General features: G+C 55.8%; 69 protein-coding genes. 45 read left to right on the forward strand and 24 right to left on the reverse strand.

The features are described from left to right. Nucleotides 1-27: 27 nt before the first annotated feature. Nucleotides 28-909, reverse strand: a complete 882-nt coding sequence (locus A3K90_RS05555) for an IS3 family transposase (RefSeq protein ID WP_303681573.1) — start codon at nucleotides 907-909, stop codon at nucleotides 28-30. A gap of 5 nt (nucleotides 910-914) precedes the next feature. Then, nucleotides 915-1,211: a transposase gene (locus tag A3K90_RS05560; protein ID WP_303681574.1), complete on the reverse strand. Its 297-nt coding sequence runs from the start codon at nucleotides 1,209-1,211 to the stop codon at nucleotides 915-917. A gap of 138 nt (nucleotides 1,212-1,349) precedes the next feature. Here A3K90_RS05560 and A3K90_RS05565 point away from each other — a divergent pair, with 138 nt between their 5' ends. The 4 genes from A3K90_RS05565 (at nucleotide 1,350) to A3K90_RS05580 (ending at nucleotide 7,163) form a co-directional block, all read left to right on the forward strand. Further along, nucleotides 1,350-3,767 carry a polysaccharide deacetylase family protein gene (locus A3K90_RS05565; RefSeq protein WP_303681575.1) on the forward strand — a complete coding sequence of 806 codons (2,418 nt, stop codon included), beginning with the start codon at nucleotides 1,350-1,352 and terminating at the stop codon, nucleotides 3,765-3,767. Between the two features lie 37 nt (nucleotides 3,768-3,804). Beyond that, complete coding sequence (locus A3K90_RS05570) at nucleotides 3,805-4,665, forward strand: glycoside hydrolase family 75 protein (protein ID WP_303681576.1); 861 nt, start codon at nucleotides 3,805-3,807, stop codon at nucleotides 4,663-4,665. Between the two features lie 260 nt (nucleotides 4,666-4,925). Next, entirely contained in the window at nucleotides 4,926-5,714 is a 789-nt protein-coding gene (locus A3K90_RS05575) for a hypothetical protein (RefSeq protein WP_303681577.1), read from the forward strand. A 234-nt stretch (nucleotides 5,715-5,948) separates the two neighbouring features. Beyond that, entirely contained in the window at nucleotides 5,949-7,163 is a 1,215-nt protein-coding gene (locus tag A3K90_RS05580; RefSeq protein ID WP_303681579.1) for a DNA recombination protein RmuC, read from the forward strand. A gap of 293 nt (nucleotides 7,164-7,456) precedes the next feature. Here the strand turns inward: A3K90_RS05580 and A3K90_RS05585 are convergent, their stop codons facing one another. After that, on the reverse strand, nucleotides 7,457-8,713 hold the full coding sequence (locus A3K90_RS05585) for a DEAD/DEAH box helicase (protein WP_303681580.1): 1,257 nt from the start codon (nucleotides 8,711-8,713) through the stop codon (nucleotides 7,457-7,459). 442 nt (nucleotides 8,714-9,155) lie between these two features. Here A3K90_RS05585 and A3K90_RS05590 point away from each other — a divergent pair, with 442 nt between their 5' ends. The 11 genes from A3K90_RS05590 to recD all read left to right on the forward strand — a co-directional run bounded on the left by A3K90_RS05590 (nucleotide 9,156) and on the right by recD (nucleotide 27,083). After that, nucleotides 9,156-9,530: a hypothetical protein gene (locus A3K90_RS05590; RefSeq protein ID WP_303681581.1), complete on the forward strand. Its 375-nt coding sequence runs from the start codon at nucleotides 9,156-9,158 to the stop codon at nucleotides 9,528-9,530. A 119-nt stretch (nucleotides 9,531-9,649) separates the two neighbouring features. Further along, nucleotides 9,650-9,949: a hypothetical protein gene (locus A3K90_RS05595; RefSeq protein ID WP_303681582.1), complete on the forward strand. Its 300-nt coding sequence runs from the start codon at nucleotides 9,650-9,652 to the stop codon at nucleotides 9,947-9,949. Nucleotides 9,950-9,968: 19 nt separating this feature from the next. Beyond that, a complete protein-coding gene (locus tag A3K90_RS05600; RefSeq protein ID WP_303681583.1) occupies nucleotides 9,969-10,124 on the forward strand; it encodes a hypothetical protein in 156 nt (51 codons plus the stop codon). Nucleotides 10,125-10,402: 278 nt separating this feature from the next. Continuing rightward, nucleotides 10,403-11,794, forward strand: coding sequence for a M48 family metallopeptidase (locus A3K90_RS05605; protein ID WP_303681584.1), 1,392 nt, complete (start codon nucleotides 10,403-10,405; stop codon nucleotides 11,792-11,794). A 33-nt stretch (nucleotides 11,795-11,827) separates the two neighbouring features. After that, nucleotides 11,828-13,333 carry a glycosyltransferase gene (locus A3K90_RS05610; protein ID WP_303681585.1) on the forward strand — a complete coding sequence of 502 codons (1,506 nt, stop codon included), beginning with the start codon at nucleotides 11,828-11,830 and terminating at the stop codon, nucleotides 13,331-13,333. After that, nucleotides 13,330-14,478 (forward strand): glycosyl hydrolase family 8, encoded by a 1,149-nt coding sequence (locus tag A3K90_RS05615; RefSeq protein WP_303681586.1) that lies wholly within the window; start codon nucleotides 13,330-13,332, stop codon nucleotides 14,476-14,478. Before A3K90_RS05610 ends, A3K90_RS05615 begins: the two co-directional genes overlap by 4 nt. A 136-nt stretch (nucleotides 14,479-14,614) precedes the next feature. Beyond that, nucleotides 14,615-15,790 carry a DNA repair exonuclease gene (locus A3K90_RS05620; protein WP_303681587.1) on the forward strand — a complete coding sequence of 392 codons (1,176 nt, stop codon included), beginning with the start codon at nucleotides 14,615-14,617 and terminating at the stop codon, nucleotides 15,788-15,790. Continuing rightward, entirely contained in the window at nucleotides 15,787-18,519 is a 2,733-nt protein-coding gene (locus A3K90_RS05625) for an AAA family ATPase (protein WP_303681588.1), read from the forward strand. The genes A3K90_RS05620 and A3K90_RS05625 overlap by 4 nt, the downstream gene beginning before the upstream one ends. Continuing rightward, nucleotides 18,509-21,736: an exodeoxyribonuclease V subunit gamma gene (gene recC / locus A3K90_RS05630; protein ID WP_303681589.1), complete on the forward strand. Its 3,228-nt coding sequence runs from the start codon at nucleotides 18,509-18,511 to the stop codon at nucleotides 21,734-21,736. The genes A3K90_RS05625 and recC overlap by 11 nt, the downstream gene beginning before the upstream one ends. Then, nucleotides 21,733-25,344, forward strand: coding sequence for an exodeoxyribonuclease V subunit beta (gene recB / locus A3K90_RS05635; protein ID WP_303681590.1), 3,612 nt, complete (start codon nucleotides 21,733-21,735; stop codon nucleotides 25,342-25,344). Before recC ends, recB begins: the two co-directional genes overlap by 4 nt. Then, the gene (gene recD / locus A3K90_RS05640) at nucleotides 25,341-27,083 is read left to right on the forward strand and encodes an exodeoxyribonuclease V subunit alpha (protein WP_303681591.1); all 1,743 of its coding nucleotides are present in this window, start codon (nucleotides 25,341-25,343) and stop codon (nucleotides 27,081-27,083) included. Before recB ends, recD begins: the two co-directional genes overlap by 4 nt. On the opposite strand, the gene A3K90_RS05645 is transcribed toward recD, so the two are convergent. The 3 genes from A3K90_RS05645 to A3K90_RS05655 are packed head-to-tail and all read right to left on the reverse strand — an operon-like array spanning nucleotide 27,080 to nucleotide 31,555. Next, a complete protein-coding gene (locus A3K90_RS05645; RefSeq protein WP_303681592.1) occupies nucleotides 27,080-30,769 on the reverse strand; it encodes a hydantoinase B/oxoprolinase family protein in 3,690 nt (1,229 codons plus the stop codon). The two genes, recD and A3K90_RS05645, sit on opposite strands and share 4 nt — an antisense overlap. A 1-nt stretch (nucleotide 30,770) precedes the next feature. Further along, nucleotides 30,771-31,055, reverse strand: a complete 285-nt coding sequence (locus A3K90_RS05650; RefSeq protein WP_303681593.1) for an HTH domain-containing protein — start codon at nucleotides 31,053-31,055, stop codon at nucleotides 30,771-30,773. Between the two features lie 26 nt (nucleotides 31,056-31,081). Continuing rightward, nucleotides 31,082-31,555: a methylglyoxal synthase gene (locus tag A3K90_RS05655; RefSeq protein WP_303681594.1), complete on the reverse strand. Its 474-nt coding sequence runs from the start codon at nucleotides 31,553-31,555 to the stop codon at nucleotides 31,082-31,084. Nucleotides 31,556-31,856: 301 nt separating this feature from the next. Here A3K90_RS05655 and A3K90_RS05660 point away from each other — a divergent pair, with 301 nt between their 5' ends. After that, nucleotides 31,857-32,321: a hypothetical protein gene (locus tag A3K90_RS05660; protein WP_303681595.1), complete on the forward strand. Its 465-nt coding sequence runs from the start codon at nucleotides 31,857-31,859 to the stop codon at nucleotides 32,319-32,321. Nucleotides 32,322-32,467: 146 nt separating this feature from the next. Here the strand turns inward: A3K90_RS05660 and A3K90_RS05665 are convergent, their stop codons facing one another. From A3K90_RS05665 to A3K90_RS05680, 4 genes are all read right to left on the reverse strand, one after another. Then, nucleotides 32,468-33,058: a YdcF family protein gene (locus tag A3K90_RS05665; protein WP_303681596.1), complete on the reverse strand. Its 591-nt coding sequence runs from the start codon at nucleotides 33,056-33,058 to the stop codon at nucleotides 32,468-32,470. A gap of 245 nt (nucleotides 33,059-33,303) precedes the next feature. Beyond that, on the reverse strand, nucleotides 33,304-34,698 hold the full coding sequence (locus A3K90_RS05670) for a transporter substrate-binding domain-containing protein (protein ID WP_303681598.1): 1,395 nt from the start codon (nucleotides 34,696-34,698) through the stop codon (nucleotides 33,304-33,306). 56 nt (nucleotides 34,699-34,754) lie between these two features. Next, complete coding sequence (locus A3K90_RS05675; RefSeq protein WP_303681599.1) at nucleotides 34,755-35,501, reverse strand: ParA family protein; 747 nt, start codon at nucleotides 35,499-35,501, stop codon at nucleotides 34,755-34,757. Further along, entirely contained in the window at nucleotides 35,498-37,075 is a 1,578-nt protein-coding gene (locus A3K90_RS05680) for a CHAD domain-containing protein (RefSeq protein ID WP_303681600.1), read from the reverse strand. Before A3K90_RS05680 ends, A3K90_RS05675 begins: the two co-directional genes overlap by 4 nt. Before the next feature lie 234 nt (nucleotides 37,076-37,309). Between A3K90_RS05680 and A3K90_RS05685 the strand changes: the two genes are divergently transcribed. The 4 genes from A3K90_RS05685 (at nucleotide 37,310) to A3K90_RS05700 (ending at nucleotide 42,121) form a co-directional block, all read left to right on the forward strand. Further along, nucleotides 37,310-38,356, forward strand: coding sequence for a BMP family protein (locus A3K90_RS05685; RefSeq protein WP_303681601.1), 1,047 nt, complete (start codon nucleotides 37,310-37,312; stop codon nucleotides 38,354-38,356). 68 nt (nucleotides 38,357-38,424) lie between these two features. Beyond that, nucleotides 38,425-39,420, forward strand: a complete 996-nt coding sequence (locus A3K90_RS05690; protein WP_303681602.1) for an SDR family oxidoreductase — start codon at nucleotides 38,425-38,427, stop codon at nucleotides 39,418-39,420. A gap of 60 nt (nucleotides 39,421-39,480) precedes the next feature. After that, nucleotides 39,481-41,430, forward strand: a complete 1,950-nt coding sequence (locus tag A3K90_RS05695) for a DUF294 nucleotidyltransferase-like domain-containing protein (RefSeq protein WP_303681603.1) — start codon at nucleotides 39,481-39,483, stop codon at nucleotides 41,428-41,430. Beyond that, entirely contained in the window at nucleotides 41,411-42,121 is a 711-nt protein-coding gene (locus A3K90_RS05700; protein ID WP_303681604.1) for a PolC-type DNA polymerase III, read from the forward strand. Before A3K90_RS05695 ends, A3K90_RS05700 begins: the two co-directional genes overlap by 20 nt. A gap of 27 nt (nucleotides 42,122-42,148) precedes the next feature. On the opposite strand, the gene A3K90_RS05705 is transcribed toward A3K90_RS05700, so the two are convergent. The 4 genes from A3K90_RS05705 to A3K90_RS05720 all read right to left on the reverse strand — a co-directional run bounded on the left by A3K90_RS05705 (nucleotide 42,149) and on the right by A3K90_RS05720 (nucleotide 45,454). Then, nucleotides 42,149-42,937 carry a class I SAM-dependent methyltransferase gene (locus tag A3K90_RS05705; RefSeq protein WP_303681605.1) on the reverse strand — a complete coding sequence of 263 codons (789 nt, stop codon included), beginning with the start codon at nucleotides 42,935-42,937 and terminating at the stop codon, nucleotides 42,149-42,151. 124 nt (nucleotides 42,938-43,061) lie between these two features. Then, on the reverse strand, nucleotides 43,062-43,256 hold the full coding sequence (locus A3K90_RS05710) for a hypothetical protein (protein ID WP_303681606.1): 195 nt from the start codon (nucleotides 43,254-43,256) through the stop codon (nucleotides 43,062-43,064). Nucleotides 43,257-43,358: 102 nt separating this feature from the next. After that, nucleotides 43,359-44,687, reverse strand: a complete 1,329-nt coding sequence (locus A3K90_RS05715; protein WP_303681607.1) for a dihydroorotase — start codon at nucleotides 44,685-44,687, stop codon at nucleotides 43,359-43,361. Nucleotides 44,688-44,704: 17 nt separating this feature from the next. Continuing rightward, nucleotides 44,705-45,454: a fumarylacetoacetate hydrolase family protein gene (locus tag A3K90_RS05720; protein ID WP_303681609.1), complete on the reverse strand. Its 750-nt coding sequence runs from the start codon at nucleotides 45,452-45,454 to the stop codon at nucleotides 44,705-44,707. Between the two features lie 169 nt (nucleotides 45,455-45,623). Between A3K90_RS05720 and A3K90_RS05725 the strand changes: the two genes are divergently transcribed. Genes A3K90_RS05725 through A3K90_RS05745 form a run of 5 tightly spaced genes read left to right on the forward strand, consistent with a single transcriptional unit; the run spans nucleotide 45,624 to nucleotide 49,515 of the window. Then, entirely contained in the window at nucleotides 45,624-45,920 is a 297-nt protein-coding gene (locus tag A3K90_RS05725) for a 5-formyltetrahydrofolate cyclo-ligase (protein ID WP_303681610.1), read from the forward strand. Nucleotides 45,921-45,934: 14 nt separating this feature from the next. Beyond that, the gene (locus A3K90_RS10320) at nucleotides 45,935-46,240 is read left to right on the forward strand and encodes a 5-formyltetrahydrofolate cyclo-ligase (RefSeq protein ID WP_369690412.1); all 306 of its coding nucleotides are present in this window, start codon (nucleotides 45,935-45,937) and stop codon (nucleotides 46,238-46,240) included. 14 nt (nucleotides 46,241-46,254) lie between these two features. Further along, entirely contained in the window at nucleotides 46,255-48,390 is a 2,136-nt protein-coding gene (gene ppk1, locus A3K90_RS05735) for a polyphosphate kinase 1 (RefSeq protein WP_303681612.1), read from the forward strand. Nucleotides 48,391-48,397: 7 nt separating this feature from the next. Continuing rightward, nucleotides 48,398-48,832 (forward strand): ribose 5-phosphate isomerase B, encoded by a 435-nt coding sequence (gene rpiB, locus A3K90_RS05740; protein ID WP_303681613.1) that lies wholly within the window; start codon nucleotides 48,398-48,400, stop codon nucleotides 48,830-48,832. Next, nucleotides 48,823-49,515 carry a CBS domain-containing protein gene (locus tag A3K90_RS05745; protein WP_303681614.1) on the forward strand — a complete coding sequence of 231 codons (693 nt, stop codon included), beginning with the start codon at nucleotides 48,823-48,825 and terminating at the stop codon, nucleotides 49,513-49,515. The genes rpiB and A3K90_RS05745 overlap by 10 nt, the downstream gene beginning before the upstream one ends. 4 nt (nucleotides 49,516-49,519) lie before the next feature. Here the strand turns inward: A3K90_RS05745 and A3K90_RS05750 are convergent, their stop codons facing one another. Further along, the gene (locus A3K90_RS05750; protein ID WP_303681615.1) at nucleotides 49,520-50,248 is read right to left on the reverse strand and encodes a S24 family peptidase; all 729 of its coding nucleotides are present in this window, start codon (nucleotides 50,246-50,248) and stop codon (nucleotides 49,520-49,522) included. 207 nt (nucleotides 50,249-50,455) lie between these two features. Here A3K90_RS05750 and A3K90_RS05755 point away from each other — a divergent pair, with 207 nt between their 5' ends. Next, entirely contained in the window at nucleotides 50,456-51,679 is a 1,224-nt protein-coding gene (locus tag A3K90_RS05755) for a M20 family metallopeptidase (protein WP_303681616.1), read from the forward strand. A 94-nt stretch (nucleotides 51,680-51,773) separates the two neighbouring features. On the opposite strand, the gene A3K90_RS05760 is transcribed toward A3K90_RS05755, so the two are convergent. Continuing rightward, the gene (locus A3K90_RS05760; protein WP_011357757.1) at nucleotides 51,774-52,748 is read right to left on the reverse strand and encodes a class II fructose-bisphosphate aldolase; all 975 of its coding nucleotides are present in this window, start codon (nucleotides 52,746-52,748) and stop codon (nucleotides 51,774-51,776) included. Nucleotides 52,749-52,913: 165 nt separating this feature from the next. On the opposite strand from A3K90_RS05760, the gene A3K90_RS05765 reads away from it, so the two are divergent. The 17 genes from A3K90_RS05765 (at nucleotide 52,914) to A3K90_RS05845 (ending at nucleotide 75,691) form a co-directional block, all read left to right on the forward strand. After that, complete coding sequence (locus A3K90_RS05765; protein ID WP_303681617.1) at nucleotides 52,914-55,025, forward strand: carboxy terminal-processing peptidase; 2,112 nt, start codon at nucleotides 52,914-52,916, stop codon at nucleotides 55,023-55,025. Between the two features lie 158 nt (nucleotides 55,026-55,183). Beyond that, nucleotides 55,184-55,456, forward strand: coding sequence for an RNA-binding protein (locus tag A3K90_RS05770; RefSeq protein WP_011357759.1), 273 nt, complete (start codon nucleotides 55,184-55,186; stop codon nucleotides 55,454-55,456). A 77-nt stretch (nucleotides 55,457-55,533) separates the two neighbouring features. Continuing rightward, entirely contained in the window at nucleotides 55,534-57,573 is a 2,040-nt protein-coding gene (locus tag A3K90_RS05775; RefSeq protein ID WP_303681618.1) for a sensor histidine kinase, read from the forward strand. 123 nt (nucleotides 57,574-57,696) lie between these two features. Then, nucleotides 57,697-58,395 (forward strand): response regulator transcription factor, encoded by a 699-nt coding sequence (locus tag A3K90_RS05780; RefSeq protein WP_303681619.1) that lies wholly within the window; start codon nucleotides 57,697-57,699, stop codon nucleotides 58,393-58,395. 145 nt (nucleotides 58,396-58,540) lie between these two features. Continuing rightward, nucleotides 58,541-59,077 carry a DUF4402 domain-containing protein gene (locus tag A3K90_RS05785; RefSeq protein ID WP_303681620.1) on the forward strand — a complete coding sequence of 179 codons (537 nt, stop codon included), beginning with the start codon at nucleotides 58,541-58,543 and terminating at the stop codon, nucleotides 59,075-59,077. 137 nt (nucleotides 59,078-59,214) lie between these two features. Beyond that, complete coding sequence (locus tag A3K90_RS05790; protein ID WP_303681621.1) at nucleotides 59,215-60,078, forward strand: hypothetical protein; 864 nt, start codon at nucleotides 59,215-59,217, stop codon at nucleotides 60,076-60,078. A 32-nt stretch (nucleotides 60,079-60,110) separates the two neighbouring features. Continuing rightward, nucleotides 60,111-63,671, forward strand: a complete 3,561-nt coding sequence (locus tag A3K90_RS05795) for a carboxypeptidase-like regulatory domain-containing protein (protein WP_303681622.1) — start codon at nucleotides 60,111-60,113, stop codon at nucleotides 63,669-63,671. 141 nt (nucleotides 63,672-63,812) lie between these two features. Next, nucleotides 63,813-64,733, forward strand: a complete 921-nt coding sequence (locus tag A3K90_RS05800) for an alpha/beta fold hydrolase (RefSeq protein ID WP_303681623.1) — start codon at nucleotides 63,813-63,815, stop codon at nucleotides 64,731-64,733. Between the two features lie 539 nt (nucleotides 64,734-65,272). Then, a complete protein-coding gene (locus A3K90_RS05805) occupies nucleotides 65,273-66,325 on the forward strand; it encodes an ABC transporter substrate-binding protein (RefSeq protein ID WP_303681624.1) in 1,053 nt (350 codons plus the stop codon). Then, nucleotides 66,312-68,285 (forward strand): SpoIIE family protein phosphatase, encoded by a 1,974-nt coding sequence (locus A3K90_RS05810; protein ID WP_369690413.1) that lies wholly within the window; start codon nucleotides 66,312-66,314, stop codon nucleotides 68,283-68,285. Before A3K90_RS05805 ends, A3K90_RS05810 begins: the two co-directional genes overlap by 14 nt. A 38-nt stretch (nucleotides 68,286-68,323) precedes the next feature. After that, complete coding sequence (locus A3K90_RS05815; RefSeq protein WP_303681627.1) at nucleotides 68,324-69,106, forward strand: transporter substrate-binding domain-containing protein; 783 nt, start codon at nucleotides 68,324-68,326, stop codon at nucleotides 69,104-69,106. An 8-nt stretch (nucleotides 69,107-69,114) separates the two neighbouring features. Beyond that, nucleotides 69,115-72,075, forward strand: a complete 2,961-nt coding sequence (locus A3K90_RS05820; protein ID WP_303681628.1) for an ABC transporter permease subunit — start codon at nucleotides 69,115-69,117, stop codon at nucleotides 72,073-72,075. Continuing rightward, on the forward strand, nucleotides 72,072-73,598 hold the full coding sequence (locus tag A3K90_RS05825; RefSeq protein WP_303681629.1) for an ABC transporter substrate-binding protein/permease: 1,527 nt from the start codon (nucleotides 72,072-72,074) through the stop codon (nucleotides 73,596-73,598). Before A3K90_RS05820 ends, A3K90_RS05825 begins: the two co-directional genes overlap by 4 nt. Then, nucleotides 73,595-74,686, forward strand: coding sequence for an amino acid ABC transporter ATP-binding protein (locus tag A3K90_RS05830; protein ID WP_151419418.1), 1,092 nt, complete (start codon nucleotides 73,595-73,597; stop codon nucleotides 74,684-74,686). Before A3K90_RS05825 ends, A3K90_RS05830 begins: the two co-directional genes overlap by 4 nt. 16 nt (nucleotides 74,687-74,702) lie before the next feature. After that, complete coding sequence (locus A3K90_RS05835) at nucleotides 74,703-75,041, forward strand: STAS domain-containing protein (protein ID WP_011357773.1); 339 nt, start codon at nucleotides 74,703-74,705, stop codon at nucleotides 75,039-75,041. A 3-nt stretch (nucleotides 75,042-75,044) separates the two neighbouring features. Beyond that, nucleotides 75,045-75,476, forward strand: a complete 432-nt coding sequence (locus A3K90_RS05840; RefSeq protein ID WP_303681630.1) for an ATP-binding protein — start codon at nucleotides 75,045-75,047, stop codon at nucleotides 75,474-75,476. Next, nucleotides 75,473-75,691, forward strand: a complete 219-nt coding sequence (locus A3K90_RS05845; protein WP_303681631.1) for a hypothetical protein — start codon at nucleotides 75,473-75,475, stop codon at nucleotides 75,689-75,691. Before A3K90_RS05840 ends, A3K90_RS05845 begins: the two co-directional genes overlap by 4 nt. Nucleotides 75,692-75,711: 20 nt before the next feature. On the opposite strand, the gene budA is transcribed toward A3K90_RS05845, so the two are convergent. After that, complete coding sequence (gene budA / locus A3K90_RS05850; RefSeq protein ID WP_303681632.1) at nucleotides 75,712-76,413, reverse strand: acetolactate decarboxylase; 702 nt, start codon at nucleotides 76,411-76,413, stop codon at nucleotides 75,712-75,714. Between the two features lie 410 nt (nucleotides 76,414-76,823). Here budA and A3K90_RS10325 point away from each other — a divergent pair, with 410 nt between their 5' ends. Both A3K90_RS10325 and A3K90_RS05855 read left to right on the forward strand, forming a co-directional pair. Next, on the forward strand, nucleotides 76,824-77,168 hold the full coding sequence (locus A3K90_RS10325; protein ID WP_369690414.1) for a type II toxin-antitoxin system RelE/ParE family toxin: 345 nt from the start codon (nucleotides 76,824-76,826) through the stop codon (nucleotides 77,166-77,168). After that, the gene (locus tag A3K90_RS05855; protein WP_011357776.1) at nucleotides 77,066-77,374 is read left to right on the forward strand and encodes a DNA-binding transcriptional regulator; all 309 of its coding nucleotides are present in this window, start codon (nucleotides 77,066-77,068) and stop codon (nucleotides 77,372-77,374) included. Before A3K90_RS10325 ends, A3K90_RS05855 begins: the two co-directional genes overlap by 103 nt. Before the next feature lie 10 nt (nucleotides 77,375-77,384). On the opposite strand, the gene argH is transcribed toward A3K90_RS05855, so the two are convergent. The 7 genes from argH to argC all read right to left on the reverse strand — a co-directional run bounded on the left by argH (nucleotide 77,385) and on the right by argC (nucleotide 84,875). After that, entirely contained in the window at nucleotides 77,385-78,770 is a 1,386-nt protein-coding gene (argH, locus tag A3K90_RS05860) for an argininosuccinate lyase (protein ID WP_303681633.1), read from the reverse strand. 102 nt (nucleotides 78,771-78,872) lie between these two features. After that, the gene (locus A3K90_RS05865) at nucleotides 78,873-80,075 is read right to left on the reverse strand and encodes an argininosuccinate synthase (protein ID WP_303681634.1); all 1,203 of its coding nucleotides are present in this window, start codon (nucleotides 80,073-80,075) and stop codon (nucleotides 78,873-78,875) included. A gap of 17 nt (nucleotides 80,076-80,092) precedes the next feature. Continuing rightward, nucleotides 80,093-80,539 carry an arginine repressor gene (locus A3K90_RS05870; protein WP_303681636.1) on the reverse strand — a complete coding sequence of 149 codons (447 nt, stop codon included), beginning with the start codon at nucleotides 80,537-80,539 and terminating at the stop codon, nucleotides 80,093-80,095. 8 nt (nucleotides 80,540-80,547) lie between these two features. Continuing rightward, nucleotides 80,548-81,540 carry an ornithine carbamoyltransferase gene (argF, locus tag A3K90_RS05875; RefSeq protein ID WP_303681638.1) on the reverse strand — a complete coding sequence of 331 codons (993 nt, stop codon included), beginning with the start codon at nucleotides 81,538-81,540 and terminating at the stop codon, nucleotides 80,548-80,550. Between the two features lie 21 nt (nucleotides 81,541-81,561). Next, nucleotides 81,562-82,470 carry an acetylglutamate kinase gene (gene argB, locus A3K90_RS05880; RefSeq protein ID WP_303681644.1) on the reverse strand — a complete coding sequence of 303 codons (909 nt, stop codon included), beginning with the start codon at nucleotides 82,468-82,470 and terminating at the stop codon, nucleotides 81,562-81,564. A 40-nt stretch (nucleotides 82,471-82,510) separates the two neighbouring features. Then, the gene (gene argJ, locus A3K90_RS05885) at nucleotides 82,511-83,719 is read right to left on the reverse strand and encodes a bifunctional glutamate N-acetyltransferase/amino-acid acetyltransferase ArgJ (RefSeq protein WP_303681640.1); all 1,209 of its coding nucleotides are present in this window, start codon (nucleotides 83,717-83,719) and stop codon (nucleotides 82,511-82,513) included. Between the two features lie 127 nt (nucleotides 83,720-83,846). Further along, nucleotides 83,847-84,875, reverse strand: a complete 1,029-nt coding sequence (gene argC / locus A3K90_RS05890) for an N-acetyl-gamma-glutamyl-phosphate reductase (protein ID WP_303681642.1) — start codon at nucleotides 84,873-84,875, stop codon at nucleotides 83,847-83,849. Between the last annotated feature and the right edge of the window lie 273 nt (nucleotides 84,876-85,148).

Below are 85,148 nucleotides of genomic sequence, written 5' to 3' on the forward strand. Positions count from 1 at the left end.
TGGAGTTGCAAGGGAAAAATGAACACTTTAAGAAGCCAAAGACCTCGATTGGTAATAATTGCGTAAGTATTCTGCTGGAGAGAGATATCCCAAGGTCGAATGCATCCGTTTCCGGTTATAAAAGACATGGATATACTCAAACAGGAGCTTCTGTAGCTCTTCCTTGCTACGGATCCTTCTGCCGTAAATCCATTCGGATTTCAGGGTCTTGAAGAACGACTCTGTTGCCGCATTATCGTAACAGTTTCCCTTGCCGCTCATGCTTTGAATCATCCGGTACTCGGAGAGTTTTTTTCTGAATGATTTGCTGGCATACTGCACGCCACGATCAGAATGGAAGAGGACTCCTTCCGGTGGCTGCCGATGCAGTACAGCCATCTCTAATGCAGGAATGACGGTGGTTTCGGTCGACATGCTCCTGCTGAGTGAATACCCGATGATTTCCCGATTGAAGAGCTCCATGACCACTGTGAGGTACTGCCAGCCGCTATCGGTCCACAAGTAGGTCAGATCGCTCGTCCAGACTTCAAACGGCATATCCGGATAGAAGTCCTGATCCAGGAAATTCGGTGCTATGGGCTCCTTATGGTTCGAGTCCGTCGTCACTTTGAACTTTCGGGCGCACCTTGCCCGGATGCCCATTTCCCGCATCAGTCGGGCTACCCGGGGCCGGCTGCATTTGATGCCTCGCTTCCCCAAATCCAGCGCTATCCTAGGGCTCCCATAGGTCTCGTGGCTCTCTTTATGGATATCCTTGATAGCGGTCATGATTCTCGCGTTCTCTTCGGTTCTGGAGCTTTTAGGTCGCCGTGTCCAGGCATAATATCCGCTGAAAGTGACGTCAAGAACCCGGCACATCGTCCTGACAGCAAAGACATTCTTGTGTTCATTGATAAAGCTATAAATCAATGATTTTACCTTGAGAACACGGCGAGCGCTTTTTTTAATATCTCTCGTTCTTCCGTTACTATCTTCAATTCCCGCTCAAGCTTACGGAGCTTTTCAGTCTCAGAATCCTTCGGGTTACCTGTCCCGGGAAAAGCGCCATCCTTCTCGGTCAGGTACTTGCTCCGCCACCGGTAAAGAACGTATGGATTGATCCCGAGATCATCGGCGACTTCCTTCGCGGTCCTGTCGCCCTTGAGGGTGAGCTCGACGGCATCCATTTTAAACTGCTTGTCGTACTGACGACGGGGTGTTTGCGGTGCCATAATTCATATCTCCTGTTTTTGAGGAATATATGGCTTCTTTGAGTGTCCATAATAATGTAGCACCTCCAAAGCCTCATTCTGACGGCATGCATTCTTGCCTCACTATGCGCATCATTGACAGCTTCTGCATCAAAGCCGGTGCCTGCTCCCGTGCTTCTCACGCTTGATACAGAGCTCGATGGTGATGTTCTGGCACTCAAAACGCTTGGCATTGATGTGCCTGCAACATATTTCATAACAGGGAAATTTGCTGTGGCATATCCGGAACTTGTCGGCAAGCTTGCAGCGGCAGGCAACACCATCGGGTCACATTCCCATGCCCACCCGCATCTTCCGGCTCTTTCACAGGACTCTCTGGAGAATGAAATCCGCATATCAAAGACGATCCTGGAATCGGTTACCAAAAAGCCCGTTGTCTGGTTTCGTTCGCCCTATATGGAATACGACCTCCGCGCAATGAAAGCACTGAAGGCACAGGGATTCCTGTATGACAGCTCGGATTCAGAGCACTGGGAGGAACAGTCTGTGCTGGCTGAGCTGCCGATTTCCGACATACGCCGCGGAGCCATGCTTGCTTCTGATTATGACCTGATCATCGAGCAGCATATGAAGGAAAATGAGTTTGAGGATGCCTTAAAGGAGCTGTACCGGACGAAGAGCATCCTTGGGCAGCCGGCAGTCATTCTGCTGCATCCGAAAAATGCTGCCATCTATCCAAAAGCCCTTCAGAATTTCATCGGTTTCGTGAAAAATGAAGGCGGACGGTTCGTAACTGCCGATCAGTATGTCGCAGAAATGCAGGCTCATAAGCCCAGCCGTTACGCTCTTTGGGTTGATTTCAGCGAGGCCGGAATGCCCTCACCTGAATACATTGCCGCAAATCTTGCAAGGACATCGGTCACCGATGTGTTTCTTATGGCAAAGGATGCCGAGGGGACCTTCTATTACGGACCGAAAAGCGCCGACGACGTATTTGGCCGAACCCTTGCACTCCTGCGCAAGCAGGGACTGAAGATTAAGGTGCATGCATGGCTTCCCGCGCTCTCTGATGGCCGGGCGCTCAAAAAGCACCATAGCTGGGCCATGACCGCCCAGAACGGGCGCCTTTCGGCAAACTGGATGTCCCCGGCCAACCCGGAAGTCGCTGCATACATGAAATCCACCGTTACAGATATCATCAGGAACTACGGGGTGGACGGCATCCATCTTGACCGCCTGTCCTATCCTGACCTTGATTATGACTACAGCAGGGAGAACATCAGGGCGTTTGCCGCGGCAAAGGGACTTGGTTCCGTTCCGGCTCTCAACGAGCTCCTGACCCTCCATTACAACTCCTGGGTCAACTGGCGGAGCATGCGGGTGAGTGAATATGCCGCGAAAGTAGGTGAGGCCGTCAGAAAGGCCGGAAACGAGGATGTTGAATATTCTGCAGAGATGCAGGGTAAGCGCGTCTTCAACTTCAATGATGTTGCGCTCTCAGGCCAGGAAGTGTCGCTGCTGGCACAGTCTTTTGATTTTCTCGTGCCGATGCTCGAGGTTTCCGCTACTCTGGAAGATCGTGAGCTGATAGAGCGGAGCATTGCCTCATTGAGAATCAAGGCAGGAGAAAAGCCCCTCATCATGCGGGTTATGCTCCCCTCCAACGGCCGGGCTGTTTCGCCGGAGTACCTGTCAGGTGTTCTCGGCGCCCTTTCCAGAGGCCTTGAGGGCATGGGTTTCTCATCCTATCAGGCTGTTTTCGGGAGTCAGAGGGGCGGGCGGAGCATTGATGAGGGTAACCTCGACGCCATCAACCGGGTGTTCGGGGGGGCGGGGCTGAAGCCGTTCGTCATGCCCCATCAGCCGGGTACCCTCACGTTCTTCAACATACCTGTTCTGCCCGGTGTCTTTACCCTGATGATGGCTGTGGTTTTCAATATGGTGGCAATGCCCGTATTCGGCAGGAAGACCCTTGAGAATGGTACCGATGGCATGATGTATGCGGAGCCGGAGGGTGATTCAGGCTGGCGGGAGATAGGGGCCAGAACCCATGCCGGGCTTCTGGACGGCCCTTCAGCAGAGCAGGTCTGCAGCATGCTGCGCAGTTACGATGCTCGCGGCGTTCATCAGAACAGGATCATCCTCGTGCTTGATGCCATTTCCCGGCCGGGTACTCCGATGCCCCGTCTGTATGAAGTTGTGTCCGGTTCAAAGGAGTGGAAGTCCCTGGCCCTCAAGTACTTGCATGAGGTATGCCTTCTCGGCTATGCCGAAATCGACGACCGTTCTGTCACCTTGACCTCCGATGGTTGGGCGATGCTTGAGGGTGCACGCAAGGAAGGCTTTGAGCTGGCGTTCTGGTCATTCATGGAAGAGCGGCTTCATGAAACGGTTTTGGTCAAGTGCCCGCATTGCGGGGCTGAGAATGTTACCAGCTTCTACTGGCAGACCTTTGAGTGCAATGAGTGCGGGAAGGTTCAGCGTCTGGGTGAATCATCGGTGGTGGCGGTCCGCACTCCTGCAGGGAGCGTCTACAGCAGCGATACAGTCCAAACGCCTGAAGCCACTTCCCTGTGAACACAGAAACCGCTGACAATCCTTATGCAACGTACACATGAGTAACAGCTCTCTACGCCACTTCACCTTCATGCTTGCCGTGCTTGGATTCGGGATCTCGCTCATCTCCGCAGGAGTCCCCGAGCTCCAGGCCGGCGAATTCAGGGCGAAGGCATGGAAGAAGTATCGGGGAACGAGGATTTACATGCTGCAGGACCGGAGTGCCTACTCTTACGTCACCGGATCCATGACCATCGACGCAGACGGTGCACCGAATGCCTACCATCCTAAAAACTCTGGCCTGGACGACCTTGCCAATGCGGGATATCCCCGCCAGTCATGGTGGAATACTGTACTGGTTTCCGATCCGGCTGACCTTAGCAGGCCCTACATCATGAAATCCGGTCCGTATGCCGGGTATTACCTCTCCATGACCACCCTTAAGGATCTGCGGTATGCTGAGACCGATTCTCGACGCTATGTTGACGCCTCGAGGATTCCCTACATTGTATTCCCTGAGACGTTTGCCGCTATGGACGGGGTAGGGCAGATTGGTGATTACGGCGTTGCCGTGAACCTCGACAACGGCAGTTCGTCAGGCTTTGTCGTCGCCGATATCGGGCCGGTAAGGCATCCTCTGGGGGAGATTTCGATCGCACTTGCCACACGGCTTGGCGGAAAGGATGTATCCGCCCGAACCGGCCCGTCAAGGCCGATGGGGGAGATTCTCTATATTGTTTTCCCCGGTTCCTTAAACCGATATCCATGGCCGCAGGACCTGCATTCCATTGAGTCGATCACGCAGAAAATGCTTGAGGAGGCGGGTGGCGCTGGCGTTCTGTCTGCTCTTGCCGGCTATAGGCTGCCGGTTGCTCCTAAAGGAGCATCGCAGTCGGGCAGGGGAGCCAGGGAGCGCTGAAGCGCCGCCTCGATGCCAGGACGGAAGAGTGGAGGGAGTAACCCAAAGGTAGGGCAACTGCGTCGTGGGGTGTGTCAACCTGATGCATCTGTTGCGCATTGCTCCGTATCCGGCATGTTCGTCACTATTTCCCCGGGGCTTCCATTAATGCCTCATGTTCCTGTTTGTAAAGGATTTATGAGGTTTATTGCTGTTTGGCATGGTTATTGTATCTGATATGTTCTGTCGTTCAGTTACGGTAACCCACCAATACAACAGCAATGCAGTACATATTGACACTCTCTCTCACCCTGCTGTTACTTTTTCTGCTGGCAGAGGCTTTTCCGGCAACTGCAGGTGCAGCCATGGTTCTGGCGGCAGCAGAGTCTTCAAGCCTCAAGACAGTGATTGATCCTGCGTCACTCATGACTGTATTTATGGCCATTACGGGTGTGGTGGCAGGTCCGGTACTCAGGAAAAAACACGACCGAAGGGATTTTTCTGCACCGGTCCGCATTGAGCCCGGTGCCGTTGACTGGCAGAGCATCGACCGGGCAGCCTGCCGTGGAGTGCTCGATGGCGCTGCTGGCGGGATGGTGAACGCAATGATGCGGGGCAATGATGTCGGGAAGATCCACCGCAACAGGATTGCCCTCGTGATGGACGCCCTCGGGCGCTCATCATCCCCCATGCTTGAACTGTATGCGGTCGTCGAAAACAGCTATGAGTGGAAAGCATTGGTGCTGCAGTACTTTCATGAGGTCTGTCTGGAGGGATATGCTGAAATCAACGTGCGGTTCGCAAGCCTTACCCGGAAAGGATCAGCTTTTCTCGAGCAGGCACGGGCGGATGGCTTTGATCCTGCATTGTGGGGGTTCATGGAGCGCCGGCTGCATGAAACCGTTGCGGCCGTCTGCCCCCATTGCGGCAGTGCGACACGTACATACTTTTTCCGCGACACCTATGTCTGTTCAGGATGCAGGGAGCGCCTGGAGCTCAAAGAGTCTGAAGTGCTCACCCTTTCATGCAGCGATCTTCATCTGCAGCCGAGGAGGGCCGTATCGAAATGACGTGAGAGCGGTGCTGTAAGGCGTTCATCTGGATGGGACCGGTAGCGGGAGAATAAGAGATCTCTGCAAATTGCCGGCCCCGGCACATGCACCACTCAATCGACAAAATCCTTCACCCTCATCCCGCCCCGGGACTTCCATTTCGGGCAGGTGGGTGGTTAGGGTTTTGGTGAAGGCGGGGCGTATATTGAGTGAACGCGTTTCCTGAATCCTTGAGCCAACCCCTGAACCGCCATGACCTCCCTTCTTGCCGCATTATCACTGCTCCTGCTCATTTTCCTGTTCCTTGCTGTCCGCCGGATTGTGTCTGATGCTGCCATACTTGCCGGGCAGCAGGTCCGTTACGCAAAACTTGAGTCCGAGCTGGAATTCGAGCGCAGCCGGTTCTCCGATCAGGCCGGTTACCTTGAAGCATCCGAAGCCCGCCTTCAGGAAGCCTTCGAAAACCTTTCCCGCCGCATGCTGGATGAACGAGGCAGAGCTCTTGGCGAGGATTCCCGGGTCCGTATGGATGCACTGCTCCATCCTCTCCGTGAGCAGCTTGAAGCCTTCCGCCGGAGGGTTGATGAAGTGCATGTGAAGGATGTCGAGCTTTCCGGGCAGCTTCGACTGCAGGTTCAGCAGCTTATGCAGCTTAACAGCAGGGTGAGTGACGAGGCCAACAATCTAGCCCGTGCAATCAAGGGTGAATCAAAGGTACAGGGTGATTGGGGTGAATTTGTCATAGAACGGATTTTTGAGTCATCAGGCCTTCTTGAGGGACGTGAATACCTTGTCCAGGAGAGTTTCAGGGATGAGGCTGGACGGCTCCTGCGCCCTGATTTCATGGTCAATATTCCCGGAGGCAAGAGCATCGTCGTCGATGCGAAGGTCTCCCTCACCGCCTATGACCGATACTCGGCGCTGGAAGATGGCGCGGAGCGGAAGGAGGCACTCAAAGAGCATGTCGCTTCGGTGAGACGGCATATTTCAGAACTTGAGCAGAAAGACTATTCAGGGATCGGCGGAAACAGGACACTTGATTTCATCATCATGTGCATTCCTGTAGAGCCGGCATGGCAGGCGGCGATGCAGGGTGATCCTGAGATAGTCTATGAGCTTTCAGGTCGGAATGTCGTGATCTGCGGTCCCGCTACCCTCATGATCACCCTGAAACTCATTGCACAGATATGGCGGCGGGAAAACGAAAACCGGAACGCGGAGAAAATAGCAGAGAAAGCGGGGAAGATCCATGACCAGGTCGTCCTTGTGGCCGAATCCCTTCTGGATGCCCGCAAAAAGCTTGCCGGAGTGAACGATGCATTCGATATTGCGCTCCGCCGGCTCAGCGAAGGAAAGGGCAATCTGCTCGGAAGGGTGGATGAGATCAGAAAACTCGGAGCCAAGGTCGGCCGAAAGATCCCGGATGAACTCCTCTTGAAGGAAGATGGCGAGGATGATGAAGGGTGAGGATGCCTTCGTTTTTAATTGTGAATTCTGCGCAAAGAACTTTAATAAGCAAAGAGAAATCAGAAACGGGAAAAAAGCGGGTTAGGGGAGGGGACACCATGGGGAAACAGAGGATGTATGAGAGCCTTTTCTGAAGCGGGTTCGATGTGCGGTTTCAATGGGGGAGAGCAGCTGGAAGCGGTTGTGCGTCGTGCCTGTTTTCCGGCTGCACAGCCGGCCCTCCCTGGTGCGGAGCTTCGGGAAGGGCCCTGTGGCGGATACTTATGGATCGATGCTCTTCGGGACGGTTGTTCTTACCACCGTTTCCCGGCATTGGCGGAGCGCTGTTTCGGTCTGGCGTTTCCCTGCGGTCTCGGTGCCGGGTGGCCGCTGCGGCCACGTCCCTGCTCTTTGATGATCTTCACCGGGTTGTGGTCCATGAGCGGGAAGGGATGGCTTTCGACGACGGGGATGCTTTTTGCTATGAGCTTTTCAATATCGCGCAGGTACTCTTTCTCCTCGGCATCGCAGAATGAAATCGCCGTCCCTGCCGAGCCGGCCCTGCCGGTACGTCCGATGCGGTGCACGTAGGTCTCAGCAATATTGGACATTTCATAGTTGATTACCCATTCAAGGTCGTCGACGTCGATTCCTCTGGCGGCAATGTCGGTTGCGACAAGCACCCTCGTTTTCTGCGACTTGAAGTTCGACAGGGCCCGCTGGCGGGCATTCTGGGCCTTGTTGCCGTGAATGGCTTCGGCCGTGATGTTGTGCTTCTCGAGGTGGCGCACCACTTTGTCGGCGCCATGCTTGGTGCGTGTGAACACCAGAACCGTCCTGATGTCGGGGTTCTGCAGGAGATGGACCAGAAGGCCGCTCTTGTTTCCCCGATCCACGAAGTAGATCTGCTGGTTGATGATTTCAACCGTAGAGGAGACCGGCGTGACCGATACTTTTACGGGATGTCGCAGGATGGTTGAGGAGAGTCTCTGGATTTCCGGGGGCATTGTTGCCGAGAAGAAGAGCGACTGGCGTTCCTTCGGCACGGCGGCAAGAATTTTGCGTATGTCGTGGATGAAGCCCATGTCCAGCATGCGGTCTGCTTCGTCGAGCACGAGGATTTCAATGTCGTGCAGGTGCAGGATTCCCTGGTTCATGAGGTCGAGGAGCCGTCCGGGTGTTGCCACAAGGATGTCGACGCCGCGGCGAAGCGCATTGACCTGCGGGTTCTGGCCCACGCCGCCGAAAATGACGGTATTGGTGAGGCCTGTATGGCGGCCGTATGCTGAAAAGCTTTCTCCGATCTGGATTGCCAGTTCACGGGTGGGCGTGACGATGAGGCTTCTGATCTTTCTTGATCCATCAATTGCCTTGCGTTCACGCAGAAGCTGCAGGATCGGGATGGCGAAAGCGGCGGTTTTGCCGGTTCCGGTCTGGGCGCATCCGAGTAAATCGGTGCCCTTGAGGATGATCGGAATGGCTTCGGTCTGTATGGGAGTCGGATGGGAATATCCTTCCTCTTCCAAAGCGCGGAGGATGGGTTCAATGATATGGAGCGAGCTGAATTTCATAGGGGGGTGTGTGTTGCCATGGAGCCCCCGGTATGGATTTCGGCAGGGGGGATTGCCGCCGGATGAGATCCGGCTGGACTGAATATATGATTTCCTGAGGTAAATCTTTCTTTTCCTTCCTTATGCCCCTCATTCGCCTGATGGTTTTGTCCGGATCCTCAAGGGTGGGGCCGGAAGAGGGTGGCGTGCAGCTTGTCCCGCCATGGTAGGGACTTCCATATGGAGTCCGGGTTGCACCCTGCTCGACCATTTCGTCGTTCATGCGACCAGCCGGTCGGCAGGAGCACCGGAACAGCGGCCCGGAATGGGTTGACTAAAGATTGCAGGTTATTGTAATAAAATACGATGCATTGTTATGTCACTTTCTGGCACGGTTCTTGAAAATAACTGACGAGACGGTGCCGGGAAGGCATACATTCAGAACAAAAATAAAGGAGTTGCTATGCGTGCATCAATGCGGCTGTTCATCATTACCGGGGTTCTTTTATCCCTTCCTCTTTCATCAGCGCTGTACGCCAGAGGCGGCGGCGGTGGCGGCGGAATGCGCTCGATGGGCATATCCGGCGGTGGTGGCAACGGTACGGGCAGCATGAACATGTATCAGGGAAGCGGCGGGAAAGGGAAGGCAGATGCAGACGGCGACGGCATCAGTGACCGCGCCCGTGATTCTGATGGCGACGGCATTTTCAACGGACAGGATGCCGATTACGTTCGCCCACAGGACGGGACAGGGCGGGGCGCCACAGAGTTCCAGGGCTCCGGGACAGGTGTTCGCAAGCTTGACGGCACAGGGCCGGGTGCTGTTACTGTAGAATAAGAGGAATGATGGGACCCCGAAGCGGGTCCCTTTTTTTTAGTGGTGCGCCCTAAGCATGGGCGTCTCTCCAAAAAAGGAAGTTCGTCCTGTGATTGTCGTATATTCCATACGGATGCATCGTGCCGATATTCCCTCACCCCATGATTCCGTGCCCCATGCCCCTTTCCTCCATTACCAGTAAAGACCTTCTCGGCAGGCTTCAAAATGCCCTCTACCTCGAGGAAACAGGGATATCTCTCTATACAAAACATCTTGCAAATACGCTCTTTTTTTCTGGATTCAGCGAGTCCAAACGTGTACGGATGCAGGAAATACTCGCTCTTCTTGCCTCCGAGTCCAAAGGACATGAGGCCACCCTCTATAACGTCATCGAATTCGTCAATTCATCCGGTCTAGATGTTTACCCAAGAGAGTTTTAACGAATACTTCCAGCAGCTTTTGGAACTTGAGCAGATGATGCACCGTGAGGCTTCGGAGCTTGCGGCATACCTGCCCGAAGGGAAATACTCACTGCTGATGCGCCATGTGGCAGAGGATGAAGCACGGCATGTTGAGCTTGTCAAAGAGCTGATCCGTCTTTCACGGGAAGCCTGATGCGCCGACGCATTTTTAAATCCGCCGCTCATCTCTGGATTGTTGCAGCCTCTGCTGCGGCTGTGGCAGGATTGACGACAGCCATTTTCCTCAGCACGCAGGATACTTCCCAGCCCTGGGGCCGATTCGCTGAGATGTATACTCAGCCACCTGTCATTGGTATCCCGCATCGTCCGGGCGATATGGTCCTGGATGAGATGGGCTTTGTGTCGCCTCCCTCAAGCATACCTGGCGGACCCGTGCCTTCCGCCGGGCTCTCACTGGAAGTTCCTGGAGTCATGGGTCCATATTCCGTTGAGCCGCATGCGGTGCCTGTTATGGCGCCGGCAGGAGATGATGCGCTGTGGCGTGCAAGGCGGTTGAGCTGGCGTCGTCAGTTCCGCCCCGCCCTCGCCCTCTATGACAGCCTCCTTGCTGCCGGCGATGAACCCCTCTCCCTCTTGCGTGAAAAAGCCCGTGTGCTCGGCTGGATGGGTCGGTACGGGGATGCTCTGAAGTGTTACGGCGAAACGGTCCGCCGCTACCCTGACAGCGCTGCTGCTGCCGCAGAGGCGGATGCAAAAGCCGCCCTGTATGACGGACGGTACAGGGAAGGTGTCCGGGCATACCGCCGGTGGCTGGATCTGGAACCGGGGAGCCCCGAGGCGCTGTTCGATCTTACACAGCTCCACTATGGACAGCAGCGATGGACTGATGCCATAGCTCTGAGCGGCCATTTGCTCAAGGAGATTTCCGGTCATGATGCTGCCCGTCAGGTGAGGCGGAAGGCTCTCTTCCATGCCGAGGGTACGCCGCTTTATTCCGAGGCAGTGTTCTTCCATTCCGAAGGCGGTACACGTCAGGCGGAGCTCGAATACCTCTCGATTGCCTCCTCGGTTGCACGTCCCCTCAATCCTAAACTGATGGCTGCCATCAAGGTCGATACCCGCTTTTACAGGTTTAGCGGAAGCAATCCGGATCCTATGGCCATCACGACATCTGCTGCTTTCACATACCGCCGCATGCCGGATGCTGCAGTCGAAGGGTTCATCGGCAGCACCATGAAATCTAACGGTCCCTACAATACTGTTACCGGGGGACTCGGAGTTCAATCTTCGCCTCTCGATGACCTGCATCTCCTATTCCGTTACCGTCACGGAGATGTTGTGGAAAATGCCGCCACATTCCTTGACTGTCTCAGCGAAAACTCTCTCCGCTTCCAGACGGTATACAGGCCCTCCAGAAAATGGCAGGCGGACCTTGAGGGATTTCGTTCATGGTATTCAGACGGCAATGTGCGCACCGATTACGGCGTTGAACTCCGCTCCCATCTCTCCTACGAACCTACCCGCCTTACCCTGTTCTGGCGCTGGGACTCGTTCGGCTACAATCAGGAGCAGCCGGACTATTTTACACCCGGCACATTCAATGTCCATCATGCGGGAGTTGATGCCATTCATTACTTTAAGGGTGATGCTCTCTACGGGGGCGGGAACAATACCTCCATCAGGATGCGCGGCAGCTTGAACTTCGAGCCCTCCGGAGGCCGCTCGAAAAGCGTGCTTGCGGAGTTCCGTCATGATTGGAACGACCGGTTGAGTTCGTCTCTTCTCTACGACCGGACATGGAATGATGAGTCCGGCGTATACAGCGCAGACAGGATGGCGGCTTCATTGCTCTGGTATTTTTAATCGGCAGGGATAAATTCTGGATCAAGGGATAGTATGAGAAAAGCGCCGATCTCCGGCCTGATGGTGGTGCTGGTCATTCTGCTTTTCATTGCGCTGGCGGTCTATGTGACGGTCCGTGGTTATTTTCTTGTCGTTTCCGATTATCCCCTTGTTGAGCGCATCTACGGATTTGTGTTTTTTGCCGCCGAACTGTTCGTCCTTCTGCACGGGTTCGGCTATTTCACCAATGTGCTTGCGCTCTCCATCAAGCCTTATCGTAATCAGCAGGCTGCGTCACAGGAACAGCCCACGGTAGCCATCCTCATACCTGCACGCCATGAGCCAAAAGAGGTTCTTGAAGAGACCCTTCTGGCCTGCCGCAACCTCGGCTACCCGAATAAAACGATCTACATCCTTGACGACTCCTCGATCCTCTCCTACAAGGATGAAGCGCGTGAACTAGCCTCCCGCTTCAATGTCGAACTCTTCAGCAGGAATGGAAACCGCGGTGCGAAGGCTGGCATGCTCAATGACGCACTTGTTCACATCAATGCGAAGTACATCGCGGTTTTCGATGCCGACCAGAATCCCATGCCGGGATTTCTGCAGAAAATTGTTCCCGTGCTCGAAGCCGACAGTCGTCTGGCACTGGTCCAGACACCCCAGTTCTACACCAATACGGCAGAGAGCCGGGTTGCATGGTCGAGCAACATCCAGCAGGCGGTTTTCTACGAGTACATCAGCGAGGGCAAATCGGTAAAAAACGCCATGTTCTGCTGCGGCACGAATTTCGTAATGCGAAAAGATGCACTTGATAGTGTCGGCGGATTCGAGGAGGGTTCGGTTACCGAGGATGTGGCCACTACCCTCAAACTCCACATGGCAGGCTGGAAATCTCTCTATTATGAGTACGCATACGTTTTCGGTATGGCACCTGAAAACCTCGGATCGTATTTCATGCAGCAGAACCGGTGGGCCATGGGGAGTGCACAGCTTTTCAGGAAGGCTGCAGGGTTGTTTCTCAGGCGTCAGGGAAGCCTTTCCCCTCTCCAGTGGTTCGAGTATTTTCTTTCCGGCAGCTACTATTTCATTGGATGGGCCTACCTGATCCTCCTTTCGGCACCGATCAGCTACATTCTTTTCGATACCCCTTCATATTTCATGGACCCTTCGGTGTTCATGCTCACCTTCATACCCTATTTCATTCTTTCGGTGCTGCTGTTCTACTCGGGCCTTGAAATGCGCCATTTCTCTCCCTTCAACCTCATCAAGGGGCAGATGCTTGCCATGATTTCCATTCCGGTCTACATGCGTGCGGTCGTGCAGGGCGTCCTCAACATTTCTGTACCCTTTCAGGTGACGCCCAAAAACGGAGCCGGAGCCCTGTCCTACACGCAACTTGTCCCTCAGCTCATGCTCTGGGTACTGCACCTCGCCTCTCTCTGCTGGGGTCTTCTGCGGATCTATTATGAAGGTGACATCTCCCTTTTCATCAATGTCTTCTGGATCGGGTACCACCTGTTCCTTTTCAGCGGGCTCTTTTATTTCAACGAAGAATGATGCCCCGCAGCCGCATGCTCATTGTTGGCTTCGTTGCCTTTTCCATGATCGGGCTGATATCATGCTGGCCGGCTGAAACCGATGATGCCATCGTTCTCCGCAAATCATGGGCCGGATACCTGCACACGTTTGTCCAGGAGGGCAGGGTGGTAAGGCCCCGGAACGGCTTCGACACCGTCTCTGAAGGTCAGGCCTACGCCATGATCCGGGCGGTGACGGCGTCCGACCGGACCTCGTTCGATGCCATTCTTCTCTGGACTGAGAAAAACCTCTCCCGAAGAGAACTGCACGGAGACAACCTTCTGGCCTGGCATTATGCCGACGGGAGGGTTGTCGACTGGCAAGCGGCATCTGACGCAGACATCGATTATGCATACAGTCTCCTTCTTGCTGCAAGGAAATGGGGGGATCCATCCTATGCCAGGCTCGGACGACAGGTGCTCGCTGATATTCTCCGCATGGAAACCATAACCTATGAAGGCAGGCTCCGCCTGCTTCCCTGGAACCGGAAACCAACGGACGGTAAGGGTTACGTGGTCCAGAACCCATCCTATTATTCACCAGCCCAGTTCAAGCTGTTCTTTGGTGAAACAGGTGACGGGCGATGGCTTGAGCTTGCCGCAACCGGCTATGACCTGCTTGACCGGCTGCAGGAGCCAGCCGGCGGCGGTGCCTTCCTCGTGCCGGACTGGTGCCGAATAGGTGAAGGGGGTGATTTGAGGGAGCTTGAAGGCTATTCATCGCTCTACGGCTGGGATGCGTTACGGGTCCCGATGCGCATTGCACTTGATCATGCACTTTTTCATGAGCCCAGGGCCGCTCGGGTGCTTGGGCGCTTTGCTGAATTCTATACCAGCGAATTCAAGCGGTTCGGTCATGTGCATTCCGTCTATTCAACCGGGGGCAGATCGGTGGTGTACGATGAAAACCCGCTTTCATATGCCGCTGCATACGCAGCCCTTGAGGCGTCCGGATCGCCTCTGGCGGAAACAGCTTACCGCCGTCTGCAGCGGTTCAGCCACCAGAAGAAAGGCCACATCTACTATCTGGACCGTAAGGATTACTATGCCAACAGCCTTTCCTGGCTTCCCTCCTATTACCGTCTTCTCCTGAACTCTGAAAATTCTTCCCTCCAGGACAGGTAGTGTCCTACCGGGTTGCGTATGTTCGCATGCAATGTTCAAGCTGCAGGGGATGGATGGAGTGCTTGCAGCAGCGTATTTAATTGGTTACCGTTAGGTAGGCCCAGTACTTTTCAAAACCCAGATCTTCCCGACGGAGATGAAATTCATCCATACCGCCGACTGGCAGCTCGGCAAGCCGTTTGCCGGCATCAGCGACAGCCTGAAGCGGGCCCTTGTTTCCCGGGAGAGGATTGAGGCGGTCCGGCGCATCGGGGCCGCTGCCGTCCGTGAGGGGGCGTCGTTCGTGCTTGTGGCCGGAGATCTGTTCGACTCGCTGACGCCTGAGAGGGCGACGGTTTCGGCGGCATGCCTGGCCATTTCTTCCATTCCTGTGCCGGTGGTCGTGATTCCCGGCAACCATGATCACAGCGGTCCGGGCTCGATATGGGCCCAGCAGTTTTTTCTCGCCGAACAGGAGAAGCTTGCACCAAACCTCGTCGTTCTTCTTGAAGAACGTCCCTATGAGCTTGAGGATGCGGTGATTTTTCCCTGCCCGCTGCTGAGGCGCAGCGCGGTATCGGATCCTTCGGCATGGCTTCGCGATCCTCTGGTGTTCAATGCATTCGATGACCTGCGCCCGAGGATCCTTATGGCGCACGGCAGCATCGGGGAGTTTCAGTCCCTGGACGATGACGACCGGGTGGCGGGGATTTCATCCAGCGCCATCGATCTCGGGCGTCTGGACAGGGATGTATTCGATTATGCCGCTCTTGGCGACTGGCACGGCACCAAGCAGGTAGGGACGAAAGCATGGTATGCAGGTACTCCTGAACAGGACCGTTTCAGCAGAGGGGAGGAGAACCTGCCGGGCAACATCCTCCTTGTCGAGGCTTCAAGAGGCGCTGTTCCGAAGGTGGAGATCCTTCAGACTGCACGGCTCGGATGGGAGACGCTTCATTATACATTCAGCAGCGACAGCGATCTGGAGCTCCTTTCCGGCAGGCTGGATGCGCTATTCCAGAAAGAGCACGGCCGCTTTCTTCTGCATCTTGTGCTCGAGGGGTCGCTCGGTCTTGACTCATCCGTTATGCTTGAGGAGCTTCTCCAGGCTCTTGAAGCCCGCCTTCTTCGCCTGAAGCTCGAGAACCGTGTCCGGACAGCTCCCGGACCGATGGAGATAGCAGCCCTCCAGGGCAACGCCACAGACCCTCTGAGTGCAAGGGTGGCGGGAAGGCTTGCCGGAATGGCCGCAGGTGAGGGTGATGAGGCGATTCTGGCAGCTCTCGCCCTCAGGGAGCTCCACGGATTGTTCATTCGGGAGGGCGGTCGATGAGGCTTATTTCAGCAACCGTAAGGAATTACCGTATTCACCGTGATACCAGTGTGAATTTCGACCCTTCGCGGACGATCATCGGCGGAGGGAATGAAACCGGCAAAAGCACTTTCGTTGAAGCAATCCACCGCGGTCTGTTCCTGAGGTCGAGGGCTGTCGGGGAGATCAGGTCATCGATGCTTCCGATGCATGCGGCCCCGGCCCCGGAAGTTGAAATCACCATGGAGGCAGGAGGCTCCCGCTACCATCTCATGAAGCGCTTTTCGGGTGCATCGGGAACAACACAGCTGAGCGATGGTGCCGGAAGCCTGTGGCGTGGAGAAGAGGCTGAGAGCCGCCTTGCCGCCCTTGTCGGGGTGAGTGAGCTTCAGCGGGCTTCAAAAGAGCGGCTCCAGGAGCAGTGGGCTCATCTCTGGGTATGGCAGGGGCAGGGCATGCAGGACCCCTCCCTCAGGGACTCCCCTCTGCAGGACCGGCTTATCCGGCGCCTTCAGGAAGAGGGCGGGGCAGTCGTCACCCAGTCCGACACCGATACAGGCATCTTCAGGGCCCTTGAACAGCGTTATCGGGAGTTCTATACCGCAACCGGCATGCCGAAAGCCGGTTCTGAACTGAAAGCGGCCATGGAGGCGCGAGACCGATCAGAAGAGCGGCGCATTGCTGCCGATACGGCATATCAGCGCCTCCTTTTCGCCATAAACGAAGTTGAAAAAGCTGAAGCCGAAAGCCTTGAGTGCAGTAAGCTCGGTGCCACGCTCCGCCGGGATCATGCTGCGGTATCGGCCGGGCTTTCAAAAGCCGCCGAACTTGCCGGAGCAATCATCCGCAAAGAGGCGGATGCAAAACTTGCGGAAGCTCCCTGGAAGGCGCTTGTTGAAGTACGGGAACGGGTCCTAGAGCTGCAGCGGGACATTTCTCTGCATATGGAGTCGCTTGCACCTCTGGAAGCCATGCTTGAAGATCTGAAGCGTCGGGTCAGCGAAGCTGCTGCGGCCTATGAGGCAGCAGCTGCCCGTTCCGGCGGAGCTGGCAGCTCGACAGCTATGGCGGTGAATTCTCTGGAGTGCATCCGTTCATGGGTGGCACTGTTTGCGGCTGAAGAGACTCACAGGCGGATGGCCGGGCTCATGCAGCAGGCTGAAGGGTACAGTATCAGCTCAAGGGCATTGCAGCAGGAACTGTCACTGCTTCCAGCCGTTGACAGCGGAGCTCTTTCTCTTCTTCGTGAGGCACTCTCGGAGCTTGAACGTGCCGATGCCGGGCTGCAGGCCATGGCATCCGGTGTCACCGTGCTTGAGGGCGATAATTCGGTCAGGATCGGTGGTAAAACGGTCAGTGAGGGGGAGTCGGTGCTGCTTGACGATGCTGCCGAAATCGAGGCCGGGGGACGATTCAGGTTCATGATCCAGCCGGGTGGGGGAAACAGCCTTCTACTGGCACGCATCAAGTCCGAAGAGGCCCGAAACCGTTTTTCCTCATTGCTTGAAAGGTACGGTGTCGGTTCCATGCAGGCTGCACTCGAAGCAGACGGCCGCCGTCGGGACCTCTCAGCCGACAGGATGACGGCTGATGCCTCTCTGAGGGCGCTTGATCCGGACGGTATGCTTCGGATGCGTTTCGAGGCATCCGGGCGCCAACTCGAAGAGGCCCGCATAGCAGCATCATCGGCTGCCGGCCGTTCGGGCGGAATTCCCCGTCCGGAGACGGAGGCCGATGCCCGGGCGCTTTTGGAGTCCTTCGAAAGCGCTCTTGGTGAAGCCCGGAGGAAAGAGCGGGAAGAACATGACCTCATGGCTGCCTCTGGAGCCCTTTTTCAGCGCCTCCAGACTGAACTGCAGCTGAAAACTGAAGAATCCGCCCGTCAGCGCCAGGGTCTGGATGCGTGCCGGAGTGAGCTGGAGCGTCTTCGGCAGCGGCATGGCGGAGACGAAGCACTGCAGGAGGCGCTTGGCCGGGCTCTCGGAGATAAAAACGAAGCGGACGGCGCTCTTGCAGCCCTGCAGGCGTTGTACCGTGACCTGCAGCCCAGCCAGCTTGAAAAGGATCTGGAGCGGCTCGACAGGGCAGAAAGGCTCAACCGGCAACGCATCCAGGAGTGCCGTGAATGTGCATCAAGCCAGCGTGCGGTGCTAGAGCGTGACGGTACGGATGATCCCTCCGGCACCCTTTATGCCGCTACCGAGGGTGCCCGGCAGGCCGAAGCGCAGTACAGGGCTGTTCTGCAGCGCGCAATGGCCACCAAACTGCTCTATGAGCTCTTTTGTGAGGAGCAGGCAGAGGATGCCCGGCGCTTCAGCCGGCCTTTGGCGGATAAAATCACCAGTTACCTCCGCTGTATGTTCGGTCCCGGTCTTGAAGCTGCCATCGACTATACCGGCAAGACGTTCAGCAACATCAGGATCCAGCGTGGCGGCACGGGATCAATCGGCTTTTCGGGCCTCAGCGGCGGCATGCAGGAGCAGGTCTCGGCTGCGGTGCGCCTGTCCATCGCCGAACTGCTGGCTGAAGGCTACGGGGGCACGCTCCCCGTAGTGTTCGATGATGCGTTCACAAACACCGATCCCCTGCGGGTGCAGCTCCTGCAGCGGATGCTGGACCGGGCAGCTTCGAACGGGCTGCAGATCATCATTCTCAGCTGCAATCCGGGTGAGTATGCCTCGCTCGGGGCTTCTTCTGTCAGCCTTGATGGGCCGGTCCGAAGAGAGGAGGGCGGGGACGGTGGCATTTAATATCCATACCTCGAACCGGACGGAAGAACTTGCCGCCTGCCTCGCCTCATCTTTCAAGGCCTCTCAGCCAGCTTCGCCCTTTTCGCGCGAGGTGATCGTGGTCCAGAGCCGGGGGATGCAGCGATGGCTCTCCATGGAGCTTGCCCGCCGTCTCGGCGTATGGGCCGGAGCCCGCTACCCCTTTCCGAATGCTGTTGTTTCCGAGCTCTTCGGGCATGTCTTTCCATTGAAGGATGATGAAGCCGGACGGTATGATCCCGAGTTTACGGCCTGGAGCATCATGCGCCTCCTGCCCTCCATGCTGCAGGATGAGCCGTTTTCGATTCTCCGCCGCTATCTTTCGGGAGGCTCCGCTCCGCTCCGCCTCTATCAGCTTGCGACAAAAATTGCCGATTCATTCGACCAGTACACCCTTTTCCGTCCTCAAATGCTTGCCCTGTGGGAAGCCGGCGAGGGCACCGGGGGACCCGACGGATGGCAGGCCATTCTCTGGCGTCGTCTGAATGCCGAACTCGGAGGTCTTCATCGCGGAAGGCTGAAGGAGGAGTTCTGCAGGAACGGGGTGCTTCCAGAAGCAGTGTTCCCGGGGCGTATCGCACTGTTCGGCATTTCCTACCTGCCGCAGTTCCATCTTGACATTCTTGCCTCGATTGCCCGCCAGAGGGAGGTCAATCTGTTCGTCCTGAGCCCTACTGAGGAGTACTGGGGGGACATCGTCTCCCGCCGTACCCTTTCGGCCATGACGCATGACGAACGGGATCTTCATACAGAGGGCAATCCGCTGCTTGCTTCTCTCGGCAGGATAGGCCGTGACTTCTCGGATATGGTGCTGGAGATTCCTGACGAGGAGAGCCGTAGGGTAGAGGGGTACCTTGATCCAGGGCGCGACACCCTGCTGCATGCCGTCCAGTCGGATATCCTTACACTTTCGGGAACCGGTGACGGCCTCCGCCCTTCATATGTCACTGCAGACCGCTCGATTCAGGTGCATGCATGCCACTCTCCGCAGCGTGAAGTCGAGGTCCTGCACGACCGCCTGCTTGATATGCTGGAGTCCATTCCGGGGCTTGCCCCCCGCGATATCGTGGTGATGGCGCCCGACATCGAAACCTACTCTCCGTTCATCACGGCGGTGTTCGGCTCAGCTGGCCAAGAGCGCATTCCTTTTTCCGTCGCTGACCGCCGTCTCATGAATGAAGGCCAGGTGGCATCGGCGGTGCTGCGCCTTCTTTCGCTTCATGGGAGCAGGTCGGCTGCTCCTGAACTGTTCGACCTGCTTTCCAGTCCGCCCGTGGCCCGGCGCTTCGGCCTTGATGCACCCGCACTGCAGAGCATCCGGGGATGGGTCGTCGATACCCGCATCCGATGGGGAATCGATGAAAAGGACCGCGCTATGAACCAGCTCCCGGCGTTCCGCCAGAATTCATGGAGGGCAGGCATTGACCGGCTTCTGCTCGGCTATGCCATGGACAGCCGGGAACCCTCAACCGGCGGGGTTCTCCCGTTTGATGGGATTGAAGGCGGAGCGGTTGAAACCATCGGGCTGCTTGCCGATTTCATCGATGCTGTCGAACTGTTTCGGGACGGGCTTTCCAAAACCCGTCCTCTGGCAGAGTGGCGGGTATTCTTCATCTCCATGCTTGAACGCTTCATCCAGACAGAGGAGGACTCTATCCGCGAGTTTCTGGCGGTTCAGGACCTTATGGAGAGAATGGGCGAAATCAGCCGCCGTTCCCTGTACTCCGACGGGGTACCGCCTGAGGTCGTCATTGCCTGGCTGCAGGGACGCCTTCAGGAGGAGGAGCAGGGACTGGGTTTCATGACAGGAGGCGTGACGTTCTGTTCGATGCTTCCCATGCGGAGCGTTCCCTTCAGGGTTGTTGGCATGCTCGGCATGAATGATGGGGCTTTTCCCCGCCAGCATCATCCTCCGGGGTTCGATCTTATCGCCCGCCACCCGAAGCGCGCCGACCGCTCGGTGCGTGCTGAAGACCGGTATCTCTTCCTCGAGACCATTCTCTCGGCCCGCGATGTCCTCTACATCAGCTACGTTGGCCGGAGCCGGAAGGACAGCAGTCCGATTCCTCCCTCGGTGCTGGTGAGTGAACTGTTCGACGCCGTGGACCGGGGGTTCATGTTCCCGGACGGGATGAGGGCGGAGGAACGGCTTCGCCTCGACCACCCGCTGCAGCCCTTCAATCCGGCATGTTTCAGTGCCCGGGGTCCTCTGTTCAGCTATTCCGAAGAGAATTTTCTTCCAGCTGCCGCTCTGGGCGGTGCAGGCCGGGAAGCGCTGTTTATGGATGCACCGCTTCCCGAACCCGAGGAGCCGCTTCAGCGGGTCGAGCTCATGGACCTCATTGGCTTCTATGACAATCCGTCGGCATATTTCCTTCGCAACCGCCTCGGGCTTCAGGCCGCCGGTCAAATCCTTCCGCTTGAAGAGCGTGAGCCGTTCGGTGTCGACCGGCTGGACGCATACCGGATAAGGGCAGAACTGGCAGAAGCCATGCTTCGGGGCGGGGACCTCGGTAAGGTGCAGGAGCGGTTCCGTGCTGAGGGCGTCCTGCCTCCCGCCCTCTCTGGAGAGCGGCACTACCAATCGATTCTTGATGATGCCGCCCGGTTTGCCCTTACAGTCCGCCGCATCTCTGCTGAACCACTTCCTCTGCCGTCGCTTGATTTCGACCTGCCCCTCGGCACCTTTACCCTCAGCGGCCGGCTCGATGCCCTCCATAGCTCCGGCCAGCTCTTCACCCGGCCGGCGTCCATGAAGGCGAGGGAGCGCATGCGGAGCTGGATCTTCCATCTTGTTCTCTGCTCCCTCCAGCCGGAAGGGGTCCATCCTGAAACCCTGCTTGTCATGCAGAACGGAGCCTACCGCCTTCGTCAACCCGAAGAGCCCCGCCTCCTTCTTGAGGATCTTCTCGACCGGTACCGGTCAGGACAGCGCATGCCGCTTGCCTATTTCCCTGAAACCTCTTTTGCATGGGAGACAAAGCTTGAGAAAGGGGAGCGCGATGCTTTAAAAGCAGCCCGGGGGACCTGGCAGACGAGCGGGTTCGGGGGGGGTGCGGGAGAAGGAGACGACCCCGCTTACAGGCGATGTTTCGGTGAAGGAGGGGTTGATTTCGAGGCTGCGGGCCCTCTCTCTTTCCGCGACGTCGCCGCGGCTCTGGTCCGGCCGCTTCTTCATCATTCGGAGGCGGTAAAATGATGAGGGCTCTCGAGCACGCATCCGTACCGCTCAGCGGAATGAACCTCATCGAGGCCAGTGCCGGAACGGGCAAGACCCATGCCATTGCCTCGCTGTACCTTCGCTTTATCGTCGAAGGAGGCCTGCTGCCCGACAGCATTCTCGTGGTCACCTATACCGAAGCGGCCAGCGGGGAGCTCAGGGGGCGGATCCGGGAACGCATCCGCGATGCTCTTATGGCCCTCAGGGACCCCCGGCGTTGTGATGAGGCGCTTCTCCTGATCGGCAGTGCCGCTCCGGCCATCGGCGTGGAAGAAGCCGCCCGCCGGCTTGAGAGGGCTCTCGGCTCATTCGATACGGCGGCGGTACACACCATCCACGCGTTCTGTCTCCGGGCATTGCAGGACCATGCGTTTGAAAGCGGCTCGCTTTACGATACCGGTCTTGGTGCCGATCAGCATGAACTGCTGCAGGGGATTGTCGAGGATTTCTGGCGCCGGCATTTCTTTTCTCCAGAAGCTCCGCTTTCCGGCTATATCGGATGGAAAAAAGACGTGACGCCTGAATCGTTCATCCGCCTGCTCTCGACACTTCGTCCCGGCCCGTTCACCTCCATCAGGCCCGACTACGCCCCGGGAGAGCCGGAGGCCGCCGAAGCCCGCTGCAGGGAGGCCTATCAAGCCGCAGCATGCCTGTGGAAGGAGGAGCGGGCAGCCATCATCTCCATCCTCAATGACGATCCCGGACTCAGCAGGGCTGCCGGGTCCTATAAAAAAGAGGAGCTCATTCCTCTCTTTGAGCGGATGGACATCTACTTTGCAGGCGACAGAGTGTTCGACTGCTTCGTTGATTTTGCACGATTTACTTCAGAATCGCTCCGTGGGAGCATGAAGAAGAACTACGAGGCACCCGTCCACCCCTTTTTTGATGCTGCCGAAGCGTTGCTCCGGGAACTCGAGGAGCGGGCGAGGGTGCTGAAGTCGGAACTGGTCCGCTATTACCTTTCAGAACTGCCCCGACATAAAGAGGAGCTGAATGTCAGGCTGTTCGACGACCTTCTCACCGATCTTTATCTGGCCCTTGGATCCGAAGGAGGCAAAAGACTCGGCGAGGTGCTCCGCTCTTCCTACCCTGCGGCTCTCATTGATGAGTTCCAGGATACCGATCCCGTGCAGTATGAGATCTTCAGGATGATCTATGCCGGCTCATCTCTCCCGCTGTTCCTCATCGGCGATCCCAAGCAGGCGATCTACAGTTTCCGTGGTGCAGACCTCTTTGCCTATCTCCGGGCCGCGGCATCCGTGGACGCCAGCCGCCGCTTTACGCTCGAGAAGAACTGGCGCTCGTCGCCGCTCCTGCTTGAGGGGTTCAACACCTTGTTCCAGAAAGTACCGAACCCGTTCCTGTACCCCGACATTGCCTATCGGCCGATCAGTTCCGGCGGCGGCGGACCCCGGCACGCGTTCACCTATGAGAACGACAGACATCCTGAACCTCTTCAGGTATGGCTGCTTGACGCACAGGAGGCAAAGAACGGATGCCTTACGGTAGAGGCTGCTGAGGAGATGGCGGCATCGGCGGTGGCGGGTGAAATCGTCCGCCTGCTTGGCGACGCCCGTGAAGGGAAGGCCTGCATCGGAGAGGTGCCCGTTGCCGCTTCGGATATGGCCGTCATCGTCAGGACCCACCTGCAGGCGGCAAAGGTGCACGGTGCCCTTCGGGCGAGGGGGGTGCCGGCAGTATTGCAGAGCGAAAAAAGCGTTTTCCTCTCTCCGGTTGCCGGTGAGGCGCTTCTGCTCCTCGAAGCCCTTCTGAACCCATCCCGGGAAGCCAGGATCCGCAGTGCCCTTGCTACCGGCATCCTCGGCCGGACAGGCAATGCCATAGCTGCATTGTCCGATGACCTGGAGGGGTGGATTGGCTGTCTTCGCGACTTTGAGCGGTGGAACCAGTTGTGGAGAACGAAAGGGTTCATGGCGATGACAAGGGAGTTCATGCGCAATGAGGATGTACGCCGAAGACTTCTTGCCCGGGAGGGCGGTGAGCGTACCCTTACAGACCTTCTTCACTGTTTTGAGCTCCTGCATCAGCATGAACATGCTTCAAATGCAGGACCTGAAGCGCTGCTGGCCTGGTTCAGCGAACGATGTCTCGATACGGACAGAGAAGAGGAAGCATACCAGATGCGGCTTGAGACCGATGAGGCGGCCGTAAGGATCGTGACCGTCCATGTCAGCAAGGGGCTCCAGTATCCTCTGGTGTTCTGTCCGTTCCTGTGGAAGGGTTCGAAGGTACCCAAAGAGGTGGCCGCCTTTCATGAGGATTCTGGTGAAGCGGTCCGGGATTTCGGCTCGCCGGGATTTCTTGAGGGCATGCTGCGTGCCGGAGAGGAGACGATGGCCGAGGATCTCCGGCTCTTTTATGTCGCCCTTACCCGGGCCGAGCATCGATGCTGTTTCGTTTCGGCGAGGATTTCGGGCGCAGTATCTGCTGTGAATTACCTGCTGCATGCCGGAGCGGCCGAACATGAGCGGGTTGAGGGCGCCCCGGAGCGACTTCAAGAGGCCATGGCTGCATCCTCACCCTTCCGTATGGAGGAGGAGCTTCGTGCTTTTGCCGATGAGTCCCGGGCGGCAGTCGGGTTCCGGCTCGTAAAGCCCGATGAGCTTCTGTCTCATCTCCTTCCGCCGCTTAAGGTTGATGGTACCCATTCCCAGGGCCCGAAGCTGCGGCGATTCAGCGGCAGTATCGACCGCGCATGGAGGGTGTCGAGTTTCACATCCTTCACCCGTCAGGGGCATCGCCAGCCGGAACTTCCCGACCGCGATGAAGCAGCAGCAGTCGGACTGCTGCATGAACCTGTTCGGACTATTGATGCGATGGGGATTTTCGCTTTCCCGAAGGGCGCCAAAGCCGGTATCTTCATGCATGAAATCTTTGAGCATATCGACTTTTCATCCCCTGATCCTCTGGCCATCCGCCAGCAGGTTGATGCATCGCTCCTGCGATACGGCTTTGAGCCGACATGGAGCGATGCCGTCACAGGGATGGTGGAGGCCGTGCTGCAGATGCCGCTGGGTGAAGGGGAGAATCCGTTCCGCCTCGGCGCCCTGAAGCCCGGCAGCTGGGTTTCAGAGCTTGAGTTTTTCATGCCCATGTCGCTCCTGCATTGTGATGCCCTTCAGGAGCCCCTCCGCCGCCATGGCCTCATGGCAGAAGGTGCGGATTACCGGAAGCTCGCCGAAAGCCTGGAGTTCCAGCCGGCAACGGGCATGCTGATGGGGTTCATGGACATGGTGTTTGAGGCAGGCGGGCGGTTCTGGCTCCTTGACTGGAAATCAAACCATCTCGGCAACAGCGCTGCCGATTACGGGGAAGAGCGTATGGAGGCCGCAATGGATGAACACCGCTACCACCTCCAGTACCTGTTCTATCTTGCTGCACTGAACCGCCATCTCACCCTCCGGGTTCCGGGCTACACCTACAGGACGCACTTCGGCGGAGTGCTCTACGTCTTTCTCCGCGGGGTTGACGGGGAGGGTGGACGAACAGGTCTCTACCGGGTCCGGCCGCCCGCTCAGCTGATTGAGGAACTCACCATGGCTATTGCCGGGGAGGCTGCACCATGAATTGCATCAGGTACGAAGACCTGCGCCCTCTAGACCGCCAGTTCGGAGCCTTCATCATGCGTCACTCCTCGATGCCCGGCGATGCTGTCCTCAGGGTGCTTGCATCGCTCGCAAGCAGAGTTCCTGACCGGGGGGACGTATGCCTTGATCTCCAGACAGTTGCGGGGCGTGAGATTCTTGCCGGTGATGAGCACGTGACGATGCCGGAACTCCCGGAACTGCTTTCCATACTCAGTCGGAGCGGTGTCGTTTCTGAAGGGGACGGGAACCTGCCGCTAGTGAGGGGGAGAGGAAGCCTTCTCTACCTCCATCGTTACTGGACTGCTGAATCGGGCCTGGCCGGGAACATTCTCAAGCGGTGCAGAACGCCTCAGGTCTCTTTTGATGAGGATGCCCTGAAGGACGGGCTTGACAGGCTTTTTGACGAGGAAGGGATGCAGCGGACTGCTGCCCGCCATGCACTTCTGCGACGCTTTTCGGTGATTGCCGGCGGTCCGGGCACCGGCAAGACCTCAACCGTCGTCAAAATCCTCGCACTGCTTGCCGGTGAAGACGGCATGGGCGGAGGACGGATCGCCATGGCGGCACCGACCGGCAAGGCTGCACTGCGCCTCAGCGGATCGGTGAGGATGCAGAAGGCCGCGCTCGATTGTACAGAAGCAGCACGCCGGGCGATTCCCGACGAAGCCTCAACCCTGCACCGCCTGCTTCAGGCCATACCAGGCACGGGGAGGTTCCGTCACGGCCCCCTTAACCCTCTGCCTTTCGATACGGTCGTCGTCGACGAGGCTTCGATGGTCGCCCTCCCGCTGATGCATGCATTCGTCTCAGCGCTTTCCCCTTCGTGCCGCCTGATTCTTCTCGGAGACCCTGACCAGCTCGCATCGGTCGAGGCGGGGGCTGTGCTCGGCGACATATGCGCTGCTGCGGCCCTTCCCGGTACGCCGCTTTACGGATCCGTCACCGTTCTTGAGAGAAACTACCGCTTTGAGGGTGGTTCGTCCATTAGTGATCTTGCCCGCTCTGTCAACGGGGGCAGGGTGGAGGAGGCGCTGGGGCTGCTTGCCGCAGGGAGGGATCGGGGAGTTGTGCTTCGTCCCCCGTTCAGTCGTTGGAGTGAGCTGGACAGAGTACCGGAGGAACTGGCGGCCGCAATCATCGAAGGGTACCGCCCGTTTCTCGAGGCCGGGAACCCGTCGGCGGCGCTTCTGGCGTTCGACCGGTTCCGGCTGCTTGGAGCCATCAGTGACGCTCCGGGACTTTCTGGAGTCAGAGGGCTCAATATGGCGGCAGAGATTGTTCTCAGGCGCCAGGGTCTCATCGACCCCTCATCTCTTTTTTACCACGGCCGGCCGGTCATGGTCAGAGAGAACGACTACGCAATGCGGCTGTTCAACGGCGATACGGGGATCGTATTCAATGACCCCGGAGCGGGTCCAATGGTATGGTTCAGTGCGCCCGATGGCTCGATGCGGCCGGTTCCGCCCGAAAGGCTCCCGAAGCATGAAACAGCCTACGCCGTCACCATACACAAGAGCCAGGGTTCGGAATTCGATGCCGTGCTCATGGTGCTGCCGCCGGAGGATTCTCCAATGCTTTCGCGGGAGCTTCTCTATACAGCCATCACCCGTGCACGCCGCAGTGTGGAAATCAGGGCTGATCCTGAAACCTTCTCAGCCGCCATCAGGCAGAGAAGAATAAGGGTATCGGGTCTGAAAGACGCCCTTCTCAACCCTTAGGAGGAGGGGTTTCCATACCCTCCGCCTCCCGGCGTTGCGATCTCGACACCTTCACCCGGCTGCATAATGCGCTCGATCCGGCCGCCTGCGGGGATTGCTGTGCCATCCTGCAGGATGATCAGATTGAGCCCGCAGGCTCCGCTGCCACCCCCTTCGAGCCCGAATGGCGCCCTGTCCCTCCGCTCGGAAATCACGCTGAGCTGCATCGGCATGTGGAAGCTGACCCTTCGAACGACCCCGTCGCCACCACGATTCCGTCCGTTGCCTCCGCTTCCCCGTCTGATGGCAAACCGCTCGATTTCAACCCCGGGATACCGTTCTTCGAGGATTTCGGAATCGGTGATTCTGGTATTGGTCATGTGCACCTGCACGGCCGAAGCGCCCTCTCTCGACGCTGTGGCTCCGGACCCGCCCGGTATGGTTTCATAGTACTGGCTTCCCGACCCGTCCGGCGGGCCGAAGAGGAGGTTGTTCATGGTGCCCTGGGATGCAGCTGCGCTGCCGAACGCACCGAGGAGAACGTCGACGATGCGTTGTGAGGTCTCGACATTGCCGATGGCCACCGCTGCCTTCGGGGATGGGCTGAGGATGCTCCCATCCGGGATGATGATGTCGACCGGTTCAAGGCAGCCTGAGTTCAGCGGAATGTCCCCGGCAGCCAGGACCCTGAGCAGGTAGAGAACTGCCGCCCTTGTGACGGCCGGGGGGGCGTTCATGTTTCCGGGATCCTCCTGTGCGCTGCCGGTGAAGTCGAAAACTGCACGGGGATCCTTATCTGGCGGTGAGGTGATGCTAACCCTGACCCGGATAACTGCGCCGTTGTCCATGGTGTCGCTGCAGGATGCCCTGTAAGAGCCGGTCTCGGCGGCTATTTTTCTGAAAAGCGCATGGATGGCATGACGTGCGTTCAGGCGGATGAAGTGCATGTACTGGCTGACCCGGTCCAGGCCGTAGCGCTGGATAACCGCATTGAGCTCCTCCAGCCCCCGGTTGTTGGCCGCAACCTGTGCTTCAAGGTCTGAGATCCGTTCAGGGAGATTGCGTGCCGGCCAGGGGCCGGAAGAAAGGAGTTCAAGCAGCTCTTTTTTGCGGAAACGGCCCCGACGCACCAGATGGAAACTGCTGATGACAACCCCTTCTTCCTCAATAGAGCGGCTGAAAGGGGGCATCGAACCGGGAGTTGTGCCGCCGATGTCTGCATGGTGACCGCGGTTGGCGAGATAGAATGACGGATGCGTGCTGAGGCTGAAGACCGGCGTGACGACGGTCATGTCGGGCAGGTGCGAGCCTCCGCGGTGGGGGTTGTTTGCAAGCAGAACATCTCCAGGCTCCAGCTCTCCGGCATTGTCTTCGATAAGGCAGCGGACGGCCTCTTCCATGGCACCGAGATGGACGGGTATATGCGGTGCATTGGACACAAGCCGTCCTTCAGCGTCGAAGAGGGCACATGAAAAGTCGCGACGCTCCTTCATGTTGACGGAGTACGCGGTGTTTTCCAGCGAGCTTCCCATCTGTTCGGGAATGTTCATGAAGAGGTTGTGGAATACCTCCAGGAGGACGGGATCGGGTTTCAGAACGGGTGAGTCATGGCAAGCTTCATGCACTGCCCCGAAAGGGCTCACGCGTTGCATGAGGATTGATCCTGCATGGTCGAAAAGGGCCTCATATCCCTTTTTTACGAACAGGGTCAGCTGGCTGTCGACAACCATTGCCGGTCCGGAGATCCGGGTTCCCGGCATGAGCGCTTCCAGACGGCAGCAGGGGGCATCGACCCAGCCATCTTCTGTCCATAGTGGTGTCTTGGAGGAAATGGCATCTTCTGGCAGCGCCCGGTCTGGAGATGCAGAAGCTCCGGGTGCAGTGCCGCTTCGGGGGTTCCCGGTCCCGACTTCGACCCTCATACTGACTACCTCCAGCGAACGGACGGAGGGCATGAACCCGTAGCGTGTATGGTAGAAGGCGGTGAAACGTTCAAGAATGGTGTTGATGCCGGCGACTGCTTTATGCGGCGAACTGAGCGATGCGGGCACAGAGAGCCAGCTATCGGTGCCTCTGGGGCGGATGTCGAGAAAGATCGCTGTTCGGGCGGCGGCGGCATCGGCTCCGATGATATCGAGGAGCTTCGTGCTTAAGGCGTCAGCCTTCAGTTCCAGTGCAGCAAGAAGGGTCCCTGTCAGCGGCATCATCACCGGCTCAATGGCACGCTCGGTTTTTTCAGCCATCGCGATCCCCCATGCCGAAAGCACGGACGCGTGGCGGGGGATGGCGATTGTTGGGATGGAAAGGATGTCGGCGACATCACAGGCATGCTGTGCAGCGGCGCCGCCGAATCCGATGAGCGCATGGGTGCGGATGTCATAGCCGCGTGAGACCGAAATGCCCTTCATGGCACGGCACATGATGGCATTGGCTACTTCTAGGAACCCGGCAGCAAGGCTTGAGGAGTCGTATTGAGTATTTGTTGCATCGGTGACCTTCCGGGCGAGTTCGCTGAAAAGGTGGTGCGCAGCCCCGGCATCAAGCCTGCCGTCTCCCGAGGGACCGAACGTGGCAGGGATGGAGGCGGGGATGATGCGCCCGAGAATGAGGTTTGCATCGGTCAGGGTGAGGGGACCGCCAAGGCCGTAACAGGCGGGGCCGGGATTCGAGCCCGCCGACTGAGGTCCGACGCGCAGCCGCTGGCCGTCGAACCAGAGGACCGATCCGCCACCGGCCGCCACGGTCTGTATGTCGAGCATCTCGGTATGGAAGGGAACATTGTCTATCGTGGTCTCGAAGCGGTGCTCAAGCGAGCCGGCATATCGTGATACATCGGTCGAGGTTCCACCCATGTCGAAGCCTATCGCCTCAGTGAAGCCAAGGCGCCCCGCCTCTCCGGCATAGCCCAGCAACCCTCCGGCAGGACCGGAGAGAATGGTGTCGATGGCCCGGAGCCGGTCGGCATCCCGTAGCCCGCCCGAACTCTGCATGAACTCAATCGGCACGTCGCCAGCCAGGCTGCGGAGGGAGAGAACATAGGAAAACAGGGCAGGGGAGAGGTAAGCCTCGATCATGGCCGACTGACCCCGTTTGAGCATATTGATCTGCGGCATGATTTCATGCGACGTCACCACATGCGTAAACCCGGCTCCGTCCCGTGCAAGCTCATGCATGATTTTTTCATGGCGGGGATTTTTCCATGCATGTTTCAGCACGATGGCCAGACTCCTGAACCCCAGATCCCTGAGTTCCAGAAGGGAGGCGAGTGCTGCTTCGGAATCGAGGGGGCGGCGGATGGTGCCATCCGGCCCGATAGCTTCATCGATTCCCCGTACGGCCTGATGGAGCGGCGGCTGTTTTTCGATAGAGAGGGCAAAAAGATCCGGCCTGGTAGCGTTGCCGATCTCGAGCAGGTCCTCGAAGCCTGCCGTAACTGCAAAGGCGGCAGGAGCCCCTTTGCGTTCAAGAAGGGCATTGGTGGCCACCGTCGTGCCGATCCTGATGCGCTCGATTCCGGCAGAACTGAGGGGCCGGGAGTCCTCAATCCCCATAAGGCTCCGGATGCCGGCAATGCCTGCATCCGGCCATCTGCCGGACTCCGAGAGCAGCTTAATGGAGTGTAGCGAACCTTCCGGGTCAATGCCGATGACGTCGGTGAATGTCCCTCCCCGGTCTACGGCGAAATTCCATCGTGCCGTCCGGCTCATCTCAGGCTTTAGGCTCCCAGTAGCAGCGCTTCGGGGACAGAATGGCCCCCTCATCCTTCAGCTCCTTCATTGCCTTGTCCACGTCCTTGCGATCAAGTCCGCTTTTTTCGGCAATCTGGCCTGCGCTCATTGCCGTGCCCTCTTTTTTCAGTACCTCAAGTACCGCTTCCTTGTTGTTCATGATATCGTTATTAATGTAATGACAGGGTAAACAGAGAGCGTTGAGGGTGGTATTGTTACCGTTACCGTTACCTTTACCATGCTCTGCCGCTGGTGTTGTCGCCATGGCAGTGCAAATGTAAGGAATTTTGGCTATTCCTCCGTTCTCAGGCTGATTCTTCTTCTGGTGTAGGTCTCATAGTCGGGCACCAGCCTCTGATAGACCCGATCCATCAGCGGGGAGGATATCATGAAGTCTGCCGATGCACGGTTGCAGGCCGTCGGGATGTTCCAGACGACCGCCATGCGGAGCAGCGCCTTCACGTCGGGATCATGTGGCTGCGGTTCGAGCGGATCCCAGAAAAAGATGAGGAAATCGAGTTCCTCTTTGGCAATCATGGCACCGATCTGCTGATCGCCGCCAAGCGGACCGCTCATGAGCCTGTTGACGGTAAGGCGGAGTTCCATTTCGAATACGCGCCCCGTTGTTCCGGTTGCAAACAGGGTATGGCGCTCCAGAAGGTCGCGGTTATACTTGGCCCATGCCAGAAGATCGGCTTTCTTGTTGTCGTGTGCGACAAGGGCGATCTTCTTCGAGCTTTCCATCACTACTTCGATCTCTTGCATCGTTTCATCAGTTTGGTTGAGTGGTCATCATGCGGCAGTTCGTTCACCGGTGAGTGTGGGCAATATCGACAGTTAACGGGCTGGATGCACAAGGGTTCCGGAATGTTTTCAGCTCCGTAACATATTGTATCATAATTGTTAACTGTTGTCTGACGTCCCGCTTTTCGTATTTTACTTCTGCCGTCGACGGTAACGCATTCGTCATGAATCAACCCGCTATGCATCCGGCCGCGGCAACGCTCACCAATAGGGCCCGGATCGTTCCGATCCGCCCATCAACCATTCACAAGGAGAAATACATATGAAAGCGTTCCTGAAACTCTTTACCCTCGCAGCCCTCATGCTTGCGCTGCCGGCACCTTCCCCCGCCTCGGCCGCCGATGCTCCGGCACAGGCCGAAGCTGCTGATGCAAACGGGATCTTCGTCGTCCTTACCGATGCCGAACCCATGACGCAGATGATGGCACTCGTACTCTCCACCCAGACCCTCCAGCAGGGCCGTCAGGTGCAGGTGCTGCTTTGCGGCCCTGCCGGCAGCCTTGCCATGAAGAACAGCGCCCAAAAGATGTTCAAGCCGCTCGACAAGTCGCCGCAGATGCTCCTCAAGGGGCTCATCGCCAAAGGCGTGAAGGTCGAACTCTGCCCGCTTTACCTACCCAATACCGGAAAGAATGCCGGGGAGATGATTGAAGGCGTCACCATCGCCAAACCTCCGGTTGTTGCCGCTTCCATGGCTGCCGAGGGCATGAAGCTGTTCACGTTCTGAGCTGAACGGGCTGAACTGAGTAAAAAGGACATGCAATAATGCAATAGATAAGAATAAGAAAAGCGCCATGGGGCGCTTTTCTTATTGGAGTGATTTCCTGCAGCCGATTGAGATTTCCCGCAGCTGAGTGAATCTGCCGGGTATCATCAATAGTAGACGAGGGCGTAGAAGAGGTTCTTTTTGAGCTCGCTGTATACAAATCTGCAGCTGATGCTGTTTTTCCACCAGAGGATGGGATCCCACCATTCCGGGCTGGTTGCGATGAGTATGAAGCTTTGCGGTGTTTTCCTGAATGCCTGTCTCCAGGTGCTCTTGAGGCGGAACATATGCGGAGGGTCGCTGACGACAAGGGCTTTCTTCCATCCATTCTTTTTCATCGTCTCTGCGGTGTTGAACGCCTCATCCCAGGTGGTTTCAGAACGGCTGTCCACGCTTATGGCGCTGAGCGGCACTCCGAGGGAGACCATTCTCTTTTGACGCCAGTTAAGCTTTCCGGGCCGGTAATAGCGCTCATCGATGCCGGTCAGGATGACCCGGGGAGCATATCCGCTCCGGTACAGTTCAGCGCCTTTGCGCACGCGCCGTCCGCTGTCACCTCCGAGGATGACGATTACATCGGTTTTTTCGGGGGCTTCTGCCTGAAATGAGAGCAGAAAGCCCAGAGAGAGGAATCCTGCACCGGCGAGAATGGCTGCAACCAGCAGGATGGTGAGAGTGGTTTTGAGCAGTTGTATCATCGTCGTGCGCCGTTCGGTGTTACTCTGTGCTGTCCCGTCACCGGAACAGGGCCGGACGGGCAGTTTATGATGGCATTAATTGCCGAATCATCCAAAAACAATCTTCCGCCCAACGGGGTATCGATGATTTTCCTGTGGCTGGACGGACAGTGTGGAGTTCTTTATTTTTAGCCGCCCCGAACGCCTCAGAGAGAGAGAGGATAAGGGGAGAGGGATTCGACGAATATTGAGCTGGACGATGCCTCTCAGAGCGGTATGGCCTGGCTGTAGAGGCTGTACCGGGAGAGAATGTTCTGGGCGTAGCGGACCGGCATGCCTCCGTTGCAGTACCCGTATTTTGAAGCTTCGTCACGGTAATAGAGCGGTTTGGACTTCAGGCGGAGATAGTGTTCAACATTTTCTTCCCAGCGGTTGGGGTCCTTGCCGAACTTCTTTGCCAGCGCCTGAGCATCACGCACATGCCCCGGGCCTACATTGTAGGATGCCAGAATGAATTTCATCCGTGTTTCCTGATCAGGGATGTCACTCCATTCCTTCTGCAGCGATCGGATGTAGAGTGTTCCGGCCTTGAGGTTTGCCTCAGGGTCGAAGAGGTTATAAATGCCGTACATGCCGGCCGTCTGGGGCATCAGCTGCATGAGGCCGGATGCTCCTGCCCATGAAACTGCTCCGGGGTCAAACTGAGACTCTTCATAGATGAGGGAAGCCAGCAGTCGCCAGTCCCATCCGACTGTTGCGGCATAGCGCCTGATCAGGCGGTCATAGGGAGATATTTCCCCTTGTTTTCCGGAATAGAAAATGCTGATGGCCCTTTTTCTGAAGGTGTACTGCTGTTCATAGTACTTCAGGTGAAGCACAGCGAAGAGGGTAGCTGTGGACTTCTCTGAGAGCCACCGGTTGAGCGCATGAAGGAGTTCCGGCGAATGTCGTCCGAGGCCCCAGGCCAGAGGCTGGCTCAAACTGATTGGAACCGTGGTGTCAAGGTCCGGGAAAAGTGTGCGGTGGGCGGTGGCAATGTCCCGGTCTGCTACGGTATGGGTGATGGCTCCCTTGGATACATCCCGGATGAGCTCGCTCGTCGTTCTCTCTCCCGGAACCGTTACGATTTCCACGTTAATGCCTTCCTCCCGCCGGAGTTTCATGAGTTCGGTGTAGTATGCGGATTCCTTGCGGACATGCACCTGCCGGCCTTCAAGGTCACCGACGCTCTCTACCGGTTTGCCGCCAGGGTTCTTTTTCTGGATCAGGACCTGCCGGGTATAGCTGATCGGATCAGAAAACTCCACCATGGTCCTTCGGTCGGGAGTGATGGTAAGGTTGTGGGCGACGAGGTCGCCTTCCCCTGCCTGCAGCCGGTCGAGCTGGCTGTTGAGGTCACGGACGACAACTACCTCCATCTGAAGCCCGAGACTGGTGCAGAAGCTTTTGGCGGCTTCATAGCTGAACCCCATCGGTGTTCCGCGGTAGATGAAGTAGTTGATGGGATCGTAGCTGAGCAGCACCCGCACGGTGCCGCTCTCCCTGATCTCTTCGAGGTCCCTGTGGCTGCGGAAGAACAGCAGATAGGCAAGGGGGAGAAGCAGGACTGCCAGCACCGGGATGAGCTGCTTGAAGGTCGAGGATGGGGCGCTTGTTTTCATGCAGAGAGTGTGTGAAAGACAGAAAGCGTTGCCTTGATGGGGGCCTTCGGGACGCCTTACCGTTCCCTCGAGCAGGATGCGATCTCGTCCCAAAGCAGGCGGTATGCTTTTGCTGCCGACGCACCGGGTCGGACAGCGTTCAGCGGCGCCCGGTAGATGCCCATTTTCTCGACTTCGGCACTGTTGGGGATAAGCTGGTGGAGGAACCCCGGTGTGCTTTGGTGCTCTTCGATAATTTCGGCGTGCATTGACTTGCGCTTTTCGACCATGGTGAAGAATGCCCTGATTTTGGTGCGGTCAAGATCGTGCTCGTTGAAGAAGTCAAGGAGCTGGGCATAGGTGCGGATGGACAGGGTCGTCGGGATCAGGGGGACGAGTATGAGGTCGGAAGCCGCAAAAACGCTTTCGGAAAGGAGGGTAAGGTTCGGCGGGCAGTCGAAAAACACATGACGGTAGTCTTCGGCGAGCGCTTCGAGGTTCTTTCTGAGCTTTTTCTGCGGTTTTTTCGCCTCCGAGAGCTCGATGTCAAGGTTCCGGTATGAAAAATCCGAGGGGAGGATGTCCAGGTTGTCGAAATCCGTTCCCTTGATGTGTTCGTAGATCCGGTTTTTTCCCTGCAGGAACTTTTCGCTGTTGTATTTGCGCGATGCGCTGATCCTGAAATAGTAGGAGCTCGCCCCCTGTGAGTCGAGATCACAGAGCAGGGTCGGCTCACCCTGGAGTGAAGCCAGATAAGCCATGTTGACGGCAGAGGCGGTTTTTCCAACGCCGCCCTTTATGCTGTATAGCGCTATTGTTTTCATTGGCGATCACCGGTTTTACCGGTCGTGAGTTGTTCAAAGAGTTCTGCGGTCCTGTCGTCATCAAACCGTGAAAATGCCTTGTGGAAGTCCTTGCGGGCATTTTCCTGCCGTTCATGCAGTACGGCCATGAGTCCTCCGAGAGTGGCGGCCAGCTGCATGTCGTTCCGGCGTGTCCCTGCCGATTCAAGCTGGTCGAAGAGGAACCTCAGCTGTACGGAGCAGTCGACGAAACTGCCGAGATTGTCCTGAAGCTCTTTGAGGTGGCGGATGGCCGGCATTATGGTTTTGGCCGGGTAAAGGGACATGAAGAACTCCAGAAGGTAGCGCAGCTTCTTGCAGTCGATGCGCATGGCATGCAGTTCGTCATCAGTGGTTTCGCTACTGACCATGCGCCCGTGGCGGATGAGCTTTTTCCATGACTTGCGGATGGTCCTGCCTGCAACGGTAATGGTTGGAAGTGACGCATTCGGCGCCAGCTCAGCATCCGGCATCAGGGAATCGTCGATGAAGGCGTTCCACTCATTGAGGAATGCCTCGTATTCGGGTGAGTCGAGATAGGTGCTGAATGAACGCTGCAGGGTTTTCCTGCGGCGGCCGAGAGCTGCAAAAAAGGTGTCGAGCCCCGGATGGAGAGCCAGAGGGAGCCAGGACCGGAATCGATCCTGTTCGAGAAGGTAGACGTCAAGGTCGCGCAGCGGGCTGGTTTTTGCTGCAACAGCTTTTACTGCCTGCGACGCCGGACCTGCTGCTTCGGGGGGGAATACCCCCTTGAGCTGCGCCAGTATGGAGCGTGCCCTTCGTATGGCGACCCGGTAGTCGTGGAGGAATTCGGTGTCGATGGACTTTCTGATGCCATCCTCATTCAAGCGCATGATGGAGGTGGTGAAGCGGAGAAGGCTTAGGGCGCTCTCGTGTACAGGAGCTTCGGGGTCAAGGGCGAGATCGATTTTGGAGCTGTAGCCGCCGACCTGCAGGCCACCGGCAGCCATGGCGTCGATGAAAAGCCGGCGAAGACTGCCCTCATCCCCAACGGCAGCCCCGGGAGCCAGCAGTGCGGCAACTTCAAGCATCTCTTCCTGATAGCCCCGTAGCGGGTTCAGCGACATGAATGATGCAAAAGGGGGATTTTGTTCCAGGGGGGCGCTGCTCCAGCTTTCAACATGTACCGTGCCTATGGTTTTTTCTTCACGGTCGAGGATCTTCCATGTCTGAAGTGTCACATCCATCTGTATGAGACGGATGAAGGCCCGTATGGGGCTCACGGCAAAAAGACGGTCGCGAAGAGGCCCGAGAGGGAGATCGGCAGCAAAGAATGACGGGGGGGAGATGAACCGCTCCCGTTCGAGCGTGCAGCCGGAATCAAGATCGTACAGGGACAGGACCCTGCCGGTTGAGGCTACCGAAAGACCTTTATCGAATGCCTGCCATTCAAAGGTGTCGTAGTAGCTGCGGGTTTCACGCTGCGAAATGGACTGTCTGAGCCGGTATCCTTCCTGCAGGAGTGCTTCCGTCATCCGAGGGGCGGCTGCGGCTTCGACGGGTTTCAGGAAGAAGGTGCGCTGGTATCCTGACATTCGGCAATTTTTCAGTTCATTGCGGCTCCCCGGAGGAAAGCCGGAGTAAACTGAAATATAGGAACATCTCCGGGAAGACCGCCGTTTTTACACGAATGTAACCATTCATGAGGGATGAAAAAGCGATTGGGATCGGTCTATCTTTTTTCAAAAGAGCGGGATTTTGGTAACTTAACGGTTTCAAATGAAAGGAGGCTCCCGGGGGGCCCTGATTTCCATACTACAGCATACGGGATGAAGTACTTCCACACGGTGTTCCTTCTCTGGGCGGTTCTGCTTGCAGGCTGCTCTCAAAATCCATCCGGCAGCGGCGACGAGTCCGCTCCCGGCAGCAGCGGACCCCTTCGGGTCGGCCTTGTGTTCGATATCGGCGGACGGGGCGACAGGGCATTCAATGATCTGGCCTACAGCGGCCTGGAAGATGCAAAAAAAGAACTCGGTGTCGATTTCATCTATGTCGAACCGGGTGGAGAGGGTGGTGAGCGCGAGGCGGCTCTCCGCCAGATGGCCGACGATCCCGAAATCGGAATGATCATCGGTGTCGGCCTTCTCTTCAGCGAGGATATCACTGCACTTGCCCGGGAGTATCCCGGCAAGAAATTCGCCTGTGTCGATTATATGCCCGAGGAAGGTGCGCCTGTGCCTTCCAACCTTTCGGGGATGACCTTTGAAGAGAAAAAGGGCTCATTCCTTGCCGGTGCACTGGCCGGCCTCATGACGCAGACGAACACTGTCGGGTTCATTGGCGGCATGGATTCCGGCATCATCAGGAAGTTCGAGACGGGATTCAGGGAGGGTGTGCACTTCGTCAATCCCCGTGCAGCCCTCATCTCCGGCTTCATCGGCATGACCGGCAGCGCGTTTGCCAATCCGGCAAAAGGCAGGGAACTGGCTCTCGGCCAGTATGGCCGGGGAGCAGACATCATCTATCAGGCTGCCGGTGCCAGTGGCCTCGGTGTAATTGAGGCTGCTCGCGAAACCGGTCACCATGTTATCTGTACGGACTGCGACAGTGAGTCGCTGAAGGATAGCCGCATTCTCGGCAGCATGACGAAGGCTGTCGACCGGTCGGTATTCAGCACGGTCGCCTCCGTAGCCGACGGTTCGTTTGAAGGAGGCAGAGCGGTCGTATACGGCCTTGAGGATCGCTATACGGACCTTGTCTACAGTCCTTCAAACAAAGACCGCATTCCATCTTCCGTTCTGGAACGGATCGAAGCGGTCAGAAAAAAGATTCTTTCCGGAGAAATTGCCCTTGATGAAACCGCCGCCCTCCGGTAGCCGGACGGTTTCCTTCGGGTCCTCTTAAGCGGCCCGATGATCCTTAATTGATTGACAAGCCTTATACGGTGAACAAAAAAATCCTTGTGACCGGAGCGACCGGCTTCATTGGATCACGCCTCGTGATCAAACTGGCCTCGACTGCAGATGATGTTGCAATTCTTGTCCGCAGGAGTTCGGATTTGAGCTCCCTTTCGGAGGTGCTTGATAGGATCCGCATCATTCACGGCGACATTACCGACAAAGCCTCGCTATTGACGGCGATGCAGGGCATAGACCATGTCTACCACTCTGCAGGCCTCACCTATATGGGGGACAGGAAGAATGACCTGCTCTACCGCATCAATGTTGAAGGAACCCGGAACATCCTTGAAGCCTCCATTGCGGCCGGCGTGAAACGCCTGGTGCATGTCAGTTCCATCACTGCAGTCGGAATTGCCGGGAAAAACAAGCCGGTCGATGAGACCACCCCCTGGAATTTCGATGCCATCAGTCTCGAGTACGCCCGAACCAAGCATCTTGGTGAACTTGCCGTGGCCGAGGCCGTAAAAAAAGGTTTGGACTGCGTTATCGTCAATCCCGCATTCGTATTCGGTGCCGGAGACATCAATTTCAATGCAGGCCGTATCATCAAGGACGTCTATAACCGCCGCCTGCCGTTCTATCCCCTTGGCGGCATCTGTGTCGTTGATGTCGATATCGTCGCAGAGACCATCATGGCGGCAATGGAGAAAGGGCGTACCGGAGAGCGCTATATCATCGGCGGTGACAATGTGACCTACCACCAGCTTGCCGATACCATCAGCAGGGTCACCGGAGCTCCCCGTGTGCTCTTCCCCCTTCCGTTTGCTCTTGCCAAGGTGCTCAAGTCGCTTCTTGACAGGAAAAAGGCCCGCAACAGCATTTCGAAGCTTTTCAACATGTCCATGTTCCGGGTCGCTTCGGAATTCCTCTTCTATCGCTCAGACAAGGCTGCAAGGGAGCTCGGCATGCGCTCCGCTCCGCATGAAGAGAGCATCCGGAGCGCGTTCGAGTGGTACCGCGACAGGAAAATGCTCGGTTAGCCGATTCGCTCCCGCATTGCCTCTGTTGACGAACCTGATTCACCCGATAAAGAGAGTGCCATGCCGTCAAACACTATTGTCGAGCGGGTAGCCGCTGATCTTGCCAAATACCCTCCGTTCGACAAGCTCGCTGCTGAAGTACTCGGTGAGCTTGCCTCCTCGGTCAGCGTCAGCTACCATGAAGAGGGGGAGCTGCTGTTCAGAAAGGATGATCCCCTCAAAGGCGCCGCCTTCATGGTCATGAAAGGAGCTGTAAAGCTCTATGACCGCATTGACGGAGAGGAAGTGCTTGTCGACATGTACGACGAGGGTGATGTGTTCGGCGTTCGGGCCATATTCGGAGGCGATGGCTACCTGCTCTATGCCCAGGTTGCCGAAGAGAGCCTCATTTATGATATCCCCGTTGAGAAAATAAAGGCACTCATTGCCGCCGATGCCGGCGTGTCGATGTTTTTTGCCGGCGAGTTCGCCAAAAGCGTCCAGGAAATCGAGCGTACCCTTTCCTCTGCATTCTCGCTTCGCCGCCAGGGGCCGACAGGCCCCTCCTGCAGCAGTTTTCTAGAGCACGAGACCCTCGAGGTCAAGCCTGTCGTCAACGTCGTAACCTGCCCTGAAGACATCAGCGTGCGGGAGGCTGCCGTCATCATGGCGGAATGCAACATCGGCTCCATCCTTGTCGTTTCCCCGGAAGGGCACCCCCGCGGCATCATTACCGATACCGACCTCCGCAAAAAGGTCGTTGCCGTGTCGGGGCCGGTCAATGAACGGCCGGTGCGCGATATCATGAGCAGCCCCGTCTACACCATCACGGGTGGAAAAACCGTTGCCGACATGGTGATGCTCATGGTGAAGACGAAGCTCCGGCATTTCTGCATCACTCTTGACGGTACCATTGACAGCCCGGTCAGGGGTATAATATCCGAGCATGACATCATAACCTCTGAAGGCAACAACCCCGCAGTCATCATGAAGGAGATCATGGCGGCTGACGATGTAGAACAGTTCAAAGCCGAGCGCGACAAGGCAGAAAACCTCCTTGGAACCTACATGGGCCAGAACGTGGCGGTTCATTTCATGACGAGCATCATCACGGAAATCAACGATGCCATCATTACCCGCGCAATCCGCACGACAATTGCCGCACTGCAGGCTGAAGGGCGCCCGCTCCCTTCAGTGCCGTTCTCCTGGCTCTCGCTCGGCAGTGAGGGCCGCAAGGAGCAGCTTCTGAGGACCGACCAGGACAACGCGCTCCTGTACGCAGATCCCGCCGGGCACGAACGGGAGGCGGTCCGTGAGTTTTTCCTTGAGCTGGCCAGGCGGGTGACGGGTATGCTGGAGGGGGCGGGGTTCGTGCGATGCCCGGCCGAAGTCATGGCTTCCAATCCGAAATGGTGCCTGCCGCTCTCTGAATGGAAAAGCTGTTTCAGGCGATGGATTGAAACGCCGGAGCCGAAAGCGGTGATGCACTCCACAATCTTTTTTGATTTCAGGCCGGTATACGGTGACGCATCGCTTGCAGGTGAGCTGAAAAGGGACGTGTTCGACAGCATTGCCAGAGGGCGCGGCTTTCTTGAATTCTTTGCCAAAAACGCCCTGCAGAACCCTCCTCCGCTCGGGTTTTTCCGGAACTTCATGGTTGAGAAAAGCCGCGACCATGCAAATGAATTCGACATCAAGTCCCGGGCTATGATGCCGCTTGCCGATGCGGCACGCGTGCTCAGTTACCAGCTGAGGATCCCCGAGTATTTCAGCACTGTCGAGCGCTTCCAACGTATCGGTGAGCTCGAGCCGGCCCTCTCCGGGCTCTCGCTTGAAGCAGCTGCCGCCTATGAGTTTTTGATGAAGCTGCGCGCCCTCAACGGGCTTGAGCACTCCAGCTCCGGCCGCTACATCAAGCCCGAAAGTCTCAATAAGCTCGACCGGCAGATGCTCCGCAACGTCTTCACTACCATTGGCGAGATCCAGCAAACCCTGAACCTGAGGTTCCAGCTTGACTATATCCGCGACTGACATACTGCTTCTCCAGACCGCCCTCTGGCGGTGCCGGAACGGTAAGCTTCCCGGGGCAGTCTGCCGTTATCTGCAGTCGATGAAGGATCGTCCGAAGGGCAATACCCCCTTAGAGTCGGTCCGCATGGTGGTGTTCGATACGGAGACGACAGGGTTCGATGTGAAATCCGACGGGGTCATCTCCATCGGAGCCGTGGCAATAACGGGACTCTCAATCAACGTTGCCGACTCATTCGAGGTACTGGTCCGTCAGGACCGGGTCGGGCGCAGCGAGGCCGTTGCGGTTCACGGTCTGCTGAAAAAAGACATAGCCGGCGGGGCAGGTGAGCTTGAAGCTGCCGAAGCGTTCCTCGAGTACATCGGCTCATCGATCCTTGTCGCCCAGCATGCATCGTTTGACGTTGGCATGCTGAACAGGATTCTTTCCGAGACCTTCCGCATACGGCTTTTCAATGGTGTTGTCGATACCGCCAGCCTTGCCAAACGCCTCGAGAAAGGACCGTACTACAACCTTGCCCATAAAGTCGGAGAGTACCGTCTCGATCATCTCTGCCAGCGCTACGGCATCCGCCTCTACGATCGCCATACGGCCGCCGGCGACGCCTACCTCACCGCACAGCTTCTGCAGCGCCTCCTTGCAAAGGGGCGCACTGCCGGCATCACAACGGCTGGGCGGCTGCTCATGCAGTAAGGCCTGTGCACCTCTGGCTGTAGAGGGTCAGTCTTTTCCTGAAATAATGATCAGACGGGGGGAGTTGAGCGGGTCGAACGCTTCACCATGGTAGCTTCCGGCGATGCTCATAGGGCGGAGCCCCGCTTCGCTGAGCATGCCGGTGATTGTGTCCGGCTGGAACAGGCGCACAGATTCAGTGAAGGAGACCGTTTCACCCGAGTCGCTGGTGATTATGATGTCCTTTCTGATCCGGCCGTCTTCGATGCTGCGCGTTTCTTCGACTGCCAGTTCCCCCGAGCGCCGGACCGAGTGCGGTACGAGGGTTCTTTCCAGATGCCGGGGGTTGATGAGGTCAAGCACATACTTTCCACCAGGGACAAGGGCCCTATGGACGGCCTCAAGCACTATCCGGTCGTCTTCGGGCGCTTCGAAATAACCGAAACTGGTGAACAGCTGCACGGCGAGGCCGTAGGATGCCCTTTCGTCGATGTTGCGCATGTCCCGGCAGGTGAAGCGGATGTCGAGTGAATGGCGCTCAGCTTCAATGCGGGCCTGTTCGAGGAGGTAAGGGGAGAGGTCGTTTGCCGTAACCCTGCAGCCGAGCTTCCGGAGCTCCAGCGCGTGGCGGCCGGCTCCGCAGGCTATGTCGAGGACCGTAAGACCCTGGGAGGCGGTGCCTTCGGGATCGGTAAGCCGCAGAATGGTCTGTACGCACCGGGCAGCTTCATCCCTGTCCCTGTGGCTGTAGATCCTGAGATAGAAAGGATGGTTGAACCAGTCCTGAAACCATTTCCCCGATGGTTCATTTCCGGACGGGGATGGATCTCTTTGCATTCGCTGTTCTCACTCTCTTGTGTGTTCCCATCATCCTCCTGCAGTTGAAGGGTTTCGGGACGTGTAGGGGGGACGGGCGTCGGCAGGGACCCTGAAGGCGCCCTGCCATGAGACGGGGAACCGTTTACTTTACGGAGTCGCTGATTGCCTTGGTGAGGATTGCCTGGTCGTTTTCACCGTTGGGGATGCGGACATTCTTTTCAACGAACTTCCATGCATTGCGCTTTTCGGATTTAACGGAAAACACGAGCTTTGCTACCTTGAAATCGCTGGTTCCGCTTTTCTTGTTTTTATCGCCGAACGACTGTTTCTTTGCCATGGTTGGTGAGGTGGTTCTATTTGTTGTCTAAAAAGAAAACGAAAGTAATAAAAATTAATGCCATAACCAAGATCGGACTTCACCGTTCTATGGCCGCCCATTTCATGCACCGGGCGCTTCAGTAAAAATGCCCTTGTGATAGATTCCGAGCGGGCGTCCTGTCAGCTGGCGGCCGATGAAGGGCGTATTCGAGGATTTGGAACGGATATGGCCGGCATCCACCCTCCAGACGGCTTCGGGATCGATGAGGGTGAGGTTGGCTTTTTCCCCTTCACGAATGCGTATCGGGGGGAGCTGCAGGATTTTTCTCGGATTGACCGAAAGCAGTTCAACCGCCCGCTGCATTGTGATGACTCCTTTCATCACCAGTTCCGTCATGGTCAGGCCCAGCGAGGTTTCCAGCCCGATGATGCCGAACGATGCTTCGCCGGGGGGGCACTCCTTTTCGTGGAGGGCATGCGGCGCATGGTCGGTGGCGATGGCGTCCGCAGTTCCGTCGGCAAGGGCTTCCAGCACCGCGTCCCTGTTCTTCGGGGATGTAAGCGGTGGCTTCATGATGAAGTTGCCTTTCTTTTCTGCCTGGTAGAGGTCCTGGTCGGTCAGGGTGAAGTGGTGCGGGGTGACCTCGCAGCTCACCTGCAGTCCCTCCCGCTTGGCTTCCCGGATCAGCTGGAGCGATGCTGCCGTGCTGAGGTGGGCTGCGTGGTATCGGGGGCGGGAGAGCGGGGCGTGCAGCTTGTGTTCTTCGAGCCAGCGGAGCAGCATGAGGTCACGGGCAAGCATCATGGCCTCTGAGATGTCGGGGATTCCCTTGAGTCCGAGTTTCGACGACCACATTCCCTCATTCATGACTCCTCCCGTCGTCAGGGAGCGGTCTTCACAGTGCTGGATGATGAGCATGTCGAAGTTTGATGCGTATTCAAACGCAAGGCGCATCGACTGGCTTGCCTGGATGGCCGTGCCGTCATCTGATACAGCCGTGACGCCGTAGGTTTTCAGGCTGCCGAACGCCGTGAGCTTCTCACCGCGGCTTCCCTCGGTCATGGCGGCAATCACTTCAAGGTCGACAGGAAGGCTTGCGGCATGGTAACGGATGAAGGTGACGCCCTGCGGGCTGTCGATGACGGGGGTAGTGTTCGGCATCAGCGCCACTCCGGTGAATCCACCGGCAGCAGCGGCAGCGGCGCCGCTTTCGAGCGTTTCCTTGTATTCCTGGCCGGGTTCGCGGAAATGACAGTGCATATCGAAGAGACCCGGAGAGAGCAGCTTCCCCTCCATAGCAACGACTTTTTCTCCTCTCCGAGGCTCGAGCGGGGTGTCTCCGATCGAGAGGGTTTCGATGATGCCGTTGTCGGATACCCTGATGGAGCCTTTTGTATCAAGGCCGTCCGGGGGGCTGATGATATGCGCCTGCTGAAAAACTATGCTCATGGATATGGGGTGCATGGTTATGGGTTGTGCTCTTTCTCCACAGTGGCTTCAAGGACTGCCAGCTCTAGAGGTGCGCCGGAGGCATCAGGCATGGAAAGCGAAGCCCGGAGCGAGTCTCCGGGAGAGACGGGTCCGACTCCTGCCGGAGTGCCGGTAAATATCAGGTCACCCTGACGCAGCCCGTAAAGATACGACAAATAGTGGACAAGCGCTGAGGGAGTATGGATCATTTCACCAAGCGTCGCATGCTGGAGTAAAACGCCGTTGCAGTGGAGCGAAATCGACCAGTCGTCTCCGGGAATGGACCCATCGAGCCGGACAAGGTCGGAAACGAGTGCGCTGCTGCGGAACCCCTTGCTTTTCAGCCAGGGGTTCCCGGCTTTCTTTGCTTCAAGCTGTACGTCGCGAAGCGTCATGTCGAGACCTGCGCCGATGGCCGAGATGTATTCCATTGCACCTTCTTCAGGGCATCCGTCGGTGTCGCGCCCGACCAGGAGCACTATTTCAGCCTCGAAGTGCATCAAGCGGGAGAGGGGGCGGCCTTCGAAGTGCGGCATCCTGATTATCGCGTCAGGGGCAAGTGCGGTGGCCGGCTTCATGAAGATGATCGGCTCCGGGTCGGGGGACGCCGCTGCTTGCGGGGCAGCGCCTTCCATCATGAGCATCTCCAGGGCGTGCAGGCGGTAGTTCTTTCCGACACAGAAGATTGAATGCGGCGAAAGCCGGTGTCGGGATATGAGGATGGGGGACTTTCTCATGGCATCCATGTCGGCTGTGTTGCGATTGTGTTAATTGGGCTCCCGGCAGTCCGGTTTCGGGTGTCCGGAGCGCCCCGCAGCGGCGGGAAAGCCTTCCGTTTTATTATCTTATTGTATGATAACGGATGTATGATTCCAACAGTTTATTTCTCCTGATTTTTTGGTGCAAGTGAGCCTGATGCCGCATCGACACAAGGCGGGGATACGTGCTTCGTCCATCAGGGCGCGGAAATCGATACCCGCCCCCGAGGCCCTGGCCATGAGCCGGGCTGCGGCGAAGCTTGCTTTGGCTGTTGAAGAGCTGGCTGGAGCCCGCGCGGTGCACATCTACCTGCCGATGCAAGCGGCGGGGGAGATGGATACGTCTTCACTGGCCGGCGGTCTCCTGGCTATGGGAATTCCCCTCATGGTCCCTGTCATTGAAGATGATGATGAAGATGAGGATGAGAAGAAGGGGGGGGACTGGTTTCAGTAGTGTATCGCCCCGGCATGCCGCTTGTGCGTTCCCGTTTCGGCAGCCCTGAGCCCCTGGAGCGCTCTTTGGGTGATGAATATCAGATTGATGCGGTTGTCGTACCTGTTGTCTCGGTGGACCGGAGCGGGTACCGTCTCGGGTATGGCAAAGGGTTTTATGACCGTTTTTTTGCTCATCTTTCCCGGCGGGGCATGCGTCCATGCCGAATCGGGTTCGGGTTCAGCATGCAGCTTCATGCCAGCCTGCCGCGTGACCCATGGGATGAGCCGCTCGACCTGTTTGTAGATGAAAATGCTGTAATGAGATTTAATTCATATTAAGATAAATGCATGTCATGAGTGAAGAAACACGAGATGCGAAGCTTCCCAAAAGCCAGGATCCCCAAGCTGATTTCAAAGACGAGACTCTCTTTGTAAACCGCGAGCTCAGCTGGATATATTTCAATCAGCGCGTCCTCGAAGAGGCAGTGAACGGAGGAGCGCATCCGCTTCTTGAGAGGGTCAAGTTCATTTCCATCTTCAGTTCCAACCTCGACGAATACTTCATGATCCGCGTGGCGGGCATAGAAGACCAGTATGAGGCCGGCATTCAGGACCGGACCATCGACGGGTTCACCCCCATTGAGCAGCTTGACAGCATCCGCGAGATGGTCACCCGGCAGATCATCCAGCGCAACAACTGCTTCTACAACGATCTGCTTCCCGCAATGCAGAAGGAGGGAATCAGTTTCGTATGCTTCAATGATCTTGACGCATCCCGCAAAGAGGCGCTGAGACGGTATTTCCGGCAGGAGATCTATCCGGTTCTGACGCCGCTGGCTTTCGATACCGGCCATCCGTTTCCTTTCATGTCGAACCTTTCCCTGAATCTCGCCATAGAGCTTGAAGACGCTGAATCCGGCATGAAGCGGTTTGCAAGGGTGAAGGTGCCGAGCATCCTTCCGAGGATGCTTCCTTTCAGCAGTATCGAGGGTCTTTGTTTCGATGACGGCATCACCAGGTTCATCTGGCTTGAGGATCTTATCAGGAACAACCTCGACATGCTTTTCCCGAAGATGCGGATCATCAAGTCACATCTTTTCCGCCTTGTCCGCAACGCTGATATTGAAATCGAGGAGGATGAGGCAGGCGATCTGCTTGAGACGATCGAGCAGGGAATCCGTTCACGACGGTATGGCAAGGTTGTCCGGCTCGACATCAGTCCTGAAATGCCGGATTCGGTGCGCAAGCTCCTCATGAAGAATCTCCAGGTATCGGAGCGCAACGTCTATGCCATCGAGGGCATACTTGGCCTCGGCTGCCTGATTGACCTGCTCCGCATAGAGCGCCCCGACCTCAAGGATGAACCCTTCGTTCCGGCCAATCCCATCGAAGACCAGTACGGGCGAAACATTTTTGCGGCAATCCGGACCCGCGACCAGCTGCTCTATCATCCTTATGACTCATTCCAGCCTGTTGTCGATTTCATCGCTCAGGCGGCAGCCGATCCCGATGTACTCTCCATCAAACAGACCCTTTACCGCGTCGGCAGCAATTCTCCGATCGTCAAGGCCCTCATGAAAGCCGCAGAATCCGGCAAGCAGGTTGCCGTTCTCGTGGAGCTGAAGGCACGTTTTGACGAGGAGAACAACATCGTCTGGGCCAGAGCGCTTGAAGATGTCGGAGCGCATGTCATCTATGGGCTGCCGGGTTTAAAAACACACGCCAAGCTGACCCTGGTCGTTCGTCGCGAGTACCACCAACTGCAGCGATACCTTCATCTCGGGACCGGCAACTACAACCCGGCGACAGGCAAGATCTATACCGACTACAGCCTCTTCACCTCGAACGATGAGATTGCTGACGATGTCGCTGAACTCTTCAACTCCCTTACCGGTTATTCAAGAAACACGGAGTACCGGAAGCTGATTGTATCACCAATCAGCACCCGCAGGCGCATCATTGAGATGATTGAGCGTGAAGTGGAGCTGAATGCGATGAAGGGCGGCGGGCGCATAATCATGAAAATGAACGCTCTTGTCGATGGACGCATCATACGATCGCTTTACAGGGCATCGGGAGCAGGAGTGAAGATCGATCTCATCATCCGCGGAATATGCTGCCTCAAGCCCGGAATTCCGGGTGTCAGCGAGAACATTTGTGTGAAAAGTGTTATCGGAAGATTTCTTGAACACAGCCGCGCGTATTATTTTGAGTGCGGTGGCGTTCCAGAGGTGTATCTTGGAAGTGCCGACCTTATGCCGAGAAATCTCGACCACCGGGTCGAAACGCTCTTTCCCGTACTGGATTCTTCCATCGTTGCAGATGTGAAGGCTGATCTGGATCTGATCCTTGCCGACAACCTGAAGTCCTGGCTTATGCAGCCGGACGGCACCTATACTCCTTTTTCGGGAGATGGTGAAGAGGTCAACAGCCAGGCAGCGTTTCTGCATCGCTCAACGAGGAAGAAGCCGCTTTTTAACCTCAAGTAGCATCATCATGAACATTGCAGTAGCAAGTGACCATGCCGGCGTTGAATTCAAGAAAGATATCGTAGCCTGGCTTGAGAGCCATGGCCATGCATGCACCGACATGGGGCCGTACACGGAGGATTCAGTCGATTACCCCGACTATGCCCACAAAGTAGCGAAAGCTGTTGCTGCAGGAGAGTACGACCAGGGGATCCTGCTCTGCGGTACCGGTATCGGTGTATCGATTTCGGCCAACAAAATTCCCGGCATCCGTGCCGCACTCTGCTGCCGCCCTGAGTTTGCAACCCTTGCACGCCAGCATAACGATGCCAACATTCTCTGCTTTTCGGCCCGGTTCACTGATCTTGCAAGCATTCATGAAAGCCTCGACAACTGGTTTTCCGCTGATTTTGAAGGCGGGCGGCACCAGCGCAGGGTGGATAAAATAGATCCATGCGCCTGAGCGACTGCATGGTTCATTGCCTTGAGAGGCACTATCCCGCCTTCGAGGACTCGGCGTCAGCCGCCGTAGTCCTTGGCGTACTTCGTCGTGAAGGACTCGAAGCTGTTCCGGTCCTTCGCGACGGAATGTTCGTGGCGCTTGTCTCCTATGCCGATTTTGACAGGATTCTGGAGAAAAAAGGTACCCTTGAGGGGTTGACGATGCGCAGGCTTGGCCTTAAAAAAGGCGAAGCCGTTGCATCCGGTGATGACCTGTTCGTATTCTTTTCCCGTTTGGGGAGCATTTCCGGGCCGGTCATCCCGGTAGTGGGCGAGGGTGGAGTGTTCGAGGGCGTGGTCCGTAAGGACAAGCTTCTTGGAAGAATCGCAGAGATCTTCCATCTCGGAGAGGACGGCATGACGCTTGAACTCGAAGTGCCGGTATCGGGCATGAAGATTTCCGAAGTGATCGAGGCCATTGAGAAAAACGATGCTACAGTCCAGAGCTTCGGCTCCTATATCCCCTCGACTGAAGGGGAAGAGATGGTGATCATCCTCCGCCTTGCTGCCCAGGACCCGTTCCGTCTGGTCAAGAACCTCGAAAAGTATGGCTACGTGATCCGCTATGCCGCACCGCTTTCTGCCGTCACCGACGAGGACCTGAAAGAAAAGGCCCTCGAGTTCATCCGCTTCATGGACCTTTAGCGGCTTACCGGTACTGCCTTACGGCTGCAAGCACAACCCCCATGATCCTGAAATCGCTGTCCGGCGGAACCGGAATGGGGTGGTACTTCCTGTTTTCCGGCGCAAGTGCAACGGCTCCTCCCTCACTGATGCAGAGCGTTTTCACCGTTACTTCCGAATTCAGGCTTGCAATCACCACCTGTCCGTCCCTTGCGGTTTCTCTTGCTTCGACAAGCAGCGTGTCGCCTGGCATGATGCCGATGTCCATCATGCTGTCTCCGCTAACCGTAAGAGCGTAGATGTTTTTTTTGCCTCTGGTCCATGACCGGGGAAAATCCAGCCATGACTCCACTTCATCTGCTGCCGCTGCAGGTATTCCTGCCGGAACCGCGCTTGCGTAGAGCGGTACCTGCACAACCGCTTCATTCTTTATACCCTCATCATCGACGGTGCCGATGATCCGGCCGACTTTCTCTTCGAGCATAAGCAGGCGGCGGGAGAGGTTGTTTTCATCTCCGGGCTTTTCGGCCTCTTCCAGCATCTCTCCCATGCCTGAAAGGAGCCACTGATGGCTCACGGAAAATGCGGAGCAGAGCGCCTGGACAACGCCGGCGCCGGTTCCGCCTTTTCCGTTTTCAAGTTCCGATACCCTGTTTCCAGATATCCCGATTTTCCGGCCGAACTCTTCCTGCGTCTCTCTGCAGTGTAGCCGGACGGCCCGTATTCTCTCTCCGAGAGTTGATGGCTGCTGCATATCGCCTCCTGTTTCTAGTGGATCCACACCGGTTCCGGATTTCTCTATATCCATAAAATCATGAATAATTCCATTATTTCCGAATATTTTCTTTTCATCTTCCCTTTCGCTGCGGTTTTTGCATTATGCGTGTTATTCGTACCTTTTATCACTGATGCGCGGGCTCCCTCACACGCTGCCGTGCCGATTCAACAGAAATAACCCGTTATGACACCAGATCGTACGTCCGACCTTTCCAGGAGGATCCGGGAACAGGCCGAAGCTGTTTTTCCCGTCATCCAGGCCATCCGCCGTGATATCCACGCTCATCCGGAACTCTCCTATGAGGAGTTCCGCACCAGCGCCATCATCCACGACTATTTAAAGGGGCTTGATATAGAGCCTGAACCGCAGTTTCTGGAAACAGGTGTCGTTGCGCTCTTGAAGGGAAGAGCGGATGGGCCGCAGATTGCGCTTCGCGCCGATATTGACGCCCTGCCGCTTTCGGAAGAAAATGCCTGCGCGTACAGCTCCCGGCATCCGGGCACCATGCATGCCTGCGGCCACGACATGCACACCGCCATGCTGCTTGGCGCAGCATCCATTCTCGCCGGCATGCGTGACGAGCTTGCAGGCAGCGTACTCTTCATTTTCCAGCCTGCAGAGGAAAAAGCGCCGGGCGGCGCCAGGCCACTGATTGAGGCCGGTCTCTTCAAGCGATTCAGCCCTTCAGCCGTCATCGGCCAGCACTGCTTCCCGAATGTTCCGTCCGGGAAGGTCGCCCTCTGCAGGGGCAGCTTCATGGCTGCCGCCGATGAGCTTTATTTTACGGTATCGGGGCAGGGCGGCCATGCGTCTGCACCGCACAAGGCATCGGACCCGGTGCTTGCCGCCGCCCATATCATCACCGCCGCCCAGCATCTGGTCAGCAGGGTAGCGCCTCCGCATGAGCCGGCTGTTGTTTCCATCTCATCAATCCAGGGCGGACATGCTCCGAACGTCATCCCCTCGAAGGTCGTGATGAGCGGCACCATGAGGACGATGAACGAAGAGCTGCGCAGGCTTCTGCATCAAAAACTCCACGAGACCGTCCGCCATGTCGGTGAAGGGCTGGGTGTAGAGGCGGAAGTCGAAATACGGCAGGGCTATCCGGTGCTGTACAATGATCCGGAAATCACCCGCCATGCGGCGATCGCCTGTTCGGAATATCTTGGAAGGGAGAACGTCATCGACAGCGAGCCGCTTATGACGGCGGAGGATTTCGCATACTACCTGCAGGAGAAGCCCGGTACGTTCTGGCAGATCGGTACAGGCCTTCCGGAACAGGACCGATCCAACATGCTGCACTCTCCGACTTTCGACCCTGACGAAAACGCCCTGTCCACAGGAGCAGGGCTTCTGGCCTACTCGGCAATCCGCTTCATGGACTACTTTGCCGGGGAAAAGGACTGAGACGGGGAAGAGGACCTGCCGCTGAGCTGCAAAAAGAAAAAGGCGCCCTGAATATGGAGCGCCTTTTTCTTTATGGTCTCTTGAGAGCTTCGCCTCAGGCCTTACCGTTGGATCCCAGCACGTTGATGATCTTGTGCATGTAGAGCTGTTTCAGGGAGTCGCGGGCAGGACCGAGGTATTTGCGGGGATCGAACTCCTCGGGCTTTTCGTCAAACACCTTGCGGACTGCTGCGGTCATTGCCAGGCGGCCGTCCGAATCGATGTTGATCTTGCAGACTGCCGATTTTGCGGCAAGGCGAAGCTGGTCCTCACCGATGCCGATGGCATCCTTGAGCCGTCCGCCATGCTCGTTGATGGTTTTCACCAGTTCCTGGGGAACCGATGAGGCGCCGTGCAGAACGATGGGGAAGCCGGGGATGCGCTTTTCGATCTCTTCAAGGATATCGAGGCGGATCTTGGGATCTTCGCCGGGTTTGAACTTGAATGCGCCGTGCGAGGTTCCAATCGAGATGGCGAGGCTGTCTACGCCGGTCTTGGCAACGAAGTCCTCAACCTCTTCAGGCTGGGTGTAGGTATGGGCGGCGTGTGAGACTTCGTCCTCAATGCCGGCCAGGACGCCGAGCTCGCCTTCAACCGTCACATCAAACTGGTGTGCGTATTCGACAACTTTTTTCGTCAGTGCGACGTTCTCTTCATACGGGAGGTGTGAACCATCGATCATGACTGAGGAAAAGCCCGACTCGATGCAGTCCTTGCAGAGTTCGAAGCTGTCGCCGTGGTCAAGGTGAAGCACGATGGGGATGGGGCTTCCAAGCTCTTCGGCATACGCTACCGCACCCTGGGCAAGAAAGCGCAGGAGGGTTTCGTTGGCATAGCTCCTGGCACCTTTGGAGACCTGGAGGATGACGGGGGACTTTGTCTCGGCACATGCCATGATGATGGCCTGCAGCTGCTCGAGATTGTTGAAATTGTAGGCCGGAATGGCGTAGCCGCCGGAGACCGCCTTCTGGAAAAGCTCCCTGCTGTTGCAGAGGCCCAATGATTTATAACTAACTGCTTGCTTTTGCATTGAATGCGCTCCCTTTTGTATTATTATGTGCGTAAATACCGGTATTCTCCTGCCTGAATCGTACCTGAGGTTTTTTCAGGCTGACGCAATATAATAATTTGTCTTTCATTACCGATTCACTGCTGCAAGAGCAGCTTAACACTTAAGATCATTTCATACCCGACGATGTCCCGAAAAACCCTCCTGATCCTCATTGTTGCAGTTTTTACGGGGGCCTGGCCTCTCATTGCAAACAATGTGAAAACTCCTGTAAAGAAAGCACCGGCACCGGCCGTGCTTCGGGCCACTCCCGCCCAGGAGGAGGCCGCGAGGTATATCAGCCAGTACCTGCTGGAAAACCATTACCGCAAGGTGGCGGTCGGCGATTCGCTTTCCCAGGAGGTTTTTTCAAGATACATGGACAATCTTGATGGCAACCGGAGCTATTTTCTTGCCGGAGAGGTCGAGTATCTCCGCAATGCTTACGGCAACCGTATAGACGATGATTTTCTTTCGGGCAGGCCGACATCGGGATTTGCGATCTACAACCGTTTTCTGAAACGGGCATACGAAAAGATGCGCTATATGAGGGCTGCGGCCGATACCGTCAAGTTCAATTTTGCCGCACCTGAAACCCTCGCCGTACAGCGCAAGGACGATCCGTGGCCCCGCACCCGCGGTGAACTCACTTCACTCTGGCGCAAAGAGCTGAAATACCAGTGGCTCAACCTGAAATACTCCGGGGAAAGCCCAAAGACCATCCGCACGACTCTTGCAAAAAGCTTCACCAGCAGGATGAACCTTCTTCGCAGACAGAAGCCGGAAGATGCGTTCCATGCCTATACCTATGCATTGACAACATCGTTCGACCCGCATACGGACTACTTCTCACCGGATGAGTACGAGAACTTCCAGATTGATATGAGCCGCTCGCTGGAGGGGATAGGAGCAAAGCTGCAGACAGAAAGCGAATACACCATTGTGAATGAGGTCATTCCCGGTGGGCCCGCCTACAGGAGCAACCTGCTCAAGAAAGGTGACAAGATCATCGGCGTCGGGCAGGGTCGCATTACGGAAATCGTCGATGTTGTCGGCTGGCGCATCAATGACGTCGTCAAGCTCATAAGGGGCAAGAAGGGAACGGTTGTCCGCATCAAGATCCTTCCTGCAAGCCAGGCCGGAAGGGGACCGGCCAAGGTCATTATGCTGACACGTGACAAGGTTGATCTGGAGGAGCAGGCAGCACACAAGACCATCATCCAGCAGAATGGAAAGAAGATCGGTGTCATCACCATACCCTCGTTCTACCTTGATTTTGAAGCGCAGAAGAAGAATGACGGATCCTACAACAGCACGAGCCGTGACGTCGCCCGCATACTTGGAGAACTTTCGGCTGCCGCGGTCGACGGCGTGGTGATCGATCTTCGCGACAACGGAGGCGGCTCTCTGGAGGAAGCCGTCAATGTGACCGGGCTGTTCATCACCACGGGGCCTGTCGTCCAGATCAGCAATTCAACTGGAGGAAAGATGGTCCTGCGCGACGAGGACCGCCAGATGACCTATCCCGGGCCGCTTGTCGTGCTCGTGAACCGTTACAGCGCCTCGGCTTCGGAGATCTTTGCCGCAGCCATCCAGGACTATGGCAGGGGAGTCGTCGTCGGGGAACGGACGTTTGGAAAAGGTACCGTCCAGAGCATCATCAACCTCCAGCGGCCGTACTCGCTTTTCCCTCGTCAGCCGAACCTCGGCCAGATGAAACTGACGATCGCGAAGTTCTACAGGATTTCGGGCGAGAGCACCCAGCACAAGGGCGTTGTGCCGGACATCACCATCCCCTCCCTGATTGATGCCACGGCCATCGGTGAGGACACCTACACCAGCAGCCTTCCCTGGAGCACGGTTACACGCACCCTCTACCGTCCTATCGACGACGTGATGGCTCCGGACATACTCCTGCTCCGCCAGAAGTTCCAGTCCCGGGCTCTCGCTAACAGGCGTTATCAGAGCTATCTCACCGACCTTGCTGCCCTGAACCGCATCCGCAAGAAAAAGTCGGTCTCCTTGAAGGAGTCCTCGTTCAGGCTGGAAACGGAGAAGATCAAGCAGATCGAAAAACTCTGGTCCACGGACGGGGAGCAGGAGCCGGCCGCCAAGAAAACACCGAAGATGGCCGATGTGGTCCTGAATGAAGCTGCCGTCATTGCCACAGACCTTGCCGTGCTTGAAGCAGCAAGAAGTCAAACTATCGTCCGGAGGGCGACTGTGGTTCCGGCAGGAGTTCTTTTACTGAAGAAATAATCCGCTGAGGAAATTTTGTTCTTGTAAACTACCGTTAATAAAGGTAAACTCCATACATAAATCAGCCAATGGTTGGCTGATCGCGCTATCAAGTAATTGGTGCTTTGGTTACTTGCCTGCTCTCTTTTTATCAATGCACGCGTATACTGAGACTGATAATGAACATTTATGTTGGCAATCTGCCTTACACCATTTCCGAAGATGACCTTCGTGACGCTTTCTCCGAGTTTGGAGAAGTAGCAAGCGCAAACATCATCACTGACAAATTCTCCGGCCGCTCCAAGGGCTTCGGATTTGTTGAGATGCCTGATGATGATGCAGCACGCGAAGCCATTGAGTCCATGCACAACAAGGACTTCAAGGGCCGTTCCATCATGGTCAACGAGGCTAAGCCCCGCGAAGAAAGAGCTCCCCGCCGCGATCGTTACTGATCCCTGCTGAATAGCAAAAGCTTCCAGGCCGGACAGGATCTTTTTCCTGCCCGGCTTTTTTTTGCGTATATTTACGCATGATCTCCCCCCCTAAATCCATCCGATGGCTTTTCTGCCTGGTGCTGGGTCTTGCCGGAGTTTTTCCGGCACCAGCGTCCAGCGCTGCCGCTACGGAACCACTTGTTCTTGGTTCCGGTGATTCCTATTACATTGCAGGCCATATGGAGGTGCTGAAGGATCCGTCAGAGAACCTGGAGTTCAGGGACGCTCTGGCAGCGTTCGAGCGCGGAGATTTCCAACCGATGGATGGAAACCTCAACGCCGGATATGGCCGTGCGGCATATTGGATTCATTTCAGCATGATTAGGCAGAAGGGCTTTCCCGAGAAAGCGATGCTCAGCCTTTCGCCAAGTTACACGAACAGCGTCAAGGTTTACGTGCAGTGTCATGGCCAATCTCCACTCCTTCCTTCCTCCTTCCGTCCTGTTATGCTCGGCAGTGACGTCCCCGTCGCCCAGCGACCGGTACTGAACCCGAATTTTATCGTCCCGCTTGAACTCCCAGCAGATGAACCTGTTGACGTGTTCGTGAGGGTATACTCCAAAGGCTCAATCAGCCTGACGGGGGTGCTCGCCACCCCTGAAAGCATCAGGAACAGCACTTACAACAGCATCATGCTTCAGTTTGGCTATCTCGGCATAGCCGCAGTCCTCTGCGTCATGAACCTGATCTTTTTCATCTCGATCCGTGACCGGCTGTTCCTGTATTTCGCCCTCTATGTCCTGACGGTGCTCATCAACAATTTCGGTGTGGCCGGCATGCAGGCCCTCATTCTGCCCGCGTATGCTCACGTTCTGTCTGATTATATGGTGTATATGGGCATCGGCGCCCAGCTGCTTGTCTTTTCTGAATTCTGTCACAACCTTTTCCGTGATTCAGCCGGTCCCTGGACTCTTCGTTATATGCGCCTTATGTCGGCAACTGGAGTCCTCACTATTGTGTCGGTGCCGTTCGGGCTCTATGCATCAGTTGTTCCGTTCGCCCTCGTCGGTACCGTCATCCTTATCGCCATGCTGCTACTGACCAGCAAAAAGCTTCTGGTCAGCATGCCGCAGAGCGGCATTTTCATAACCATAGCCTTCGGCATCAGTACTTTAGGCTATTTTTACCAGATATTCCGCCTTATCGGCGTATTCCCCCTCGAACCAGGGTGGGACATCAACATGATCGAACCGGCCACACTGGTTCATATGGTCCTCATTTCAATCGCTCTTTCCGAACGGTTCCGCATCACGGAACGGCAACTCGGCGAAGCCTCACGGGAGGCAGAGAAGCGGGCCAAGGAGATTGCTGACGACATGACGAGCGAGCTGCGGGACAACAAGGAACGTCTGGAGGTAGCTCTTGCTGCCGAGCAGGTATCGGCTGAGATGCAGAATAGCTTCCTGTCCATGCTTTCCCATGAATATCGAACACCGCTGGCTGTCATTCAGGGGAATCTTGATATTCTTGAAATGCATTCACGAGAGTATCTGACATCGGATGAGTCCTCTGCGCTTATGAAGATGCGGCGAGCCGTTATGCGCCTTGTTGAGATTATGGATGTCTCATTAGAACGAAGCCGTATTCTTGATACCAAGGTCCCCACCGTATTTAAAACCATTATTCTTAGAGATTTTGTGCGTCAGCAGGTTGACGCTATCAAATGGATGTACCCCGCTCAATCCTTTTTTGTTGCAGCACCGATGCTGGCATTGGCAATGTCGGGAGATCTGCCCCTGTTGAATACGGCACTTTTCAACCTGTTGGATAATGCCCGGAAATATTCCATTCCCGGCACTATGATTGAAGTCTATTGCAGGCAGATCGATGAAGGTGTTCTTATCAGCGTATGCAATGAATCCGATATGCTGAATGAAGGCGAGATTGACGAGCTCTTTGAGAAATACACCCGGGGCAGAAAAACCAATAATACCTCAGGAGCAGGTATTGGGCTATGGCTTGTACGTAAGATTGTCGAGCAGCATGGTGGTACCGTGAGGATGTACTGGGTAAAGGGGGAAAAAGTGACGGTCTCTATGACTATCCCGAGCTTCACCATTGATGCTGCCGGCTAGGTTTTATCAGATAAAATCAGGTGAGAGTGTCGCTCTATTTGATTACTCTCTTAATGACGTCATTCACCTGTTCCACATTATCGTATGTGTCAGCCTCCATTCGTTCTCAAGAAAGTATTGGTCGTGGAAGATGATTGCGACCTCCGGGAAAGCATCATTATGTACCTCCAGCATCATGAAGTTGAAGTGATTGGTGTGGGTACGGCCATTGACTTTTACAATGAAGTCAAAAAAGGATCTTACGGTCTGGCGATTCTTGATATTTCGCTGCCCGATCAGGATGGATTGGTTCTTGCCAGGTATCTTCGCGCAAATACCCGTATGCGCATCATCATGCTCACAGCCAGAGTTGCTCTTGAAGACCGCCTGCTTGGTTATGAGTCCGGCGCAGACCTCTATCTTTCAAAACCTGTCGATTTTCGTGAACTTCTGGTATCAGTCCAAAACCTGCTTACTCGTTTCAATGATTCGCACCAGGGTGAACTGACAGTTGAGACACCTCCTTCCGAACTGGAGGCGGATACATGGGTACTTCACAGGAACAGCTGGGAGCTTGTGTTGCCTGATGGTGCTACGGTGCAGCTTACCGGCAAGGAGCTGGAGTTCCTGATTCTTCTGGCAGGCAGGCACTCCGGTTTGGTATCGCGCGACCGAATTCTTCAATCGCTTGGTTATGCCAAACAGGAGTCTTCGCACCGCGCTCTTGAGTCCCTCGTCTACCGCCTTCGTAAGAAGATTTCACCAACCCTTGAAACACCCATCAAGACAGCCAGTGGTTCCGGGTACAGTTTCTCCTCCCATCTTCTTGTCCTCAACACATGATATCCCGGTGATATCATGTCAGAAAAAGTGAGTATTCGTTTCTTTTATTCTGGATTTCATGCCCGTAAACTTATGAGTGAATGACTCACTTAGAGTCGATTCATTGAACATCTCGTTCATTAAACCCTCATATGGAGATTGAAAGATGAAACAGAAGAAACTCTTGGCAGTTGCAGCACTGCTCTCGATGTCGGCATTTGGCTTTAGTGATGCGCATGCAGTTACAGCTAATGCTACTGCACTAATCAGGAATGATATCTCTATTACGACTGTTGACACGCCTTTGAATTTCGGCGTCATCATTCCTGGGTCCGCGGCAGGAACTGTTGTTGTGGCGGCCGGCTCAGCGGTTGGTGCCAATCCCACTGTCACCGGCACTGGGGTCTCAATGGCTAATTATTCCGCTTGCAGCCCTGGTCATTTTTCGGTAACGGGAGATAAAAGCACAAATTATGTAATAACGCTACCTGCGGCATCTATTACGCTTACTCATACCACAATTGGCTCTAACACCATGACGGTGGATACCTGGACATCCTCTAAAGTAGCTACTCAGCCAGTTCTTGGTACGGATGGTACAGATACCTTCAGTGTTGGGGGTACTCTTAATTTGGCTGCTGGACAGCTCTCAGGGACCTACAATGGTCAATATGATGTGACTGTTGCCTATGGAAATATTTGAGGGTAATTGACTGGATATGGGTTCTCGATGCCCATTCTTTTCGTAGCTCCCTATCGCCGGCTCGATTATTTTCAGTGAATCGAGCCGGCTACAATTTATAATTTTAATGTACGGCGGCTATGGCGTATCACTGTTATATGAAGATCGCTCTATTTCTTGCATTAGTCGTGCTGTTTCCGGCCAGGTTGCTTCTTGCTGATCCCGCCGAAGAGTCACCATCGTCACCAACACAATTCGCGTCTTCTCCTCTTGATTTGAGGGTGGCTCCTCCATACGTTTTATTTGAGGATGGGGTCCGAGCTACTGAAATATCCCTTATTAACAGTTCCAATCATAAACTTACTTATGCATTGTCCTTCAAGCGAATGAGAATGCTTGAGGATGGCGACATTGTATCAATTCATGAACCTCGGCCTGGGGAGCAGTTTGCGGACGAGATGGTCCGGTTTACTCCACGAAGAGTTGTATTGCTACCCCGTCAGATTCAGACTGTAAGATTGCGGGCAATGAGGCCTGCTACCTTGCAAGATGGTGAATACCGCTCTTTTCTCAATTTTGCCGTCGTTCCGAATGCACAGGAAGCCTTACCGGTTGATGAAAAACAGCCAACTACTGGACTCAAGATTAATTTGACCCCGGTCTATGGGGTTGCAATTCCGGTCGTTGTGCGTAAAGGAAAGCTTGATCTAGCGGTCCGCCTTGTCGGGCTTAAAGTCGTAGAAGATGCAAAGCGAGGTCAGCTGCTTTCTATGACCATTGAGCGGGATGGGAAACGATCATCGGCAGGAATCCTTGAGGTCGAAAGGGATGTTCCCGGCACTAAACGCGTTCAGGTGGCAAGAGTCGCTGGCGTCTCTGTTATGGCTCCGCTGGCTAAAAGAAACATTCTGATGCAACTCCGTCACCCTGAGGGTATTCGCTTGGGTCATGGAACGTTGAAAGTCCGGTATCTAGACAGTGTTGACCGCCATGTCCTTGCTGAAGGCCAACTCATTCTGTAGTCATCAGGCATTATTGTAATACGTAGATGCCAATGCGCAATACGCACAAAGCGCCCTATCCGGTAGGATTGAAGGGGCGCTTTTCTGTTTTATGGCGCGTGCCATCCCGCCAAAAGCCTCGCCCAGACATCCATGGCCAGCGGCTTGGATTGCGTATAGCTCTACTATTGTCTGTGTTGCAATTGGCACTCATATCTCTTGGCGCCTCTTCCTTGCAGGCAGTTGATAAGCCACAGTTCTATATGGCAATAGTGAGTGGAGACTGGCCGGCCCATTCTCTTCTGGCGTTGAAGCGTAACGATACGACATACCTTCCACTTGCAGCATTCAGCCATCTCATGGGTTATGATCTCTATGTGGATCTTGGAAATGGGCGGGCGTCAGGGCATGGAGGCTTGAGCGGAGGGGAGTTCAATCTCGATATCAGTGCATCGAAGGCGATGGTTGCAGGCCATTCTGTTCCATTCGATAGCGCTCTCATCGTGCCCTTGTCTGACGACATTTATGTTGCGACTACACTGCTGGCGAAGTGGTTTTCTTTGAGCATCATGTCCGACATGTGGGGAGATATGAGCATTAAAAGATTGGAAAATCAGCAACCAAGCCATCCTGAACAAGGCGTTCCTGCCACACAGCCAGTTCAGGCAGTGCCTACGCCAACAATCAGTGAAGCACCGCCGGAAAAGACTGATAATGTTTCCAACGCCATTGAAGATCAGGATGTTCATCGAGATTCTACTGTAAAGGTCCCATCGCCTGAAGATGGAGGGGGCGTTGTGGAATGTCCAAACCCTGAGCCTGTTAAGGTTCATGAAGAGCCTACCGCGAACGATGGTGTTGGTGATAATGGAATTGTGCCTGAACTGAAACCGGAACCTCTGGTGCAAGAGGTTATTGTCGGTACCTCAGAACCAAGTCCTCTGAATGAATCTTCAGCCGGGGTAATGCAAAGTTCTAGCGGATTCACTGACGATGATGCACTTCTTTGCCTTTTGACGCTGTATCGTACACCGTTGAGTGATGAGTTCATGATCTTTGCTACACCAGAGCGTTCATATATCCCCCTCACCGAGTTCAGCAGGTTGCTGGAATTAGGTATTGATGTCGATTGCAATGCCAAAAAGGCGACAGGATATGTCGGTAGGCCGGGACAGACCTTCCTTTTAGATATTCCGGGATCATCTGTTTCTGTTTCCGGGCATGCATGCTCCTGCGATACGAGCCGCATCGTTGTGACAGCAAATGATATCTATGTCGAAAGCCAGATGCTTGCAAGCTGGCTGTCCATGCATATTGAAGTCAACAGGCTCAACGCAGCAGTAGCAGTGAAGCCATTTGTGCCGTTGCCATTGCAGGAACGCATCGCCCGTGAAGAGGCAGGGGGCAATACATGGGGCTATGGTGTGTATCAGGACCCAGGGTATTCCCGAATGAAGTTCCCCTACAGTGTGTTAAATGGCGCAAGTGTCGATGTGTCACTGCGAACATCCTTTGTGTCCCGCAGCCCTCAATCTCCTCAACAATACAACGCATCGCATTACACTCGTATTACAGGAGATCTGCTCTGGATGAACACTCATGCTGATTTTTCCGGCCAGATTGCAAACAGCAGTGATCCTGGGCTGTTGATTGAGGACGGGCGTCTTCGACTTGAACGAGTTGACCCGGACGGTAATCTCCTTGGTCCGCTTGGTGCGAAGACCATAGCGTTTGGCGATCTGTCGCAGTATAATAACCTTCCGCTTATTGGTACTGCGGTCATTGGGCCTGGTGGTCTGGTGAGCAGCTACCCAATTTCTTCGCCATCACTTTTTGATCTGGTCTCCTTAAAGGGCTATCTCGGACCCGGATGGGATGTCCAGTTGTTTCGCAATGGTGCGTTGCTTGATTACAGGCCGTCCAACTCATTCAACGAGTATGAATTCGTTGATATTCCGCTGAATTACGGAGTGAATGAGCTGCAACTGGTATTCAACGGGCCACAAGGTGAACGCCGAACAGAATCCTATCACTACAATATCGGTCAGAACATGATGAAACCGGGCCAGTGGGCCTATCAGGCGAGCCTCTCTTTCCCGTCCAGGCATTCGCTATTGTTAAATGGAAATACCTCGCTTCAGGATGATAGCAACCGACCCGGCCCACTCATGGCCTGGAAAAGCACTCTTGGCCTCACTGAATGGCTTACCTTCAGCAATTATCTTGCATCAGCTAAAATAAAAGGGGTCAATCATTCATATCTCGGCTCAGGGGTGAGCGGTTACCTGCAATCAATGCAGATAGATGCCGACATGGCCTTTGACACTCAGCAATCATCAAAAGCAATGCAGGTAGGTGTTATGACCAGCATTGCAGGCGTGTCGCTGTCCGGCAGGTATGCAAGCCTCGATAGCAATTGGGTGGCAACAGGCGGATCGGTCGGTTACCGGGATCAACTGGAAGTCCGTGCGGGAGGGATTCGCTTATTTCCGTTTATTCCATCGACAAGTTTTTCAACGGATTACCGGAGACAAATCATTGACGATGAACAACGCAATGAATCTTGGGGAATATCAAATTATAACCAGACCTTTGGGATCACTCACTCCCACAGGATTTACTTACAGAAGCAAATGCTGTACGGGACAACACTGGAAACCAGTGAAGGAACATCTTCTTTTTCCTGGATGAACGGCGCATTGCACTGGACTGGGGAAGTGAACTATCAGCTCCATCCCGAACGCCAGTGGAATTATTTGATAATGAGCGGTAACATAGACCTTGGGGACGATATCATACTGACCAATGGATTCAACTATAACTTCCCGCAACAGACCTGGCGGGCGTTGCTGTCAATGAATAAACAGGGGCGGTCGGCACTGCTTGGTATCAGCCTTAACTATAACAGCGATAGTGTCTGGGGCGCAGGTCTCAATCTGTCAATGAATTTTACGCGTGAACCGAGGCGATCTTCATGGGTGATGGATGGATCATCGGGTAGCGGATATTCTGCCGTGTCTGCTATGGCATTCATCGATGAGAACAAGAACAGGCAAAAAGATGAAAGTGAAGAGGTCATACCTGATGTCGGTTATTTTGTCAATCGGTATGACCATCCGGCAACAAGTGATTCTACGGGGATTGCTTTTTTAAATAACATTGCCTCGAATATTCCTGCCAACATCACCCTCTCTCCGGCAACCTTACCAGATCTTTCTTATGTTGCGGCAGATAAGGGATATCGTCTTGTTCCGCGTCCGGGATGTCCCTTTGAGCTGGATTTCCCTGTATGGATAACTGGTGAAGTTTCAGGGCTTGTCTGTGAGGTTCAAGGGGAGATGATTCGACCCGTTTCAGGTATTATCATCGAGGCGGTCGACGCAGATGGTAAGACAATAGGCACAACGCTATCGGGTTATGATGGCTTCTATGACTTTGAAGCTCTTCCGACAGGCCCGATCACACTCCGGATTTCGTCTGAACAGGCAGAAAAAATTGGTTTTGAGGGGGAGGCGACATGCGTTACCATACCGTCGAACGGAGGCTATATCGATAATGTCCGCCTGGTTCTCCAGAAGAAGAACCAGAATCGCACGAACACCGAGGAACTATGATTTCCAAATCATGGGCAAGCGTGATGTTCATGGCCCAGTTACAACAGCAAACACGCAGACTTCACCCTCACTGCTCAGCTGGAAAGGAAGCACCCCACAGGCACTGTCGGTATCACTAACAGTCATAATGAAAAGAATGCAATGAACAAGAAGATCGAATTAATGCCCGGGATCATTGCTGATCCGGTTGCCGTCGAGACCAAGGCCGGTATAATTGAATATTCATTGACAGGATCGAATGGTCCGGTCGTCATGGTCGTGCATGGAGGCGTTGGAGGTTATGACCAGGCACGGGTCATGGCTGCACGATGGATTAATGAGAACAACTTTCGCATCCTGTGCCCGTCCCGCCCCGGTTACCTTGGTACCCCGCTTGAAAGTGGCCGGAGCATTGAAGAGCAGGCCGACCTCTTCGCTTCACTTCTGGACCATCTCGGGATTGAGAAGGTTGTTGTCGTCAGTGCATCTGCAGGAGGCCCTCCAGGCTATGTTTTCGCAATGCGCCATCCCGAACGGGTATCGGCAATGATTGCCATTGATGGCGTCAGTGGTTATTACGACCTTCCGGAAAAGGTCGGCCCGGTTGCCGAAGCGCTCTTTCTCAACAGCTTTGGTCAAAAGCTAACAAGCATGATGGAAAAGATCAGTCCGGCTTCATTCCTGAAGCAGCTGTTCGTTACCGAGGCGTATTACACCAAGGAGCAGATGAAAACGCATATCGACTTTGCCCTCAATACTCCATCCGCCCTGGAATTCGTAGATGCCTTCATGAACACCATGTACCCGTACAAGCCCCGTAAGGGCGGAACGGATAATGATATGGCAATCTACAGGACCTATACCCGACTGCCATTGAGCGGCATACAATGCCCGACGCTCATCATCCATGGCACCCATGATGCCGATGTCAAGTTCTACGATGGTGTCTATGCATATGAAAGCATTGAGGGAGCAGAACGCCACTGGATCGAATTCGGATCGCATGTCGGCTTCTGGGTCAGTCCAGGCTCTGCTGCTGCCCAGAAACATGCTGCGGCTTTTCTCGAACGCCATACCGGCTGATACCCGCAGCATTGTAGCGTGCCTGCCCTAACCTCCGTAACCCCCATCCCTGGGGTATCTTCTCTGCCCGCCTTACCTGTGCGATGCCGGAGCGATCATAAACCGCTCCGGCATCAGGTTCGCAGGGTGGCTCCTGAGATGTGGAGGTATTTCAGGACATAGACCCGGTATCTGGTTACGCCGCCTTTGGTGGTTACCAGCTAGTCCAAACCGCCACGAAGCCAGCGGTGCCAACGGGTGCGGTACTGCCGGAGACTGTGTTGGGTTTTCTTGCTGTATTGGGTAACTTATTGAAGTAGTCGTGATCGTAATAGTTGGATACATTCAACCATTGGGATCAAAAGGAGACCCTCATGTCATTAGAGCAGACAGAAGCCTTCCCTTCATCCACATTGAGGGATTGAGGATTGTCATGATGACTGGCTCCCAAGATAGGTTCAGTCCCAGGTGATTCTTCGGCCTTGGAATATCTCCAGCTGCATCTTATGCAATGATTACAAGCCGGGGTCTTTGGCTTTCTTAACCTGTCCATGTCTTTCTTGCAACTCCAGTCCCTCGGTGCCATGCACGAACGCCAGCGATCAACAGGTTCCTTACTGTTCCAGGCATTCAGCCTGATGGTTGTTGTTGCGCTGCTTTCCCTTGCTGCATATCCCTCCCTGCTCCATGCAGAACCCCCGTTTAAAAAAGCTTCCCTCATCCCTCTCTGGAGCCCGCAGGCACAGTTTGCCGGGTATTATGTTGCCCTTGAAAAAGGGCTGTACCGCCGTTACGGGGTTGAACTGACTATCCTGAACGGAGGCTCGGGCAATTCGCCAGTCGAGGCCCTACAGAGCGGCAGGGCCGACTATGCGGTGATGTGGCTGACCACGGCGTTGCGGCATCGTGATGCAGGGATACGTCTTGTGAACATAAGTCAGGTTATCCAGCGGTCTTCGATGATGCTGATTTCAAGGAAATCCAGCAGGATTGATTCATTGCAGGGGATGAACGGAAAAAAGGTCGGACTGTGGGACGGAGATTTATCGATTCCACCACTGACGTTGTTTTCCCGCAGGGGCATTACGATCCGTCAGGTACCGCTAACAAATACGGTGAACCTGTTCCTGCGCGGGGGGATTGAGGTGACCTCGGCGATGTGGTACAACGAGTATCACGTGATCCTGAACTCAGGGGTGGACGCCGATGAACTCAATGCGGTCTTTCTGAGCGAACAGGGCGTGAACTTCCCGGAAGACGGGATTTACGGGCTTGAAAAGACCGTGAAGGGCGATCCTGCTTTGGCTGCAGCCATTGCGGATGCCTCACGGGAGGGGTGGCAGTACGCGTTCGATCATCCTGAAGAGGCACTTGATATTGTAATGAAATATATGCTTCGTGCTCATGTACCGGCAAACCGGATGCACCAGAAGTGGATGCTGAACCGGATGCGCGACATTATCATGCCCGGTACGGCTTTCGGCAAACTGCCGTCCGGAACATTGGATCGGAAGGACTACCATGATGCGGGAAATGCCATGCAGCGTGCAGGGCTGATAGGGGGGTATCCGGACTATGCCGATTTTACCTGGAGACATGATGCGGTTCAGTAAGAGCATTGTCATCCGAATGATTGTGGTGATTACCCTGTGCAGCGCGGGAATTTTCGCCGTAACGCTGGTCGTCAACTATCTGCAATCACGGAGCATGCTTGAAATGGAGCTTGAAGAGAATGCCCGCAATCTGGCATCTTCACTGGCTAACAGGGTGGACGCAGAGCTGGTTTCGGTGGCGAAGGTGACGGAGGGGATGGCACGCTCACTCGATACAGCAGAATATAGTCGAGAGGGCCTTGTTTCTCTCATTGGCAGCATGCTTGATGCCAACCCGTCGGTCTATGGTTCGGCCATTGCATTCGAGCCTTATGCATTCAATAAGCAGGAGCGCCTCTATGCGCCCTACCTGTTCCGTGACGAAGGAGCGGTAAAGGCAATCCGTCTTGATGCCTCCTACCGGTATGTGCCGTACCTTTATCAGGACTGGTACCAGATTCCCGTCGAGCTGCAGGCGCCGGTGTGGAGCGAGCCTTATTTTGACGATGGAGGCGGGAATGCGACCATGGCGACCTGTTCGGTTCCCTTTTATTATTCGAGTGGGGGAAAACGGGAGGTTAAGGGCGTGGTATCGGCAGATATCCGGCTTGATTCACTGACCCAGCTGATTTCTTCCGTCAGAATCCTCAAAACCGGCTATGCGATGCTCCTGTCGCGCAACGGCATGGTGCTCACCCATCCTGACAGTTCATTCATCATGAACGAGTCCATTTTCAGCATTGCCGAAGAGCGAAGAGATCCTGTGCTGCGGGAGATGGGAAGAAAGATGATTGCCGGAGAGTCGGGTTTTGTGCACCACTCCCTGACGGACGAACCGGGCTGGATGTATTATGCTCCGATCCGTTCGACAGGCTGGACTCTGGCTGTTGTTTTTCCTGAAGCGGAACTGTTCGAAAATGTAAGGAGCCTGAGCCTGACTATGGCAGGGATTGGCACTGGCGGCCTATTGCTTCTTGCGCTGGTTGTGGCCATGGCCACCCGTTCCATAACCCTTCCGCTCAGGGCGCTGGCAAGTGCAACGGGGCCGATGGCTTCAGGTAACTTCGATGTGGAACTGCCTGCTGTCCGCTCGAACGATGAAATCGGCATGCTCACCAGTTCATTCCGCATGATGGGGAAGTCACTGAAAGAGTATATCCGCAACCTGACGGAAACTACGGCACAGAAAGAACGGATACAGAGTGAGCTACAGATGGCCACCGACATTCAGGCGAGCCTCCTGCCCCGTATCTTCCCGGCATTCCCTGAGCGCCCCGAGTTCGATATCTTTGCATCGATGGATGCGGCCAAAGAGGTCGGTGGAGATTTTTATGATTTCTTTTTCATCGATGACAGTCATCTCTGTTTCCTTATTGCCGATGTTGCAGACAAGGGGGTGCCTGCGGCACTCTACATGATGGTTGCAAAGACGCTTCTGAAGTCGGAGGCGCAGCGGTTGAGAGATCCCGGTGTGATTCTTGAGCATGTGAACAACATCCTTGCCGAAGATAATGAGAGCTGCATGTTCGCTACCGTGTTCTGCGCCATACTCGATACCGCATCAGGGGAGCTGATCTTTTCGAATGCAGGCCACAACCCGCCGCTCCTCGTCGGTTCGGGCGGTGTGCGTTATCTGGATGTGAAGCCGGGATTCCTGCTTGGACCCGTGCCGGATTCCGGGTACGAGACCGAACGCATCACACTGCGCAACGGTGATGTATTCTTCCTCTATACGGACGGGGTCACCGAAGCAAAAAACAGGGAGGATGAACTGTTCGGGGAGCAGCGCCTGCTGGAGATTCTGCAGGGTGATTTCTCCATGGCGGTGGAAGATATGGTCCATGCCGTCCGCTCCAGTGTGGCGGGGTTTGCAGAAGGGGCGGCGCAGTCGGACGACATCACGATGGTTGCGCTGCAATACACGGGAAATGGCATATCAAGTTCAGCAATTGATGCCCCGCTGATTATAAGTAAAAGCTGACAGCAATAATAGACGAATCCACCCGTAATCAAGACACCATGAATAAATTGCGACCTTCAGTATTGGTGATTGTGCTCTTCTCCCTCTTCATTGTGCTTGGCGGATGCAGCCAGCGGGAGAAAATCACTGCACTGCAGCAGCTGTCAGGAAAAGAGTTCGCCGTTCCTACCGGAACTGTTGCCGACAAGCTGGTGCTCTCAAAACTGCCCGATGCACGGTTCCAGTACTATAACACCGTTATGGACGGGGCTCTTGCCGTGAAAACGGGAAAGGCGGATGCGCTGGCATATGATGAGCCCATCCTGAAAAACATTGCCGCAAAGGTCGATGGGCTTGTCATTCTCAAAGAGATGATCACGGTCGACCAGTATGGTTTTGCTGTCCGTAAAGATGACGCCCCGCTCAAGCAGGCCATCGACAGGACGCTGGGCCAGCTGAAGACGGACGGGACCGGTACGGAGATGCTGCGGCGCTGGTTTCCTGTATCCGGAAGTCCGCCTCCGATGCCCGAAATCGCCTCAAGCGGTGACAACGGAATATTGCGCCTCGGCACTTCAAGCGTGACTGAGCCTTTTTCATTTGTTGATGGCAGCGGGATGGTTGTCGGGTATGACATCGAGCTTGCCCGGCGTGTAGCTGCGGGGCTCGGCCAGCAGCTGGAGGTCGTGAACATGGACTTCGGCGCGCTGATCCCGGCCCTGATGTCCGGCAAGGTAGACATGATTGCAGCCTGCATCACCATTACCGAAGAGCGCTCAGAAAAGGTACTCTTTTCAGAGCCTTATTATACGGGCGGCATCGCCGCAATGGTGGCTCAATGAAGGGGCGCATGCATAGATGGTTCCCGGTCCTTTTTATCCTTGCCCTGCTTTCCGGCTGCGGCAAAGATGCGCAGGAGATCCGCTCGATTGAGGATGCCCGCGACGCAAGGATTGGAGTGATGACCGGTTCGACCGGCGAAGAGCTGGCGCTGCAGATGTTTCCTGAAGCCGATATCAAGAGTTTCGATGACGTCATGGACGCCGTCACCGCGATGATGTCCGGCAAGCTGGATGCAATCGTCACAGCCTATCCCACGGCGCTGCAGGTAACAAAGAAGCATACTGCATTCCGTGTCCTCGAAGAACCGCTCCGCAACGAGAATACATGCATTGCCCTGAGAAAAGGCAATCCAGCACTCCTCACGACCCTGAACGGCATCATCGATTCGCTCCACCAGGATGGTACGCTTGCCGACATGCGCAGGCGGTGGTTTAAAAAGGACCTGTCCCCATATGAGGAACGCACGCTTGAGGTGCCGACGAAGGGGGAGGTACTTAAAATAGGTGTCACCGCCACAAGGGAACCGATGTCGTTCATGGACAGGGATGCAGAGGTCAGCGGATTCGACGGAGAACTGGCACGCATCATCGGCCGGGTTCTCCGCCGGCCGGTAGAGTTCCATAACATGAAGTTCATGGGGCTTATTCCTGCGCTTCAGTCTGCAAAGATCGATCTGGTGATTACCGGTATGACGGCCACGGCTGAGCGGAAGCGATCGGTTGATTTCACAAAGACCTATTTCGAGAACGCCCAGGTTATGCTGGTCAAGACCGCAGCTCCCCACGGTGATGGCAAGGTAAGGGTACTGAAGGATATCGACGGGAAACGGGTTGCGGTGCTGTCGGGTTCTGCCGGAGACCTTGCCGCGCGCCGCCGGTTCCGCGATTCAGAGTTCCTTGTGATGGAAAATGCAGCCGATGCTGCCGTTGCCCTGAACACCCGAAAGGCGGATGCATTTATCTATGACAGGAGCGTGCTCGAGAATATTGCCCGACAAGAGCCGGGGCTTGTGATTCTTGGAGAACCGGTGGCGAAGCTTGAGGTTGCCGCAGCCCTCAAGAAGGGTAATACGGCGCTTGCTTCGGAGTTGAACGAGGCGATTGGGGCGTTCACAGAAGACGGCACTCTTGCCATACTCAGAAAGAAATGGATCGACGGGGATGGCGGCTCCCTTCAGGAATCGAATGCAGTCGGGAGGAAAGGCGAAGCAGAGCTTCGGATGGGGACCTGCGCTACCCTGGCTCCATTCTCCTATCACGCGAATGGAGAAATCACGGGACTTGACATTGAGCTGGCCAGGATGATCGGCAATCGGCTCCAGAAAAAAATCACGCTTGTCGACATGCCGTTCGGAGCCCTGATTCCGGCACTGCAGGCGGGCAAGATTGATTTTGCCCTTTCTAACTTCAATGTCACCGAAGAGCGAAAGAAGCTGATCCTGTTCTCGAGGCCCTATCTTCAGAATGACATTTCCGCGCTTGTGCTCCGTTCAGCCGCTGCTCCTGCGACACCGGTTTCGGAGGGGGCATCACTTTCAGCTCCTGATCTGAACGGCACGCGGGTTGCCGTGCTGCTTGGTTCCACGCATGACACCTATGCACTCAGTCACTACCCGAACGCAACGCTCCTGCAGTACAAGACCCCATCCGACATCATTCTTGCCGTCAAGAGCGGCAAGGTGGACGCGGGTATATACACAACCGAGACCCTCCGGGAGATTTTCAGGGCAGACCCGTCCCTTGAGCTCAAGGGCGGGGTCCTGTTCTCCGTACCCGTGGCCATGGGGTTCAATAAGCAGAATGACAGCCTTCGGGAGCAATTCAATGTCTTTCTTCAAGACATCCGTCAAAACGGAGTCTATCATGATATGGTCGACCGCTGGATCACCCGGGGTGAGGATGCAATGCCCTCCATTTCCGGCACAAGGGCCAATGGCGTCTTGAGGGTCGGGGTTGTCAGCGACAAGGGGCTTCCGTTCATGATTGTCAAAAACAACCGCCTGGTAGGGTTTGACGAGGAGCTCGCAGAACGGTTTGCCGCATATCTCGGCAAGGAGATCAAGACAAGTGATATGGATTTCGGCAACTTGATCGCAGCTGCGGCCACGAACAAGATTGACATGATTGCCAGCACGCTCATGATTACCCCGGAACGGGCACTCCAGATCAGTTTTTCTGATCCATATTATGAGATTGGGGCAAGCGCTTTCGTCATGAAGACGGGGGGAGCTGAGGCTGTCGCTGGAAACGACGCTCCGGGTGCTGCATACTCCTTCATTCAGCCCATTGTGGACGGATTCCAGAATAATATCATAAAGGAAAACCGCTGGAAACTGATTCTCAGCGGACTGAGAGTCACCGTAATCATTTCGGTGCTTTCAGCTCTGTTCGGCACGGTGCTCGGGGCGGGTGTATGCGCCATGCGCATGTCATCGGCCAAAACCTTGAAGACGCTGGCATCGGTGTTCATTTCCCTGCTTCGGGGAACGCCTGTATTGGTGCTGTTGATGCTGATTTTTTATGTCGTGTTCGCATCGGTCTCCATTGATCCTGTGGCTGTTGCCGTCATTGCCTTCGGGCTGAATTTTGCAGCCTATGTGGCCGAAATTTTCCGGAGCGGCGTGGAGAGCATCGACAATGGGCAGCGTGAGGCGGGGATTTCCATGGGGTTCACCCGGCTTCGTACCTTCCTGCTCATCATCCTTCCTCAGACCATCCAGCGCATCCTGCCGGTGTACAAGGGCGAGTTCCTTTCGCTCGTTAAAATGACCTCGATCGTCGGATACATCGCTGTCGAGGACCTCACGAAAGCAGGCGACATCATCCGGAGCAGGACTTTCGATGCATTCTTTCCCCTCATCATGGTAGCAATACTGTACTTTTCAATTTCCTGGCTGCTGTTGCAGTCGATGGCATATCTTGAACGAAGGACGGATCCGAAATTCAAACGGATAAAGACAGCGGTATGAGAAAGCTGGCCATGATATCCGCACTTCTTTTCGTTGCGGCGTCGCTGGTAGCCGGAACATCTTTAAACGGCGCAACCCTCCGCTCACCCGATGACCTCAGGCTTGGGCGGATAGGGGTCCTTCAGGGCACCATCCATGAGCGCTATGCCATGAAAGCCTGGCCTGAGGCCACGATACTCCAGTACCAGTCTCCGTCTGATCTCTTGCTGGCGGTGAAGTCGGGAAAGGCAGACGCTGCCATTTACAGTGATGACGAACTCATGGTGATGCTACGCCAGAACGATGACCTTGCCGTTCTGGGGGATGAGCTGCTTGCAACCCCGCTCGGCATGGGGTTCCGCTACGAACAGACCGAACTGCGCAGCGCATTCAACAATTTCCTCCGGGACATCAAGGCTGACGGGCGGCAGGACGCGATGGTCCGCTACTGGATGAAGGAAGGCGGAACCCGGATGCCGGAGATTCCGGCATCGGCAGAGAACGAAGTGCTCCGGGTTGGTATTGTCAGCGATAACGGTATGCCGTTCTGCGCACTTATCGATAACCGGCTTACCGGATACTCCATCGAACTGCTCGACAGGTTCGGGCTGTACACAGGGCGTAAGATTACCTATGTGAATATCGAGTTCGGGAGCATGATAGCCGCTCTTGCAAGCCGAAAAATCGACATGATCGGCGCCGTGATGGCAATTACCCCTGAGCGGCGCAAAAAGGTGGCTTTTTCCGACCCTTACTATGAACAGGGAGCCAACCTCTTTGCCCTGAAAAAGAACATTGCATCACTACCTCAGCCCTCGACAGCCGGCAGTGTAAAGGATGGGAAGTCGTTCCTTGCGGGGATTGCCGAAAGTTTCCGGAGCAACATCCTGCTGGAGAACCGCTGGCAGCTCATCCTTGAGGGGTTCCGGACAACCCTTGTCATTTCCGTGTTTTCCGCACTGCTTGGAACCCTCTTCGGCGCCCTGGTCTGTTTTATGAGAATGTCACGCCTCAATGTCCTGAGGGTGTCGGCCGGAGTTTTCATCTCGCTGCTTCGCGGCACGCCGGTGCTGGTGCTCCTGATGCTGGTATTCTATGTGGTCTTTGCCTCCGTCAACATCGACCCGGTGCTGGTGGCAGTCATCGCCTTCGGACTGAACTTTGCAGCCTACTCTGCGGAAATCTTCCGGGCCGGCATTGAGGGTATCGACAGGGGGCAGACCGAGGCGGGTATCGCGATGGGCTTTACCGGGCCGGCAACGTTTTACTTCATTGTTCTGCCGCAGACCCTGCAGCGCATCCTGCCGGTCTACAAAGGGGAGTTCATTTCATTGGTGAAAATGACCTCGATTGTGGGCTATATCGCGGTGCAGGATCTGACGAAAGCTGGAGATATCATCCGAAGCCGTACCTTCGATGCCTTTTTCCCGCTCATTATGGTAGCGGCATTATATTTCTTCCTCTCATGGGCTCTCATGCGCCTGCTTGAATACCTTGAAGGCATGATGGCCCCAAAACACCGGAACCGAACCGTTGCAGCATGATACAGATCAAGCATCTTTCCAAGAAGTTCGGGGCACTTGAAGTACTCCGCGATGTAAGCATAACCGTCCGGAAAGGAGAAGTGATTTCAATCATCGGCCCCTCCGGTACGGGAAAAAGCACATTCCTGCGATGCATCAACCTGCTTGATCGTCCGAGTGGAGGGTCGATTGTCATCAACGGAGTCGATATTCTTGATCCCAAAGCCGATGTACCGGCCATCCGCAGGAAGATGAACATGGTGTTCCAGTCCTTTAACCTGTATCAGCATCTTTCCGTGATGGACAACCTGACCCTCGGTCCTGTGAAGCTGTTGCAGACCGGCAGGCAGGAGGCGGAGAAAAAGGCGCTCGAGCTGCTCAAGCTTGTAGGGCTTGCTGAAAAGGCTGACAGTTTTCCCGATGAGCTGTCCGGAGGCCAGAAACAGCGTGTAGCCATTGCCCGCTGCCTGGCGATGGAGCCATCAATCATTCTGTTCGACGAGCCGACCTCTGCACTTGATCCTACCATGGTAAGCGAGGTGCTGGCTGTCATCCGCCGTCTGGCCCGGGACGGTATGACCATGCTCATCGTTACCCATGAAATGAAGTTTGCAAGGGATGTGTCCAGCAGGGTGCTCTATATGGACGAGGGTGTGATTTATGAGGAGGGGCCCCCTGAGCAGATCTTTGACAACCCCCAGAAGGAGAGGACGAAAATCTTCATCAATCGGGTGAGGAGCTTCAACTACCGGATTGCTTCCCCCGATTACGATCTATATGCCATGAATGCGGAAATTGAGCTGTTCTGTGAAAAGCAGATCCTTCCGCTGAAGTCCCGACAGAGTCTGCAGCTGCTCGTCGAAGAGGTCTTGCAGATATGCGCAGATACCCTGCGCTCCACGGCGATCGAGCTGGCCATAACCCATTCGGAAAAGACCGGGGAGATAAAGCTTCTGGTCGAGAGCGGAGGAGCAGAGGAGAACATCCTTGAATCGGCAGCCCTGCCGGACGAACTGGGCCTGACGATCATCCGCAATCTTACCCGGAGCATTGCATACAAGCGGGATGGTGGTCAAAACAGGCTCACATTGATCTTAAAAGAACAATAAATGAAAGGTGGTCAAAATGGAATTCCAGATACAAAAAGAAACAGCGGCAACGGTTGTTGCTGTCATCGGCAGGATGGACGCCGTAACGGCTCCCGAGTATGAAAAAAAACTTGCCGGGATGATGGACGAAGGGGAAAAGAATTTCATCATTGATTTCGGCAAGCTCGACTATATCAGCAGTGCCGGTTTGAGGGCTTTGCTCATGACTGGCAAAAGAGTCAAAAGCCTCGGGGGTCTTATGCTGCTTGCCAATATTGGCGGTGCAGTCAAGGACGTGTTTGCGATCTCCGGTTTCGGAACAATCTTTCCAATGCACGATACCGTGCAGAGTGCGCTTGGCGCAGCTGAAGAGTAGACGATGATGCCGGAAGAACGGATAAGGGTTGATGCGAAGCTTGACCGGCTTGAGGAGATAGTCGGTTTCGTGGAGGACTGTGCCGATCGGTTCAGGCTGGAAGACTCCCGGAAATTCGGGCTGAACATTGCCGTTGAAGAGGCTGTTGTCAATATCTGCAGTTATGCATACCCTGATACTGAAGGCATGCTTGATGTGGCGTGCAGGGTTACGGATGAGTCACTCGTGATTGAACTGTCCGATTCAGGTATCCCATTCAACATCCTTACGCTTCCTGACCCTGAAACAGATGCTGCGATAGAGGATCGGGAAATCGGAGGCCTTGGCGGCTATTTCATCCGGCAGTTCAGCGATGCTGTCAGTTATACACGAAGGGATGGAATGAATGTTCTGACCCTTTTGTTCCGGCGTGGAGCATCAATAGAGCTGCCATGAATCAAAAACCGCCCAATCTGACCTATGGCCTTGAGGACACCCCGCCTTTTCCGGTGAATGTTCTGCTCGGCTTTCAGCACGCGGCCCTTGCCCTGGTGTTCATTGTCTATCCTCTCATGCGCCTTGCTGCCGCTCTCATGGGGCAGTATGCCGACAGTGTGACGACTGGGATATACAACGGAAAGCAGGACATTTCCATGCGTGTTGATCACTGATATCCGGCAGTTCAATGACTTCAGCGCTCGGCACTTTCCAGGTCTCTTTCCACATCACGCTGGAAATCGCATGAGAGGTAATCGAAATTCATGGGCATTGCCAGCTCAAGAGCTGTGATGAACTGTATGCCCGCATTGATGTTTGCAGGAGTGCACTCAAGCAGATGCCCGCCATGGTGCCTGTCACGCGAAAGAAAATGGAGATGAAGGCCGGGTACACTGACCGAGCCCATGAACGCAGGGGTATAGAATCCGACCAGCGTTCCCTCGATTTCCTGATACTCAAAAATTGGCTGGTCTTTTGCGACCTCAGCGAGGGGCCGGTAGTTTTCCTGACGGGGTACTGAGCGGACTTTCATGGAAGAAAAGGTCCCCTCGATGCGGATGGCGTAAAAAATGTTCAGGGACGGAAGGAGGCTGTACAGCCAAGCCTGAAAATCCGGATAGGGCGTTCTCCTATCAAGGCGGTCATGACTGACCGGCGAGTAAAACGTTACGCAGGAAAATGGTGTCAGCGTGGCGTCATCAACCATTGCCGCAACACCATCGGATGTGATCTGATAGATCTTCCCGTCAAACATCACCATCTCTCCGTCGAGGTCGTCAAAGGTACCCAATCCGAAATCCCCATGTTTCTTGATCTCGGTAAACGGGATTTTTTGCCTGTATATACCCTCAACAAGCGCGTTGACAGGTGCGCAGAAGTATATGCTTGAGCCCATTAGTTTCTTTTCTTGAAAAGTTATGGCTGCCGAAATAAAGGTGTCTGGATTGCGCTGATTGATCTCTGCCACTTCATGCTAAACTACAAAATAACGTATCAAAAGAAATTGTCCGCCGGGGGCAGAACGCCACTGGATCGAGTAAGGTTCCCACCCAGAGTTCTGGGTCAGCCCCGGAGCAGGCCGTGGCTGCAGGGTTTCTAGATGGCCATACCAAATGATCCCCCCCCCAGCACTGAACACTTCCTCCTGTACCCCGGGGCATTCATTGATTCCGTGTTTTGCCAATATAATCCAATGGATTATATTGGGGTATGAATGTCACAGTCGTAGAGCTTCCTGAATTCATTCGTCGGTCAGATAATCTCTTGACTTCTGATGAGCGAGATGCGCTCGTCTTCTATCTGTCGATGCATCCCCAGGCCGGAAGCATCGTGCGTGGCTCCGGTGGGATCAGAAAGCTGCGGTGGGCGAAAGGAAACAAAGGCAAGAGCGGCGGAGTTCGTGTCATATACTTTTATCATGATCCGCGCATGCCATTATTTCTATTGACGCTTTTCAGCAAAAGCGAGAGGAAAAATCTGACGAAGGCGGACATGAACGGTCTTCGGCAGATGGTTAATGTCCTTATAACCAATCAGGTGGAATTACGATGCATTCAGACTTCGACAGTATCAGGAGGGGGCTTGAAGAAGCCATCGCCTACATGGGGGGGGAAGACGTCGGGGCAAGGGTTTATAGACCTCGGCCCATAGACGTGAAGGTTGTCAGGGAGAAGACCGGTCTGACCCAGGAGCGGTTTGCTGCGGCCTTCGGCATCAGCGTGGCCACATTGCGGCATTGGGAGCGGGGAGACCGCAAACCCCACGGGCCAGCTCTCGTTCTCCTCGACCTTGTCCGTAAGGCTCCCGATACCGTACTTGGGGTGCTCAATGAAGATGAAGCTCCTTACGGGGAGTGAGCCGGGCCCTTCAGCCGAGCAGTTCCCGGGCCTCCCTGATCTGCCGTTCGACCGACTCGAACGAGCAGCTCCCGTGCGACTTTTTCGACGTGATGCTCGCTTCCGGCGTCAGCGCCGTGAATATTCCCTCGTCGAACACCTCCGAGAACTCCCTGAAGCGCTCGAGCGGGATGTCGGGCAGGGGAGTCTGGTTCTCGATGCTCCAGCTGACAATCTTTCCGGTGATGCGGTGCGCGTCGCGGAAGGGGACATCTTTCTTCACCAGGTACTCGGCGATCTCGGTTGCCAGGCTCAAATCCTTCTTCGTGAGCTCTTTCAGGCGCTCCTCCCTGAGCCGCGTGTGCTGCAGCATGCGGTTGAAGAGGGTAACGCTTGAGATGGCGGTTTCGGCACTGTCGAACAAAGGCGGCTTGTCCTCCTGCATGTCCCGGTTGTAGGAGAGCGGGAGCCCTTTCATGATGGTGAGCATTGCCATGAGGTCCCCGTACACCCTTCCGGTTTTTCCCCTGATCAGTTCTGCGATATCAGCGTTCTTCTTCTGCGGCATGATGGAGGAACCGGTCGAGAAGGCGTCGCTGATCTCCAGATAGCCGAACTCATACGAACTCCAGAGAATGATGTCCTCACAGAAACGCGAGAGGTGCATCATCACGATGGAGCAGCAGGAGATGAATTCAATCAGGATATCACGGTCGCTGACGGCATCGATGCTGTTCGTGAAGAGCTCGCTGAAATCAAGCAGCTCGGCCGTACGCCCTGCATTAAGCGGGAGGGTGCTGCCGGCAAATGCCGCCGCACCAAGCGGAGAAACGTTCACCCGCATCAGAAGATCAAGCAGGCGCTCAGTGTCCCGGTTGAACATGTTGAAGTAGGCCAGGTAGTAATGGCCTGCCGATATCGGCTGGGCCCTCTGCAGGTGGGTGTAGCCGAAGATGATGGAGTCCTTGTAGGTTTCGGCTTTCTGGACGAGGGTTCCGAGGAGGTCGTTCAGCGCTTCCTGCAGCTCTTCGATCCGCTCACGCATGTAGAGCCGGGTATCGGTTGCCACCTGGTCGTTACGGCTGCGGCCGGAGTGGAGTTTGCCGGCAGCGGCTCCTATTTTCTCCTTCAACCGGTTTTCAATCACCGTGTGGATGTCTTCATCCTCCCACTGCGGAACGAGCGTTCCCGTTTCAATTTCCTTTTCAATCTCTTTCAGCCCCCTGCATATCGCATGGGCGTCATCCGCCGAGATGATGCCTTCCTCGCCGAGCATGGTGGCATGGGCGATGGAGCCTTGAATGTCTTCATGGTAGAGCTTTCCATCGACATGGACCGATGAGGAAAACCTCAACGCCTCGCTGTCGAACGGTTCATTGAAGCGGCTTGCCCAGAGAAGTTCTTTCTTGTTGCTCATGGCTGCGGCTGGTTGTGCTGGTGGAAAAGAGGAGAAAGGCCATACGCCTGCCCCCCCCCGGGAAAAGGGAGCAGGTGTATGACCGGGATCCTTGCTGTGCAGTTATTTTGCGGGATGGACTTCGCTGAAGGTCTTCAGGCCGAGTCCGTAGATTTGTATGAACCCTGCTGCCGCCTTGTGGTCGAACGAGTCGGCCTCGGTGTAGGTAGCCAGCGATTCATTGTAGAGCGAGTACGGAGACTGGCGGCCGAGCAGCGTAACAGAGCCTTTGAAGAGTTTCAGGCGGACCATGCCGGTGACAGGATTCTGGGTATCGTCGACGAATGCGTCGAGGGCAGTGCGCATCGGCGAGAACCAGGTGCCGTTGTAGATGATGTTTGCGTAGTCCTGAGCGATGTTCTTCTTGTACTGGAAGACGGTTTTCTCAAGGGTAAGGCGCTCGAGTTCGCGGTGTGCGAAGTGCAGGATTGTGGCTGCCGGGGCTTCATAGATCTCACGCGACTTGATGCCGACGACTCGGTTCTCGATCATGTCAAGGCGGCCGATGCCGTTCTTTGCGCCGAGCTCATTGAGGCGGTTGATGATGTCCAGTCCGGCCATCTTCTTGCCGTCGACCGATACAGGAACACCCTGTTCGAACTCGATTTCGACCACGGCAGCCTCATTCGGGGCGTTCTCGGGGGAGGTGGTTATCTGGTAGGCATCTTCGGGAGGCGCAACCATCGGGTCTTCGAGCACGCCGCATTCGATGCTGATTCCCCAGATGTTCTCGTCAATTGAGTAGGGGCTCTTTTTTGTGGCCGACACCGGGATGTTGTGCTTGATGGCGTAGTCCATTTCAGACTCGCGTGAGGTGAACTCCCATTCACGGAGCGGAGCGAGCACCTTCAGGTGCGGGGCGAGCGAGGCGAAGGTCACTTCAAAGCGGACCTGGTCGTTGCCTTTGCCGGTGCAGCCGTGGGCGAGCATGGTGCAGTTCTCTTCAAGTGCGACGTCGACAAGCGCTTTGGCCAGGAGCGGACGGCCGAGCGCAGTCGCCAGCGGATAGACATCCTCATACAGGGCGCCTGCCTTCAGTGCGCGCCAGATGTAGTCTTCGACAAACGGCTTCTTGAGGTCGACGAAATGGAAAGCCGAAGCGCCGGTCGCTATGGCTTTGGATTCAAGGTTCTCTATCTCTTTCTGCTGGCCGAGGTTGCCCGTGACGGCAACGATATCGGCATCGTACTTGTCCTTCAGCCATTTGATCATGATCGAAGTGTCAAGTCCGCCGGAATAGGCGATCGCAATTTTTTCTCTCTGCATTGTCGTTGTGGTATTGATCAGTTTGTGGAAAGATTTTTCTGAATATAGGACATCAGCACCGAAATATTCTGCACTGAATCAGGAATTACCAGGACCGTATCGTCACCGGCGATGGTACCGAGAATGAGCGGGCTTTTGAACTGGTCGAGCCATGATCCTACGCCGTGAGCACGGCCGGGAAGGGTGCGGACGATGACCGAGGTTTCATTTGCGGCAACAGAGGTGACTTCCATCCCCACCAGCCCCTTGATGATGCGGCCGGTGCTTTCATCGCCGAGCAGCAGGCGGTAGCCTGCATGGGTTTTCGAGCGCACAATGCCAAGCTCGGCGCAGTCGCGCGAAAGGGTTGCCTGCGCGACCTTGATGCCGGATTCCCGGAGAAGGCGGAGAAGGTCATGCTGGTTTCCGACGCCCTCCTGCTGGATGAGCTCCCGGATCCGCTGCTGGCGTATGTGCTTGTTCATCGGCACCTTCAGGCCTTGATGTTTTTGGCAGCGTTCTGCAGCCGGTGGGTGAGATGGAACTTGCGGTACTCGTCGTGGTTGAGAAGCTTCACGAGGAGCGCCTTCTGCACATGCAGGCGGTTTTCCGCCTCATCGATGATGATGGCCTGCGGCCCGTCCATCACTTCGGCCGTTATCTCCTCTCCCCGATGTGCCGGCATGCAGTGCATGACGACAGCGGAGGGTTTGGCAACGGCAAGCATCCGGCTGTTGATCTGGAACGGTGCGAACGCCTTAAGCCGCTCTTTCTGCTCCTCTTCCTGGCCCATGCTGGTCCAGACATCGGTATAGAGCACGTCGGCGTCTTTTGCTGCAGCCATCGGATCGTGAATGATCTCAATGGTGCTGATGCCCTTTTTCCTGGCCGCTTCAAGCAGCCCGGCGTCCGGAGTATAGCCTTCGGGGCAGGCGAGCACGAAATGGAAGGGGAGGATGCCGGCAAGTTCAATCCAGGAGTTTGCCACGTTGTTGCCGTCACCGACGAAGACGACCTTGATGCCCGCTTTCCAGAGCCCTTTTTCGTACAGGGTGAAGGCATCGGCCAGAATCTGGCACGGGTGTGAGAGGTCGGTCAGGGCGTTGACGACCGGAATTGAGGCACTGCCGGCAAGGCCCTCTATGACGGAATGCTCGTGCAGACGGGCGACGATTGCGTCATTGTAACGGGAAAGGAGGAGGCCGATGTCCTCGACCGATTCTCGCGAACCGACGCCGATGGACTTGCCGTCGAGGTTGATCGAGTACCCTCCGAGCTCATGGATGCCGAGCTCAAAGGAGACCCGGGTCCTCAGCGAGGGCTTGTTGAAGATCATGGCGACCGTTTTGCCCTCAAGCGGGCGGAATCCGTTTCCGCCCTCACGGCGGGTTTTCTTGATGAAGAGGGAGTAGTCGAACAGTTCTATGATCTTCGAAGCGTCAAGAGGTTCGAATCCAAGAAAATCGCGTTTATCGGTAGGTTTCATGTGAGTTGGCTCGCGCCAGGGTTAATGGTTGCTGTCGTCGTCCTGTTCGGATATGAACTGGGTGCCGACTCCCTCATGGGTAAATATTTCAAGCAGGAGGGAGTGGACTGACTTTCCGTCGATGATGTGGATCTTCCGGACCCCTCCGTCGAGCGTCAGGAACCCGGAAAGGACTTTCGGGATCATGCCGCCGGTGATGATGCCCTGCTCGATGAAGTCTGCGGCTTCAGCCTTGCATATGGTTTTCAGGATCCTCTCGCCGACCTGGATACCTGCCACGTCGCTCACATAGATGAGCTTTTCGGCCTTCAGGGCAATGGCGATGCTGCTGGCGGCGTCGTCAGCGTTGATGTTGTAGATGTTTCCATCATCGTCAAAGCCGATAGGGGCAATGACGGGGATCAGCCCCGCCTTGCAGAGCAGGTCGATGTAGGCGGTGTTGATCGTTTCAATCTCACCTACAAGGCCGAGCGTGGCGGCATCCCTGCACGGCACGGCCTGGATGGTGTCGGCATCAAGGCCGGTCACGCCGACCGCCTTGCCGCCGTGTTCGCTGATCAGCTGGACGATGTCCTGGTTGACCTTTCCGGCAAGCGTCATCTGCACCACGGAGATCATATCCTTGTCGGTTACCCGTTTGCCGTGCACGAACGTGGAGGTGATGCCGAGCTTTTCAGCCGTTTTGGTGATGGCGTCTCCGCCGCCGTGCACCAGCACGACGTTGATGCCGACCTTGCGGAGCAGTGTGACGTTCTGTGCGAATGAGTTCTTGAGGCACAGATCCTTCATCGCCGAACCTCCGTACTTTATGACGAAGGTTTTCCTCTCGAATTTACGGATGTAGGGCAGGGCCTCGATGAGCACCTGGCCAATGGCCGTCTTTGGTGCCTTGCGTACCGGCCTCAGGTCGCTGCAGGAGAGTGAATCGATTTGTTTCAATACGGTCTGCTTTGTTGGGTGTTAGATACGGTCAGCTCCTGTAGCTGCCGTTGATGTCTACATATTCTTTGCTGAGGTCGCAGGTCCATACGCGCGCCGAAGCAGTTCCAGCCCCGAGGCGAAGGGTGATTGCGTAAGAAGGCCGGGCAAGTATGGCGGCCGCCTCCTCCTCTGAAAAATCAGCCTGAAGTCCGCGCCGGAGAATCGGCAGCTCCTCGAAGTAGAGCTCGAGGTCCTCTTCGCGGAACATGGCGCCCGAGCGGCCTGCGGCGGCAATGATGCGGCCCCAGTTGGCGTCTTCGCCGTGCAGGGCTGTCTTGACGAGGCTCGACTGCGCGATGGTGCGGGCTGCCATTACAGCCTCCCCGGTGCTCCGGGCCTCCTGCACGTTGATTTCAACAAGCTTCGTCGCACCTTCTCCGTCGATGACGATGAGACGGGCGAGAAACCCCATCAGCGACTCCAGACCGGCGGTAAAGAGTCTGAGGTCTTCACTGCCGGCTTCAACTGAGGGGCCCGTGCCGCTGGCCATGATGACTGCCATGTCGTTGGTACTCGTATCGCCGTCGACAGTGATTGCATTGAAGCTTCCCAGGTTGGCGATCCGGAGGGCTTCCTGCAAAAGGCCTTGTTCGATATCGGCATCGGTGGCAAGGAATGCGAGCATGGTGGCCATGTTCGGAGCAATCATCCCGGACCCTTTCGCTACGCCACTGATCCTGACGGTGCCGCCGCTGAGCGCTATGTCGACGTAAAAGAATTTCGGAAAGGTGTCGGTGGTCATGATGGCTTCAGCCGCCTCGACGCCGGATGATTCCCCGAGGGTGGCGGGGAGAGCTTCAACACCGCGAAGGATATTCTCCATCGGCAGCAGCTGGCCGATCACGCCGGTTGAGGAGACGATGACCTCTTCGGCTTTGATGCCGAGCACTTCGGCAGCTTTTGCCGCCGTGTCTTCAGCATCCCGCAGCCCCTGCATCCCGGTTGCAGCATTGGCGTTGCCGCTGTTGCAGATGACTGCGCGGATGTCCGAGCCAGCAGCGGCAATGTTCCTGCGGGACAGCACGACCGGAGCGGCACAGCAGAGATTGGTGGTGAACACGCCTGCCGTCACGGCCGGCTGCTCACTGAAGAGAAGGAACATGTCGGTTCTTCCTGAGTACTTTATGCCTGCGGCTGCGGCCGACGTCTTAAATCCTTTCGGCCAGAACCCTTTTGCTCCATCTCTATCAGCAGCCATTGGCTGAACCCCTGCAGGCCAGAGGGTTGCAGCAGCATGAGCTTGGATGGTGGCGAGCGCCTTCTCTCTTTTTTTCAACGGTGTTGTGTTCTTCTTTGCGTGTTGTTTCTTTCGCCTCTTCTAGGATTCAAAGCCCTGCGGTTTCATCAATCCCGAGCATGATGTTCATGTTCTCGACAGCCTGGCCGGCTGCTCCCTTCAGGAGGTTGTCGATGGTCGATACAATGGTAAGGGTGCCGTTCTGCCCGGCACATGCAACATGAAGGTCGCAGAAGTTGGTATGGGCGACATGACGCACCTCCGGCATTTCACACCGCACTCTTGTGAAGGGCGCATTGCCGTAGAATGCCTCATAGGCGCTCCTTGTCTCATTGAGATCAACCGGACCGTCCAGCGTTACGGAGAGGGTTGCGTAGATGCCGCGGACCAGGGGGCCGATAAGGGGGGTGAAGCTGAAGTCGAATGAGGGGTTTCTGACTGAGGTGCCGAGCGCCTGCATGATTTCAGGGGTGTGCTGGTGCACTCCTACCTTGTAGGCCCTGATGTTTTCACTCATTTCGGCAAACGAAAGTTCGGTTTTGGAGCTCCGTCCTGCACCCGAAAGGCCCGAAATCGCCGTACAGGCGACAGAGCGCACCCGAGGCAGTGATGCAGAGGGGGCAAACAGGGGAGCGAGCGCGAGAATGATCGCCGTGGCGTAGCATCCGGGATTGCTTACGGTACGGGCTCCGGCTATCGCTTCACGGGAAAGTTCCGGCATGGCATAGGTCATCACGGCATCGGGGGATTTCCTGCCGCCGTAGAACTGCTCATGCTCATCCGTGTCCCGAAGGCGGAAGTCTCCTGACAGGTCTATGACCATTTTACCTGCGGCCTGAAGCTTCGGCACTATGGCGTGCGCTTCGCCGTGCGGCAGTGCGAGGAAATAGATGTCGCTTCCGGTTTCTCCATCGTAGGTGCGGTAGACACGGTCACAGCCGAGGGCAGGGTAGAGGGAGGAAACTGATTTTCCTGCCTGCGAGAATGCATAGAGGTGCTCAAGTCTGACGGCCGGGTGGCGGAGGATGAGCCGGGTGAGTTCGGCTCCGGAATACCCGGAAGCGCCGATGATCGAGACGGTCGGTCCCGATGGTGCCCCATGCAGGGAAGCGTTCATGCAGATCTCTCTTTAAACAATGAATAAATATCCAGCAAAGCGGATATATAAATCTTTTCCTGCGCATTTTCAAACCCTGCAGGGCATTTTTGCATTCGTGTGTCAATTGCATCGCATTTTTATGCCAAGCGCTTTTTTCTCAGTATCTTACCCCAAGCCGGGGGTGCGCCTGAAGCCACCCGTAACCGCCCTTATGGATACCTATGCATATGATCCTTTTCCGTTGGTCCTCTTCACGCCCTGCCTTCGCGCTGATTCCGGGGCTTCTTCTAG

Source organism: Pelodictyon luteolum (assembly GCF_001622165.1).
In the GTDB taxonomy this organism is placed as follows: Bacteria; Bacteroidota; Chlorobiia; order Chlorobiales; family Chlorobiaceae; genus Chlorobium; species Chlorobium luteolum_B.

What these genes read in the sequence shown, in the direction of transcription:
- A3K90_RS05560 (WP_303681574.1), bottom strand. Translation starts at nt 1,211, where the DNA reads ATGGCACCGCAAACACCCCGTCGTCAGTACGACAAGCAGTTTAAAATG.
- A3K90_RS05570 (WP_303681576.1), top strand. Translation starts at nt 3,805, where the DNA reads ATGAGTAACAGCTCTCTACGCCACTTCACCTTCATGCTTGCCGTGCTT.
- A3K90_RS05575 (WP_303681577.1), top strand. Translation starts at nt 4,926, where the DNA reads ATGCAGTACATATTGACACTCTCTCTCACCCTGCTGTTACTTTTTCTG.
- A3K90_RS05580 (WP_303681579.1), top strand. Translation starts at nt 5,949, where the DNA reads ATGACCTCCCTTCTTGCCGCATTATCACTGCTCCTGCTCATTTTCCTG.
- A3K90_RS05585 (WP_303681580.1), bottom strand. Translation starts at nt 8,713, where the DNA reads ATGAAATTCAGCTCGCTCCATATCATTGAACCCATCCTCCGCGCTTTG.
- A3K90_RS05590 (WP_303681581.1), top strand. Translation starts at nt 9,156, where the DNA reads ATGCGTGCATCAATGCGGCTGTTCATCATTACCGGGGTTCTTTTATCC.
- A3K90_RS05605 (WP_303681584.1), top strand. Translation starts at nt 10,403, where the DNA reads ATGGGTCCATATTCCGTTGAGCCGCATGCGGTGCCTGTTATGGCGCCG.
- A3K90_RS05610 (WP_303681585.1), top strand. Translation starts at nt 11,828, where the DNA reads ATGAGAAAAGCGCCGATCTCCGGCCTGATGGTGGTGCTGGTCATTCTG.
- A3K90_RS05615 (WP_303681586.1), top strand. Translation starts at nt 13,330, where the DNA reads ATGATGCCCCGCAGCCGCATGCTCATTGTTGGCTTCGTTGCCTTTTCC.
- A3K90_RS05620 (WP_303681587.1), top strand. Translation starts at nt 14,615, where the DNA reads ATGAAATTCATCCATACCGCCGACTGGCAGCTCGGCAAGCCGTTTGCC.
- A3K90_RS05625 (WP_303681588.1), top strand. Translation starts at nt 15,787, where the DNA reads ATGAGGCTTATTTCAGCAACCGTAAGGAATTACCGTATTCACCGTGAT.
- recB (WP_303681590.1), top strand. Translation starts at nt 21,733, where the DNA reads ATGATGAGGGCTCTCGAGCACGCATCCGTACCGCTCAGCGGAATGAAC.
- recD (WP_303681591.1), top strand. Translation starts at nt 25,341, where the DNA reads ATGAATTGCATCAGGTACGAAGACCTGCGCCCTCTAGACCGCCAGTTC.
- A3K90_RS05645 (WP_303681592.1), bottom strand. Translation starts at nt 30,769, where the DNA reads ATGAGCCGGACGGCACGATGGAATTTCGCCGTAGACCGGGGAGGGACA.
- A3K90_RS05650 (WP_303681593.1), bottom strand. Translation starts at nt 31,055, where the DNA reads ATGGCGACAACACCAGCGGCAGAGCATGGTAAAGGTAACGGTAACGGT.
- A3K90_RS05655 (WP_303681594.1), bottom strand. Translation starts at nt 31,555, where the DNA reads ATGCAAGAGATCGAAGTAGTGATGGAAAGCTCGAAGAAGATCGCCCTT.
- A3K90_RS05660 (WP_303681595.1), top strand. Translation starts at nt 31,857, where the DNA reads ATGAAAGCGTTCCTGAAACTCTTTACCCTCGCAGCCCTCATGCTTGCG.
- A3K90_RS05665 (WP_303681596.1), bottom strand. Translation starts at nt 33,058, where the DNA reads ATGATACAACTGCTCAAAACCACTCTCACCATCCTGCTGGTTGCAGCC.
- A3K90_RS05670 (WP_303681598.1), bottom strand. Translation starts at nt 34,698, where the DNA reads ATGAAAACAAGCGCCCCATCCTCGACCTTCAAGCAGCTCATCCCGGTG.
- A3K90_RS05675 (WP_303681599.1), bottom strand. Translation starts at nt 35,501, where the DNA reads ATGAAAACAATAGCGCTATACAGCATAAAGGGCGGCGTTGGAAAAACC.
- A3K90_RS05680 (WP_303681600.1), bottom strand. Translation starts at nt 37,075, where the DNA reads ATGTCAGGATACCAGCGCACCTTCTTCCTGAAACCCGTCGAAGCCGCA.
- A3K90_RS05685 (WP_303681601.1), top strand. Translation starts at nt 37,310, where the DNA reads ATGAAGTACTTCCACACGGTGTTCCTTCTCTGGGCGGTTCTGCTTGCA.
- A3K90_RS05695 (WP_303681603.1), top strand. Translation starts at nt 39,481, where the DNA reads ATGCCGTCAAACACTATTGTCGAGCGGGTAGCCGCTGATCTTGCCAAA.
- A3K90_RS05705 (WP_303681605.1), bottom strand. Translation starts at nt 42,937, where the DNA reads ATGCAAAGAGATCCATCCCCGTCCGGAAATGAACCATCGGGGAAATGG.
- A3K90_RS05710 (WP_303681606.1), bottom strand. Translation starts at nt 43,256, where the DNA reads ATGGCAAAGAAACAGTCGTTCGGCGATAAAAACAAGAAAAGCGGAACC.
- A3K90_RS05715 (WP_303681607.1), bottom strand. Translation starts at nt 44,687, where the DNA reads ATGAGCATAGTTTTTCAGCAGGCGCATATCATCAGCCCCCCGGACGGC.
- A3K90_RS05720 (WP_303681609.1), bottom strand. Translation starts at nt 45,454, where the DNA reads ATGGATGCCATGAGAAAGTCCCCCATCCTCATATCCCGACACCGGCTT.
- A3K90_RS05725 (WP_303681610.1), top strand. Translation starts at nt 45,624, where the DNA reads ATGCCGCATCGACACAAGGCGGGGATACGTGCTTCGTCCATCAGGGCG.
- A3K90_RS10320 (WP_369690412.1), top strand. Translation starts at nt 45,935, where the DNA reads ATGCCGCTTGTGCGTTCCCGTTTCGGCAGCCCTGAGCCCCTGGAGCGC.
- ppk1 (WP_303681612.1), top strand. Translation starts at nt 46,255, where the DNA reads ATGAGTGAAGAAACACGAGATGCGAAGCTTCCCAAAAGCCAGGATCCC.
- rpiB (WP_303681613.1), top strand. Translation starts at nt 48,398, where the DNA reads ATGAACATTGCAGTAGCAAGTGACCATGCCGGCGTTGAATTCAAGAAA.
- A3K90_RS05745 (WP_303681614.1), top strand. Translation starts at nt 48,823, where the DNA reads ATGCGCCTGAGCGACTGCATGGTTCATTGCCTTGAGAGGCACTATCCC.
- A3K90_RS05750 (WP_303681615.1), bottom strand. Translation starts at nt 50,248, where the DNA reads ATGCAGCAGCCATCAACTCTCGGAGAGAGAATACGGGCCGTCCGGCTA.
- A3K90_RS05755 (WP_303681616.1), top strand. Translation starts at nt 50,456, where the DNA reads ATGACACCAGATCGTACGTCCGACCTTTCCAGGAGGATCCGGGAACAG.
- A3K90_RS05760 (WP_011357757.1), bottom strand. Translation starts at nt 52,748, where the DNA reads ATGCAAAAGCAAGCAGTTAGTTATAAATCATTGGGCCTCTGCAACAGC.
- A3K90_RS05765 (WP_303681617.1), top strand. Translation starts at nt 52,914, where the DNA reads ATGTCCCGAAAAACCCTCCTGATCCTCATTGTTGCAGTTTTTACGGGG.
- A3K90_RS05770 (WP_011357759.1), top strand. Translation starts at nt 55,184, where the DNA reads ATGAACATTTATGTTGGCAATCTGCCTTACACCATTTCCGAAGATGAC.
- A3K90_RS05775 (WP_303681618.1), top strand. Translation starts at nt 55,534, where the DNA reads ATGATCTCCCCCCCTAAATCCATCCGATGGCTTTTCTGCCTGGTGCTG.
- A3K90_RS05785 (WP_303681620.1), top strand. Translation starts at nt 58,541, where the DNA reads ATGAAACAGAAGAAACTCTTGGCAGTTGCAGCACTGCTCTCGATGTCG.
- A3K90_RS05790 (WP_303681621.1), top strand. Translation starts at nt 59,215, where the DNA reads ATGAAGATCGCTCTATTTCTTGCATTAGTCGTGCTGTTTCCGGCCAGG.
- A3K90_RS05795 (WP_303681622.1), top strand. Translation starts at nt 60,111, where the DNA reads ATGCGCAATACGCACAAAGCGCCCTATCCGGTAGGATTGAAGGGGCGC.
- A3K90_RS05800 (WP_303681623.1), top strand. Translation starts at nt 63,813, where the DNA reads ATGAACAAGAAGATCGAATTAATGCCCGGGATCATTGCTGATCCGGTT.
- A3K90_RS05810 (WP_369690413.1), top strand. Translation starts at nt 66,312, where the DNA reads ATGCGGTTCAGTAAGAGCATTGTCATCCGAATGATTGTGGTGATTACC.
- A3K90_RS05815 (WP_303681627.1), top strand. Translation starts at nt 68,324, where the DNA reads ATGAATAAATTGCGACCTTCAGTATTGGTGATTGTGCTCTTCTCCCTC.
- A3K90_RS05820 (WP_303681628.1), top strand. Translation starts at nt 69,115, where the DNA reads ATGCATAGATGGTTCCCGGTCCTTTTTATCCTTGCCCTGCTTTCCGGC.
- A3K90_RS05825 (WP_303681629.1), top strand. Translation starts at nt 72,072, where the DNA reads ATGAGAAAGCTGGCCATGATATCCGCACTTCTTTTCGTTGCGGCGTCG.
- A3K90_RS05830 (WP_151419418.1), top strand. Translation starts at nt 73,595, where the DNA reads ATGATACAGATCAAGCATCTTTCCAAGAAGTTCGGGGCACTTGAAGTA.
- A3K90_RS05835 (WP_011357773.1), top strand. Translation starts at nt 74,703, where the DNA reads ATGGAATTCCAGATACAAAAAGAAACAGCGGCAACGGTTGTTGCTGTC.
- A3K90_RS05840 (WP_303681630.1), top strand. Translation starts at nt 75,045, where the DNA reads ATGATGCCGGAAGAACGGATAAGGGTTGATGCGAAGCTTGACCGGCTT.
- A3K90_RS05845 (WP_303681631.1), top strand. Translation starts at nt 75,473, where the DNA reads ATGAATCAAAAACCGCCCAATCTGACCTATGGCCTTGAGGACACCCCG.
- budA (WP_303681632.1), bottom strand. Translation starts at nt 76,413, where the DNA reads ATGGGCTCAAGCATATACTTCTGCGCACCTGTCAACGCGCTTGTTGAG.
- A3K90_RS10325 (WP_369690414.1), top strand. Translation starts at nt 76,824, where the DNA reads ATGCATCCCCAGGCCGGAAGCATCGTGCGTGGCTCCGGTGGGATCAGA.
- A3K90_RS05855 (WP_011357776.1), top strand. Translation starts at nt 77,066, where the DNA reads ATGCATTCAGACTTCGACAGTATCAGGAGGGGGCTTGAAGAAGCCATC.
- argH (WP_303681633.1), bottom strand. Translation starts at nt 78,770, where the DNA reads ATGAGCAACAAGAAAGAACTTCTCTGGGCAAGCCGCTTCAATGAACCG.
- A3K90_RS05865 (WP_303681634.1), bottom strand. Translation starts at nt 80,075, where the DNA reads ATGCAGAGAGAAAAAATTGCGATCGCCTATTCCGGCGGACTTGACACT.
- A3K90_RS05870 (WP_303681636.1), bottom strand. Translation starts at nt 80,539, where the DNA reads ATGAACAAGCACATACGCCAGCAGCGGATCCGGGAGCTCATCCAGCAG.
- argF (WP_303681638.1), bottom strand. Translation starts at nt 81,540, where the DNA reads ATGAAACCTACCGATAAACGCGATTTTCTTGGATTCGAACCTCTTGAC.
- argJ (WP_303681640.1), bottom strand. Translation starts at nt 83,719, where the DNA reads ATGGCTGCTGATAGAGATGGAGCAAAAGGGTTCTGGCCGAAAGGATTT.
- argC (WP_303681642.1), bottom strand. Translation starts at nt 84,875, where the DNA reads ATGAACGCTTCCCTGCATGGGGCACCATCGGGACCGACCGTCTCGATC.